Source organism: Sphingopyxis sp. 22461, from assembly GCF_052044915.1.
GTDB lineage: Bacteria > Pseudomonadota > Alphaproteobacteria > Sphingomonadales > Sphingomonadaceae > Sphingopyxis.
This window is the reverse complement of the sequence record NZ_JBQENY010000013.1, coordinates 1-111,255: the sequence shown is the minus strand read 5'-3', so window position 1 is coordinate 111,255 and position 111,255 is coordinate 1. Positions and strand designations below refer to the sequence as shown.

Sequence of the window (111,255 nt, the reverse complement as noted above, 5' to 3'; positions counted from 1 at the left end):
GAAGCGTCATGCGGCAACCTCCTTCGGGCGGTCGATATGGCGGCGATGTTCTCGCCAGGCGATGAACAGGCCCGACGCGATGATCAACGGCGCGCCGACCCACGTCGTGTCGGCGGGCAAAGTTCCGAAGAACCACCAGCCCGCGGCGATCGCCCACAGCAGGCTCGAATAATCCATCGGGATTACGACCGATACGGGCGCAAGGCGCAGCGCGCCGGTCAGCGACATCTGGACGACCGCGCCCAGAAAGCCGAGCCCGATCAGCAATAGCCATTCATGGCCGTCGTGCGGGGTGATGACGAAGGGCAGGGCGATGCCGAGTGGGATCATCGACAACAGGCTGAACCAGAAGACGATCGTCCCCGCATTTTCGGTGCGGCCGAGGTCGCGCACGGCAATGGTGATCAGCGCGGTCATAATCGCGCCTGTGAGCGCGACGATCGTGCCGAGGCCGTGCGTGCCGCCGAATCCGCCCGCGAAGCTCGAAATCGGATCGAGCACGACGAGGACGCCGATAAAGCCGACGATCACCGCGCTCCATCGCTGCCACCCCGTCGCCTCGCCGAGGATCAGCGCGGCGAAGATGACGGCAAAGATCGGCACCGACAGGCTGATCGTCGTCGCCTCGGCCATCGGCAGCAGGATCATCGCGCCGAAATTGCACGCCATCCCGGTCAGCCCCATCAGCATCCGCCGCGCGTGCGCGCCGATCCGCTGCGTCTTGAGCGACGACAGCCCGCTCGTCGCCTGGACCCAGAGCAGCAGGAAAGGCAGAACGAGCGCTTGCCGCCAGAACAGGCTTTCGACGATATGGATGCCCGCGGCGTCGATATATTTCACGAGCACGAACATCAGCGACAGGCTGACCATCGCGAGCAGCCGCAGTCCGATGCCGCCCAGATAATTCTGCGGGGGCCCGTCGGGCGGGGCAGGGGACGGCGCGGCGCTCATGCGAAATTGCGCATATCAGCCCGGCCCGCCCGCGCAACCCGTGATCCCTCTTGCCCCGCCTCTCCAATCCGGCTAGTGGCGCACTCCGGCCTAGGGGTATAGCTCAGTTGGTAGAGCATCGGTCTCCAAAACCGAGGGTCGTAGGTTCGAGTCCTACTGCCCCTGCCAGGCCGCCAAAAAGAGGCCACGTCCTCGCCCGCGCGATGCGCGGGCTTGCAAGTCCGGGACGGCCCGGCAGCCTTTGAAGGAGGCTGTCATGGCCTGGATATATTTGACGATTGCCGGAATTTTCGAAATCATATGGGCGTTTGCGATGAAGCAGTCGGAGGGCTTCACGCGCCCCGGCGCGACCGCCATTACGCTCGTCGCAATGATCGTGAGCTTCGCCCTGCTGTCGCTGTCGATGAAATCGCTGCCGCTCGGCACCGCTTACACGATCTGGACCGGGATCGGCGCGGTGGGTGCCTTTCTGGTCGGCATCTTCGTGCTTGGCGAACAGGCGAATGCGATGCGGATTACCGCCGCGCTGCTGATCGTCAGCGGACTGGTGATGATGAAGCTGTCCGCGCCCGCCTGATCGGAACGCCATAACCAGCGAGGCCACGTCCTCCCCGGCGCGTTCCGCAAATGCGCCGGTATCAGGTCCGGGACGGCCCGGCGACTTCCAAGGGAGGCCGCCGTGCTGTCCAAATCCGTGTCTGGCGTGAATGTGGGATCGTCATCCGCGCTGTTGATCGAATATCTTCCGATCCTGATTTTTATGGGCGTCGCGCTGGCGCTGTCGCTTCTGTTCGTCTTCCTGCCGATGGCGGTGTCGCGCTTCACTGGAACCCACGCCCCGGATAGCGAAAAGCTTTCGGAATATGAATGCGGCTTTCCGGCCTTCGAGGCGCCGCGCAAGCCGTTCGACGTCCGCTTCTATCTTGTCGCGATCCTGTTCATCATTTTCGACCTCGAGGCCGCCTTCCTCTTTCCCTGGGCGGTGGTCGTCGACGACCTCGGCTGGGAAGCGTGGGGCGCGATGATGGTCTTTCTGGGCATTTTGACGATTGGGTTCATCTACGAATGGAAAAAGGGCGCGCTCGACTGGGATTAGCCAGGACGGGAAGGCGCCCGCCCTATGTCATAGCAGGATGTGACAGATGTCGGGTCGCGGGCGGACGATGCCGTGCGTGATCCGGGCGAGCGCGCCTTCGTCGACGCGCCCCGCATCGGCGAGTTCGACCCGGAAGCGGCCGTGAAGCGCGTGGACAGTGCGGACATTGGCATCGCCGCCGAGCGCGCCGACGATTTCCGCGGGGAGCCCCGAGGCGTCGGTGCCGCCCGCCACCACCGGGGTCAGCGTCGCCGCCGCCGCGGCGCCGCTCCACGCCAGGGCGCCGCGGATTTCCTCGGCGACCAGGTCGGCGATCGGCCCGAGCACCACCTGTGCGGCCTTTTCGGACGGACGGATGATACCGCGCGCGCCGAGTGAGGTTAGCGCGTCGTCGTCGATCGCTTGGCTGTCGGCGACGATCAGGCGCAGGCGTGTGGTACAGGCATCGACGCTGACCAGATTAGCCGCGCCGCCGAGCGCCGCAACAAAAGCTCCGCCGCGCGCGCCGCCTGCCGATTGGGTGGCGGTTTCGGCGACCACACCCTTTTCGCGTCCCGGCGTCGCGAGGTCGAAACGGCGGATGAAGAAACGGAACAGGCCGTAATAGAGCGCGGCGTAGGCCGCCCCCACGGGCAGCAGCATCCACGGCCGCGTCGCAAGGCTGAAGTTCAGCACATAATCGAACAGCCCGGCCGAAAAACCGAAGCCGAGCTTGACGTCGAGCGCGTTCATCAGCGCCATCGAGACGCCCGTCAACAGCGCGTGGATCGCGTAGAGCAGGGGCGCGACGAACATGAAGGTGAACTCGATCGGCTCGGTGACGCCGGTCAGGAAGCTGGTGAAGGCGAGGGAGAACAGCATGCCGCCGACCGCCTTGCGCCGTTCGGGCCGCGCCTCGTGATACATGGCGAGGCACGCGGCGGGCAGGCCGAACATCATCACCGGGAAAAAGCCCGACATGAATGCGCCTGCATTGGGGTCGCCCGCGAAGAAGCGCCGAAGATCGCCCGTCGCGCCCCCGAAATCGCCAACGAGGAACCAGGCGGCGTTGTTGATGATGTGGTGGAGCCCGGTGACGATCAGCAGCCGGTTGAGCGCACCGTAGACGAAGAGACCGGCGCTGCCGCTTTCGACCACGGTGCGGCTCGCGCTATCGATCGCGCTGCTGATATGCGCATAGCCATAGCCGATGACCGCGGCGAGCAGCAGCCCGGCGACGCCGCTGGCGATCGGGACAAAGCGCCGGCCGCCGAAGAAGGCGAGATATTCGGGTAGCGCGATCGTTGCGAAGCGGTTGTAGAAATTGCCGCCGATGAGGCCGGACAATATGCCTATCGGCACTTCGAGCTTGTCGATCTGGGTAAGCGCCCAATTCTTCGCGGCGAGCGCCGCCGCCGCCTCGGGCAAACCCGCGCCGATATCGGGCGGTGCGGTGAGGAAGGTCTGCGCGCCGGTCGTGGTGACGAGGTAGCAGACCACGCCCGCGAGCGCTGCGGCGCCATTGCCGTCGCGCGCAAAGCCGACCGCGACGCCGATCGCGAACAGGATGCCCAGATTTTCGAAGATCGCTGCGCCCGCGGCGGAGATGAAGGCGATATCGAGCAGATCGGGCTGGCCGATGCGCAGCAGCAGGCCCGCAATCGGCAGCACGGCGATCGGCAGCATCAGAGCGCGGCCGAGCGGCTGGAGCGTTTCGAGAATTTTCCTCATCGCCGTGTCTCCTCGAATGCGCGGGCGAGCGCGCGAACCTCGGCCGCCGATTTGCATTGCAGCGCGAGCTCGGCATGCGCGCGTGCTTCGATCAGGGTCAGTCCGCGCACGATCTGCTTTGCCTCGGCGACGAAGCCGGGGACCGCCGAGAGTTCGGTGGCGCCGAGCCCGACAAGGATCGGCAGCGCCGCAGGATCCGAGGCCAGCCCGCCGCACACCCCGACCCAGCGCCCGCGCGCGGCGGCGAGGCGGCAGGTCTCGCCGATCATGCGGAGGACCGCGGGGTGCATCGCGTCGACACCGGCGGCGACCGCCGGATTGCCGCGATCCATCGCGAGCACATATTGGGTCAGGTCATTGGTGCCGATCGACAGGAAATCGGCCTCGGCGGCAAGCAGGTCGGCGGTCATTGCCGCCGCCGGCGTTTCGACCATCACACCAACTTCGACCGGTGTCGCTATCCCGATCTCGCCGCGCAGCCGCTCGACGAGTGCGCGGACTTGGCGCAGCTCATCGAGGTTCGCGACCATCGGAATCATGATCTTGCACTGGCCGACGGGCTCGACGCGCAGGATGGCGCGAAGCTGCGTTTCGAGCAGCGCCGGATGCGCGAGCGCGACGCGGATGCCGCGCTGGCCGAGCGCCGGATTTTCCTCGGCATCGATCGGAATATAGGCGGCGGGCTTGTCGCCGCCGATGTCGAGCAGGCGAATGATGACGGGCTTGCCCGCCAGTGCGTCGGCGATGCCTTGATAGGCAGCGTGCTGCTCATCCTCCGTCGGCGCGGTGTCGCGGTCGAGGAAGAGGAACTCGCTGCGGACGAGCCCCGATCCCTCGGCGCCCTGTGCGGCGGCAAGTACGGCGTCTTCGACCGTGCCGATATTGGCGAAGATTTCGATGCGCGTGCCGTCGGCGGTCTGGCAGGCGTCCTTCGCTGCCGCCTGTGCGGCCTCGCGCCGCGCATCGCGTTTCGCGAGGCGCGCTGTGAAGGCTTCGGCGTCGGCGGGCGAGGGCGCGACCGTGAGGTGGCCCATCTCGGCGTCGAGCAACAGGCGCGCGCCGTCGTCGACCGCGTCGAGCGCGTCGCCCATCGCGACGAGCGCTGGAAGGCCCATGCCCGCGCACAGGATGGCGACGTGCGAGGTCGGGCCGCCGCGCGTGAGGCAGATGCCAGCGGGCTTCGCGCCTGCGAGCGTCACGAGCTGCGACGGCAGCAAATCCTCGGCAACCACGATCGCCCCGGCCGGAATGGCATGGCCGTCGAGCGGGGTGCCTGTCAGCATCGACAGCAATTGACGCTCGATATCGATCAGGTCGTCGATGCGTTCGATCAGATGCGCATTGCCTGTCGCGCGGATCGCGTCGACCTGGTCGTGGATCGCACCGCGCCACGCAAAGCCCGCGCTGCGTCCGTGGGCAATGCGTTTCTCCGCCCCCGCAAGCAGTTCGGGATCGTCGATCAGCGCCAGATGCGCGTGCATGACCGCCGCGACGCTGCCGTCCGCGCTGTCGGCGCGCTTTGCAATCTGCCCGCGAACCTCGCTCCGTGCCGCCAGCAGCGCGGCGCGTTCCTCGGCGGCGCCGGTGCCATCGCGCGCGACCGCAATCTCGGCCTGCCGCAACCGCGCCGCCGGACCCATCGCGAGCCCGGGCGAGGCGATCACGCCCCCGATCTGTCCCGCGCGCAGCACCTGCTCGTGGATTGCCGCGACCGATGTCGCTGGCGGCACACTTTCGCCCATATCGGTCGCAAGCAGCGCCACGACGGCGGCGAGCGCCGCCTCGGCATCGTCGCCGCGCGCCTGCACCACAACCTCGTCGCCAAAGCCTGTGCCGAGCGCGAGCAGCGCCACGGTGCTGCGCGCATCGCCGCGCTTGTCGCCGTTCAGCAGATGCACGTCGGCCTCGAACCGCCGTGCCGTCTCCCCGATCCGCGCGGCGGGACGCGCGTGGATGCCGTGCGGCAGCGACAGCGTCACCGCCTGTTCGACCACCGTGCCGTCATCCGACCGGCGGCGCGCCTCGGCCTGTACCGGGACCAATGTCATCAGCGCTTCGCAAGCGCCGATCGCGCAATCGACGGTGCGGCGGCTGATCGCAAAAGCCTCGGCATTGGTGACGATCACCGGGGTGATCAGGCTGGTCGCGGCGAGCGCGACGGCGTCGAGATCGAAGCGGATCAGCGGATCGCCGCGCGACACCGTCTGCCCGGCCGCGACGAGCGGGGTGAAGCCTTCGCCTTTCAGCATCACCGTATCGAGCCCGATATGGATCAGTATCTCGGCGCCCTCGGCGCTGCGCAGCGAAATCGCGTGGCCCGCGTCGTGAAGCGTCACCACCTCGCCGTCGAACGGCGCGACGACGGTGTCGCCGAGCGGCTGGATCGCGACGCCGTCGCCCATCATGCGCTGGGCAAAAACGGGGTCGGGGACGCTGTCCAGCGTCGTCGCCCATCCTCTGAGCGGAGAGGTGATGATCAAGCTCATCGGCTTATTCCCCAAAACTTTCGCCGCTTGTTGTTATGCGGCTTGTTTATCATTGTGCGGCGTGGACAAGGTCCGATGCGGTTTCCGGAACGATCCGCCCGCCGATCCATGTGGCGCGCGGCGCGAGTTCGGCGCTCAGCCATACCCAGTCGGCGCGCTGTCCGCCTGCGATCGCGCCGATGCTGTCCTGCAGCGACAGGAAAGCGGCCGGCGTCGCACTCGCCATCGCCGACACATCGGGGACCGAAAGCCCCGTCACCTCCACCGTCTTGCGCAGCGCCGACGCCATGTCGAGGTGCGTGCCGGCGAGCGTGCCGTCTTCGAAGATGCAGACGCCGTCCTTCACCGCGATGCGCTTGCCCTGCAGCGTGAATTCGCTGACATCGGTGCCGACGCTGGGCATCGCATCGGTGACCAGCATGATGCGGTCCTTGCCCTTTGCATGGACCGCGAGCCGCACGACCGCGGGGTGCAGATGGACGTCGTCGACGATCAGCCCACACCAGGTATCGGAGTCGAACGCCGCGCCGACCGCGCCCGGATTGCGGTGATGCAGCGGCGACATCGCGTTGAACAAATGCGTGAAGCCGGAAAGCCCCGCGCCGATCGCGCGCTGCGCCTCGTCATAGGTCGCATCGCTATGCCCCGCGCTGACGATCACCCCGTGGCGGACGAGCGTGCGGATGTCGTCCTCGTCGCACAGTTCGGGCGCGAGCGTCAGCATCACGCGCCCGCGGTGCGGCGCGGTGAGCGTCGCAAGGATGGCGTCGTCGAGGCGGCGGATACGATGCGCCTCGTGGATGCCGCGCTTCACTTCGTTGATGAACGGGCCTTCAATATGGATGCCGACGACGCCCGGAACCCCTTGCTCGATCGCGGCGTCGACCGCAGCAAGCGCCGCGGCGATTTGCGTCGGCGTGTCGCTGATCAGCGTCGGAAGGAAGGCGGTCGTGCCATAGCGCGCATGCGCGGCGCCGATCGCCGCGATCGCTTCGACATCGACCTGGTCGTTGAACAACACCCCGCCGCCGCCATTGACCTGCGTATCGACGAAGCCGGGGAGGAGCCAGCCGCCGTCCAGGTCGATCTCCCGGTCTGCGGGCGTGTCGGCCGCGGGTGTGACGGAAGTGACGGTGCCGTCGGCGACGGCGATGTCCACCGCGCCGACGGCACCGGCCGGCAGTGCGACCCGGCCGTTATGGAAACGAAAGATCATAAAGTCTCGGTAACCTTGTTGAGATGCGGAGGCGAGTCGGGGTTGTGGCCCCGCGCCAGCGCCAGCGCGCTCGCCATGCGGTAAAAGCTCTGGATCAACAGGATCGGCTCGATCGCCGGATGCGCCGAGATCGCGGGCAGGTCGCCGCCCGCGGGATCGGCCAGCAATACGGTGGCGCCACGCCCGCGGAACTCGTCGGCGACCTCGCGAACACCGGCGGCGGCGCGGTCGGTGCCGCCCAGCGCGAGGACATGAAAGGCATCGCCGACGATCGCCATCGGGCCGTGGCGCACCTCGGCAGCGCTGAAACTTTCGGCATGAAGTCCCGAGGTTTCCTTGAATTTAAGCGCCGCCTCCTGCGCGACGCCAAGGCCATAGCCGCGCCCGAGAACGAACAGGTTCGTGGCATCCCGAAAGGCGCCGACCGCGGGCGACCAGTCGAGCGCGAACGCCTTTGCAAGCTGATCGGGCAGGGCGGTCAGTGCGTCTTCAAGCGCGGCGTCCTCCGACCAGGCTGCGACGAGTGCGGCGATCGCGGCGAGCGAGGCGATATAGGATTTGGTCGCGGCCACCGACCGTTCGACCCCGGCGGACAGCGGGATCACGACGTCGGCGAGCGCTGCGAGCGGCGAGCCTTCTGCGTTGACCAGCACGACGACGAAGGCCCCGGCATCGCGCTGCTGTTCGACCGCGGCGAGCAGGTCGGGGCTTTTTCCCGACTGCGAAATCGCGAGGCACAGCCGGTTTCCGGTGACCGCTGGGGCGTCATAGAGCGACGCGATCGACAGCGCCGCCGACGCGGTGGGCGTCCCCGTCATCGTCTCGATCAGATATTTGGCATAGGTCGCCGCATGGTCCGACGATCCGCGCGCGCAGGTGACGACCGCTGCGGGGGGCGAGGCGCGCATGCGCCGGGCGATCGCGGCGAACGCGTCGCGATTCGCCTCCAGCATCCTTGCGACGGCGTCCGCCGCCTCGCCTGCTTCCTGCTCCATCAGCGTCTGTCGTCCGTCTGATGCGGCGTTCGGCGTCATAGAATCTTGTCTCCCGGTCGGTGCTGTGCAGCCTTCGATATATTGGTACTATATAGGTTATATATGTCCTATCAAGAAATATGTTTGCTGCGCCCGGATTTTGATCGTCCATCCCTTGCGGTGTACCCATTTCAGCGCGTGTGGCCACCCTCGATCACATTTTGCATGATCGCTGCCGGCCGCCGATGGCACGCGGGCTTGTAGCGTATTGGTAGTAAATGGCGCCCGATATTGGTCTTGTGCAGATTGCGCTGGCTGCGAAGATTCGGTTGCGCATCTCGCGTTGCGCGGGCGCGCCGCCGCGCGGCTTGGCCGGGGTCTGCGCCGAGGCTTTTTGCGCGGCCTAGCCGTTGAGCTCCGCCACGACGTCATAAGCGTCGCCGCGATAATAGCTCTGGGTAAACTCGGCCGTGCGGCCGTCGGGCAGGAATCCGCGCCGTTCGATGAACAGGCCGGGCGTGCCGGTCTCGATCCCCAGAACCTCGGCTTGTTCGGCGGTGAAGGCGACCGCGCGCAGCCGCTGGAGCGCACGCACGGGCAGATGTCCCGCCGCTTCGAGCGCCTCATAGAGCGACGCGCCGACCCCCTCGACCGATGGCAGGCAATAAGCGGGGATCGTCGCATATTCGAGCGCCATCGAAGTGTCGTCGGCATAACGGATGCGGTGGAAGCGATAGACGAGCGATCCCGGCGACAGGCCGAGCGACAGTGCTTCCTCGGGCGTCACCGCGCCCGCGGTCTTGCTGATCCACTTGCTGTGCGGCTTGCGCCCGCGCGACACCATGTCTTCCGAAAAGGAAGTGAGCTTGGAGAAGCTTTTCTCGACGCGCGGCCGTGTGACGAAGGTTCCCGCGCCCCGGCGCCGTGCAACGATTCCATCGGCGACCAGGCCGTCGATCGCCTTGCGCACGGTGATGCGCGACACGTCGAATTCCTCGGCGAGGTCGCGTTCAGTCGGGATTGCCTCTTCGGCCTTGACCAACTGCCCCTCGATCGCGTCGCGCAGGATCTTCTGCAACTGAAGGTACAGCGGGGTGGGATCGTCCTTTTGCAGCGGACCCACGCGTTCGATCAGTGACAAGGACGTTTGCTCCATCCGGTTGTAAAGGCGCTTCAGCCGATAGGACCAGCGCCGCAGCCTTATGTGTTGCATTGGTATCGTCGCGTCAATCTTTGTTGCGAACCTCTCGCGTAAAAGGGTCCACCCGATTGCCCGCGCCTCACGTGATTGAGATAGGACCAATTCGGCTTTTCTCCGTCAAATTCGTAACGGCCAAGGCGCCGCCCCGCCCAATGCGCGACGATTGCGCTCCAGCGACGCCGGGTTGCAATACTAATATAAAACCAATTTGGTGGCTGCTATGAAGAGAAATGCGACATTTCTCGAAATCTTGCTATTTTCCTCTATAAAACAGCCGAATGGAAAGGCGTTGACCGCTCAGTTTCTGCATGACAAATTAGATACAAATTATGGATCGGGAGAATGGGAATGCAGGCCACGAGGTTGATCGGGATGGCGATTGCGGCGCTGGCCGCCCCTCAGGCTCTGGCGGCAGACACGTCGTCGCAAACCGCGCTCGACCGTTTCGCCGATACGCTGGGTTATCGGCTCGAGGTGGTCGACAATCGCCCGACGTGCCCGGCCGGGATCGAGGGTTGTTTTCTGTCGACGATCACGCTGACCCTTCCCGAAACGCTGCCCGCCGACCTGCCGACCAAGGGGTTTGCGCTCACTTTCAGCTTCGTCAATCCGCTGCCACGCGTCGAAAGCGACATTTTCACGCATCGCCACGTCAATGGCGACGTCCAGCAATTGACGCTGAAACCCGGCGTGACGCTGCGCCCCGGTTCGACGCACGAGATCAAGCTGTGGGGCGTTGGCTCGAATTTTTCAAAGGCGTTCGCGATGCCCAACGCCTATCTGGTCGCTGACGGGCTGAAACCGCGCACCATCGCGGCGACGCGGGCGGTGATCGATCCAGAGACCGGGCTCGAGACGCTGCCTTTTGTCGCGCCGATGACCGATGAGGCCAAGCTTGCGACCAAGAGCGATGCCGACAAGACGCGCTGGCTGACCGCCGAACGCGCCTTCGATGTGCAGGCCGGACGGCTGGCGCCCGAGGCGAAGGGCGTCGTGATCCTGCCGAAGCCGGCGAAGGCGGTGCAGGGTAGGGGGCGGGCGATCGACCTCGGCCGCGGTATCGCGCTGACATTGAACGGCGTCGAACGCAGCGCGGTTGGGCCTGCTTTGGCAGCGCTCGGGTCGCCCGAGGGCGGCGCGCTGCCGCTCACGATCCGCATCGACCCCGCTGCCGCGAAAAAGGCCGAGGGCTATATTCTCGACGTCAAGGCATCGGGCATTGCCATCACCGCGCACGACGCAGCGGGGGCAAGCCACGCGCTACGCTCGCTCGCGCAGCAGGCGGCATTCGACAAGGGCAAGCTCGCGCCGCTCCACGTCGAGGATGCGCCCGAATATGGATTTCGCGGTCTCCACATCGACCTTGGCCGCAACTTCCATGGGCGCGACCAGATTTTGAAGCTGGTCGAAGCGATGGCGGCGTACAAGCTCAACAAGCTGCACCTCCATCTCGCCGACGACGAGGGCTGGCGCATCGAAATCCCGGCGCTCCCCGAACTGGCCGCGGTCGGGTCGAAACGCTGCCACGATCCCGCCGAACAGACGTGCCTTCTGCCGCAGCTCGGCGCGGGTCCCGACGGCGCGGGGGGCGTCAACGGCTATCTGAGCGTCGCCGACTATGTCGCGATCGTGCAGGCGGCGGCGGCGCGGCAGATCGAGGTGATCCCGTCGATCGACATGCCCGGCCACAGTCGCGCCGCGATCAAGGCGATGGAGGTGCGCCATGCGCGTCTGACCGCCGCGGGCAAGAAGGCCGAGGCCGAGACGTACCGGCTGATCGACCCCGCCGACACCACCGAATATCGCAGCATCCAGCATTACAGCGACAACACGCTCAATGTCTGCTTGCCCGCGGCCTATCGCTTCGTCGACACCGTGGTCGATGCGCTCGCCGCCATGCACCGCCAAGCAGGCGTGCCGCTCAAGACCTTCCACCTCGGCGCCGACGAGACCGCGGGCGCGTGGATCAAATCGCCCGCGTGCAAGGCGATGATCGCCGAAAATGGCGGCGATGCGGGCAAGCTCACTCCGCGCTTCATCGAGCGCGTGAGCAAAAGCCTCGCCGCCAAGGGGCTGGAAGCCGCCGGCTGGAGCGACGGCATGGGGCATACCGAAGCCACCGCGATGCCAAAGAAGGTGCAAACGAACATCTGGGGCGTGCTGCACGCCGGCGCGATCCGCGAGGCGCACGACCAGATGAACCGTGGTTGGGACGCCGTGCTGTCGATCCCCGACCTTGGTTATTTCGACATGCCCTATGCGCCGCACCCCGACGAGAGCGGTTATAACTGGGCCTCGCGCGGCGTCGATCCGTATCAGGTGTTCGGCTTCATGCCGGGCAACCTGCCCGCTAACGCCGCGACGATCCGCAACATCCAGGCCGAGGGCAAGGCGATAGAGGACAAGCCCGTTCTGCAACCGGGCCGTCGCGTCGCGGGACTGCAAGGGCAGCTCTGGAGCGAGACGATCCGTACCGACGCGCAGGTCGATTATATGCTCTTCCCGCGCCTGCTCGCGCTCGCCGAACGCGCGTGGGCGCCGACACCGTGGACCCCGATCTATCAGGCGGGGGCGAGCTATGAATGGGGCGACAAGCGCGTCGACGCTGCGGAGCTCAAGGCGGGCTGGCAGAATTTCGCCGGGCGCACCGCGGCACAGTTCCCGATGCTCGAAAAAATGGGTGTCGCCTATCGCGTCGCGCCGCCGGGCGCGCGGATCGCGAACGGCAAGCTCGAGGCGAACAGCATGTTCCCCGGCACCGCGATCGAATATCGTGTCGAGGGCGGCGCGTGGACGCGCTATGCCGGGCCGGTGGCGGTCAGCGGTGCCGTAGAGCTGCGCAGCCGCTCCGCCGATGGCAAGCGCACCAGCCGGACGGTTCGGGTCGAAGCTGCGCGGTAGGACGGGCCGCGGCGGACCGGGTCAGGCGGCCTTCATCCACACGACGAGCGCAAAGCGCGTCGCGCGCGCAGGCAAGGTACGATGCGGGGTGAAGCGATCGAGGAACAGCACCGTCCCCGCCGGGCATGCGGGCTGAACACGCGGCAGGCCCGCAAGCCGCCATTCGGGGATTTCAAAGCCATCGTCGCCCTCGCTCGCCAACGGTGCGGGCTGGCGCCCCGCCGCAATTTCGAGCCCACCACGCTCGGGTCCGGCATCGCTGAGGGGGATCCATGCGGTCACCATGACTTTGCCGCATCCGGTGCCGTCGTCGCGCGCAACGTCGCTGTGCCAGGCGTGGCGATGCTCGGGAAAACAGGCGATGCTCGCGCGCACGCGCACGATCTTGCCCGACAGCGCGCGGCCGCCGAGCCGCCCGGCGGTTTCGATCAGCCGCGGATCGTTCGCGAGTGCCTGAAGCCTCTGCCCGCGATGCGTGTCGGTACACACTGCGACGCGCAGCAAATTCGCGACGCTGCGCTCGTGCGCGTACACGCGGTCGATCCGTTCGCTCGGCGGGGCGTCGGGGCAGCTTTGTTCGAAGGGCAGGTACAGCGCGCGTGAGACGCGGTCGATATGTTCGGCGATATCCGTTTGCGCCGCGCCGACGAATTCGGGATCGAACAGCGGCACCGCCGCATATCCCTGCTCGGCGAACAGCGTTTCGGCACTCATCGGGCGCGGCCGAACAAGGTGATCGTTGGCCACTCGCCGCCCGTCTCGACCTCTGCATCGATGCCATAGACCGCGCGCAGCCGCTCAGCGGTCAGCACCTCGCCAGGCGTCCCGTCGGCAACGATCCGGCCTTCGTCGATCAGCAGCAGCCGGTCGCAATAGCGCGCCGCGAGCGTCAGGTCGTGGAGCACCGCGATCACCAGCGCGCCGCCCGCCGCCTCGGCGCGCAGCATGTCCATCACGTCGATCTGATGTCCCGGGTCGAGGCTCGCGAGCGGTTCGTCGGCGATCAGCGCCGGCGCTTCGACCGCGAGCGCCCGCGCGAACAGCACGCGGGCGCGCTCGCCGCCCGACAATTCGGTCGCGATTCGGTCGCGCAGGTCGAGCACGTCGGCGCGCGCCATCGCGCGCTCGATCGCGGCGGTGTCGGCATCGGCGATCCGCGACATCGGCGCGAGATGCGGCAGCCGCCCCAGCCCGACAAGCCGCTCGACCGTCAGCGGCCAGTGCAGCGTCTGCCCCTGCGGCACATAGGCGATCCGCCGCGCAAGCTCTGCGCGCGGCATCGCCGCGGCATCGACGCCGTCGACGCGCACCGTCCCGCTCGCCGGCACCAGCGCGAGCATCGCGCGCGCGAGCGTCGACTTGCCCGCGCCATTGGGGCCGACGATCCCGGTCAGCGTGCCGGGCCCGAATTCGGCACTGACGTCGTGGACGACGGCGCGGCGGCCGAGCGTGACGCCGACATGGTCGAGGACCAGGCTCACCATAGCCGTCGCTCCCGCATGAGATGGACAAGGAAGACCGGGACGCCGAGGAACGCGGTGACGACGCCGAGCTTGAGCTCGTTCGTCGTCGGGATGATCCTGACGCCGAGGTCGGCGAGCGTCAGCAGCGCCGCGCCGCCGATTGCCGAGGGCAGCAAGATCGCCGAGGGGCTGCGGTCGGTGAGCGGGCGGATGAGATGCGGTACGATCAGCCCGACAAAACCGATCGCCCCCGTTACGGCCACCGCGCCGCCGACCCCGATCGCGGTGCCGATCAGCAGCCGGAGCCGCGTGCGCCGCAGGTCCGTCCCGAGCGCCTGCGCCGCATCTTCCCCGAGCGTCAGCGCATCGAGCGCGCGCCCGTTCCACAGCAGCATCGCGGTGCCGATCGCGATGCACGGCAGCGCGATCCATACATGGTCGAACGACCGGTTCTCGAGGCTGCCGAGCAGCCACGTCATGATCTCCATCGCAGCGAACGGGTTCGGCGACAGGTTCAACGCCAAGCTGGTCCCCGCCACCGCCAGCGTTCCCACCGCGATGCCAGCGAGGATCAACGTCAGCGGGCTTTCGGCCTTGCCCGAAAGGATGAAGAGCAAAGCGAGCGAGAGGAGCGCGCCTCCCGTGGCGAGCAATGGCAGCACGATCGGATGGATGTCGGCCAGCCCGAAATAGATCGCGGCGACACCACCAAGCGCTGCCGCGTTCGACGTGCCGAGCACCGACGGCTCGGCGAGCGGATTGCGCAGATAGCCTTGCAATGCCGCGCCCGCGAGCCCGAGCATCGCGCCAACGGCAATCGCGAGCAACGTGCGCGGTAGGCGGAGATCGAACAGGATGACGCTCGCGACCTTGTCGCCGTCGCCGGTCGCGGCCGCCAGCAGGCGCGTGACCGACAGGTCGACCGCGCCGAACAGCAGCGATGCGACCGCCGACACCAATGCCAGCGCCGCCAACGCGGCGATCAGCGACCAGCGGGGGAGGGCGAAGCGGGTCATGAACGGCCCCCATCGATGCCCGCGATCTGCGCCGCCATGCTGCGCGCCGCTTGCGAGTAGGCGGGGCTGCTGCACACCGTCCACGCCTGCGGGACGCTGATGCGCGGAATGTCCTTGAGCGCCGGATGATGCAGCATTTCACTCCCCTGGTCAGTCACCTTGTCGGTCGCGCTTTCGACGATCAGGAAGTCGGGCTCGGCCGCGACCATCTCCTCGAGGCTGAGCTGCGAGAGCGGCGGCTTGCCGAGCTTGCCCGCGAGGTTGACGAGGCCGACGCGCGTCATCAGCTCGTCGATCAGCGTGCCCGTCCCGGTCATATAACCGCGCCGCTGGTAATAGGCGGCGACGCGGCCCTTCCCCGGCTTCGGCAGGCCCGCCAGCTCACGCTCCATCTGCGCGATCAGCGCCGTGCCGCGCTCGGGATGGCCGACCGCCGCCGCGGTTTCGCGGATCGAGGTGTAGATTTCATCGAGGGTGTTCGCGGTGGCGAGGTCGAGCAGCGGATAGGTGTGCTTCGGCAGCGCGCGGAGCGCTGCGCTGCGGCTCGCCGGCATGCCGATGATCAGGTCGGGTTCGATCGCGAGAATCTGTTCGGCCGAATTGCTGAGCAGCGGTATCCCGCGCGCCTTCGCCGCCTCGCCCGACATTTCGCGGTCGGTCGCATTTTTTGTCAGCCCCGCGATCTGCTTTCGATCTGCGAGCGCAAGCACAAGCTGGTCGGCACAGAGGTTGATCGACACGATGCGCTGCGGAATCGCGGGTGCTTTCGCGGGCGGGTTGGGGGAGGCTGCCCACAACAGGCCCGCGCCGCCCGACAGCGCCGCGAGCGTCAACAGGCCGCGCCGCCGCATCAGAACTCGATCCCCCGCTGCGCCTTCACATTCTGTTCGCGGAACGGATGTTTCACCTGCGCCATTTCGGTCACCAGGTCGGCGGCGTCGATCAGCTCCTGCGGCGCATTGCGGCCGGTGATGATGACATGCGTCATATGCGGCTTGGCGGCGAGCGCTTCGAGAACCTCATCGACCGGCAGATAGTCGTAACGCAGCACGATATTGAGCTCGTCGGCGATGACCATCGCATAGCTTGGGTCGGCGATCATCCGCTTGACCTCGTCCCACGCTTCGCGCGCCACCGCGATGTCGCGCGTGCGGTCCTGCGTGTCCCAGGTGAAGCCTTCGCCCATCGGCTTGAACTCGATCAGGTCCGGGAAGCGGTCGAATACCGCTTTCTCGCCCGTCGCCATCGCGCCCTTCACGAACTGGATGACGCCGACCTTCATGCCGTGGCCGATCGCGCGCACCGCCATGCCAAGTGCGGCCGACGTCTTGCCCTTACCGGGGCCGGTGTGGACGATGATCAGGCCCTTTTCGACGGTTTTCGTCGCGACCTTCTTCGCCTGCGCGGCCTGGATTTTCTTCATCTTCGCCGTGTGTTCGGCGTCGGTACGCGTTTTCATGGGAAGACCCCCCGCACGCCGGCAACGAAGGCGGAGCCTGCCGATGCGCGGGCGCGATCGACCGGTGCTGGCGTCGCAAGCGGCGTAATGCCTGCGCCTCCGGCACCGAAGCGGCTCCAGCCGCTTGGTCGTCGCTCGACGGATGTCTCCGTGCCGCGGCCTTTCCCTGGGCCAGGGCATTGAGCGACCCACGCCGGCAGGTCTCCTGGCTCGCGGGTCAGGGCTTGATGCACGCCTTCCCAGGGTGGCCCCAGTGGCTGATCCGAAAGTTTCGGACCGGTGCATCGCGCTCGCCGCTTACAGTTGCAGGGACAGCCTCGGTTTCGGGGGTTCAGGACGAACCCCGTTACCGCGTTCCCATTTTAAGCCCTCTCGGGCACCGACGCGATCATGCGCGGGGCAAGCCCCGCCCGCGCAGCCCATAAAGGAGCCGCGCTTTTTCGCAATGCCTATTGCCGTTCGACGATCATCGCCGCGCCCACCCCATCGCGCCGAGGCTGCTTACCCTGTTCGCGCTGCCGACGCTCTATGCGCGTTATGGAAGGCCGCGCGTCTAGGGCAACAACCTGCCTTCGTCGCGCCGCGGCATCGGCGCGACGAAGCGCAGCACGAGCGCCGAGAGGATCAGCCAGCCGGCCGAAATCAGGATCGCGGCCGGTAGTGACGCCAGATCGGCGATCAGCCCGAGCGCATAGGCGCCGAGCGCCATCGCGCCGAAGGTTACTGCCTGATAGATCGACAGGCAGCGGCCGAGGATTTCCTCGGGCGAACGGAGCTGCATCGCGACGTTGAGCGTCGTCAGCGTCGACACCCACGCCCCGCCCGCGACGAAGGCGGCAACGATGACCCATGGAAGGCTTGTCGTGAGCGCGACCGGCAGCATCGCGGCGGCAAAGATCAGCGAGGCGGCGGTCACCACCCGGTCGCTGCCCCAGCGGTGCCGCGCCGAACTCACCAGCAGCGCACCGAAGATCGACCCCGCGCCGAAGGCGGCAAGGCATAGGCCATAGATGACCTCGGTCCCGTGCAGCCGGTCGCGGACGAGCGACGGCAGCAGCGCCTGAAACCCCGCGGCGCCAAAGCCGAACGCGAAGCCGCGGATCAGCACGCGGCGTACCGGGTCCGAATGCGCGCAGAAACTTATGCCCGCGGCGATCGCGGTCAGCATCGAAGTGCGGCGCCGCGGCGTGGTTTCGGGATGCCAGCGCAGCAGCACGACGATCAGCACGATATAGCTGATCGCATTGAGCCCAAAGGCGGCGGCCGTGCCGACAATCGAGATCAGCAGGCCGCCGAGCGCCGGGCCGACGCTGCGCGCAAGGTTGTACGCGATGGTGTTGAGCGCGATCGCCTGCGGCAGGTCCCTCGGCCCGACCTGCAGCCGCACCGACGCCTGCCACGCCGGGCCGTTGAGCGCGGTCCCGCATCCGACGGCGAGGGTGAAGAAGAGCAGGCTTAGCGGCGTGATCGCGTCGAGATAGGTCGTCAGCGTCAGCGCCGCCGAGACGATGAGCATCCCCGTTTGCGCCGCGAGCATCACGCGCCGCCGGTCGAAATTGTCCGCGATCGCGCCCGCGAAGATACCGAGCAGCAGGATCGGGATTGTGGCGCCCGCCTGTACCAGCGCGATCAGCAGGTGCGATTGGGTGAGTTCGGTCATCAGCCACGCCGCTGCGACCGACTGGATCATCGACCCCATGTTCGACGCGAGGTTCGCGATCCAGATCGCGCGAAACGCCTGGTAGCGGAACGGCGCGAGCGCGGAGGGCGGGGGTGGCGTGTCGGGACTCACGTATCTGCGCCTAACCCCGCTTGGCCCCCGCGACAAGTCGCCGGCCTAGATCGAGGGTCCGCTATCGTCCTGATACTGGCGCCGAAGTTCGACCAGCTTCCGCTTCATTGTAGCGATCGGCGCCTTCATCGCCGGGTCGTCGAAGCGGTTGTGCATTTCGCCGGGGTCGGTCTTCAGATCATAGAATTCCCAGGCATCGATGTCGGCGCCGTAAAAGCGCACGAGTTTGTAGCGCTCGCCGCGCACGCCATAATGCGCGCGAACCGAATGGAAGCCCGGATATTCGTAATAATGATAATAGACGTCCTTGCGCCAGTCGGCGGGTGGACGGGCGGCGAAAAGTGCGCGCATCGACCGGCCCTGGATGGTGCCCGGACCCTTCACCCCGGCAAAATCGAGGAAGGTCGGCGCATAGTCGATATTCTGAATCGGCGCCGCAACGCGAGTGCCCGCACGGATATGCCCGGGATATTGGATTAGGAACGGCGTCCGCATCGATTCTTCATAGATGAAGCGCTTGTCGAACCAGCCATGTTCGCCGAGGTAAAAGCCCTGATCCGATGTGTAGACGACGATCGTATTTCGCTCGAGGCCGCTGTCCTTCAGATAGTCGAGCACCGCGCCGACGCCCTCGTCGACCGCGGCGACGGTGCCGAAATATTGCTGCATGTAGCGCTGATATTTCCAGCGCGCCATGTCCTGTCCCGCGAGCTTCGCCGCGTTCATCCGGTCGTTGTCGGCCTGCATCAGCGCGTCCCATTCGGCCTGCTGCTTGTGCGTCATGCGGTCGAACGCGCCGGGCCACCGGTTGTAGCGAAGCTGTGCCGATCCCGCCGCGACCGTCATCTTGAGGTCGTGGCCTTCGTACATGTCGCGATAGATATTCATTTCCTGCGCCGCGGCCGCGCGGCGTCCGGCATAATTGTCGAAATAATTGGCCGGGACGGGGAAGGTTAACCCCTGATACTTCTGCACATGGCGCAGCGCGGGCATGAAATTGCGGTGCGGTGCCTTGTGATGGATCAGGATCGCGAAGGGCTTCGACTTGTCGCGGCCGTTCTTCAGCCAGTCGAGGCTGTACTGCGTGATAAGGTCGGTCGCATAGCCTTCGACGACGCTGCGCCCCTTCGGCGTGATGATGTCGGGGTTATAATATTCGCCCTGGTCGTCGAGCACCTTCCAATCGTCGAAGCCGATGCCCGCGGGCGAATGGTTGATGTGCCATTTGCCGAACATCGCGGTGGTGTAACCCGCCTGCGACAGCGCGCGGGGCCAGACCCAGACATCATTGTCGAACTTGTTGCCATTCTGCTTGAAGCCGTGCGCGTTGCTCTGGCGGCCGGTGAGCAAGGTTGCGCGGCTGGGGCCGCAGAGCGAATTGCCGACGAAGCTGTTCGTGAAGATCGCGCCGTTTCGCGCGATCCGGTCGATATTCGGCGTCGGCGCGAGCTTCGACACCGGCGACCCATAAGCCGAGATCGCCTGATAGGCATGATCGTCCGACATGATGTAGACGATGTTCGGCCGCTCGGGCCCCTGCGCGCGCGCCGGTGCGGTGAAGACCAGCGGCGCGGCGGCAAGGGCGATCAGGTTGCGGACACGCATCGGCGTCATCCTATTCGGACAGCTCGAAACTGGCCTCCGACCCTTCGGCCGACGACGGACCGACCCACAGCTTGAACTGGCCGGGCTCGCTGCCCCAGCTCATGTCCTGGCGCGTGAAGGCGAGGTCGGCGTCGGTCAGGGTGAAGCGGATCGTGCGCTTCTCGCCCTTCTTGAGCATCACCTTCTCGAAGCCCTTGAGCTCCTTCACCGGCCGCGTCACCGACCCGACGAGGTCGCGGACGTACAGCTGCACGACCTCCTCGCCATCACGCGCGCCGCTGTTGGTCACGGTGACGCTCACGGTCAGCTTCTCACCCGGGCGGATTTTCGCCTTGTCGAGCGTCACCGGCGAGTAGGCGAAGCTCGTGTAGCTGAGGCCGTAACCGAACGGATAAAGCGGGGTGTTCGGCGTATCGAGATAGCGCGAGACATATTTGGCGTTCGGATCCTCGGGCTTGATCGGCCGCCCGGTATTTTTCATGTCGTAATGGATCGGCACCTGCCCGACATTGCGCGGGAAGGTCACGGGCAGCTTGGCCGACGGGTTGTAATCGCCATATAGAACGTCGGCGATCGCATGGCCGCCCATCGTGCCCGGATACCAGGCCTCGAGGATCGCATCGACATTGGCGTCGGCCCATTCGATGCTGTTCGGGCGCCCGCTCATCAACACGAGGATGATCGGCTTTCCGGTCTTTTTCAGCTCTTCGAGCAGCGCCTGCTGGTTGCCGGGCAGTTCGAGCGAGGTGCGGCTCGCCGCTTCGCCCGTCATGTTCCAATGCTCGCCCATCGCCGCGATGATGACGTCGGATTTCTGCGCGAGCGCGATCGCCTCGGCAAAGCCGTCGTTCTTGCCCGCGTCGGCGAACTGATAGCCGGCACCCCGGGCATAGGCGACCGTCGTGCCCTTGGGCGCGCGCGCCTGCATCCCCTCGAGCAATGTCACCGGCCGCTCCTTGCGATCACCCGCGGCGGACCAGCTGCCGATCATGTCGTCCTTGCTGTTGCCGAGCGGGCCGATCACCGCGATCGACTTTGCTGTCGCGGCGAGGGGCAGGGCATTGTCCTTGTTCTTCAGCAGCACGATCGACTTGCGCGCGACGTCGCGCGCCGCCTCGAGGAAGTCGGGGCGATAAATGGTCGCCTTTTCGCGCGCTTCGTCCGAGTAGCGATAGGGATCCTCGAACAGGCCGAGGCGATATTTCATTTCGAGGATCGCTTTCACCGCCTCGTCGACGCGTTTCACGTCGACCTTGCCCTCGGCGACCGACTTGGCGAGGTGATCCATGAACACCGCGCCCTGCAAGTCCATGTCGACCCCGGCGTTGATCGCCTGTTCGCCCGCTTGTTTCAGGTCGCGCGAATAGCCGTGCGGGACCATTTCGTTGATCGACGTGTAATCGGTTACGATGAATCCCTTGAAGCCCCATTTCTTGCGCAGCACGTCGGTGAGCAAATAGTGGCTGCCCGACGCCGGGACGCCGTCATATTCGTTGAACGAGGTCATGAAGGTCGCGGCGCCGGCGTCGGCGGCGGCCTTGAAGGGCGGCAGATAGATGTCGCGCAGCGTGCGTTCGGAGATGTCGACGGTGTGGTAATCGCGGCCGGCCTGCGCCGCGCCATAGGCGGCGAAATGCTTGGCGGTTGCGAGCACGGTGTCGACACGCTTCAGATCGTCGCCCTGGAAACCGCGCACGCGCGCGACCGCGATCTTGCTGCCGAGGTAGACATCTTCGCCCGCGCCCTCGGACATGCGGCCCCAGCGGGGGTCGCGCGCGACGTCGACCATCGGCGCGAATGTCCAGTGAATGCCCTCCGCCGATGCTTCGGTCGCAGAGATTCGTGCTGCTTTTTCAATGGCTTTAAGATCCCAGCTCGCCGCCTCGCCGAGCGAGATGGGGAAGATGGTGCGGTGGCCGTGGACGACGTCATAACCAAAGAGCAGGGGGATCTTCAGCCGCGTTTCCTCGACCGCCAGCCGCTGCAGCTCGCGCGTATATTTGGCGGTGAAGGCATTGAAGATCGACCCGATGCGCCCCTTGCGGATATCGTCCTGATAGCCTTTGCGCATCGTCGGGCCGGTCGAATCCCAGTCGCTGGTGAGCAGCGACAATTGCCCGACTTTCTCGTCGAGCGTCATCTGCGCGATCAGGTCGGCGACGAAGCGATCCATCTTCGGATCGGGACGCATCCAGCCCGCGGAATCCATCGACGCCGCCTCGTTCGTGCTCGTTGTGGGCTTGGCCATCAGCGGGGCGGGGGAGAGCTGCGCAGCCACCATCAGAGTGGCCAGCGTCAGGCATGTGAGGTTGCGCGTCATCGGCGGCATGATTCGTCCTTCCCAGTCGGATTTGCTTATACATTGTCACGAGGATTGGCCGAAATCGGCCGAAAACCGGCTGGCCCCCGATTGCATCCCTCTGTGTCGCTTCCCCCTATACAGTGATCGTGAAACCGGTTACAAACTAAAAAAACAACGACGCGATTTCCCGCGACTCGTCGCTGCACCGGAGGCAAGGCCGGCCAGCGAAGAAAACGAGCGCGGGGAATGTCGGGGGCCAAAAAGGGAGGATGCCGTGAAGTTTCCGCATGAATTTCAGACCGTTTCCGCGCGCCGGTCGCGCGCCCGCACGCTCGCCGCTGCGCTGGCATGGAGCAGCGCCGGTGCCGCGCTCGCCGTCGGGGTGGCGACACCTGCGTATGCGCAGGTGTCGAACGCCTCGCTGCGCGGCACGATAAAGGCCGAGGGCGGCGTGTCGCAGGTCACCGCGATCAACGTCAACACCGGCCTGACGCGCACCGCGACGGTTGGCGCGAGCGGCAGTTACAATATCGCTTCGCTTCCGGTCGGCACCTATCGGCTTGAAATCACGACGCCGGGCGGCGTGCGCAACACCGACGAATTCACCCTCTCGGTTGGACAGAGCGCCGTGCTCGACTTCGATTTCTCGCAGCCCGACATCGCCGAGGGCGGCGATGACGCGATCATCGTCACGGGCACCCGCATCCGTTCGATGGAGGGCGGCGAGGTCGGTTCGAACATCACTCAGCGCCAGATTGAGGTATTGCCGCAGAACAACCGCAACTTCCTCGCCTTTGCCGACCTCGCGCCGGGCGTCCAGTTCGTGACCGGGGCCAGCGGCCAATCGCGCCTGCAAGGCGGCGCTCAGGACAGCCGCGGCGTCAACATCTTCATCGATGGCGTGGGGCAGAAGGACTATGTTCTCAAGAACGGCATAACCGGCCAGGATTCGACGCAGGGCAATCCCTTCCCGCAGCTCGCGGTCGGCGAATATCGCGTCATTTCGTCGAACTATAAGGCCGAATTCGACCAGGTCAGCTCGGTTGCGATCACCGCGGTGACCAAGTCGGGCACCAATGAATTCCACGGCGAAGCCTTCATCGATTACACCGATCAGAGCCTGCGCGACGCGCGGCCGACCGAACTGACGACGAGCAAGGTCAAGACGAAGGATTTCCAGTTCGGCGGCGCGCTGGGTGGTCCGATCATCAAGGATATGCTGCACTTTTTCGTGACCTATGAAGGCAAGCGGCAGCAGCAGCCGGTCGACGTCCAGCCGGGACTCAACCTGCCGGTCAGCTATTTTCCGTCCGAATATCAGGGCGTGTTCGGCCCGACCAACGCGACGTTCAACGAAGATCTCTATTTCGGCAAACTCAACTTCCAGCCGTCGAACAGCGACTTGATCGAGCTGTCGGGCAAATATCGCAAGGAAACCGGCGAGTTTCTGGGCAGCGGTTTCAACGCGCGCAGCACGATCAGCTCGCAGGATGTCGAGGAACTGCGCGTCACCGCGCGCTGGGAGCATACGGCCGACAACTGGATCAACGATTTCAAGCTGACCTATGAAGACGCCAAATGGGCGCCGACGCCGACCGAATTCGGCAACGGCTTCCTCTTTGCCTATGCCGGCCCGTCGCCCACCAATCCGCAGCCGGGTGTGGTCGTCCGCGGCGACATCCTGCGCATTGGCGGCGGCAGCAATTTCCAGGAAAAGGGCCAAAAGGGCTGGGGCGTCCAGAACGACTTCACCTGGACCGGGTTCGAGGGCCATACGATCAAGGTCGGCGCCAAGGCGAAATGGGTCGAACTCAATTCGCTGCAGCTCAACGCCTTCAATCCGGTTTATACCTATAACCCGGCGTTCAACCCCGGTGGTGGCACCTTCAACGACGATGTGCCCTACCGCGTCCAGTTCGGCGCCTCGACGGGCAACGGCGACCCGATCATCAATTCGAAGAATTTCCAGTTCGGCATCTATGTGCAGGACGATTGGGAGGTTACCGACCGGCTGACGCTGAACCTCGGCGTGCGCTGGGATTATGAGCGGACGCCGGCCTTCCTCGACTTCGTCCACCCCGCCGACGCGGTGAACGCCGTGTCGCCGGCCAATTACCCGAACCTCGTCAACGCCGATTACGACATCCGCGACTTCATCTCGACGGGCAGCGAGCGCAAGGCGTTCACGGGCGCGTGGCAGCCGCGTATCGGCTTCAGCTACGAGCTCGACGACGATGGGCGCTTTGTGGTGTTCGGCGGGGCGGGGCGCTCGTACGACCGCAACCAGTTCGACTTCCTGCAGCAGGAAATCAGCGTCGGATCGTTCACCACGCGGACATTCAACTTCATCACCGGCGACCCGAACAACACATGCGCCCCCGGGCCGACCTGTGTGCCGTGGAACCCGATCTACCTGACCGAAGCGGGCCGCCAGCAGCTGCTCGCCGGCGCCGGCGCGGGCGGCGGCCGCGAGCTGCGCTTCATCGAGAACGACCTGAAGGTTCCCTATTCGGACCAGTTCAGCCTGGGCTTCCGCGCCAGGGTAACCCCGTTGTTCGAGGCCGAGGTCGGCTATAGCCATATCGAATCGAAGGACGGCTTCGCCTATCTGCTCGGCAACCGCCGTCCCGACGGCACCTTCTTCCCGCCGGCACCCGCGGCGCCGAACTCGCCCTTCGGTTTCGCGCCTCCGGGCTTCGGGTCGATCATCATCGGGACCAACGGCATCGAAACCAGCGCGGACACGGGCTATCTCAAGCTGGTCAAGAACTACACCGCCGCGTCGCCGTGGAGCTTCTCGGCAACCTATACCTATACCCAAGCCGAGGAAAACCGGCAGTTTGGCGAAACCTTCAGCCTCGATTTTCCGTCGCTGGAGGACTATACCGTCACGCGGTCGAGCGGGGTGCGCAAGCATCGTTTGGTCGCGACGGGCTCGGTCGATCTGCCGATCGGCGTCACGCTGTCGGGCAAGTTCCAGATCGCGTCGCCGCCGTACCTCAAGGCGTTCATCAACCAGGGCGGAGCGAACCCCAGCCGCACCGTCATTTCGAACGAGGCCGACGGCAATGGCGATCGCTGGGGCTTCCGCCAGATGGACGTCGCGATCACCAAATATATCCCGTTCAAGTTCATCAGCGAGGAATCGCGCCTGCGCCTTCGCGTCGACATTCTGAACCTGTTCAACGATCGCAACTATGTCGATTACAACAACGACCCGACGTCGCCCCGCTATCTCGAAATTTCGGGCATTGGCGTTGGCGGAAACACGCCGCGAACGGTAAAGCTATCGGCCGGATTCTCTTTCTGACCGGCTGACAGGCGCCCGTCCCGCACCCCCCTCCCGCGGGCCGGGCGCCTCACTTTTTTGGAGTATCGCATGTCGTTTCGTATCGGGGCATCGCTCCTGCCCCTGCTCGCGCTGACCACGGCATGCACCCCCACTCCGGCGCCGTCGGCCATCGCACCAGTCGCAACATCGGCCACGAAATTGCCGCCGCTGACCGAGGCCGCCTTTTCCGAAGAGCTGACCGAGCGCACCTTCCGCTATTTCTGGGACACCACCGACACCAAGCGCTGCCTCGCGCCCGATCGCTGGCCGAGCAATCCCTTCTCGTCGATCGCGGCGACGGGCTTTGCGCTGACCGCTTATGGGATCGGGGCCGAGCGCGGCTATGTGACGCGCGCCGATGCGGCATTGCGCACGCGCGACTGCCTGCGTTTCTACTGGACGGCTCCGCAGGGTGCCGAAGCGGCGGGCAACACGGGCTACAAGGGCTTTTTCTATCACTTCCTGAAGAATGACGACGGCACGCGTCACAAGACGACCGAATTGTCGACCGTGGACACCAGCCTGTTCCTCGGCGGCGCGCTGTTCGCGCAAAGCTATTACGACCGGAACGATCCGGTCGAGGCCGAGATCCGCGATCTTGCCGAGAAGATCTACACGCGCGTCGACTGGACCTTCGTCCAGCGGACCAACACGGGCACCGAGGCGCGGAACCTCGCGGGTTCGCACGGCATCACCATGGGGTGGAAGCCGGAGAAGGGTTTCGAGACGCACGACTGGGTCGGCTATAATGAGGGCATGCTCGTCTATGTGCTGGCTCTCGGATCGCCGACGCATCCGGTCGGCAAGGACGCGTGGGACAAGGGCTGGGCCACCGATCTCGAAAAGGACTGGGGCACCTATTACGGGCAGCAGCATCTGCAGTTCGAGCCATTGTTCGGGCACCAGTACAGCCATGTCTGGGTCGATTTCCGCGGTATCCGCGACGACTTCATGCGCGGCAAGGGCATCGATTATTTCGAGAACAGCCGCCGCGCGACGCTGGCGCAGCGTGCCTATGGCGCCGACAATCCGAACAAATGGACGGGCTATAGCGCCGATATCTGGGGCTGGACCGCGTCGGACGGGCCGGGATATTCGAAGGATAAATATAGCGTCGGCGGAACCCCGCGCTTCTTCAACGGCTATATGGCGCGCGGCGTCAGCGCGATCCGCGTCGTCGACGACGGGACGGTCGTCCCGACCGCGGCGGGCGGCTCGGTCGCCTTCGCGCCCGAGGTGGCAATCCCCGCACTGATGGCGATGCGCACGCAATATGGCACGCGCCTCTATACGCGCTACGGCTTCAAGGATGCGTTCAACCCCAGCTTTACCTTTGCCGATCCGAATATGCGTAGCGGCACGGTCGATCCGGTCCATGGCTGGGTGGCGAACGACTATCTCGGCATCGACCAGGGGCCGATCCTCGCGATGATGGAAAACCATCGCAGCGGCTTTGTGTGGAAGGTGATGCGCAAAAATCCGCATATCGTCCGTGGGCTCCAGCGCATCGGTTTCACCGGCGGCTGGCTGGATCAGACCCCGGCGAAATAACCCACCCCGTCATCCCGGCCTTCGCCGGGATGACGAATGAGGTGTGGTCAGCAACCCTTGCCGATGCACAGGTCCGCGACTACCGGATAGTGATCCGACGGCAGCTTGCCGCCATTCTGGTCGGTCAGCGTCGCGTGGCGCAGCACCGTCACATCGTCGCTGACGAAGATATGGTCGATCGGGCTGGGTTGCATCTGCGCGATCTTGAAGCCGGTGAAGGTGCCGAGCGGGCCGTAATGCGGCGTGCGGCTGATAAGGCGGCTGTCGCGGAGCGCGCCCTTGCCCGGCTCGACGATCGCGGCATAGGGATTGCTCGTCGCGGGGCTGTTGAAGTCGCCCATCAGCACCGCGGTTTCGTTCGCCTTGCGCTGCCCGTCGATCCAGCGGCGAATCTGGCGCGCGCTTTCCTGCCGCGCGACCTCGCCGATATGGTCGAAATGGGTGTTCACGACGAGTAAATTGCGCTTTGCGCTCCGGTCGTGCAGCCGCGCCCAGGTGGCGATCCGCGGCAGCGCGGCGTCCCATCCCTTGCTCGGGGTCTCGGGCGTCGGCGACAGCCAGAACGTCCCCGATCCGACGAGGGTGAAGCGGTCGCGGCGGAAACCCAGCGGCGAATATTCGCCCTTTTCCTTGCCGTCGTCGCGCGCGACGCCGACGAATTGATAGCCGGGCAGATCGGCCTCGACCGCCTGTTTCTGATGCTGCAGCACCTCCTGCATCCCGACGAAATCGGGCGCCTGATAGGCAACGAGCGCGATCAGCGCGCTTCGCCGGTGCGGCCAGGCATTGTCGCCGTCCGATGCGAGATCGAGACGGATGTTGTAGGTCATCGCCTCATAATGATCGGCGCGTTCTTTCGCGGCGGTGGGGAGCGCGAGCAGCGCCGCGGCGGCGAGGATCAGTGCTTTTTTCATCCGAGGTTCCCTCCATTTGCGGCGATGACGCTGCTGTAAAAACGCGCGCTGCGCTTCGGCGTGCGGACCTGCGTTTCATAGTCAACATGGACGATGCCGAAGCGCTTCGAAAAGCCCAGCGACCATTCGAGATTGTCGAGCAGCGACCACGCCATATAGCCGCGCACGTCGACGCCCTGCCTGATCGCATCACCGATCGCCGAGATGTGTGTGCGCAGATAATCGCAGCGCAGCGGATCGTCGATCCCGTCGGGACCGGCCTGCGGCGGGTCGTAGAAGGCGGCGCCATTCTCGGTGATATAGACGGGAATATCGCCATAGGTGTCGCGGAACCAGAGGAGCATGTCGGTCAGCGCGGGCGGATAGACTTCCCAGTCGGTCGTCGTGTGCGTCGCGATCTGCTTCACCGGCGAGGCGCCGACGGGCCACTGGTTCGGGTCGGCCTTCACGACATTGCGCGTGTAATAATTGATCCCGATGAAATCGACCGGCTGGCAGATCGCCTTCAGGTCTTCGGCGGACCATTCGGGCCATGCCTCACCGAACACCTCGGCGAGTTCGGCGGGGTAGGCTCCTTTCAGCGCCGGATCGAGATACTGGCGGTTCATGTAAGCGTGCGCGCGCGCCGTTGCGGCGATGTCCTCGGGGCTGTCGCTCGCCGGATATTTGGGTTCGATATTGACGACGAGGCCGATCTCGTGTGCGCCTTCGCTGCGATAGGCTTCCACCGCCGCGCCGTGCGCGCGCATCAGATTGTGGCTCGCGATCGGGGTCTCGAACAGATTGCGATGCCCGGGCGCGAGCGCGCCGTGGAGATAGCCGCCGTCGGTGATCACCCACGGTTCGTTGAGCGTCACCCACTTCTTCACGCGCCCGTCGAGGCGGCGGTACATCACCGAACCATAGTCGGCGAACCAGCCGGCGATGTCGCGGTTGAGCCAGCCGCCCTTGTTGTCGAGCGCCGCGGGCAGGTCCCAATGGTGCAGCGTCAGCAGCGGTTCGATGTCGTTCTTGAGCAATTCGTCGACGAGGCGCTCGTAGAAATCGAGCCCCGGCTCGTTTACGCGCCCGATGCCCTCGGGCAATACGCGCCCCCAGTTGACGCTGAAGCGATAGGCTTTCAGCCCCAATTCCTTCATCAGCGCGACGTCGGCGGGCATGCGGTTATAATGGTCGCACGCGACATCGCCGGTGTCGCCCTTCACCGCCATCAGCCGCGGGTCGTGGCTGAATCGCTGCCAGATGCTCGCGCCCGCGCCATCGGCGAGCGGCGATCCTTCGATCTGATAGGCGGCGGTCGCCGCGCCCCACAGGAAATCGTCGGGGAAGACACTCTTGCTCATTTCTTGTCCTTGTTGGTGATCGTTGGGGAGGTGTTTTTTTGCTCGAGCAACCAGGCGTAGAGCGCCGGGTCGTCATAGGCGGGATCCCAGGCGTTGTGGCCGAGGTCGGGATAGATGGTCAGGCGGACCTTGCGGCCGCCGCACGCGCGGATCGCGCGCGCCATGGCGAAACTGCCTTCGGGGATCACGACATCGTCGCGGTCGCCGTGAAACGCCCAGACGGGGAGGTCCATCAGGCGGCACGCTTCGCCGGTATTGCCGCGCCCGGCGACCGCCGCGACCGCCGCGAACCGCTTGGGCTCGGCGATCGCCCAGCGCCAGCTGGCATGGCCGCCGCGGCTGAGACCGGTGAGGTACACGCGGGTGGGGTCGATGCGGTATGTCTTGGCGATATGGTCAACGAGCTTGTCGAGCTTGTCGATGTCCCAATCCTGATCGGTGCCGAGCAGAGGCGACACGGTGAGGAAAGGGAAGGCCGGGTCGCGCTCGGCGATCTTCGGCGGGCCGTGGACCTTGACCTTCGCGACATCGTCGCCGCGCTCGCCCGAGCCATGGAGGAAGATCAGCAGCGGATATTGCTTCGCGGTGTCGGTCAGATAGCCCTTCGGCACGAACAGCTGATAGGGATAATTGCCGGGCGCGATCGCCGGCTGCGGCGTCTGTCCTTCGATTGCCGGCGCGGCTTTCGTTTTCGCGGCGGCGGGCGAGGCGGCGAGCGCGAGGCCCAGCAATGCCGCGGTCCAATATGTCATGCATCTGTCCTTGGTTGAAAGGGTCATCCCTTGACGCTCCCGGTCAGGAGGCCGCTCAGGTAAAAACGCTGGAGCGCGAGGAAGAGGATGAGCACGGGCAGGGTGGTGACGACCGCGCCCGCCATCATCAGCTCATTGTCCTGCACATGCTGGCGGCTCATCGCGGCGAGCGCGACGGGCAGCGTGTAGAGATCCTGATCGGCGAGGATGATCAGCGGCCACATGAAGTCGTTCCAGCTGCCGAGAAACACGAACAGCGCGAGCGTGACGACGATCGGCGTCAGGATCGGCAGCACGATGCGGCGGAGGATTTGCACTTCGCTCGCGCCGTCGATGCGCGCCGCCTCGAGCATCTCGTCGGGGATCGACAGGCAATATTGGCGGACGAGGAAGATGCCGAAAATCCCCGCGAGCCACGGCACCAGCGCGCCGGCATAGCTGTTGACCAGCCCCATCGCCTTGAGTTCGAGGAAGAGTGGCAACATCCCGATCTGCCCCGGCACGACGAGCGCCGCGACGAGCAGGCGGAAGGTCGCATCGCGGCCCTTGAAGCGCAGCTTGGCGAATGCGTAACCCGCAGGGATCGTGAAGAGCAGCGCGAGTGCGGTCGCGAGCGTCGAGATCAGCAGACTGTTCAGCAGGAAGCGGCCGATGCCGAAGGTGCCGAACAACATCCGGTAATTGTCGAGGCCGGGGTCGCTGGGCAGCAAGGGCGGCGGGAACTGCGACGCCTCGCCGCGCGCCATGAAGCTGACCGAGAGCATCCACAGCAAGGGCGCGATCGTCAGCAGCGCGGCGATTGCGGCGAGCAGGGTGACGGACCAGCGGCGCAGGCTCATATTGCGCCGCTCCGCTTGGCCAGCCGCAACTGCACGAGCGTCACCGCAAGGATGCAGAGGAACAGCAGGAAGGCGACCGCCGCGCCCGACCCGAGGTTCCACCATTTGAACCCTTCCTCATACATGAAATAGAGGATGGTGACGGTCGACTGGGCGGGGCCGCCCTGCGTCATCACATAGGGCTCGGCGAACAGCTGGAACATCCCCGCGACGGTCAGCACCGACACCAGCAGGAGAGTGGGGGCAATTGCAGGCAGGGTGACATGGCGGAGGCGCGTGAACCATCCCGCGCCATCGATCCGCGCCGCCTCGTCGAGCTCGCGCGGCACCGTCTGCAGCGCGGCGAGGAAGATGATCATATTATAGCCGAAGGTCTTCCACCCGACGAAGATCAGGATCGCGGGCAGGGACGCATGCGGATCGCCCAGCCAGTCGATCGGCCCAATGCCGAACAGCGACAGCAGGTAATTGACGAGGCCGTATCGCGTGTGAAGCAGATAGCGCCAAACGACCGCGGTCGCGACGAGCGTCGTGACATAGGGCGCGAACAGCGCGACGCGCCACACCGGCCGCCATTTGAGCCAGCGCGAATTGACCAGCATCGCAGCGAACAGCGAGAGCGCGACAATGAAGGGCACGCCGAATCCCACGAACAGCAGCGTATTCGTCACCGCTTTCCAGAACAGCGGGTTGCCGAGCAGCCTTTCGTAATTGTCGAAGCCGACGAAGCGCAGATTGCCGATATGGGCGAGCGCATAGATGTCGAAATCGGTGAAGCTCAGGAGCAGCGACGCGATCGCCGGCAGGACAAAGAACAGGATGATGGCCGCAAGCGCCGGCGACGACATCGCCCAGCCTGCACGCGCTTCGCTCGCTCGCCCGGCGGCGCTCACCGCGCACGGCCTTTCTCCAGCATCCAGCGCCGCTTTTCGAGCAGGCGGTCGGCGCGGACGTCGATCTCCTTTGCGGCTTCGTCGACGCTATACTGGCCGCGCACCATACGTTCAGCGACGACCTGCATCTCGGTGACGATGCGCTCCCATTCGGGCACCTTGGGTAGCGGGGTCGCACGGTCGAGCTGCGTTGCGAAGGGGACGACGATCGGGTCGTCCGCAAGCCCCGCTTGCGCCCACACCGACCGCCGCGCGGGGAGGTCGCCGGTGAGTTGCTGGAATTTGAGCTGCGCGGCGGGCGCCATCAGCCGCGACACCAGATCCCACGCCGCATCGCCTTGATCGTTACCCGCGAATACGACGAGGCTCGATCCGCCCGGTGCCGCCGATCCGATGCCGGTGGGGCCGGGGTTCGGCGCGGTCGCCCAATTGCCCTGCATCGCGGGGGCGAGGCGGGACTTCATATCGCCGATCGTCCACGGGCCCGACAGGAACAGGCTGAAATAGCCCTTGGCAAACTCGTTCCACACATTCGAAATCTGGGCCGATGAGGCCAGCGGTGCCAGCCCCTCGTCGAACAAGGATTTGTAGAATGCCAGCGCGGCCTTGAACGCGGGGTCCGAAAAAGCGCCACGTGCGCCGTCGTCGCGCAGCATCCGTGCCCCCGCCGACAGCGCGAGCGTCGTGAGCTGCTCATATTCGTTGAGCGGATAGAGCAGCGCGTAATTGCCCGTGCCGGCCTGGCGCTTCACCTTGTGCAACGCCGTCTTCCACCCGGCCCAGTCCGCCGGCGGCGCATCATATCCGGCGCGTGCGAACAGATCCTTGCGGTAATATTGCAGCCGCGTGTCGACATACCAGGGGACCGCCCACGCCAGCCCCGCGATGCGGTTGGTTTCGACCACCGCGCCGAACTGGTCGTCGAGCAGCCCCAGCGCGCGATCGGGAACCGGCGCGATCGCGCCGATCGCGGCCAGTTCGGCGATCCAGCTGTTGCCGACCTGGCCCACTGTGGGCAGCGACCCGCCCGCAAAGCCGGTGAGCAATTTTTCGTGCGCGGCGGTCCAGGGTAGCGGCTGGATGGTGATCGGCGGCGCGCCCGCGGGCCAATTGATCGTTTTCAGCAGTTCGGGCAGGCTCGCGGCCTCATTGCCCATCGCCCAGACGGTCAGCGCGGCATCGCCGCGCGCGCCGCAGCCGGTCAGCAGCGAAGCAAGGGGCAGCGCCGCGAGCGCGCCGGTCAGATGGCGCCGCGTCAGCTGCATAGGCATGGCTGCGCCGGTTGCGTCATGTCGGCAAGGCTCCCGCCGCGGCGACGCTCGCCGGCGTTGCCGCCCCGCCCGTCGTGCCGCGCGCAACGAGCGTCGGGGTCAGGATCATCGCGCTCGCGCTTCCCAGTGTTTCGCCGCGAAGGATGCGCAGCAACATCATCATTGCGGTCGATCCCAGCCGATCGATCTTGACCTGCATCGTCGTCAGCGAGGGATTAAGGTGGCGCGCGAGCGGGATGTCGTCGAACCCCGCCACCAACACGTTGCCGGGAACCGACATGCCCGCATTGGCAAGCTCCGCCATCAGCCCGACCGCCATCTGGTCGTTCGCGGCAAAGACGGCATCGGCGGGCAATTGGCCCTGCACTAGCAACCGGCCAGCCTGCGCGCCGCTCTCCTCCGAAAAATCGCCGGGCAGGATCGCGGGATTCGAAATCTTGGCGATCTTCGCCATCGCGTCGACAAAGCCGCGCTGGCGGTCGCGCGCGTCGCGGTTGTGCTTTGGCCCCGCGATATGGACGATCTGCCGCATGCCGCGCGCCAGCAGCGCCTCGGTCATCGCATAGGCGCCGCGATAATTGTCGACCGCCACAAAGGGCAGGTCGAGCGAGCCCGCGTCATAATTGAGCAATACCGTGGGGAGAGCGGGGTCGAGATAGTCGGACAGCAGTTCGGGCTTCAGGTCGGGCGGCATCACGAGCAGCCCGTCGACGCGGCCGCGCATCGCCGCGATCGCGGCGGCGGTCTCGTGCGTGCTGCCGTGCATGTTGCCGAGAAGCAGGTGCATGCCCGATTCATGCGCCACCAGGTCGATGCCGCGGATGATTTCGGAGAAGAATTCGCCGAACAGGTCGGGCAGGATGACGCCAACGGTATCGGTCTTGCGCCGCGTCAGGCTGCGCGCGCCGCTGTGCGGGACGAAGTTCAGCTTCTTGACCGCCGCCATCACCGCGGCCTTTGTTGGTGCCGTCACATTGCCGAGCCCGTTGATTGCCCGCGATGCCGTCGCCACCGAAACCCCCGCTTCGCGGGCGACGTCCCTCAATGTAGCCATGTTGTTGGCCCCCTTTCCCTCATATGGCGCCGGGTCGCCTTTGCGACTCCGCTCTTCTTCTTTCGCCGGGCGCGGAAACGTTCACAACGTAACCGGTTACACAGGCGAAATGCAAGGTCATTCCCTCGCCTTTCCTAACGCTTGGCCTTCGGCGTCGAACAGATGCAAATGCCCGGGTGAAAAGGACGCGGCCACGGTGTCGCCTTCGCCGAGGCTGCCGTCGTCGCGCAGCTGGCAAGCGATCGGCTCGCCGCCTTCGCGTCCGCCGAGATGCAGTGTCGCGAGCCCGCCGAGCCGCTCGATGAAACGGATCGTGAAAGGCAGCGCGTCCGGCGCGTCGCCGATCGCGATGTCTTCGGGCCGGATACCGATCGAGAGCGGCGTTCCGGCCGTCAGCGCCGCCGCGAGCGGGGGTAGGGCAATGCTGCGCCCGTCTCCCAGCGTTGCGCGACCATCCTCGGCCACCGTAGCTGGCAGGATGTTCATGCGCGGCGTGCCGAGGAATTGCGCGACGAAGATGTTCGCGGGCCGTTCATAGAGTTCGCGGGGCGTGCCGACCTGCTCGATCCGTCCGTCGCGCAGCACGATGATCCGGTCGGCGAGCGTCATCGCCTCGACCTGATCGTGCGTGACGTAGAGCGTCGTCGTACCGAGCTGTCGGTGCAGGCTCGCGAATTCGTAGCGCATCCGCACGCGCAAATCGGCGTCGAGGTTCGACAAGGGCTCGTCGAAGAGGAAAATCTGCGGCTGGCGCACGATCGCGCGGCCGATCGCGACGCGCTGTCGCTGCCCGCCTGATAGTGCTGCGGGCTTGCGATCGAGCAGCGCCTCGATGTTCAATATTTCCGCCGCGCGGCGCACCGCAGCGTCGATCTCGGTCTTCGACGCCTTCGCGATCTTCAGCCCGAACGCCATATTCTCGCGGACCGTCAGGTGCGGGTAAAGCGCATAGGATTGGAATACCATCGCGATGCCGCGCTCCGACGGCGGCAAGGTCGTCACGTCGCGGTCGCCGATGACGATGCTGCCGCCGGTCAGCTCTTCGAGCCCCGCCACGGCCCGCAACAGCGTCGATTTGCCGCATCCCGACGGGCCGACGATCACCGTGAACTCGCCGTCGGCGACGTCGATCGACACGCCTTTCAGCACCTCGGTGGCGCCGAAGTTCTTGCGCGCGTCACGGATCGACAGTCCGGCCATGGCCTCCTCGTCCCTAAGACCTCAGTGAACGGTCACGCCCGCGCTCGCCTGCCGGGCCGGGGCCCGTCCGGCGGCGATGGCGAAGACGCACAGTGCGACATAGCAGGCGGCGGGCAGGATCAGCGCGGCGGAATAGCCGACCGCGCCCGACAGCAGGCCGATGAAATAAGGAATCACCGCCCCGCCGACGATCGCGGTGCAGAGCAGCCCCGACGTCGCCTCGGCGCGCGCCGTCGAGCGTTCGAGCGTCAGGGTGAAGATCACCGGGAACATGATCGAATTGAAAAGGCCGATCGACAGCACCACGAAGCCCGCCGTCACGCCGCCGACAAGGACGATATAGAGGCAGAGCAGCGCGGCGATGGCGGTGAACGCCACGAGCATCTTCGATGCCGAGAAGCGTGCGAGCAGCACCGATCCGATCGCGCGGCCGACCATCGCGCCGCCCCAGTACAGCGCGACGGCTTTTCCGGCCTCCTGCAGCGAAACGCCGGGGACGCCGTCATTGCCCATGATCCAGCCGAAGGTGCCGAAGGCGGCGTCCGACTGCCCCCAGATCGCGTCGCTGTTGAGGAACAGCGCCATCTGCGTGCCGATCGCAACCTCGGCGCCGACATAGAGGAAGATCGCGAGGCCCCCGAGCAGCGCCCAGCGTGACGAAAAGGCTTCGCGGATCAATTCGCCCATTCCGGCGCGCTCGCCGATCGGTGCGGGCGGCACTGCTTCGTTGACGATGCGGCGGCTGACCCAGAAGAACAGCAGGAGCGCGACGATCAGCCCGCAAATCCAGAAATAGGCCGAATCGATCCCGGCGAGCGCCTGCGCGCGCACCGCTTCGGTGACTACCGTGCCCTCCTTGACCTCGACGCCCTCAAGGAACAGGTGCGCGCCGATCAGCGGGCCGAGGAAGGTGCCGAAGCTGTTGAACGTCTGGCTGAAGGTCAGGCGGAAATGGCTGCGTTTCGGATCGCCCAGCGCCGCCGCGAGCGGGTTCGCCGCGACCTGCAGGATCGTGATGCCGCTCGCGAGAATGAAGAGCCCGGCAAGGACAAGCGGGTAAATGGCGAGGTTTGCCGCCGCGAGCATGACAAAGCAGCCGACGACCATCGTCGAGAGCGCGGTCAGGATCGACGGCACCGAATGGAAGCGTGCGATCAGCGCGGCGGCAGGAAAGGACATCAGGCCATAGGCGATGAAGAAGGCCGACGCCGAAAGCTGCGCCTCGGCGTCGCTCAATGTGAAGATGCCCTTCACCGCGGCGACGAGCGGATCGATCAGCGACGTGATGAAGCCCCAGGCGAAGAAAAGCACGGTCACCGCGGCAAAGGCCGCCATGGCATTCGAGCGACCGCCGCTATGGGTGGTCGCCTGGCTGGGCAGGTTCATCCGGAATATCCTCTTCGCCGAAACTATGTTATGCGCAGCGGTCTAACGAGCGGTTCGAGGCAATGCAACCGGTTACATTTCGGTGACTGCTGGCTCCCGTTCCCGTGTCTCCGCCAATGATCCCGCGCCACGCGAAATAATCGTTCGTCACCCACTGGCGCGCCCGCGCGCGACTGGTTACATGGGCCGCCACCAAACGAATCGCGCGTGCCGCCCCGAAAACCGGGACAGGCGCCGCCCGCACCAGAAAGTGGCACCCATGGAAATCATCACCGGCCTGACCTTCGACGATGTGCTGCTGGTGCCCGGCGCGTCGGATATCCTGCCGTCGGACGCGAACCTGTCGACCCAGCTCACGAGCGAAATCAGCCTCAACATCCCGATCCTGTCGTCGGCGATGGACACGGTGACCGAGGCCGACATGGCGATCCTGATGGCGCAGATCGGCGGCATCGGCGTCCTCCACCGCAATCTGACGATCGAGGAACAGGCGGCGGCGGTGCGTCAGGTCAAGCGCTTCGAAAGCGGGATGATCGTCAATCCGATCACCATCACCCCCGATGCGCCGCTGTCCTATGCGATCGCGCTGATGGACCAGCATCGCATCTCGGGCATCCCCGTCGTCGAGACCGGCGGCAAGCTTGTCGGCATCCTCACCAACCGCGACGTCCGCTTCGCTGACAATCCGGGCCAGCCGGTGCGTGAACTGATGACCGCCGAAAATCTTGCGACCGTGCGCCCCGGTGTCGGGCAGGACGAGGCGCGCAAGCTGCTGCACCAGCGCCGCATCGAAAAGCTGCTCGTCGTCGACGATGATTATCGCTGCATTGGCCTGATCACCGTCAAGGATATGGAAAAGGCGGTCAATTTCCCCGAGGCGACCAAGGATGCCAGCGGCCGCCTGCGCGTTGCGGCAGCGACCAACACCGGCCCGACGGGGATCGAACGCGCCGAAGCCTTGCTCGACGCCGAATGCGATCTGATCGTGGTCGATACCGCGCACGGCCACAGCAAGATGGTCGGCCAGACGGTCGAGGCGATCAAGAAGCTGTCGAACCGCGTCCAGATCCTGGCGGGTAATGTCGCCACCGGCGATGCGACGCGCGCGCTGATCGATGCGGGCGCCGACGGGGTGAAGGTCGGCATCGGCCCGGGATCGATCTGCACCACGCGTATCGTCGCGGGTGTCGGCGTGCCGCAGCTCACCGCGATCCTCGACAGCGTCGAAGCGGCGTCGAAGTTGGGCGTCCCGGTAATCGCCGACGGCGGCCTGCGCGCGTCGGGCGACATCGCCAAGGCTCTGGCCGCGGGCGCGTCGAGCGTGATGGTCGGATCGATGCTCGCGGGCACCGCCGAGGCGCCGGGCGAGACCTTCCTCTATCAGGGCCGCACTTACAAAAGCTACCGCGGCATGGGCAGCGTCGGCGCGATGGCGCGCGGCTCGGCCGACCGTTATTTCCAGCAGGACATCAAGGATCAGATGAAGCTGGTCCCCGAAGGCATCGAGGGCCAGGTGCCGTTCAAGGGCCCCGCGAAGGACGTGATCCACCAGATGGTCGGCGGCGTGAAGGCCGCGATGGGCTATACCGGCAGCCGCACCCTCAAGGACTTCCGCGAACGCGCCAAATTCGTGCGCATCACCAACGCCGGCCTGCGCGAAAGCCATGTCCACGACGTCGCGATCACGCGCGAAGCACCGAACTATCCGGCGGGGTAATCTGCCCCGTCGTCATTGCGAGCCATCGAAACAATCCAGAGCGGATATGTACCGCACCGGATGGCTTCGTCGCTTCGCTCCTCGCAATGACGGGGAAGAAAGGTTGAACTTATGACCCCCGCTGCGCGCGTCCAGACCGCTATCGAAATCCTCGATGCCATCGCCACCTCCGCGCGTGACGGCGGGGCGCCTGCCGACGCGATCTTTGCCGAGGCGATGCGCGCGCGCCGTTATGCCGGATCGAAGGATCGCCGCGCGATCCGCAACCATGTCTATGATGCGATCCGCAGCGTGCGGTCGGTGCCGGTCTCGGGCCGCGCCGCGATGCTCGCGCTTGCCGATGCCGATCCCGAACTCGCCGCGCTGTTCGATGGCGCATCCTATGGCCCGGCGGCCATTTCGGCCGACGAACCGCGTGCCGAAACCGGGATCGCCACCACCGCGCTCATGAAACTCTTCGACCCGCTGGTCGGCAAGGCGGAGCGCGAGGCAATGCTGGCGCGCGCGCCGCTCGACTTGCGCGCCAATCGACTGCGCTCGAGCCGTGACGAACTCGCGTTGATCTTTCCAGACGGCGAAGCGATTGCCGGCCTTGCCGATGGCTGGCGTCTGCCCGGTGAAACGGCGGCGGTCCAGCACGCCTCCTACGCCGAGGGTCAGTTCGAAGTACAGGACGCCGCGAGCCAATATGCCGCCGCGGCGCTTGGCGCCGAAGCCGGGCAGGTGATCATCGATCTCTGCGCCGGCGCCGGCGGCAAGACGCTCGCGATCGCTTCGGTGACCAATGACGAAGCCGCGATCCTCGCCTGCGACACCAATCGCGCGCGGCTTCAGCAATTGCCGCCACGCGCGCACCGCGCCGGGGCAACCGCGATCGAAACGCTGCTGCTCAATCCGGGGCAGGAACGCGCGATGCTCGCCGACCGGATGGGCAAGGCCGATCGCGTCATCGTCGACGCGCCCTGTTCGGGCAGCGGCACCTGGCGGCGGAGCCCCGAACTGCGCTGGCGCTCGACCCCCGTGCGGCTCGACCGTCATGTCGCCGAACAGGCGAAACTGATGGACATCGGTGCCGACCTTGTGGCGCCGGGCGGCAAACTTCTCTATGCTGTCTGCTCGATCATCACGCGCGAGGGGCGGGCACAGGTGGACGATTTTCTGAACCGGCATCCGGGCTGGACGGCCGACGACGGCTATCTTCCCGATGGCGTCGGGCGCGCCGCGGGGGCGGGGTATCTGATGACTCCGGGACACGACGGCTGCGACGGATTTTTTCTCGCACGACTGACGGCACCATGTTAGCATCGCCTGCAATGAAGCGATGGGAGAATGCGATGCGTGTCGGCTTTCTGGCTCTTTCGGCGGGATTGATCCTCGCCAGCCTGCCCACGGCATCCGACGCGCAGCGCGCCGATAACGACATCTTCCCCCGCTCGATCGCGCTCCAGCAAGAAGGTCACAAGGCGCAGGACGCCGGCGATCTCGACACCGCGATCGGTTTTTATGAATCGGCGCTCGCCGCCGACCCGCGCAACCGGTCGGCGATCATCGCGCTGGCGCAGGTCGCCCGCGCGCAGGGGCTGCCGGGCAAGGCGATCGGGCTCTATCGCGAGGCGCTTGTCCTCGAACCCAACGACATTGTCGCGCTGACGGGGCAGGGCGAAGCGCTCGCCGACAAGGGCGCGCTCGAGCTCGCGCGCGAAAAGCTGGCCGAAGCACAGCGCGTGTGCAGCGACAAATGCCCGCAGGTTGCGGCGCTCGAAAAGACGATCGCGTCGAGCGCGTCGAAGCGCGTTGTCGCCGCCGAAGTGCTGGTGCCGAAGCCGGTGGTCGCAACTGTCGGGACGACCAGCAGCAAGAATTGACCGCCGGCATTGGAAATAACCGTCGCCCCCGCGAAGGCGGGGGCCGCAATCGGCCTTGCACAAGTTTCCAGCGGCCCCTGCCTTCGCAGGGGCGACGTTTTAGCCCAGCGCCCTTGCCAGTGCGACCCATTCGGCAACGCTGACCGTCTCCGCGCGCCGCGTGGGTTCGATGCCCAGCGCCTCGGCCGCGGCGACCGCACCCTCGACGCCCTTCAGGCTCTGCCGCAGCATCTTGCGCCGCTGGCCAAATCCCTTTTCGGTGAGCTTCGATAGCAATTTCGGGGCGACGCCGTCGGGCTGACCGGCGGGCGTCACATGGACGATCGCCGACATCACCTTCGGCGGCGGGGTGAAGGCCGACCGGTGGACTTTCATCGCGATCTTCGCGGTCGAGCGCCACTGCGCGAGCACCGCCAGCCGCCCGTAGGCGTCCGCCCCAACCGGCGCGACGATGCGCTCGGCGACCTCGAGCTGGAACATCAGCGTCAGCGACAGCCAGCGCGGCGGCCAGGCCGCGGGCTCCAGCCAGCGCGTGAACAGCGCCGTGCCGACATTATACGGCAGGTTGGCGACGATATGATAGGGCGCGCCGCCGGTCAGCGCGTCGACATCGACCGCCATCGCATCGTCGGCGATTACCGTCAGCTGCCCCGGAAAGGCTTCGCCGAGTTCGGCGAGCAACGGCAAGCAGCGGTCGTCGCGCTCGACCGCGATCACCTTGGCTCCGGCGCGCAGCAGCGCGCGCGTCAGGCCGCCGGGACCGGGACCAACCTCGAACACCGTGGCGCCGTCGAGATTACCGGGGATCGCCGCGATGCGATCGAGCAATTGTTCGTCGAACAGGAAATTCTGCCCCAGCGCCTTGCTCGCCGACAGGCCGTGCACACGGACCGTCTCGCGCAGCGGCGGCAATTCGGGCGCTGGCCGGGCCGTCACTTCGCCGGCGCGTAGCTGCGCTCGCGCGCCGCGGCGAGCTGGGCGGCCATCGCGATCGCCGCGATCGTCGGCCCCGGGTCGGCGGTGCCGGTGCCCGCGATATTGAACGCCGTGCCATGGTCGGGCGAGGTGCGGATGATCGGCAGGCCGAGCGTCAGATTGACGCCGTCGTGGAAATGCAGCGCCTTGAACGGGGTCAGCGCCTGGTCGTGATAAGGGCAGAGCAGCGCATCATAGTTCGCGCGAATGGCGGGTGCGAACAGCCCGTCGGCGGCGAGCGGGCCGTCGACGATGATCCCTTCCTCGGCCAGCTGCGCGACCGCGGGCACCATGATGCGCTCTTCTTCGCTGCCCAATTGCCCGCTTTCGCCCGCGTGCGGGTTGAGGCCGGCGAGCGCGATACGCGGCGCGTCGATTCCGAAATCGCGGCGTAGCCCGCGCGCGACGATCCGCGCCTTGGCGACGATCAGTTCGACGGTCAGCCGCTCGGGCACTTCGGAGAGCGGAATATGCACGGTGAGCGGGACGACGCGCAGGCTTGGCCCCGCCAGCATCATCACGGCATTGGTCGCGGTGACGCCGCAGCGTTCGGCGATGAATTCGGTCTGTCCGGGGTGCGTATAGCCGATGCCGTGGAGCGCATATTTGGAGACCGAACCCGTGACGAGCGCCGAACTCGCCTGGTTGCGGGTCAGCCCGATCCCGGTCTCGAGCGCATGGAGCGCACAGGTCGCCCCCGCCGGGGTCGGTACGCCGGGGGTCAGCGGGCCGCTGTCCTCCAGATGCCAGACGGGCAGGGCATCGCCAAACGCCCGCACCACCTCGTCCATGTCGCCGACGCGCGCAACAGGGCCGTCCCAGACGGCGGTGATCGCCGCCGCGTCGCCGATGGCGACAAAGGGGGGCAGGTTGTTTTCGCGGCGCGCGGCCCATGCGCGGGCCGCGACTTCGGGGCCGACGCCGGCCGGGTCACCCATGGTAACCGCGATCGGCCGTCGATTGCTGAAATCAGGCATAGGGTCAGCTATATTCGATCACGGCATCCCGGCGCAGGTCGCGCAGATAGCGCTGGGCCCGCTTGTTGACCTTGTCTTCCAGCAATTTCTGTTCGATCTGCTCGAGGTTCGGGGCGGTTGCGGTTTGCGGCATGTCGCGGCCGCAGAGCACGAGGACACTGACGCCTTCGTTCGCGGCGCCAAAGGGCTGCGTCGTCTGGCCGATCTGCAGACTGGCGAGCGTCGCTTGCAGCGGCGCCGGCAGCGCGCGCATCTCGATATTGTCGCGCGACACGACGGTGGCGCCCAAGCCCTGCGCCACCGCGTCGGCCGCGCCGCAACCGGCGATGCCGCGCGTCTTTTCGGCAAACTGGCTCGCCAGTTCCGAAGCCTTCGCGGGGGTGGTGCCCGCCGGGAAATCGAGCGAAATCTGCTTGAGGCTGAGGATCGCGTCGCGCGGATCGGCGGTCAGCACCTGCCGCCGGTCGATCATCAGCATGATCGAAATCCCGCCCGGCACCTCGATCGGGCCGACGAGCTGGCCCGGCGCCATCTGCGTTGCCGCTTCGCCCATCGATCCGGGCAGCTGTCCGGCCTTTACCCAGCCCAGATCGCCGCCGACGACGGCGGTCGAGGCTTCCGAAAACTGGCGCGCATAGGCGGCAAAGCTGCCGCCGGCCTGCAACGCCTGGATGATCTTCTTGGCATTTTCGGTCACTGCCGCAGCGGTTTCAGGGGTCGACGACAGATAGATTTCGCCCAGGTGGAACTCGTCCTGGCCCTTGGTTCCGGTCATCTGGTCGGCGACGATCTTGACCTCTTCGGTCGACACGTTGGTCGTCGACTGGATGTTACGCGACAACAGGCGGTCCCAGGCGAACTCGCCGCGGATCTGCTGCTTCACCGCCGCCGCCGACGAGCCTTTCGACGTAAGATAGCTCGAAAACTGCTCGGGCGTCTGCTTGAAACGCGTGGCGAGGCGGGCGAATTGCTGGTTCACGACATTCTCGTCGATCGTGATCTCGGCCGCTTTGGCTTCCTGAATCTGCAGTTTTTCGTCGATCAGGTTGCTGAACACCTGGCTGCGCAGCCGTTGGACTTCCTCGGGCGGCAGTTCGACATTGTTGTTGGCGATGCGGATCAGCGCCATGCGCTGCTCGATATCGGTCGCGGTAATGATCTCGCCATTCACCGTGGCGGAAGGGCGATAGACGTTCGGCTTGGCGTCACCGAAAAGCTGCACATTGCCCGGGATGTTGAGGCTGGTCGTCGGAACGTCACTGTCTGCAACGGTCTGGGCCACCACGGGCGTTACGCCAACTGCAGCCAGCGCGATCAGGCCGGTCATGGTCGAAAATTTGGTCATCTTTACCCTATTCGAGAAAGTCCGGACGCTCCGTATCAGCGGAAACGCCCGATGGTCCAGCGCAATCCGCCAAATAGACCGTTTGATGCCGGGACATAGGCCGCAGACGCTGAACCTAGGCTGAGCGAATGCCGTCAGAACCCCAGATTGCGGAAGGCGATGCGGAACGAGAAGCTGTTGCCGCGCCGCGCGTCGCCGGTGTCGGCATAGTCGCGGCGCCAGGTCAGCGCGATCGACAGGCAGTCATCGTCATAGGCGACGCCCAAACGGTGGCGAATCGGCTCGAAACCGTCGGCGCTGCTGAGCGGATCGTCGGTTCGCTGCGTCAGATCGACGATTGCCGACCCGAACACCGACCAGTGTTTCGCGAACGCGACGCGGCCGCCGGCGCGTACCTCCTCGCGGTCCTGCAGATCCTCGCCCAGCAGCAGGATGTCGCGGTTGAGCCGCGAATATCCGAGCACAGCATAGGTCGCGCGGCTGCCGATCGTCGCGTCGAATTCGTTGCGGCGGATCGCGAAATTGTCCTTGTCGAGCCGGTAGCGGTGAGTCAGGCGCAGAAAATCGCGATAGGCAACGGTGGTGCGCCCGACGATGTCCGACGTCCGGTCGGTCAGACCGGTGCCGTCGGGAAACAGGCCGGGCTTGTCCGACAGGCGATAGCTCTGGCCGACGACGCTGCTGATGTTGAAGCCCGGCCGGCTGTAATTCCATTCGACACCATAGGTGATGCGCGCGCCGTCCTCGAACCGGTCGTGGCCGTTGAAACGGTTGATCGCGAACAAATTGCTGTCTTCGAGGTCGAACGCGCGCGAATCCTCGTTCGGGATGTCGATATTTTCGATCGGCGGCGTCGCGACGATCTGGACGCGCGGGGTCAGCGTTTGCGTGCCGCCCGCGAATTCGCCGATGAAGGGCCAGCGCATGTCGGCCGCGACCGCGGCGATCGCGCGCGCCTGCCAACCCGATTTTCCGCGGTAGCCGGGGATCGCGGTCAGCAGATTCTCGTCGCTGTGATAGACGTCGCCGCGCACCAAGGCGGTCAGCGTCACTTCCTGACCCAGCCCCGTCAGCCCGCGCAAATCCCAGCGCGCGCCGGCAAAGGCACGCTGCGTGTCCTGGCCCGCGGTGCGGCCGATTGCGAGTGTGTTGAGCTGCAGCTCGAACTGCCCGCCAAAGATCGGATCGGCAAGCCGCTGGCGATAGTCGATGATCGGCAGCGCGATCGGCTGCTGGCCCTGTTCGTCGTTACGGCGCAGCGTCTGCGTCGCCCAGCCGGCGATCGACAGGTAGCTATTGCCCCCGATCCGCTCGAGCTCAAAGGTCGAGCGCAGCCGGTCGTCGCGGCTGATGTCATAGCGGCGCATGAAGGTGCGGTCGGTCGCGATGCGGCCCGAATAGGTCAGGCTCCAATGCGGGTCGAACTGGAACTTGCCCGCGCTCTCGAGGTAGCCGCGGAAGCGCTTTTCGCTGTCGGGATCCTCGCCGGTCAGCGGGACGAGCGAGCCATAGGTGGCATAGCCGTTGATGCGGAACGATCCGATGTCGGTCAGCGCGCGGAACTCGCCTTCCAGCATCGGCGCCGCGCTGGTGTAGAGGTGCGGGGTGATCGTGATGTCGCGGTCGGGCGCGAGCCGCAAATAATAGGGAACCGCGATTTCGAACCCGTTGCTGCGGTCGAGCCGGATTTCGGGCACCAGGATGCCGCTGCTCGGCTCGTTGTTGATCGAATGGCTGAGGCCTGGAAGCGGGATCAGCGGCAGGCCGAAAATCTCGACGCGCGCGCCCTTGTAGCGGACCTTGTTCTCCGCCCGGTCGTACAGCACCTTAACGGCGCGAATCTGCCAGCTCGGATTCTTGGGGCAGCCTTCGTCATCTTCGACCGGGCAGGGGGTATAGGCGGCGTTCTCCAGCTCGATATTGCCGTTGTCGAAGCGCGTGCCCTTGACCGCGGCGAGCCGCGATCCATTGTCGAGCACGACGAGCATGTTTTCGACGACCCCGTCGCGCAGCGTGTCGGTCAGTTCGATCTTGTCGCCATAGGCGGTGTCGCCTTCGGGGTTCTTGATGACGACATTGCCCTCGGCAAAGACCTGGCCCGTCTTTCGGTTCCAGGTGACCTTGTCGGAACGCATCTCGACCGCTTCGCGGTTCATCTGGACATTGCCCTCGGCAACGACGACTTCGGTGTCGCTGTCGTAATTCAGATTGTCGGCGGCGAAACCGATCTGGTCTTCGTCCTTGACCGCGGGGGCGTCGGTCGTTGTCGGGACGACGTCGGGCGTCTGCAGCTCGGGTTCGCCCACGACCTCTTCCGGCTGGGCCGGATTCGCTTCGGTCTGGGCCAGCACGGGGCAAGCGGCCAAGGCCGCGCCGCTCGCCGTCGCCAGCCAGAACGGCCGCGCACGCGCTGCTTGTTGGAACAAAGCCCAGCTCATTTTGATATCTTTGTCCCGCACCTTATTTAGCGTCCACCCGGCTTGGACCGGCAGCTTTGTTTTTGCAACTCGCAAGCGAAACCCCTATCGGTCCGCCACGTTCCAATCAATCATCGCATAAGAAAGTTAAGGCATGGACATTCAGTTTGTCGCGCAAATCGATGCGTCTGCCGACGTCGTCGCATTTCCGGTCCGCAAGGGCGAGGCCGGTGCGCTCGGCGCGCTGCTCGGCGCCGCGGCGGCACAGGCACGCTTCGACGGCGTCGCGGGTGCGATTGCCGAGACCGCGGCGATCGACGGCGACCAGGCGAAGCGCCTGCTGCTCGTCGGCATCGGCGAAGGCAGCGAGCAGGATCTCGAGCGCGGCGGCGCGGCGCTGACGGCAAAGCTGCAGACGAGCGGCGCGACCGCGGTCCAAGTCGATTTCGCCAGCACGGGTCAGAGCGACGCCGACGATGTCCTCGCCTTCGCAATGGGCGCGCGCCTGCGCAACTGGCGCCTCGACACCTATCGCACGCGCCTTGCCGAGACGGCAAAGCCGAGCCTGAAGACGGTGACGATCGCGTCGCCCCACGGCGACCTGCCCAGCCGCTGGGCCGAAAATGAGGCGATTGCCGATGGCGTCGCGCTCACCCAGACGCTCGTCGCCGAGCCGCCGAACATCCTCTATCCGGAGACGTTCGTCGAACGCTGCCAGCACCTGACCGACCTTGGCGTCGAACTCGAAATACTCGATGAACGCCAGATGAAGGCGCTCGGCATGGGCGCTCTGCTCGGCGTCGCGCAGGGCTCGACCCGCCCACCGCGCCTGCTCGCGATGCGCTGGAACGGCGGCAATCCGGGCGATGCTCCCGTCGTCTTCGTCGGCAAGGGCGTGACCTTCGACACCGGCGGTATCAGCATCAAGCCCGCCGCGGGCATGGACATGATGAAGTGGGACATGGGCGGCGCGGGCGCCGTCGCGGGCGCGATCAAGGCGATCGCGGGCCGAAAGGCGAAGGCGAACGTCGTCGGCGTCGTCGGTCTTGTCGAAAATATGCCCGACGGCAATGCGATGCGCCCCGGCGACGTCGTTTCCACCATGTCGGGGCAGACGGTCGAGGTGCTCAACACCGACGCCGAGGGCCGCCTCGTCCTGTGTGACGCGATCAGCTGGGCGCAGAGCGCCTATAATCCCAAGGTGATCGTCGATCTCGCGACCTTGACCGGCGCGATGGTGATCTCGCTCGGCCACGAATATGCCGGCATCTTCGCCAATGACGACACGCTCGCGGCCGACTTGCTCGCCGCGGGCGAGGCGAGCAACAACAAATTGTGGCGTTTCCCGCTGTCGCCCGCCTACGACAAGCTGATCGACAGCCCGATCGCCGACATGAAGAATATCGGCCCGCGCGAAGGCGGCTCGATCACCGCGGCACAGTTCCTCAAGCGCTTTGTCGGCGAAGGCGTCGCCTGGGCGCATCTCGACATCGCGGGCATGGCATGGGCCGACAAGGACGGCCCGGTGTGGGCGAAGGGCGCGACGGGTTACGGCGTGCGCCTGCTCGACCGCTACATCGCCGCCAATCACGAAGGCTGAGCGAGCCAGAAAGCAGGATAGGGGGCAGGGGAGCATGGCGCGCGTCGACTTTTACCGGCTGACCCGCGACCCGGTCGAACGGGTGCTCCCCGCGCTCGCGACGCGCATATTGGCGAACGGCGACCGGCTGCTGGTGGTCGCCGCGCCCGCGATGCAGCGGCAGGCGATCGATGAGGCGCTGTGGACGCTGCAACCTGCAAGCTTCCTGCCGCACGGCCATGCGGGCTCGCCCGACGAGGAGATCGAGCCGATCCTGATTTCGGGGACGCTCGATCCGTCGCCGCCGAACCGCGCGACACTCGTCGCGCTCGCCGATGGCGAATGGCGCGAGGAGGCGCTGGGGTTCGAGCGCACCTTTCTGCTCTTCGACAACAGCCGCATCGACGACGCGCGTGCGCTCTGGCGCACGCTGGCGGCGCGCGACGACGTCGACAACCGCTTTTGGAAACAGGACGAAAACGGCCGCTGGTCCGAAGGGCCGTAACGCGCCCACGCTCTATCCTTGCGATACGGCCAAAGCGCCGCTAGAGGCGCGCGCATCGCAGACCATAATAACACAGGAGCTTCCCCCATGGCGGTCACTCGCACCTTTTCGATCATCAAGCCCGACGCCACGCGCCGGAACATCACCGGCGCCGTCACCAAGATGCTGGAAGACGCCGGCCTGCGCGTCGTCGCGTCGAAGCGCATCCACATGAGCCGCGAACAGGCCGAAGGCTTCTACGCGGTCCACAAGGAACGCCCCTTCTTCGGCGAACTCGTCGACTTCATGATCAGCGGCCCCGTCGTCGTCCAGGTTCTCGAAGGCGAGAACGCGATGCAGGCGAACCGCGACATCATGGGTGCGACCAACCCCAAGGACGCCGCTCCCGGCACGATCCGCAAGGAACTCGCCGAAAGCATCGAAGCGAACACGGTTCACGGTTCGGACAGCGACGAAAATGCGGCGATCGAAATCGCTTACTTCTTCAAGCCCGAAGAAATCGTCGGCTAAACCTGACACGTCACCCCAGCGAAAGCTGGGGTCTCCATCGGTCGTGCGCGGCCTCATGAGATCCCAGCTTTCGCTGGGATGACGAAACAAGCGAAGAGGCCGCCGGAGCGATCCGGCGGCCTTTTGCTTGGTGGAACAAGCCAGCGAGCATCGCGTTGTCACGCTCACCGATCCGTTCGGCTTCACATGGCGACTGGCGCAGTTCATCGAAGAGGTGCCGCACGACGAAATCGAGAGGCGGATGCACGCGGACGCGCGCAAATAATTCTTAAAATTCGTCGGCGACGCCCATCAGCCCGGCCAGCTTCTTCGGCGCGACCGACAGCCAGCTTTTGCGCAGCCATTCGCCGATCGCCTCCCAGTCGGTGTCGCCGAAGTCGAGCCGGATGCCGATCCAGCCGTCGCCGAAATAGGCAGGGCGGTAATAGCGGTCCTCATCGAGCTCGATCAGCGCCGCCTGCTCGTCGCCGCCGCTGATCTTGACCAGTATTGCGACCTTGCCGTCACCATGATGATCCTCGGTGAAATAGGCGAATTTCTTGCCCTTCACGATGCCGAAGCAGGGCATGCCGTGCGAGGTCACCTCGTCGGCCTCGGGCAGCGCCATGGCGAGTTCGCGCACGCGGCCGCGCAGATAATCGGGCGACCGCTCGCGCGTCACGAAGGCGGCGAGCGTGGCGGGGTAAAGCTGATGTTCGGCGAACTGCACCCGCCGCGCCAGCGTTTCGACGGTGTCGTCGGGCAGGATCGCGACCGGCGTCTGCGCGAGGACCGGACCTTCGTCGACGCCGGGCGTCACGATATGGACGCTGCATCCGCCGAATTTGTCGCCAGCCTCGATCGCCTGGCTGTGTGTGTTCAACCCCTTGTAAAGCGGTAGCAAGCTCGGGTGGATGTTGATCATCTTGCCGGCCCAGCGCGCGACGAAATCGTCGGACAGGATGCGCATATAGCCGGCGAGCGCGACGAACTCGGCGCCCGCCACGCGCAATTGCTCGTCGACCAGCGTATCGAACGCGTCGCGGTTCATGCCCCCGTGCGATACGCCCCACGTCGCGATGCCCTCGGCCTCGGCGATCGTCAGCCCTGGCGCATCGGGATCGTTGCTGCCGACGAACACCAACTCATAGGGGCAGTCGGCAGCTTTCGCCGCATAGAGCAGCGCCGCCATATTGGTGCCGGCGCCCGAAATCAGGACGGCGACACGCGCTTTAGCCATTATGCGTGGCGCTCCACGGCGCACGCGCGCTCCACGTTTCGGCGCTGCCCGTCACGGTGCAGCCCTTTTCGCCCTCGGCGATATGGCCGATGCGGAACACCGTCTCGCCCGCGGCCTCAAGCGCTGCGGTCACCGCGGCAACATCGCCCTCAGCGACAACGACCGCCATCCCGATCCCGCAATTGAAGGTGCGCGCCATTTCCTCGGGCTCGATATTGCCCTGCGCCTGCAGGAACGCCATCAGCCGCGGCTGTTCCCACGCGTCGGCATCGACGTGCGCATGAAGCGTTTTCGGTAGAATGCGCGGGATATTCTCGAGCAGCCCGCCGCCGGTGATATGTGCGAGCGCGTGAATCTGGCCGGTCTTCACCAGCGGCAGCAGGCTCTTCACATAGATGCGCGTCGGCGCCATCAGCGCGTCGATCAGCAGGATAGTCTGGTCGAAGAGGGCAGGGCGGTCGAGTTTCCAGCTCTTGTCCGCCGCAAGCCGCCGCACGAGCGAGAAACCGTTCGAATGCACCCCCGACGAAGCGAGGCCGAGAATCACGTCGCCCGCCGCGACCTTGTCCGCGGTCAGCACCTGATCGCGCTCGACCGCGCCGACGCAGAAGCCCGCGAGGTCGTAATCGCCGTCCGAATACATGCCCGGCATTTCGGCGGTTTCGCCGCCGATCAGCGCGCATCCGGCCTGCTTGCAGCCCTCGGCGATGCTTGCGACGACTTCGGTCGCAACATCATTGTCGAGCTTGCCGGTGGCGTAATAGTCGAGGAAAAACAGCGGCTCGGCGCCCTGTACGATCAGGTCGTTCGCGCACATCGCGACCAGGTCGATCCCGACCCCGTCGTGCTTGCCCGATTCGATCGCGAGCTTGAGCTTGGTGCCCACGCCGTCGTTCGCCGCGACGAGCAGGGGATCGTTGAACCCCGCCGCCTTCAGGTCGAAAAAGCCGCCAAAGCCGCCGAGATCGGCGTCGGCACCGGGTCGGCGCGTCGCACGGGCGAGCGGGGCAATGGCACGGACCAGCGCATTGCCGGTCTCGATCGATACGCCGGCCTGCGCATAAGTGTAGGAGCCGGGTTGGTTGTGCTTGGAATCCATGGCCCGCGCGACTAACGCTTCCGGCCGACAAATGCCATGATTTCCTTGTCGGGGCCCGCGCTTTTGGGCAAAGCATAGAGAAGATATGATTTCGGCTGCTTTCCCCCGCTTCGCCCCGAGCTTCGCCTTCGACGCCCTGCGTGGCCGCGATTGGCGCTGGGCGGCGCTTTTCGGCCTGTTCTTTGCGATTCTGCTCGTTGGCGTGGTCGATGGTCAGATCACTCGCGGCGACCGCGGCATCACCCCGATCAACAGCAGCGGCGATTTCCTGACGAGCGGCATCATGGTCGACGTCACCGGCGACAATGCCGACGATGCGCGAACCAAGGGTTGGCGTGAGGCGCAGCGCCTGGCCTGGGCCCAGCTTTACCGCAAATTGAACGGCAGCGACGGCCCCAAACTCGGCGATTCGGTGCTCGATGGCATCGTCACCGCGATCGTCGTCGAGGAAGAGCAGATTGGCCCGCGCCGCTATGTCGCCCGGCTCGGCGTCCAGTTCGACCGCGTGCGCGCAGGGCAGATTCTCGGCGTCAGCGGCCGTACTTTGCGCTCGCCGCCCTTGCTCGTCATCCCCGTCTATTCGATCGACGGCATCCCGCAGGTGTTCGAACAGCGCAGCGCATGGCAGCGCGCGTGGGCCGAATATAATACGGGGCAGAGCGCGATCGATTATGTCCGCACCGCGGGCACCGGCGCCGATACCTTGCTGATCAACGCGGGTCAGACCGGCCGCCGCGGCCGCGTCTGGTGGCGCGTGATCCTCGACCAATATGGCGCCGCCGACGTGCTGACGCCGATCGCGCGCGTCGAATATTCCTATCCCGGTGGCCCGATCAAGGGCCATTTCACCGCGCGCTTCGGCCCCGACAGCAAGCTGATCTCCACCTTCACCATGACCGGGCCCAGCCCCGCGGCGCTGCCCGACATGATGGAAAAGGCGGTCGCGCGGATGGACCGCATCTATATCGACGCGCTCGCGGCGGGCGTGCTGCGCACCGATACCTATCTCGTCCTCGAAAAGCCGGTCGAAAAGGAAGACCTGCCCGAAGAGATCGCGGCCGACGACGAGATGCTGCCCAGCGAAACCGATGCGAGTGTGCCGACGACAACCGCCGTCGGGGTGCAGAGCTTCACCGTCCAGTACAGCTCGCCCGACGTCGATTCGGTCACCGCGACCGAACGCGCGGTCGCGGGCGCCGCGGGCGTCCAGTCCGCCTCGACCACCAGCCTTGCGCTCGGCGGCACCTCGGTGATGCGCGTCAGCTTCCGGGGTGACCTCGCCGCGCTCGGTGCGGCGCTCGCCGCACGCGGGTTCAAGGTGCAGGAAGGCGGCGGTCAGCTCAGGATCAGCCGCTGATGGCGCGCGCGTCCCAGATCGCGCTGCCGCTCGATTGGAGCGCGGGGGGCAGCAACGACGGTCCGCTGATCGTCGGCACCAGCAACGCCGATGCCGTGCGCTACCTGCGCCACGTCGCAACATGGCCCGTCCGCACCGCCGTGCTCACCGGACCGCGGGGATCGGGGCGCAGCCTGATGGGCCGGCTCTTCGCGCGCGACACCGGCGGCAACGTTATCGACGGGCATGACAGCGTTTCGGAAGAAGAGATTTTCCACGCGTGGAACGCCGCGCAGGCCAGCGGCTCGCCGCTGCTGATCATCGCCGACGCGCCGCCGTCGGAATGGAATGTCGCGCTTCCCGATCTCCGCTCGCGCCTCGCCGCGGTGCCGGTGCTCGCGATCGGCGACCCCGACGACTGCCTTGCGCGCGACCTGATCGAGGCGCTGTTCGCGCAGCGCGGCATGGCGCTTGCGCCCGGCGTCGCCTCCTATATCGTGCCGCGGATGGAGCGCAGCTATGCGATGATCCACCGCGTCGTCGCGGCGCTCGATGCCGCATCGCTCGAAAAGGGCGGCGGTATTAGCATTCGTCTTACGCGTGAAACATTACTGTCACAGGGGCTCATCGATCCCGATTTGCTCGAACGACAGGATGACGCGACATGTCGATAACCGGCGGCCCTTTGCGCGCAGACAATGATGCCGATACCGCGGCGACGCCGCCCAGCTTTGGCCCCGAACGCTTCTTCAACCGCGAACTCTCCTGGCTCGCCTTCAACCGGCGGGTGATGGAGGAGGCGCGCAACCCCGCGCATCCCTTGCTCGAACGTCTTCGCTTCCTGTCGATCTCGGGCAGCAACCTCGACGAATTCTTCATGGTCCGCGTCGCGGGGCTGAAGGGGCAGCAGCTTCAGGGGATCGACGATCCTTCGGCCGACGGCCGCTCGCCGGGGCAGCAGCTTGCCGAGATCGAGGCCGAGGTGAACCGCCTCGTCGACCAGCAGCAGAGCGAATGGCAATTGCTCCATCGCCAGCTCGGCGAACAGGGCATCATTGTCCACGGCACGGGGTCGGACAAAGAGGCGCTGCGCAGCGCCTTGCGCCAATATTTCATCGACCAGATTTTCCCGATCCTGACGCCGCAGGTGCTCGATCCGGCGCATCCGTTCCCCTTCATCCCGAACCGCGGCCTCGGCGTCATCTTCGATCTGCAGCGCAAGGCGACGGGTGACACGATCCGCGAACTGGTGATGATCCCTTCCTCGCTGGCGCGTTTCGTGCCGGTCCCGGGGCAGCCGGGCGCGTTCGTGCCGATCGAATATCTGATCGAGATTTTCGGCGACCTCCTGTTCCCCGGTTTCACCATCCGCTCGCTGGGTGTGTTCCGCATCATCCGCGACAGCGATATCGAGCTTGAGGAAGAGGCCGAGGATCTCGTCCGCCTGTTCCGCACCGCGATCCGCCGCCGTCGCCGCGGCCGCGTGATCCTGCTCGAACTCGAAGCCGACATGCCTGGCGAAATCGCCGAGGTGCTCAACGCCGATATTCAGGGGCACGAGGCGATCGTTGCCAAGATCGGCGGCTTCATCGGGCTAGCGGCGCTGTCGGCGCTCGTCGATGTCGACCGGCCCGACCTCAAATTCCCCGCCTATTCGGCGCGTTTCCCCGAACGCATCCGCGAACATGGCGGCGACTGTTTCGCGGCGATCCGTTCGAAGGACATCGTCGTCCATCATCCGTATGAAAGCTTCGACGTCGTCCTCTCCTTTCTGCGTCAGGCGGCGGCCGATCCCGACGTCGTCGCGATCAAGCAGACGCTCTACCGCGCCGGCAACCAGTCGCCGGTGATCCGCGCGTTGATCGAGGCGGCCGAGGCGGGCAAGTCGGTCACCGCGGTCGTCGAGCTCAAGGCGCGCTTCGACGAGGAGCAGAATCTGCTCTGGGCGAACCAGCTCGAACGCGCCGGGGTGCAGGTCGTCTACGGCTTTATCGAGTGGAAGACGCACGCCAAGATTTCGATGGTCGTGCGCCGCGAGGGGCAGGGGTATCGCACCTATTGCCACTTCGGCACCGGCAATTATCACCCGGTTACCGCGCGCATCTATACCGATCTCAGCTTCTTCACCGCCGACCCGCGCGCGGGTCGCGACGCGGCGCAGCTGTTCAATTACATCACCGGCTATGTCGAACCCGAACGGCTCGACCTCATCACCATGTCGCCGCTCAACATGCGCGCGCATCTGTCCGACCTGATCGACGCCGAGACGGCGGCGGCGAAGGCCGGCTTGCCGTCGGGCGTATGGGCCAAGATGAACAGCCTCGTCGACCCCGACATCATCGACAAGCTTTACGAGGCGAGCGCCGCGGGCGTGCCGATCGAACTGATCGTGCGCGGCATCTGTTGCCTGCGCCCCGATGTGCCCGGGCTGTCCGAAACGATCCGCGTCAAATCGGTCGTCGGGCGCTTTCTCGAGCACAGCCGCGTGTGGGCCTTCGCGAACGGCGCGGCGCTGCCGCATCGCGGGGCAAAACTCTACATCAGCAGCGCAGACTGGATGCCGCGCAACTTCGACCGCCGCGTCGAATATATGATCCCGATCGAGAACCCGACTGTCCACGACCAGATTTTGGACCAGGTGCTCGTCGCGAACCTGATCGACAATGAACAAAGCTGGATCCTGCAGTCCGACGGCACCTCAGTGCGGGTGAAGCCGGACGACAAGCCATTCAATCTGCATCATTATTTCATGACGAACGCGTCGCTATCGGGTCGCGGAACGGCGCTCCACAAGCGCCACGACGTCCCGACCCTCGCCTTCAACACGCGCGAAGATTGACGAAATTGACCCCACAGCGTTCCTCCAGGCAGGCGGTCAGTCGATCCGCCGTGATCGATATCGGCTCCAACTCGGTCCGCATCGTCGTCTATGAAGGACCGGCGCGCGCACCCGCTGTGATCTTCAACGAAAAGGTCGCCGCGGGTCTTGGCCGCGGGCTCGCCATCGATGGCCGCATCGCCCCGGGAGACGCCGAGCGCGGCCTGGTCGCGCTGCGGCGCTACGCGCTGCTCGCCGAGCATATGGACGTCCAGGACGTGCAATGCGTCGCCACCGCCGCGGTGCGCGACGCGGTCAATGGTCCCGACTTCATCGCCGCCGCGGCCGAGGCGGGACTGAATATCCGGCTGCTGTCGGGCGAGGAGGAGGCCGAGGCTGCGGGGCATGGCGTGCTGTCGGCGATCCCCGACGCGCACGGCGTCGCAGTCGATCTTGGCGGTGGCAGCCTCGAACTCGCCGAAGTGTCCCGCGGCAAGGTCGGCCGCCGCGCATCCTTCCCGCTCGGCGTGCTCCGCTTGCCCGCGCTGCGGAAGGATGGCGAGCAGGCGTTTGAACGCGCGATCCGCAAGATGCTCCGCGCCGCGGGCTGGCCGGGCGAGGGGTTGACCGGGCTGCCGCTCTATCTGGTCGGCGGTTCGTGGCGCGCGCTCTCGCGCCTCGATCTCGAACTCACCAAGGACCCGCTTGCGGTCCTCGATCAGCACACATTGCCGCGCAGCGCGCTGCGCCGCCTGCTCCGGGCGACCAAAAGGTTGAGCTTTGAAGAGCTCCGCGCCATCCCCGGCATGGCGTCGAACCGCGCCGCGGCCTTGCCCGATGCGGCGGCGCTGCTCGCGGCGCTCGTCAACATTCTCGATGTGCCCGAAATGACCGTGTCGTCATCGGGGCTTCGCGAAGGCCTGCTCTATCAGGCGCTCGATGCCGAAACGCGCGCGCAGGACCCACTGATCGTCGCCGCCGAATTCGAGGGCCGACGCCTCGCGCGGTTCGCGCCGCACGGCCGCGCGATCGCCGAATGGATCGCGCCGCTGTTTGCTGACGAGGCTCCCGCCGACAGCCGCGTCCGTTTGGCCGCCAGCCTGCTCAGCGATGTCGCCTGGTCGGCGAATCCCGATTTTCGCGCCGAGCGCGGCACCGAGATCGGCCTGCACGGCAACTGGCGGAGCATCGATATCCCGGGCCGCATCCTCCTTGCCCGCGCGCTGTACGCGGGCTTTGGCGGCACCGACGCCGAGTTTCCCGCGATGGGCAGTCTCGTGACGCCCGAGCGCCTGGCGCGGGCGCGTCAATGGGGGCTCGCGATCCGTTTGGCACAACGCCTGACCGGCGGCATCCAGGCGCCGCTCGACGGCAGCTCGATCGCGATGCGCGGGGGCAAGCTGCGGCTCACCCTCACGCGCGAATGGCACCATCTGATGGGCGAAGCGGTCGAGCGGCGACTGCGCGCACTCGCGAACGCGCTCGACGCCGAACCCGTGGTGGATTTGCAGGACGGCGGCTGAGCGACCTAGGTCGCCGGCGCGGTGCAGGTCGTCCCGGCCGCCGATGCGGTTTCTTCACCGGGCTTGAGCGGTGCGAGCGAGCCTTCGGTCATGCCCTTGGTCCACCATTGCCAGCCGCCGCCGACATAGCGGGCGCCGCTCGCCGACATTGCGCTTTTCATCTCGACCGTCTTGCCCGCGACGACGATCTGCGCCGTGTCGGTGGTCGGGTAGCGCGCCTCGACGGTCGATCCGTCGGCACAGGTGTAGCGAACAGGCTCCGCGGCAGGTACGGCAGGCGCCTCAGCCTTGGGGGCGGTCGATTGTGCGGTGTCCACGGTGGGGGTTTCGGTTTTGGTCGGCGCGGAGTTGCAGCCTGCAACGCCGATTGCGAGGGCGATAGCGACGGGGAAACGCATGGCCTGCTCCTTCATGACATCACTGCCGCCCGATTATGGGGCAACGGCCAATGCCGTGCAATAGCAAGGCCGTAGGCTCTCAGGCCGCGCCGTCGATCTCGCTCATCACCAGCTTGCCGTTCTTGACCGCAAAGCCCATCCGGCCTTCGACCAGATCGAGCGCCGCGTGGCCGAACACGTCGTAACGCCAGCCGTCCATCATTTGGATTCCCTCGCGCGCGCCCGCGGCGAGCGCTTCTAAATCGTCGCTGCGCGCGATCAAACGCGCCGCGACGTTCAATTCGCGCGCACGGATTTTCAGCAGCAGCTTGAGCAGGTCAGCGACCAAAGTGCCTTCCTTGCCTAGCCCCGGGCCGCGCGGCGCACGCTCGGGCATTTCGTCCTTCGACATCGGCTTGGCGCTCGCGATCGCGTCCATCAGCCGGCCGCCGATATCGTTCGTGCGCCACGTCGCCGACAGCCCGCGCACGCGGCCCAGCCCGTCCTGATCCTTCGGCGGATGCGCGGCGAGGTCGGCGAGCGTCTCGTCCTTGACGATGCGGCCTCGCGGCAGATTCTTTTGCCGCGCCTCGCGTTCGCGCCACGCCGCGAGCGACTGCAGGCGCCCGAGCACGTCGAGCTTGCGCGTCGGGACCTTGATCCGCTGCCACGCCTTGTCGGGATCGACGCTGTAGTTCGCAGGATCGGCGAGCTTTTCCATTTCCTCGTCGAGCCAGTGACCGCGGCCGGTCTTGATCAGCTTGTCGAGCATCATCGGGAAAATCTTGGCGAGATGGGTGACGTCGCCGACCGCATAGTCGATCTGGCGCTTGTCGAGCGGGCGCCGGCTCCAGTCGGTAAAGCGCGCGCCCTTGTCGAGCTGTAGCCCGATCCATGCTTCGACGAGGTTCGAATATCCGACCTGTTCGGCCTGACCGAGCGCCATCTGGCCGATCTGGGTGTCGAAGATCGGGTGCGGCGTCTTGCCGGTCAGATTGAAGATGATTTCGACATCCTGCCCGCCCGCATGGAAGACTTTCAGCATGTCCTCATTGTCGACGAGCAAGTCGAGCAGGGGCTTCAAATCGATGCCCGGCGCCATCGGGTCGATCGCCGCGGCATGGTCGCGGTCGGCCACCTGGATCAGGCAAAGCTCTGGCCAGAAAGTGTTTTCGCGCATGAATTCGGTATCGACCGCGATGAAATCGCTGTTCCGAATGAGGTCGCAGAATTCGACGAGCGCGGCGTTGGTTTCGATCAACGGATGGACTTGCATAGCGCGCCTATACAGCTAGTTGAGAGGAACGGGCAGGAAAAATTGCCCGTGCTCTTCGGGTCGCGGAGCCGGAACACCGGCTGGGGAAAAAGACGAAGGGATTTGGGGCATGATGTGGCTCGGTTGGGCGCTCGCCGCGCTCGGTTTTGCGTTGATTTTCGGGCAATATGCCGCGGGGCAGGCGGACATCTTCGTGTCGATCGCCAATCCGCGGCCGCTCGACGAGGAATCGATGGTGGTCACGTTGAAGGGCTGGGGTTTCGCCGCCCAGGCCGCGCAGCCGTTTGTGACGCCCGAATCCGACCACGGCCTTTGCGACGTTCGGCTGTTCGCGACGCGGCGCCAGATGCTCGTCGCGATCGCGACCTTCGGCTTCCTTCGTCCGGTGACCGTCGCGTGGCGCGCACACGCCGGCGTCCTCCCGCTGGGAGACGCCTGATGCCCATCGTCAAGCTCGGCGACGAAGGGCGCTGGACCAATTATCATGGCACCGGCACGTGCGAGGCGGCGACGCGCTTTGCCTTGCGCAGCGGTGATGCGGAGCGCGGGCGCGACGAGATCGCGATCGCCGCGAAGTCGGTGCAGGACTGGCTCGCGGCGGCGCAGGCCGCGAAGCGCCGTGTCCGTCCGCTCGGCGCGGGCTGGTCGCCGTCGAATGTCAATATCAGCTCGCAAAGCTGGCTGCTCCACACGCGGCGCTTCAATCGTTGTTTTCGCATCGGCGCCGATGACGTCCGCCCCGGGATCGACGCCGGCGCCCTGATGCTCGTCGAAGCGGGCGCCCTCGTCGACGAGGTATCGGACAAGCTCGAAGCACAAGGCCGCTCGCTGTGGACCAGCGGCGCGGGCAATGGACAGACCTTCGCGGGCGCCGCTGCAACGGGCACCCACGGATCGATGATCGCGCGCGGCGGGATCCAGGACCATATCCGCGCGCTGCAGATCGTCACCCCAAGCGGTATCCGCTGGATCGAGCCCGACACCGGCGTGATGAGCGACGCCTTCATCGCCGCGACAGGATCGACGGCGCTCCGCGACGACAATATGTTCGCCGCTGCGCAGCTTCCCGTCGGCTCGCTCGGCATCGTGACGGCGCTCGTCGTTGACAGCGTACCGAAATTCCTCGTCCGTCCGATCCAGAATCTGCGCAAGGTCGATCGGGCGGCGCTGGACTGGCTCGCCGCCGGCGATTTCCGCCGCTTCTCGGCCGCCTATGCGCTCGATCAGGATCCCGATTTCGTCCAGATGATCGTCAATCCGTACAAGCCGTTCAAGCGGCCGGCGATGCTGCGCTTCCTCTATCGCGAACCCTGGCGCGACGATTATCCCCGCGCGACCCCCGGCCAGCTCGGCGCCGGTTATGACGCGCTCAGCCTGCTCGGCCGGTTGCTCAACGATTATCCGTGGGCGCGCGGGCCGTTGCTCCAGTTCGCGATGAAACAGGGTTATGCCAGCGGCCCCGATATCGACGCGCCGCCGGTCTATGGCAGCTGGGGGGAGGGGCTCGACACGCACCGACCGCTCGCCGACCTGTTCAACGCCTCGGTCACCATCGACCGCGCCGACCTTGCGCGCGCGTTCGAACGCATCTGCGCGGTCTATGCGCGCCACGGCGGCTCGACCGTCGTCACCATACGTTTCATGGAGCGCGCGCAAGGGCTGCTCGCTCCTGCGCGTTTCACGCATAATGCGGTGATCGATTTCGACGGCCCGCGTAGCCAGCGCACCGCCGACGCCTATGCCCGCGTGGTCGAATGCCTCGATGCAGAGGGGATCACCTTTACCCGCCACTGGGCCAAAAGCTGCCGCCTCGACGCCGCGCGCGTCGCCGCCGATTATGGCGAGGATTTCCGCCGCTGGCGCACCGCGCGCGACCGGCTGCTTCCCGATCCGGCGCACCGCGCGCTGTTCGGCAGCGAGGTACTCGACGGGTTGGGGCTGACCTGCTGAAGCATCCGTCGCCCCCGCGAAGGCGGGGGCCGCAAGAGGCGTTGAGCAAGGTTGCCAGCGGCCCCCGCCTTCGCGGGGGCGACGAGCCAAGTCTTGACAAATCGCTCGCCGCGCTGCCTTAGGCGCGGCCATATCGGTACGTTTGCGCGTGCCTCCCCGGACATGTGAGAGACCCAAGAAAATGCACGCCTATCGCACCCATAATTGTGGCCAGCTCCGCGCCGAGGATGTCGGCCAGAATGTCCGTGTCTCGGGCTGGGTGCATCGCAAGCGCGATCATGGCGGGCTGCTCTTCGTCGATCTGCGCGACCATTATGGTCTGACCCAGATCGTCGCGGACTCGAGCGATGCGGCCTTCGCCACGCTCGACGGCCTGCGCGCGGAAAGCGTCGTGACGATCACCGGCGACGTCGTCGCGCGGTCGGCCGAAACGACCAACGCCAATCTGCCGACCGGCGCGATCGAAGTGCGAGCGCGCGACGTCTCGGTCCAGTCGGCGGCGATCGAGCTGCCGATGCCGGTCGCGGGCGAGCAGGAATATCCCGAGGATATCCGCCTCAAATACCGCTTCCTCGACCTCCGCCGCGATCGCCTGCATGCGAACATCATGCTGCGCTCGAACGTGATCGCTAGCCTGCGCCGCCGCATGGTCGATCAGGGCTTCACCGAATATCAGACGCCGATCTTGACCGCCTCGTCGCCCGAGGGCGCGCGCGACTATCTGGTGCCAAGCCGCGTCCACCCCGGCAAATTCTACGCGCTGCCGCAGGCGCCGCAGATGTTCAAGCAGCTGCTGATGGTCGCGGGCTTCGACCGCTATTTCCAGATCGCGCCCTGTTTTCGCGACGAAGACGCGCGCGCCGACCGTTCGCCCGGCGAATTCTACCAGCTCGATTTCGAAATGAGCTTCGTCACGCAGGACGACGTGTTCAACGCGATCGAGCCCGTGCTCGCGGGCGTGTTCGAGGAGTTCGCAAACGGCAAGTCGGTCACCCCGGCCGGCTCGTTCCCGCGCATCCCCTACCGTGAATCGATGCTGAAATATGGCAACGACAAGCCCGACCTGCGCAACCCGCTGATCATCACCGATGTCTCGTCGCACTTCACCGGCTCGGGCTTCGGCCGCTTCGCCGACATCGTCGCCGCGGGCGACGTCGTGCGCGCGATCCCGGCACCCGCGACCGCGGAAAAGAGCCGCAAATTCTTCGACGACATGAACAGCTGGGCGCAGGGCGAGGGCTTTGTCGGTCTCGGCTATGCGACGCGCAAGAGCGGCGAATGGGGCGGCCCGATCGCCAAGAACCACGGCGCCGACAAGATGGACGCGCTCGCCGCCGAGCTCGGCCTCGGCCCCGACGATGGCCTCTTCTTCGCCGCGGGCAAGGAAGCGGTTGCCGCGAAGCTCGCCGGTTTTGCACGCACGCGCGTCGCCGAACAGCTCGACCTGATCGATCCGAACAAGTTCGAAATGTGCTGGATTGTCGACTTCCCGATGTTCGAGGCCGACGAAGACACCGGCAAGATCGATTTCAGCCACAACCCCTTCTCGATGCCGCAGGGCGAGCTTGAAGCCTTGGAAACCAAGGACCCGCTCGACATCCTCGCGTGGCAATATGACATCGTCTGCAACGGCGTCGAACTGTCGTCGGGCGCGATCCGGAACCATCGCCCGGACATCATGTATAAGGCGTTCGAGATTGCAGGCTATTCGCAAGCTGAGGTCGACGCGAATTTCAGCGGCATGATCAACGCCTTCAAGTTCGGCGCGCCGCCGCACGGCGGCTCGGCGCCGGGCGTCGACCGCATCGTGATGCTGCTCGCCGACGAGCCGAACATCCGCGAAGTCGTCGTCTTCCCGATGAACCAGAAGGCCGAAGACCTGATGATGGGCGCGCCCGCGCCGGTGAGCGACAAGCAGCTCAAGGAACTCGGCATCCGCATCGTCGACGGCCCGAAGGGCTAAGGCGTGAGCGAACCCCGGGAGCACCGGCTGGAAACGCCGGAAGGCAATATCTGCTGGTTCGAATGGGGAACGCGGGGGCAGGAGGCTTCGCTGCTCCTGCTCCACGCGACGGGCTTTCACGCGCGGCTGTGGGATCAGGTCGTCGCGGCGCTGCCCGCCGGCACGCACGTCATCGCGCCCGATCATCGCGGGCATGGGCGCAGCTACCGTCCCGCCACGCTCGCCAACTGGGCGGCGACATCCGACGCGCTGTTGCCGCTGCTCGACGGGCTCGGCGGGCATCCGCTCGTTGGCTGCGGTCACAGCATGGGCGGCTACGCGCTGACGCGGCTCGCGTCGCAGCGACCCGCAGCCTTTCGTCACCTCGTGCTGATCGATCCGGTGATCATGGACCCCGCCTTTTATGAAGGCGAGGCGGCCAAGCCCATCCCCGATCCCGCCGAGCATCCCGTCGCGCGCCGCCGCAACAGCTGGGCGAGCGCCGAAGAGATGCGCGCGCGTTTCGCCGACCGGCCGCCCTATGCGAATTGGGACCCGCGCGTCCTCGCCGACTATTGCACCCATGGCCTGCTCCCGGCAGCCGAGGGCGAGGGGCTGGAGCTTGCCTGCCCGCCGGCGCTCGAAACATCGGTCTATCAAAATGCCCTACGCATCAGTCCGCACGAGTGGCTGCACTATCTGGCCACGCCGTCGATGGTGATCCGCGCCCCGACCGGCGAGCGCGGCGGCCCGCTCGATTTTTCGCTGAGTCCGACCTGGACCGGTCTTGGTGCGGCGNGCGCGACGAACTATGGGCCGAGCATAGCCATTTCATTCCGATGGAAGATCCCGCGCGCGTCGCCGCGCTGCTCGCGGAATTGCTCTAACCGCGTAACGAAACGCGCGCGCGCTGTCCCAGAAAATGACAGGGCTGCATCGCTCTTGGTAGGACGCCTCCGGTTGCGCTAGGGAGGCGCGATGAGCATTTCCCTCTCCGATCACGAAGCCGGCGCCAAATATGACGGCGACTATTCCGATGCGCTCGATGCGTTGCAGGAACGGCTTGAGCGCGTACAATCCGCGCATATCACGCACGGCCAGCGCAGCATCATCATGTTCGAAGGCTGGGACGCGGCAGGGAAGGGCGGCATCATCAAGCGCATGACCGCGCTGCTCGATCCGCGCTATTTCGAGGTATGGCCGATCAGCGCGCCGAACGACGAGGAAAAGGCGCGCCATTTCCTCTGGCGTTTCTGGAGACGCCTGCCGGGCAATCGCGAAATCTCGATCTTCGACCGCAGTTGGTACGGCCGCGTTCTCGTCGAGCGTGTCGAGGGCTTTGCGAGCGAGGCGGAATGGCGCAAGGGTTATGACGAGATCAATGAGTTCGAGGCGCAGCTCACGGGCAGCCGCACGAACCTCGTCAAGATCTTCGTCCACCTGACGCAGGAAGAACAGGACAAGCGCTTCACCGACCGCCTCGACGATCCGTGGAAGCGATGGAAGACGGGACCTGAGGACTATCGCAACCGGTCGAAGCGCAAGGCCTATCTCGCCGCGATGGAGGATATGTTCGCGCAGACGAACACGCGCTGGGCGCCGTGGAAGGTGATCGACGGCAATAACAAGAAGGCCGCGCGCATCGCGGCACTGACCCATATCGCCGAAGCGCTCGAGGCGATCGTGCCGATGACCCCGCCCGATCTCGACCCCGCGGTCGTCAAACTCGCGGGCAAGGCGTTCGGTTACAAGCCCAAAGACTAGGTTTTTCGGCCTCCTCGGCTAGCAATCGCGCGCCCCAGCCGCTACATGGGGGTGATGAGCCGCGCCAAGAGATCCGACGATTGGGGTTTTCCCCGCTGGCGCCCCTATGGCTCGTCGCGCGAGACGCAGAAGGTGCGCCTCTGCGATCGCCACGGTTGCACCAACCCCGGCAACTGCCCCGCTCCGAAGTCGCCGAACAGCCCCGAACGCTGGTATTTCTGCGAGACGCACGCCGCCGAATATAACCGCGGCTGGGACTATTTCGAGGGTTTGAGCGCCGAAGATGCCGCCGAGCGGGCTGCTAATGAGACGCGCGACGCGGGGGCGTATGCAAAGGCCCAGCATTATGCCTGGGGCGGGTCGGGCGACGGCAGCCGCAGTGCCGACGAAATGCGTGCGCTCGAAATATTGGACCTCGAACCCGATGCCGATTTCGAAGCGACGAAAAAGGCATGGCGCAATCTTGCCAAAGAAACGCACCCCGACGTGAAGCCCGGCGACGCCGAGGCGGCAAAGCGCTTTGCGGCAGGGCAGGCGGCGTTCGAGGTGCTGAAGCAGGCCGAAGAACGCAAGAGCTGGAAGCCGGCGTGACGCCGTTGTTTCGGCGGAACTTCTAAACCGTTTCATCCCGCCGATAGAGGCTTTCGCATTGCCGTCCCGCGGCATAGGCGCGCCACGTCCGGCGCGGCAGCGCGATGGCCCCGGCAAGGATCAGCGGCGAGCAAAAGAGTGTCGCGCGCCAGTCGGGATAACGGCCGGCTCCCCATTCCCATGCCGCGAGCTGGATCTCGCCGGTCATCGTCAGCGGATAACCCGTGATGAGATGGTGGCGATCGTGCGCGTCGATCGCCGCTTGCCGCCATGCGAAATTGGGCAGGCGGAACCGCCAGCGCCCGATACGAAACGTCCAGTGCGACGCGTCGGCGGGTTCGAGCCGGTGCGCCGCGCGCAGCGCTTCGAGCGGATCAGGCGCGGCCGTCATCGCGCACCTTGGCGGCGAGGGTTTCGGCCTGGCGATCCGACGCGGCGCTCAGCGCCCGCGCGGTCAGCGGGGTGATGCCCGGCCGTGCGGGCAGGTTGGCCGGCAGCCGGATATTCGACGCGAGCCCCAACAGCGCGAGCAGCTGGATGAACCGGTATCCGAGGTCGATCTGGCCCGGATAGAGGCCATGCCGCGCCGAGCTCGGGAAGGCATGGTGATTGCTGTGCCAGCTCTCGCCCATCGTCGGAATCGCCATGATCGGTACATTATAGGCCTGGATGACGGCGCCATCGACCGACCAGTCCTGCGGGCCGCGCGTGTGCGCGAAATAGGATATGAACCAATGCATCGTCGTGCAGGCGGCAACGCGCACCGGCACCCCCCAGACGACCCACGGCCAGCCGCCGAGCAGGTAGAGGATGAGTGCGATCGGCACCTGCTGCAGCATCCAGTACCGGTCGAGAAAGCGGTAAAAGCGGTCGTCGCCGATGCCCGGACCGGGGTCGAAGCCGGGTGGCCGGGCCAGCTCGAGCCGGAAGTTCAGATAATAGAAACCGTCGATGACGAGCGGCTTGGCATGCCGCAGGAACCAGTGGCAATCGGGCTGCCGCTGCGCCCAGTCGCGGCTGTCGTGCAGGCGGATCGTCCAGATCGGCCCGCCCATTCCGACCGCGGTTCCAAGCCAGACGAGCAGCCGTTCGAGCCATTTCGGGCAATCGAAACTGCGATGGATCAGGCGCCGGTGAAAGCCGACCGAATGGCCGGCGCACAATGTCACGGCCGAGGTCGCCAGGAACACCGCCAGTGCGCTCCCGCTGAAGGTCAGCGGACCCAGCACCAGCGCCATCGCCAGCATCGCGACGTTCCAGACCGACCGGGGGCCATCCCATAGCACGCGGCCTTCGACCGCGTCGGCCCGATCGAGGCCGGTCAGCGAATTGACCTTGAAGGCCCCCGCCGCGGCGCCGCCCGCTTCGCTCATAAATATCCCCCTCTGTTGCCCGCGCCGCCAAACAGACGCGCGGCGCGCCCGCCGATGCCGATCACACGCCGCAGCGTGCGGGGCGAGAGCCGCTTCGTTCCCGCATCGATCGCGGCGAGGTCCTCGACCAGCTCGAGCAGGCGCTTCGCCTGCCGCGCCACCAGCGGGTCTTCCGCGCCGTCGAAACGTCGCGACGGCCCAAGGACCGCCAGCGCGGGCGCCAATTCACGCTGCCGTCGCTTCTCGAGCGTCTGCAGCATCAGGAGCCATGGATCGGCCTCGGTGGTCCAGCCTTCGCGATTTCCCGTCACCAGCTCTTCCGCTCCCAGCCAGGTAAGCGCTTCGTCCATCGCGGCCGGCGTCAGGGACAGTTCGGCGGCGATGGCTTCGGTCGCGAGCGGCTTCGCCATCAGATATAACAGGCCGTGGACGCGGCAGGCGTCGGGCGGCAGTCCCCATCGTGCGCCGACGTCCGCCAGCCATTCCACAATCGCGGAAGCAGAGGGCCCCAGGAGGGCGCTCAACTCGATTTGGCCATCACAGGCATTCGGTCCCCCGCCTATTTATAGACACACGCATCCAGCCCGTCGCGCTTGACCACGCCGATGCGCGCGCGGATCGTGTTGCCGTAACGCCGCGTAAAGCCCGACGGACTCACTGCCTCGCGTTTCTTGGGCAGCGGCAGGATCGCGGCGATCCGTCCCGCCTCGGCGGGGGTCAGCTTGCCCGCGCCATGGTTGAAATAGCGCTGCGCGCCCGCCTCGACGCCATAGGTGCCGATGCCGGTCTCGGCGACGTTGAGGTAAACCTCCATGATCCGGCGCTTGCCCCAGATCTTTTCGATCAGGAAGGTGAACCACACCTCGGGCACCTTGCGGACATAACGCGTCCAGCCGGTCCCTTGCCACAGGAAGACATTTTTCGCCGTCTGCTGGCTGACCGTCGATCCGCCGCGCATGCGTTTGCCCTTGGCGTTGCGCTCGATCGCCTGTTCGATCGCGTCGCGGTCGAAGCCATTGTGGCTGCAGAATTTGCCGTCCTCGGCCGCGATCACCGCGCGCACCATGTTGCGGTCGATATTCGAGAGACTTTCCCAGTCCTTGGTAATCCCGTTGCTGTCGGCCAGCATCGTGAACGTCACGGGCGGCGGCACGACGGCATAGAGCAGCACCCACAGCACCGAGGCGGCAATGAACCAGAACAGCCATTTGAACGGCCGGAGATACCAGGGGAGCTTGCGCTTCTTCGCGCGAGAGGACGTTACCATGCAGGCAAATTAGCCGCTTGCGATTTCGAGGCAAGCGGGCTTGATCTTGCGGAGCAAAAAACACTGATGTTTGCCGAAGGAAAGACCCGCATGTCGCTTCGATCCCTATTGCTGCTAGCCGCCGCAACGGCCGCTGCGCCTGCCCTCGCGAACGAGGATCGCCGCGACCTTTGCCCCGACCGGCCGGGGCTCGGTACACCCGCCTGCACGGTCGAGCCGGGATCGATGCTGTTCGAGATCGGCCTGGCCGACTGGACGCTCGATCGCACCGCCGACAGCCGGAGCGATAGCTGGACCTTCGGCGACGCGCTGCTGCGCGCCGGGCTGACCTCGTCGCTGGAGGTGCAGCTTGGATGGACGATGCTCGGCCATGCGCGCGAACGTGACCGCGCGACGGGCGACGTGATCCGCCGGACGCGAACCGGCGACGTGACGCTCGCGTTGCGGCAAAATCTGAGCAATCCCGACGGGTCGGGCTTTTCGGTCGCGCTGATGCCCTATGTCACGTTGCCACTGGGCGGCGATGGCGTCGGCGCGGGCGATTGGGGGGCGGGGATGATCGTGCCGGTCAGCGTCGAACTCGGTGCGGTGTCGCTGGGCTTCACGCCGCACGTCGATGCCGCCGTCGATAGCGACGGCAATGGCCGGCATACGGCCTATGGCTCGGTCGCGGGGGTGGGGTTCGGCCTGTCCGACGATGTCTCGATGGCGGCGGAGTTGTCGCTTACCCGCGACCGCGACCCCGGCGGTCACACAACCGAGGCGCTGGCCGGGCTTTCGGCCGGCTGGCAGCCCGATGCCGATAGCCAGTGGGATGTCGGTGCCAATTTCGGGCTCAATCGCGATAGCCCGGACGTCGAACTCTATTTCGGTTTCGTGCGCCGCTTCTGACGTTTGCGCGCCGCTCCCGCATTCCCATGTCGGCTTTAGGGTAGGGAACGGACATCGATCGACGCGAAGCCTAATCGTCGAGGTTGTTATCCGGTAACCGCTTCGCTGACAGGAAAAGCTGGGCGACGCCGTAAGGAACGGCCCCAAGCGCGCAAATTAGAGCGGCGCCAACAGGAAAGACGATCAAAGCCATTCCCGCGCCGCCGCGGAGATCGCTCGTTAATGCGACCCACACGCCATAAGCGAGAAAAAGCACGGCTCCGAAAAGGCAGGCGAACCAAAATCTTTTGAAATATCGTAGGATTTTCGAGAACAAGCCAGAACGACCCGACGCCTCGACGGCCAAGTGATGACGGTATCTGGTCAGAAAATCCATCGAGGGAAGGCTAGTCCCTTGCGCCCGCGAGTCAAATCACGGGCGCAAAGGACGGGCGCGGATCAGGCGCCCACCAACCGCCGGTCGCCGGCAAGCTTCAGCATCGCTTTCTGCAGTTTTTCGAATGCGCGCACTTCGATCTGGCGCACGCGTTCGCGGCTGACGTCGTAAACCTGGCTCAGGTCTTCCAGCGTCTTGGGGTCGTCGGTCAGGCGGCGTTCGGTCAGGATGTGGCGCTCGCGCTCGTTGAGCGATTCCAGCGCCTCATTCAGCAGCGAATGGCGCACATCGCGTTCCTGCGCCTCGGCGACGCGCTCGTCCTGCAGCGGGCCTTCATCGCCGAGCAGATCCTGCCACTGGCTGTCGCCGTCCTCACCCATCGGGACGTTGAGCGAGGTGTCGCCGCCCATCGCCATGCGGCGGTTCATGCTGGTGACCTCTTCCTCGGTGACGCCGAGGTCGGTCGCGATCTTGGTCAGATGCTCGGGCGACAGGTCGCCGTCCTCGAACGCCGCGAGGTTGTTCTTCATCCGGCGAAGGTTGAAGAACAGCTTCTTCTGCGCCGCGGTCGTCCCCATCTTGACGAGGCTCCACGAGCGCAGGATGAATTCCTGGATCGAGGCGCGGATCCACCACATCGCATAGGTGGCGAGGCGGAAGCCGCGTTCGGGGTCGAACTTCTTCACACCCTGCATCAGGCCGATATTGCCTTCGCTGATCAGCTCGCTGACGGGCAGGCCATAGCCGCGGTAGCCCATCGCGATCTTCGCGACGAGACGGAGGTGCGAGGTGACGAGCTGCGCCGCAGCTTCATTGTCACCATGCTCCTGGAAGCGGCGCGCGAGCATATATTCCTGCTCGGGGGTCAGCAGGGGGAATTTGCGGATTTCCGCCAGATAGCGATTCAGGCTGGCTTCGCCGCCAAGCGCTGGAACCGTGGCCGGAACGTTGCTTTTAGCCATTGGAGAGCGTCTTCCCTTTAGAATCTTGAGTCAGAACATGCCGCGGTTGGTCCCAGCGGTCGAGATAGATTTTCATTCGAAACCTAAACGCGCAATTCATCGATCAGTTCCCGCATGTCGGCTGGGAGTTCGCTGTCGAGCGCGATGTTGTTACCGGTCACCGGATGAATAAAGCCCAAATGGGCCGCGTGCAATGCCTGCCGCACGAAATTCCGTGCTTTCAGCACCTCCGACAAAGGCTTTCTGACGCGTCCATAGACCGGATCGCCGACCAGCGGATGACCGATATGCGCCATGTGGACGCGCACCTGGTGGGTGCGTCCGGTTTCCAGCCGGCACTCGACCAGAGTCGCATTCTTCAAGGGCTCGATCGTGCGGTAATGCGTGATCGCATGCTTGCCGCGTCCTTCGGCGACCACCGCCATCTTTTTGCGGTTCGTGGTCGACCGGCCGAGCGCCGCGTCGATCGTGCCGTTCGCCGGCATCGGCCGCCCGGTCGCGATCGCGAGATAGCGGCGGTCGATGCTGTGCGCGGCGAACTGCTTGGCGAGACCTTCATGCGCCTTGTCGTGCTTTGCGGCGACGATCAGCCCGCTCGTGTCCTTGTCGATGCGGTGGACGATCCCGGGCCGCGCGACGCCGCCGATCCCCGACAATTGCCCCGCACAATGGTGGAGCAGCGCGTTGACCATCGTGCCGTCGAGATTGCCCGCGGCGGGATGGACGACCATGCCGGCGGGCTTGTCGACGACGATCAGATGCTCGTCCTCATAAGCGATGACCAATCCCATGTCCTGCGCGACATTATGCGCGGGCGTGGCGGCGGGCAGGCGAACCTCGATCGTTGCGGGCGCCGCCGCCTTTGCCGAGGGGTCCCAAAGGATTTTGCCGTCGGCGCCGACGACGCGGCCGCCCTTGATCAGGCTCTTCAATCGTTCGCGCGACAGGCTCGGCAGCGCTTCGGCGAGCGCCCGGTCGAGCCGCAGCCCGGCCGCGCTGTCGTCCAGCGCCACGGTCAAAATGTCGTCATCCCCCTGCATTGATCGGAATGTGGTTTTCGGGCGCTGAAATTCAAGGGGACAGGCTCGTTCACACACACCCTTCGTCATGCCGGACTTGATCCGGCATCCATTCGGCGGCGGCGGCATGGACCCGGATCAAGTCCGGGGTGACGACGAAAAAGGGCGGGGCGCTTCGGCGCATCGCGCTTGCCCTTAGGGTCATGGCTGTCCTAGGAGCAGCCCACGCCGGAAATGTCCGGAACACTGCGCTGGGGAGCCTTTTCATCCATGTCCGACGATCGCGTCGATTTCGCCTCGATGCTGGCCTCGCGCCTGTGTCACGACCTGCTGAGCCCCGTCGGTGCCTTCGCCAACGGCCTCGAACTGCTCGCCGACGAGAAAGACCCGGCGATGCGCGAGCGTTGCTTTGAACTGCTCGAACAAAGCGCGCGAACCTCGGCAAACAAGCTCAAATTCTTTCGTCTCGCCTTCGGTTCGGCGGGCGGGTTCGGCGAGCTTGTCCCCGCCGATGAGGCCAAATCGGCGATTCAGGGCATCATCGGCGACCGCGCGATCGACCTCAACTGGATGATCGGGACCGATCCGCTGCCCAAGCCGGCGGTGAAGATCATCCTCAACCTCTCGCTTCTCCTTGTCGATGCGCTGGTGCGCGGCGGCCGGCTCGATGTCGGCTGCGAAAAGCAGGGGGAGGGCATCGAGATCGCGCTGCATGTCGAGGCCGAGCGCATCTTCCTCGATGCCGACGTCGAACGCATCCTTGCCGAAGGCGAGGATGCAAGCCCGATGACCTCGCGCACCGCGCCCGCGGTGCTGGTGCAGGCGGTGGCGCGGCAGAATGACGGCACGGTGATGCTGGCGCGCGAAACGCCGACGTCGCTGCTGGTCGGCGCCGTTCTCCGCGGTCGCTAATTCCACCTTTCGTCACCCCCGCGAAGGCGGGTGTCCCGCTACTTCGGTCGCAGCGGGATTCCCGCCTGCGCGGGAATGACGAGATGAGAACGGATGGTTGCGATTTTTCCTTCCGCCGAACGCACCAGTAAAACCCTCCTTAACCATTGTCGGGCATGGTCGAACCTCAGTTTTTGGGGCGCACCGGTATCGCGATGGACGATCTGCTGAACGACTTTCTGGCCGAAACGGCGGAAATCCTTGCCGAAGCCGGCGGGGCCATTGTCGCGTGGGAGGCGGACCCCGCCGACCGCGCGCAGCTCGACGCCATTTTTCGGCTTGTTCACACGATCAAGGGCAGCTCGGGCTTTCTGGCCTTGCCGCGCGTCACCGCCTTGTCGCATGCCGCCGAGGATGCGCTCGATCAGGTACGGCGCGGCAACCGCCCGGCGAACGCCACGCTCGTCACCGGCGTGCTTGGCATCCTCGACCGGCTGGGCGACCTTTGCACGGCGCTGAGCCAGAATGGCGTCGAGCCGGCCGGCGATGACCGCGATGTCATCGGCGCGCTCGCAGGTGACATTCCCGAAGATGCGCCGTTCGAGGTTGCGGGTGTTCCGCTCCGCCGCGACGATGATTTCAGCGCCGAACTGCAAAGCTGGCGCTCGATCCGCGTGCCCTTGCCGTTGCTCGACAGCGTGATGACCGGGGTCACCGACATCGTGCTGGCGCGCAATGAATTTGCGCGGATGCTGCGCGAATCGGGCGCCGACCTGTCGGTCATCGCGTCGTTCGATCGTCTTTCCGACTCGATCGCCGGAATGCGCCAGTCGGTTAGCCAGATGCGCATGCAGCGGATCGACAAGCTCTTCGCCCCGCTGCCGCGCATCGTCCGCGATCTCGCCAAGGACATGGGCAAGAAGATCGCTTTCCAGACGAGCGGCGGCGAGGTTGAGCTCGACCGTGAGATGATGGAGAATATCCGCGACCCGCTGATCCACATCGTCCGCAACGCGATCGATCATGGCATCGAGCCGCTTGAGGACCGGGTCGCTGCGGGCAAGGACATCACCGCGACAATCTCGGTCTCGGCGCGCCAGTCGGGCAACCAGATCGAAATCGAAGTGCGCGACGACGGCCGCGGCCTGTCGCCCGACGCCCTGACCGCGAAGGCGATCGCCTCGCGCCTCCTGACCGCGACCGAGGCGCGCGCGCTGGCGCCGAAGGACAAGCTCGACCTGATCTTCCGTCCCGGCTTTTCGACCGCGGCGAAGATCACCTCGGTCTCCGGCCGCGGCGTCGGCATGGATATCGTCAAGGCGAATGTCGAAAAGATCGGCGGCATCGTCGAACTGCGCAACGAAGAGGGGCGGGGACTCGCGATCCTGCTCCGCGTGCCGATGACGCTGACGATCATTTCGGGCCTGATGGTCCGCGCGGCGGGACAATATTTCGCGATACCGCGCGGCGCGGTGCGCGAAATCCTGCTCGAAAATGGCGATACGGTGCGCATCGATCAGCTCGGCGGCGGCGAACTCGCGACGGTGCGCGGCGAACAATTTCCGCTGCTTCGCCTTGAAAATATATTGGGCCGCGAGCGCGACGAGGCCGACGACAGCGACGACCGCGCGCTCGTCATCGTGCGTCCGGGGCAGGGGCAAAGCTATGCGCTCAGCGTCGCGGCGATCCACGACCATGAGGAACTGGTGATCAAGCCCGCGGCGCCGATGATCATGGCGACGGGGCTCTATGCCGGCACGACGCTGCCCGACAACGGCCGCCCCGTCCTGTTGCTCGACGTCCAGGGTCTGCTGGCCACGGCGGCGATCGACGCCAGCGAAACGGGCCGCAGCCACGACCGGATGGCCGAGGCCGAGGCCGAAGCTGCGGCGGCGCGCAACGCCGTGCAGTTGCTGCTGTTCCGCGATATGAACAGCCGTGTCCGCGGCGTCCGCCTGTCGGTCATCGAACGCGTCGAGGAGGTTCCGGCAAAGGCGCTTTTCGAAAGCGCGGGCAGGGTGCAGGCGCAGATTGGCGACGATATTTTCCCCGTCCATGCCGCGGCGCTGCCTGGCGGCGAGGGAACGCTGAAGCTCCTTCGCCTCTACGATGGCCGCTCGGTGCTCTGCTATCCGATCGCCGAGGTGATCGACATCGTCCGCCTGCCCGACGCCGTGCAGCCGTCGGCGGCGCCCGGCCTGATCGCGGGCGTCGTGCTCGTCGGCGGCGATCCTGTCGAACTCATCGATCCCTTCTGGCTGATGGAACAATATGCCGCCGGCGCGCCCGCGCCCGCGCTGCGCCGGCCGCTCTGCCGCCTTGCCGACGATCATGACGGCTGGGGCGGCAATTTCCTTGCTCCGATCCTGCGCAATGCCGGCTACCGCGTCGTCATGGTGGGCGATGCGTCGGATGAAGCGCCCGATGTCCTGCTCTGCCTCACCGAAGAAGGCGAGCCTTGCGGGCATGTCGACGGCGATGTGCCGGTGATCCGCCTGCGCACCTCGATCGCGGCCGCGGGCCCCGAAGACGAAACCGTCTATCGTTATGATCGCCAGGCGCTGCTCGACGCGCTGCGCCGCCAGGTCGGGGGAGAGAGCGCATGATGGACAAACTCTATCTGATCGCGCGCATCGCCGACACGCGCGTCGCCTTGCGCAGCCGCGCGATCAATTCGGTCGTCACCGTCGGCACGCCCGTCGAAGTGCCCGCCGCGCCGCCGCATGTCGCGGGGCTCTTCGCGCTCCGCAGCCGTGTCTTCACCCTCATCGACCCGCATGTCGTCATCGGCCTGCCCGCGGTGCCGGTGGCGCCGGGCCAGCGCGTGATCGTCGTCGACGTAGCCGAGCATGGTTATGCGCTGCTCGCCGACGAGATCGAGGATGTCTGTTTCATCGACGCCGCCGAAACGCGCATCGCCGGAAAGCTGCTCCCCGGCTGGGCGCGCGTCGCCGATGCGATGATCGAACATCAGGGCAGCTCGCTGCTCGTCGTCGATCCGTCGAACTTTATCACGCTGCCGGCCTTAAAAGCCGCATGAATTCGGCCGTCTATTAACTGGCTGCACACGCCTTCACCGTAAACATGCCCAAATCCCGGGGGTCGGAGTTAACTGAATGTCGAAATCTTGTCTGGTGGTCGATGACAGCAAAGTCATTCGCAAGGTCGCGCGCCATATCCTTGAAAGCATGTCGTTCGCCGTCGAAGAGGCGGCCGACGGGCAGGAGGCGCTGACCTTCTGCCGCGCCAATCGTCCCGACGTCATCCTGCTCGACTGGAATATGCCGGTGATGAGCGGAATGGAGTTCCTCGGCGCGTTCAACGATCTCGACTATGGGCGCGAAGAACGCCCGCGCGTCGTTTTCTGCACGACCGAAAACAGCATCGACCATATCCGCGCCGCGATCGAAGCCGGCGCGGACGAATATGTCATGAAGCCGTTCGACCGCGAAACGCTCGAAGGAAAGCTGCAACTCGTCGGCATCGCTTGAGGTTTTTTACGTGGCCCGTCCACAACCCCTGATACAAGATCCCGAGCCAACCGCCCGCACCGTGCGCGTGATGCTCGTCGACGACAGCCTCGTCGTTCGCAGCATCCTCGAGCGGATCGTCGATCAGCGGCCGGGGCTCAAGATCTGCGCGTCGGTCGCCTCGGCGCATGACGCGCTCGAATATCTGGCGCGCGAGCCCGTCGATGTTGTCGTGCTCGATGTCGAAATGCCCGGAATGAACGGCATCGACGCTCTGCCGCACATATTGGAGCGCGCCGAAAAGGCCCGCGTTCTCATCCTGTCGTCGAACTGCGTCGAGGGCGGCCCCGCCGCGATCGACGCGCTCGCGCTCGGCGCCAGCGACACGCTCGCCAAACCCGGACGCGGCAGCTTTTCGGGGCGTTTCGCCGAAGTGCTGACCGAGCGGATCATGACGCTCGGCCATCAGCGCGATTTCCCTGCAACGGTCCCCGTTGCCGAGCGCCCGGCTCCGCCGCCCGCCGCCTTCGCGATCGATACCGATCAGCCGATCGAATGCATCGCGGTCGCGGCATCGACCGGCGGCATCCCCGCCTTCGCCAATTTCCTCGCGCACCTCGATCCCAGGATCAGCGCGCCGATTCTGCTCACCCAGCATCTGCCCGACGCCTTCATGGAATTTTACGCGAAACAGATCGCGACGATGACGACGCGCCGCGTCCGCGTTGCCGAAGCCGGAATGGCCGTCGAGCGCGGCTGCATCTATCTCGCGCCGGGGGATGCGCATCTGCTCGTCGTCGCCAATGGGCGCCGCGCCGAAATCGCGCTCGATCACCGTGTCGTCGACAATGGCTGCTGCCCCTCGGCCGACCCGATGCTCGATTCGGTCGCCGAGATTTATGGCAAGGGCGGGGTTGCCGTCATCCTCAGCGGCATGGGCCGCGATGGGGTGATCGGTGCGGCGCGGCTGAAGGACGCTGGCGGCACGATTTTCGCGCAGGCGCCTGAAAGCTGCGTGATCTGGGGCATGCCGGGCGCGGTCGCCAAGGCGGGCATCGCGGCGGCGACGCTGAACCCCGACGCGATCGCGCTGATGCTCGGTAGTTTCCTGCAAGGGCGCGGGCAGGGGCGCCGCAAGCCATGATGGACGGAAGCGCCAGCGAATCGGCGTACCGCGTCCTGATGGGCGTGCTCGAATCGCGGACGGGGCAGACGCTGTCGCCGAACCGCATCTGGCGGATCGAAATGTCGCTGAAGCCCGTGATGCAGCGCCACGGTATCGCGGATCTTGATGCGCTCGTCGCGGCGCTGGTGACCTCGAACAGCCGGCAACTGCTCGACGATACCGTCGATGCGATGCTGAACAACGAAACATATTTCTACCGTGAATATAGTGTGTTCGACGAAATAGCTGCGACCGCGCTTGAGAAGATTCGCGAAATCAACAAATTGCGCCGCCGGCTGACCGTCTGGCATTGCGGCGTATCGACCGGCCAGGAAGCCTATTCGCTGGCAATGCTGATCGCCGAGCAAGGCGAAAAATGGGCGGGTTGGCAGGTCGATATCGTCGGCACTGACGTCAGCTATCATGCGATTTCGCGCGCGCGCGTCGGCCTCTACAGCCAGTTCGAGATCCAGCGCGGTCTGCCGGTGCAGCGCATGGTGCGCTGGTTCGACCAGACCGAGGGCGGATGGCTTGCCAAGGCGGACCTGCGCCGCCGCGTCGATTTTTCGGTGCAGAATATGCTCACCGACCGGCCGCCGCTGGCGAGCCCCGCCGACCTGATCTTCTGCCGCAACCTGCTGCTCTATTTCTCAGCACCGATGCGGCAGAAAGCCTTTGCGCGGCTCCGCGCGATGGCGGCGCCGCAAAGCTTCCTCGTGCTCGGTGCGGGGGAAACGGTGCTCGGCCAGACCGATCAGTTCGTCGCGAGCCCGCGCCTGCGCGGCCTTTACGAGCCCGCCGATCAGCAGGGGCGCCGCGCCGCCGCGGCCTAGGACAGGCTCTGCCTTGCTTTTTGCGCGCCACTGGCGCAATCGACGGCTTGGCAAGCACAGGACGGGTCCCCCGAGCGCATGAGCGATTTTATCGAACGCTGGTCTCCCAATTTCGACGAGCGCGCGCTGCCCATCTCGATGATCGTGCTGCATTATACCGGTATGAAGAGCGGTGCCGAAGCCATTGATTGGCTTGCCAATCCCGAAGCCGGGGTTTCAGCGCACTATGTCGTCAGCGAGGACGGGCAGATCACCCAGATGGTGCCCGAGGACAAGCGCGCCTGGCACGCGGGCAAGTCGCACTGGCGCGGCATCAGCGACATCAATTCGGCGAGCGTCGGGATCGAGATCGTCAATCCGGGGCATGAATGGGGCTATGTGCCGTTCCCCGATCCGCAGGTCGCCTCGGTCGTCCGCCTCGTCCACCAGATCAAGGACCGGCATTCGGTCACCCGCGGAAATGTCATCGGCCATTCGGACATCGCGCCGACGCGCAAGCAGGATCCGGGCGAGCTGTTTCCGTGGGAAGAGCTTGCGCGCCGCCGCCTCGCGCTTCCGCGCCCGACCAAGAAGCTTACCGATCCCTTGTGGACCGACGCGGGCTTCCTGCTCGCGCTCGAACGTTTCGGTTACGATGTGACCGACGGGTTCGCGGCGACCGTCGCGTTCCAGCGGCGCTTTCGCCCCGAACTCATCGACGGCACGATCGACGGCGAATGCCGCGCGATCCTGCTCGCGCTGCTGCTTCCCCAGCCCGAAGGCAATTGATTCCTCGTCAAAGCGCCCGATGAGGGCTATACTCGCTCTCGCCAGAGGGTCGGGCGATCGCCGCTTTCGCAAGAAAGGGGAGGAAAGTCCGGGCTCCACGGAAATCACGGTGCCGGATAACGTCCGGCGGATCGGGCTTCGGCCAGGTTCAGGGAAAGTGCCACAGAGAGCAGACCGCCAAAGGCTTCGGCCCGGCGAAAGGTGAAAGGGTGCGGTAAGAGCGCACCGCGCGGCTGGTAACAGGCGCGGCACGGCAAACCCCACCGGGAGCAAGGTCGAATAGGGACGGTACGAGGCAACTCAGGGCTGATTCCGGCCCAGCCGTCCGGGTTGACTGCTTGAACGTTCGGGTAACCGTTCGCCTAGAGGAATGATCGCACAATCCCCGCAAGGGGATGGACAGAACCCGGCTTATAGACCCTCTGGCACCTCTCTCCCCAATACCCGGGCGGAACGCCCAAGGCCTGGGCCGCGTTCTAGGCGGACCAGTTGGAAGGGAAGCGCATCATGAAAGTCGTCGATGACCATGTCGAAGTGACCGAGACCGAAGCGAGCAGCGGGGTCAAAGGGCATAATGTCCGCTATGTGCTGGCTTTTTCGCTGGTCGCGGTGATTATCGTAATGTCCGCGATCTGGATCATCCCGGTGCTGTTGCAGCCCTGACACTTCTCTTTCGTCGTTATTTCGCCTTGGTCGCGCTGGCGAGTTCCTCCTCGGATAGCCGGCGTCGAGCCGCTGCCGGTGCCGGCGCGCGGAGCGTCACCCGGAGCGCTGGCGACTTGGGGGTGGTGAGCGAGCTTACCTTAGCGTTTTCAATTATCGCGTTCTTTCGCCGCAGCTAATTCTTTGGTGAGCAACGAAAGCAATTCGTTCTGCTTTACGGAAAAGGGCTTAACAGGGCTGCAAGGCGGCATTGTAAGCGCGCTTTGCATCATGTTGAGCGATTTCGCCTTCATGGTCGGATCTTTCGCGACCGCCACGTAACCGGTCGCTGCCAGGTTGTTGTTGCGCGCGGCGCAGCTTGCAAGCGAAGCAGCGTCCACGACAATCATGCTGTGAGCTTGTCCCCAATCGGCGATCAACCGATCGAGCGAGAAAGGAAATGGTTCACCGTCTGCCATTTGCAAGCAGCCGTCCAACGCGGGCGTCAACAGTTCGCTATTGGGGTCGCGCTCATTCTGTTCCGGGGTTTGAATGTCGCGCCAATGCAAATGATACTCGGCATATCCCCGTGTCTCTTTCGGGTGCCGTGAAAGTGTGCAGGACAATAGCTGTTCGTAGTCGCTGGTGCTGAACGCACGGGGCTTTGCATTCCAATCAAGCGTGGCAGCGCCGCGCGGCTTCTCGGTAGTTGCGGGGGATTGCGCGACAGCCGAATTGGTCATTGCAGCGGAAAGCATCACCAAAAGCACCCTGTTCATTGCCCATTCCCCACTTCATCCAGCCTCTCCTCATGCCCGCTGTGAAGCGTCGAAGCGAGATTATTTTCATTCAACTATATCACCTTGGGACGGCTGCTTCCGGTGGAACGGGTCGTTCCCCATCGAACGAAGTTTTGGTGCAGGCAGGAAGCGAGACGGAAATCAGGCCGCGGGATAGCTGACCGTTATCACTTCCCATTCCTTGGGGCCGGCGGGCAGTTGCACCGTGCGCAAATCGCCGATCGCGGCGCCGCGCAGCGCGCGGGCGAGGGGGCTGTTCCAGCCGATCCGGCCTTCGCCGGCCTCGGCCTCGTCGTCGCCGACCAACGTGACGATGCGCCGCGCGTCATCGTCGTCGGCGAGTTCGACGGTGGCGCCGAACCAGATGCGGCTCTTGTCGGGCTGCTCGGCGGGGTCGACGACGCGTGCCGCTTTCATCCGCCGCGCGAGGAAGGAGAGGCGCCGGTCGATCTCGCGCAGCCGCTTGCGGCCATAGATATAGTCGCCATTTTCGCTGCGGTCGCCGTTGCCCGCCGCCCAGCTGATCACCTCGACCAGCTTCGGCCGCTCGTCGCCGAGCAGCAGGTCATATTCGGAGCGCAGCGCGGCATAACCCGCTGGCGAAATGATGTTCGTCTTCTCCCCCGCCATGCGGATTTAGCCGGGCGTGCGTTTGCCGAGGTAGAAACTCAGCGGCGCCTGCTGCCGCGACCCGCTGCCATCGCGCAGCGTGTCGTAGACGACGGCATTTTCCAACACGCGCTGAACATAGTTGCGCGTTTCGAAGATCGGGATCGCCTCGATCCAGTCGACCATCTCGATCCCGCCGCCGCGCGGGTCGCCATTGGCGCGCAGCCATTTGTTCACATTGCCGGGACCGGCGTTGTACGCCGCGACCGCCAGCGGATAGCTGCCGCCGAAATAGCGGAGCATCTGCTGAAAATAGGTCGATCCCAGCATCATATTGTAATTGGTGTCGGTGGTCAGCGACCCGGCGTCGTAGCTCATGCCAAGCTTGCCCGCGACTTCTCGCGCGGTGCCCGGCATCAACTGCATCATCCCGCGCGCGCCGGCGTGGCTGATCGCCTGCCGGTCGAACTGGCTTTCCTGCCGCGTGATCGCGTGGATGAAGGTCCAGTTGCTTTCATGCCCGGCGGGAACGCGGACGGTCGGGAAGCCCGACACCTCGACCGCATCGAGGCTGTTCGCCTGCGCGCTGCGGCCGATCATGACGCCAAGGTCGGGGCGCCCGATTTGCGATGCGAGCTTGCCCGCGAGGACATGGTCGGCGGGCGAGGTCGCCTGTTGCGCCAGCGCGCGCAGAAACTGTGACTGTTCGCGCCACGCGCCGATTTCGCCGAGCGCGCGCGCGGCGCGCACCAGCCGGTCGTCCTCGAACTCGCGGCGCTCGTCGTTGCTGACCTGAATGGTCGGATCGGGGGTCGGCTTGGGCTGCGGGCGGTTCAGCCGCTCAAGCGACAACTGGCCATAGAATTGGTCATAATGCTGCGCGGCATCGGCAAAATGCGCATTCGCCGTCGAGCGGTCGCCCGCCGCCAGCGCCGCGCGGCCCGCCCAGTAAAAGCCTTTCGTGCGCGTCTGTGCCGAGCGTGCGGCTTCGCCATAGGCGCGGTAGAGGCGCACCGCCTCGGCCGGGCGGCGCAGATCGCGATAGGCAAGCTGCCCGGCGAGCCAGGCGAGCGAGGTATAATCGTCGCGCACGCCAAGCGACGTCTCGCGGATCACCGTTCCGGGTGGGAAGGCGTCGTCGAGCTGGCGCGCGATATTATAGGCGGTCGTCTTGTCGCCGCCATCGCTCGCCTGCCGCGCGTTGGTGAGCAGCGTTTCGAGCCATTCCTCGGGATCGGTCGGCGCCTTCGCCAGCGAGCGCGGTGCGGCGAGCAGCGCGCGCGCTTCGCCGACGCGTCCCGCCTTGCGCAGCCAGGTCGCCTTGTCGGTGATATAGCCCGCATCGGTGCGGGTCAGCGCCGGATTGGCGCTTTCGGCGGCGGATGCCTGAAAGGCCGCGTCGACCGAGGCGTTGCGCATCGCAAGCCGCGCCGCGAACACGTTGCGCTTGTCGGACGAGGTATAGGCGAGCTGACGGCTCGCGGCAGCGGTGGCGCCGAGCCAGAGCAGCCGGTCCATGCGCGCGTCATGGTCGGCGGGCGTAATCGCGCCGGGGAACATGGCGAGCGCGCGGCTCGTTTCATAATCGTCGAGCGGCCCGCTCGTCCACGCGCGGCGAACCGCCGCGGCGGCGTCCTCGCGGCGCCCCGACGCGTTGAGCGCGAGCGCGTAGCGGAGCTGCCCACTCGCGGTCTGCGGCGGGTAGGCATTGAAATAGGCGAGGGTGCGCTGGGGGTCGTAGCTGTCGAGCGAGATGGCTTTTTCGGCACGCGTGCGCATCTTGTCGTTATCGGGCCAGCCCTTGTTCGCCATCAGGAAGCGCGAAAGCTGGTCGAACGAGGCGCCGGTGTTCGCCGTCAGCCGCCGCCATTCCATCACCGCATCGCCGACCGAACTGGTCGACGGCGGCGGACCCGACGTCGCCGCCAAGCCCATCTGCGCGCGATACCAGGCCATTTGTTCGGGAGTGAGTTCGCTGGCATGGGCGGTGGTCGGAATGAGGAGGGCCGCGGCGAGCGCGAGGCGGGAGATACGGGTCAGCGAGGTCATAGCTGCCATGGTAATGCCAAACTCCTTGCGGGGCGCTGAATAGACGTCCAATAGCGGCGCGCTGGCCGGATTCTATCGGTCACAGCGGGGTATTGTAAAGGAGCGGAGCATGTTTTCGGGTTCGATTCCCGCTTTGGTGACGCCATTTCGCGATGGGGCGTTCGACGCTCCGGCCTTCGCACGCCTTGTCGATTGGCAGATCAAAGAAGGGACCAGCGCGCTGGTTCCGTGCGGTACGACCGGCGAAAGCCCGACGCTCGGCTACGACGAACATTATCAGGTGATCGACAGCTGCATCGAGGCGGCGGCGGGACGCGTTCCCGTGATCGCCGGCTGCGGGTCGAACGACACCGCGACCGCCATCCGGCATATGCGCCATGCGCAGGCGGCCGGCGCGACCGCGGCGCTGATCGTCGCGCCTTACTACAACCGGCCGAGCCAGGCCGGCATGATCGCGCATTTTCAGGCGCTCGCCGACGCGAGCGACCTGCCGATCGTCGTCTATAACGTCCCCAGCCGCACCGTCGCCGACATCAGCGCCGAGACGATGTGCAAGCTCGCCGAAATCCCGAGCGTCGTCGCAATCAAGGATGCGAGCGGCGATCTGGCGCGCGTCACGGTGCAACGGGCAGGGGCGGGCAAGGACTTCTGCCAGCTTTCGGGCAACGACGATCTCTGGCTGCCGCACGCCGTGCTAGGTGGCGCGGGCTGCATCTCGGTCACGGCCAACGTCGCGCCGCGTCTGTGTGCCGATTTCGCCGCCGCCGCCGCCGCGGGCGACTGGGCGCGCGCGCTGGTGCTGCACGACCGATTGTTCGATCTGCACAAGGCGATGTTCTCCGACACCTCGCCGGGTCCGGTTAAATATGCGCTGTCGCGCATCCACGACTGGTTTTCGCCCGAAGTGCGCCTACCTATCATCCCGGCGAACGATGCATCGCGCGCCGCCGTCGATGCCGCGCTGTCTGCGGCCGGAGTAATCTAGGTCCCGAAATGGCTCGTCCCCAGTCCGCCGCCGAATTCGACAAGAAGAAAGTCGTCGCCGAGAACCGGCGCGCGCGGTTCGACTTTGCCATCGACGAGGTGTTCGAGGCGGGGATTGCGTTGCAAGGAACCGAGGTCAAATCGCTGCGCTTTGGCGAAGGGACGATTGCGGAGAGTTACGCCGAGGTAAAGGGGCACGAGGTATGGCTGGTGAACAGCAATATCCCCGAATTCAGCCACGGCAACCGGCACAATCATGAACCCAAGCGGCCGCGCAAGCTGTTGCTCAGCGGCCGCGAGATCAACAAGATGCACGCCGCTGTCGCGCGGCAGGGGATGACGCTTGTCCCGCTGTCCATCTATTTCAACAGCCGCGGCCGCGCCAAGGTCGAACTGGCGATCGCGAAGGGCAAGAAGGCGCACGACAAGCGCGAGTCGATCAAGGAACGCGACTGGAAGCGCGACAAGCAGCGGTTGATGAAGGACCGCGGATGAGCGGCAGCCCTCGCGACAAGGCGGCAGTGATGAACTGGATACGCCGCAACTCGCCGACGCGCGAGGAATTGCTCGCGAGCCGTTTCGTCAAGCCATTTGCCCATAGGGTCGCGCACAGCCATTTGTGGCGCTTCACCCGCACCTCGGTCCCGCGCGGCACCGCGCTCGGGCTGTTCGTCGGCATCTTCTTCCTGATTCCCGGCGTCCAGATCCTCGGTGTCGCGCTGCTCGCGCTGCCCGTTCGTGCCAATATCCCGATCGGCGCGGCGATGACCTTCCTGTCGAATCCCGTGACGACGCCGTTCATCATCCTCGCGTCGGTGTGGCTCGGCGACTGGCTGTTCGGGCTCCATGCCAACAGCGCGACCTTTTCGGCGATGATCGAGCATGGCGCGTCGGCGGGCGAATGGGCGCGCTGGGTCTTTTCGGACGCTGCGCCCGCGATGCTCGCCGGACTGTTCGTCATTTCGCTGGTGTCGGCGATCATAGGCTATGTCTTGGCGTCGATCTTCTGGGACAATTGGATTCGCCTTCGCTGGCGGCGCAAACTGGCGCGGGCGCGCGACCAACGACATGAGGCATCGACCAGCGACACCGCGGCCGGTTGAACCCCCAAATAGCAAGCGTATAGCTGTCGCATCGCTAATCTGCGCCGTGCCAGCGCGGCGCGGATTTTCGCTTCATATCGAAAACTGGGGAATATCATGACTCTGCATATTTCTTCGCGCCTGATGGCGACCGCCGCGCTTGGCGCATTGATGCTCGCCGCCGTTCCGGCGACCGCCAAGGAAAAGGCCGCCACTGCGCCCGCCACCGAAACGACGGCAAAGCCCGAGATCGGCGATTTCGGTTTCGACCTCACCGGCATGGACAAGACCGTCCAACCGGGCGACGACTTCTATGCCTATGCCAACGGCACCTGGGCGAAGAACGCACAGATCCCGGCCGACAAGTCGAACTATGGCATGTTCACCGCGCTCGCCGATCTGTCGCAGAAGCGCACGCGCGAAATCCTCGACGTCGCAAAGGGCGATCCGAACAGCATGATCGGCCGCGCTTACTCATCCTATCTCGATGCGCCCGCCGTCGAGGCGAAGGGCCTCGCGCCGATCCAGCCGTGGCTGACCAAGGTCCGCGCCGTCGACAAGGCGGGCCTCGCGAAGCTGCTGTCCGAGGCCGACCGCAGCGGCATCCAGCATTTCTTCGGCGGCTATGTCGGACAGGACGACAAGAACCCTGACGTCTATATCTACACGATGTTCCAGGGCGGCATCGGCATGCCCGACCGCGATTTCTATCTGAAGGACGGCGAACGCAATACCAAGCTGCAGGCCGCCTATCTGAAGCACCTCGAAAATGTCCTGACGCTCGCGGGCGAAAAGGATGCGCCGGCGCGCGCCAAGGCGATCTATGATTTCGAAAAGCAAATCGCGACCGTCCACTGGGACAAGAACGACAGCAGCGACGCGACCAAAGTCTATAACAAGATGACGATCGCCGAGCTTGCGAAGGCCGCGCCAGGCTTCGACTGGCAGGCGTTCATCCGCGGCATCGGCGTCAATGAGGATTCGATCCTCGTGTCGCAGCCGAGCGCCTTCACCGGCGAGGCCAAGCTGCTCGCCGACGCGCCGATCGGCGTGATCCGCGACGCGCTGCTCGTGCGCAGCCTCGACGGCTTCGCGGGCGTGCTGCCCGACGCGGTCGCGCAGGAAGCCTTCTCCTTCTATGGCACCGCACTATCGGGCACGCCGCAGATGCAGGAGCGCTGGAAGCGCGCGGTCGACTTCACCACCAACAATATGGGTGAGGCCGTCGGCCAGGATTATGTCGCGAAATATTTCCCGCCCGAAACCAAGGCGGCGATGGATGTCCTCGTCAAGAATGTGCTTGCCGCGCTCGACACGCGCATCGGCAAGCTGACGTGGATGCAGCCCGGGACGAAGGTGAAGGCGAAGAAGAAGCTCGCCAATTTCACGACCAAAATCGGCTACCCCGACCGCTGGAAGGATTACAGCAAGCTCGAAATCCGCGGCGACGATCTGTTCGGCAACCAGCTGCGCGCCAACCAGTTCGCGCACGACGACAATGTCAGCCGCCTCGGCGGTCCGATCCGTCGCTGGGAATGGGGGATGACCCCGATGGAGGTCAACGCCTACGCCAATTTCGGGATGAACGAGATCGTCTTCCCTGCCGCGATCCTGCAGCCGCCCTTCTTCGATCCGCACGCCGACGCCGCGGTCAACTATGGCGGCATCGGTGCGGTGATCGGGCACGAGATCAGCCATCACTTCGACGACCAGGGCGCGAAATATGACGAGACCGGCAAACTCGCCGACTGGTGGACCCCCGCCGACGTCGCGGCGTTCGAGGCGGCGGGCAAGGCGCTGATCGCGCAATATGACGCGTATGAAGTGCTTCCCGGCGAAAAGCTCGACGGCACCTTTACGCTCGGCGAGAATATCGGCGATCTCGCCGGCCTGACGATCGCCTATGACGCGTACAAGAAGTCGCTTGGCGGCAAGGAAGCGCCCGTGATCGACGGGCTGACCGGCGACCAGCGCTTCTTCCTCGGCTGGGCGCAGGTGTGGCGGCGCAACTATCGCGAGCAGAATCTGTCGCAGCGCATCACGACCGATCCGCATTCGCCCTCGATCCAGCGGACTTGGGTCTCGCGCAATCTTGACCCGTGGTATAAGGCCTATCAGATCAAGCAGGGTCAGAAGCTCTATCTCGAGCCGAAAGACCGCGTCCGCATCTGGTGATGCACCAATAGAAAGATAACCGTTGACCGCGCAAAGCCTGTCCTCCGCTGATGGTGATGTCATCAGGGGGGCGGGGCCCGCCGGGCCTTTATCGGCCCCCGCGGGCCTGTCGCCGGTCGACAAGGCAGTGCTCGGCGGGCTGGCTTTGCTGTCCGCCGCATTGCTGTTCTGGGCGACGCGCGATGCGATATTGGCGGTCGGTTTCCTCGCCGGGCTTGCGGTCGCCGCGGGCGGGGCGCTCCTCGCGCGCCGGCTGTTCCCGGCGGCGGTGACGGGCGAGGCGGTCGCGCCCGACTGGACGATGCTGCGTCAGGCGGTGAATCACGACGATGTCGCGATTGCGGTTACCGATCGCGGCGGCCGGATGGTCTGCGCGAACGATCTGTTCGGCACCTGGATGGGCGGCTTCGTCACGCCGCCCGGCCTGCCGCTCGAAGGGCGCGGCGCCGAACTGCTGAAAAATGCCGGCCGCATCGCCTGGCGCGACGGCGAAGGGTCCGTCGACGATATCGCGGTCGGCCCGCTGCAACTGCGCGCGCAGGTGACGCGCACGGGGCAGTCGGAGGATTATCTCGTCTGGCGCTTCTCGGCGATCGAGCGGCTCGACCTCGTTTCGGAAATCCTTCGCCATCTCGACGGTCCCGCAGGCCGCACGCTCGGCCATGCGGGGGTGATGGCCGCGCTCGTCAGCGCCGAGGGGCGGCTGCGCGTCGCGAACAAGGCATTCCTCCTCCGCGCGCTGGGCGAGGATGATGCGGTCCATTATGCCGGCCGCGATGTTGCGCCGATGATCCGGCTCGACGACGCCGGCGCGCTCTATTTCGCGCGCGAGGGCGATCGCGCGACGCCGGTACGCCTGATCCAGATTCCGCTCGCGCCCGCCGACAGCAACACGCCGATGCTGCTCGCGATGCTCGATGAGGAAATGGGCCCCACCGACCGTGGCACCGCGCAGACCTACGTCGAAACCCTGCTCTCATTGCTTCCCTTTGGTCTCGCCATGGTCGATCGCGACGGGCGCTTCCTCTATGTGAACCGGGCATTCGTTCGGGCAGCTAATCTTCCCGAAGGCAAGATGCCGCGTTATCCGGGCGACATCGTCGTCGGTGAGGACAAGGGCGCGCTCGCCGATATGATCCGTCGCCACAGCAGCGGCCAGCAAGTCGGCGGTGACCTCTCGATCCGGCTCGCGGGGCAAAGCGGCGATCCGGTGTCGATGCGGATCGTGGGTGTGCGCGGACTGGGCGAGGCCGCGGTGCTGCTGAGTCTGAAGGATTCGAGCGAGGAATCGCGCCTGAAGCAGCAGGTGGCGCAGGCGTCGAAGATGCAAGCGGTCGGGCAGCTCGCCGGCGGCGTCGCGCATGATTTCAACAATATCCTGACCGCCGTTCTCGGCGCGTGCGATCTGATGCTGATGCGCCATACGCCGGGCGACAGCGACTATGACGACATCCAGCAGATCCGCAGCAACGCCAATCGCGCCGCCAGCCTGACGCGGCAATTGCTCGCCTTCTCGCGGCAGCAGACGTTGCGCCCGCAGATCTTGCAACTGCCCGATGTGATTTCCGAAGTGTCGCATCTCTTGAAACGCCTGATCGGTGAGACGGTCCAACTGGCAGTGCATCACGGCCGCGGCCTTGGCGCGGTGCGCGCCGATCCGGGGCAGCTCGAACAGGTCATCATCAACCTTGCGGTCAATGCGCGCGACGCGATGCCGGGCGGCGGGACGCTGACCATGGAAACCTATCCGGTGTCGGCCGCCGACGTCCGGCAGATGGGCAATGAATTCATGCCGCCCGCTGATTATTGCGCGTTGAAAGTCAGCGACACCGGCACCGGCATTCCCGCCGATGTGCTGCCCAAGATTTTCGAGCCTTTCTTTACGACGAAGGATGTCGGCAAGGGGACCGGGCTCGGGCTCTCGACCGTCTATGGGATCATCAAGCAATCGGCAGGCTATATCTTCGCCGAAAGCAAGCCGGGGCAGGGGACGAGCTTCTTTATCTATCTGCCCGTCCACCGTGCCGAGGGCGATGCCCCCGTCGTCGTGCCGCCGCCTGCCAAGCCCAAGAAGAGCCAGTGGGGCACCGGAACGATCCTGCTCGTCGAGGATGAGGATATGGTGCGTGCGGTTGCGGAACGCGCATTGACCCGCGCGGGTTATAGCGTCGTCACCGCCTCGCAGGGCGAGGAGGGGCTTGAGCGTTTTGCGCAAATGGAGAAGGTCGATTTGATCATCAGCGACGTTGTGATGCCGACGATGGACGGTCCGGCGATGGTGCGCGCGATGCGTGCCAAGCGGCCCGACCTGCCGGTCTTGTTCATGTCGGGCTATGCCGAGGAGCAGCTCCGCCAGTCGATCGACATCGACGATGTCGCCTTCCTGCCGAAACCTTTTTCAGTCGCACAACTCGCCGAGGCGACGTCGGCGGCGCTCGACGAGGCTGCGCATCGGGTGTCCAATGGCCAGTAATAACCGCATCCTGCTCGTCGAGGACGATGTGCTGATCGGCATGATGCTCGCCGACATGTTCGACGCGCTCGACCTTCCCGAACCCGCGCAGGCGACGAGCAACGAAGAGGCGCTGGCGCTCATCGCCGCCGAGCCGCTCGCCGGGGCGCTCGTCGACATCAACCTCGGCGAGGAAAAAGGCTGGCCGGTCGCCGACGCGCTCGCCGAACGCGGCATTCCCTTTGCCTTCACCTCGGGGGGCGGCGACGTCATTCCGGCCGCGCACGCGCATCGCAAGCTGATCACCAAGCCGTTCCGGATCAGCGATATCGAGGCGGCACTGGACGAGTTTGGTTCTGATTGACCGTCGCCCCCGCGAAGGCGGGGGCCGCTGGCAACCTTGCGTAAAGTCGATTGCGGCCCCTGCCTTCGCGGCGACGACGAAAATAATTTGTTCCCTACTTGTTCCATGAGAACAAATGTGGCACATAGTTCCGGCGTTGCGATGCTTCTGCTGTCGCTCTAGAGCTGGAAAGGACGGCAAATGGCCGGACAATTGTCACTCGTCGAATCGGGGAAATCAGTGAACAACACGGACAGGCAGAAGGCGCTCGACGCCGCGCTCGCGCAGATCGATCGCGCGTTCGGCAAGGGCTCGGTAATGAAATTGGGCTCGAAGGAAACGATGCAGGTCGAGTCGATCTCGACCGGCTCGCTCGGCCTCGATATCGCGCTCGGCGTCGGCGGCCTGCCGCGCGGCCGCGTCATCGAAATCTACGGCCCCGAAAGCTCGGGGAAGACGACGCTCGCGCTGCACACGCTCGCCGAGGCGCAGAAGGGCGGCGGCACCGTCGCCTTTGTCGATGCCGAACATGCGCTCGACCCCGTCTATGCCCGCAAGCTTGGCGTCAACATCGACGAACTCATCGTGTCGCAGCCCGACACGGGTGAACAGGCGCTCGAAATCGTCGACACGCTCGTGCGCTCGAACGCGATCGACGTGCTCGTCGTCGATTCGGTCGCCGCGCTCGTTCCGCGCGCCGAAATCGAAGGCGAAATGGGCGACAGCCACGTCGGGCTTCAGGCACGTTTGATGTCGCAGTCGCTGCGCAAGCTCACCGGCTCGATCAGCCGCTCGCGCTGCATGGTGATCTTCATCAACCAGCTGCGCATGAAAATCGGCGTGATGTACGGCAACCCCGAAACCACGACCGGCGGCAACGCGCTCAAATTCTACGCGTCGGTCCGTCTCGACATCCGCCGCACCGGCCAGATCAAGAATGGCGACGAGATCGTCGGCAATACCACGCGCGTGAAGGTCGTGAAGAACAAGGTCGCGCCGCCGTTCAAGCAGGTCGAATTCGACATCATGTACGGACAGGGCATTTCGAAGATCGGCGAGATTCTCGATCTGGGCGTCAAGGCCGGCATCGTCGAGAAATCGGGCGCGTGGTTCAGCTATGATTCGATCCGCATCGGGCAGGGCCGCGAAAATTCGAAAACCTTCCTCAAGGACAATCCCGAACTGATGGACCGGCTCGAAACCGCGATCCGCGGCCGCACCGAGGCGGTCGCCGAAGAAATGATGGCCGGCCCCGACGACGAGGGCGACGACGACAATTGATAGCCATCCGGCCGGTTCGCTTCGGCGGACCGGCCGGGGAAACGGCGGCGGGCCCCAATGCCCCTTGGACCTGTATACTCTCCCCACAGGTCGGCCCGCCTGCCGTTGATCCTTGCCTGACGACCGCAAGCGGGTACAACGCGCCATGCCCGCGATCCGCCTCTTCGGTCTTCCCACCGACATCAACAGCAGCTTCGAACGCGGCGCCGCCGCTGGCCCCGCGGCGATCCGCGCTGCGCTGTGGAGCGACCGCGGCAATATGGCGAGCGAGCTCGGCCCCGAAATCGGCACCGACATCGCGCTCACCGACGACGGCGACCTCCCGCTGACCGAAGATACGCCGAGCGACGACGCGGCGATCCGCCGCTATCTGGCCATTGTGCGCGAAGATGGAGAAGTTCCGCTCGCACTCGGCGGCGATCATGCGGTGACCTTCCCGCTCGTCGAAGCCGCGGCAACCTGCTTCGGGCCGGTAACGATCCTCCACTTCGACGCGCACCCCGACCTCTACGACGATTTCGCGGGCAACCCGCGCAGCCACGCCTCGCCCTTTGCCCGCATCTGCGAGGCGGGCCACGCCAAGCGGCTGGTGCAGGTCGGCATCCGCACGCTCAACAATCATTGCCGCGAACAGGCGGCGCGCTTCGGGGTCGAGATTATCCCGATGGCCGGTTTTACCGCGGATACCGTGCCGGTGCTCGATGGACCGCTCTATATCTCGATCGATCTCGACGGGCTCGACCCGTCGGCGGCGCCCGGGGTCGCGCATCCCGAGCCGGGCGGGCTGACGGTACGCGAGATGCTTGCCGTATTACACAAGCAGACGGCGCCGATCGTCGGCGCCGATATCGTCGAACTTCATCCCGGCCGCGATATCGGCGATGTCACCGCGATCCTTGGCGCCAAGCTGGTGCGCGAACTGGCGGCGCTGATCGACCGCAACGGTACTTACAAGAATTGACCCTTTGAGGAGAGCGCCATGAGCCTGATCGTCCATCATCTGAACAACAGCCGCTCGCAGCGCATCCTGTGGCTGCTCGAAGAGATCGGTGCGCCGTACGAGATCCGATATTACGACCGTGATCCGGTGACCAACCTCGCGCCGCCCGAACTGATCGCGGTCCACCCGCTCGGCAAGTCGCCGGTGATCGAGGACAATGGTCGCGTGATTACCGAATCGGGCGCGATCACCGAATATTTGTGCGAGCGGCACGGCGGCGGGCATCTGGTCCCCGAACGCGGCAGCGACGATCATATCAGCCACCTCGAATGGCTGCATTTCGCCGAAGGGTCGGCGATGACGCCGATCCTGCTGCGCATCTATACCGCCCGCCTTGGCGAAGCCGCCGCGCCGATCGAGCCGCGCATTTCGCAGCAGCTCGATTCGCATTTCGCCTATATGGAAAGCCGCGTCGGCGAAAATGGGCATTTCATCGGCGACAGCCTGTCGGCGGCCGACATCATGCTGAGCTTCCCCGCCGAAATCGCGATCATGCAGGGCATGGCGCCGCGCTATCCGAAGCTCGCGAGCTTTGTGAACGCGTGTCATGTCCGCCCCGCCTGGCAGCGCGCGCGCGAAAAGGGCGGCGCCTATTATGGCTATTGATCGCCGGGTGCGCCGCCACCGCCTGCTCGTGGCGGCCGCTTGGCTTCTCCCTATCCCAGCGGCATTTGCTGCGCCGCCGGTGGTCGCTCCTGAAGTCGAGCGCGAGGTCACCGCGCCCGAAGGCGTGACCTTCGCGCCCACCCCGGCCGACGAGGAAGGCGCGATCGATCGGCTTGCCACCTATACGATGGCGCTGGCGAAGCGCGATTATGCGAGCGCCTATGCAATGCTGCGCCTTTCGTTCCAGGCGTCGAACCCGCGGCTCGAATGGGAAATGAACAAGCGCAAGCGTGCCGGGCTGTGGGCCGACGGCACGATCCGCATCTTGCGCCTCAGCTGGTATCTCGACCCCGCGGGCCAGCCCGCCGGGCTTTACGCGGCCTTCGATTTCCGCGGCGATCGCGCGGACAAGACGATGGATTGCGGTTATGTCGTCGTCCACCGCGCGACGCCGGTTGCGGGCTGGACGGTGGTGCGGACCGACACCTCCGAAGTGCCCGCCAACCTGATCGAAGACGGGGTCCCCAAGGCCGATGTGCTGCGCGAACTGCCCTGCTATCTGGGCAAGGGGATCGCGACCAACTTCTGACCGATTGGCCCGATGATCGTCATCGACACGAACCGGCTTGTCGCATCGCCGCAAAATCCCTAATTCGCGCGCATGACATCGACCAATGACATTCGCCGCTCGTTCCTCGACTATTTCGCGGGGACCGGCCACCATATCGAACCGTCGGCGCCGCTGGTGCCGTACAACGACCCGACGTTGATGTTCGTCAACGCGGGCATGGTGCCGTTCAAGAATGTCTTCACCGGGCTGGAAAAGCGCCCCTACAGCACTGCGGCGTCGTCGCAGAAGTGCGTGCGCGCCGGCGGCAAGCATAACGACCTCGACAATGTCGGCTTCACCGCGCGGCATCATACCTTCTTTGAAATGCTGGGGAATTTCTCCTTCGGCGACTATTTCAAGGAACAGGCGATCCATCACGCTTGGTCGCTGGTCACCAAGACCTGGGGCCTTGCGCCCGAGCGGCTGACCGTCACCGTCTATCACACCGACGATGAGGCGTTCGACCTGTGGAAGAAGATCGCGGGCCTGCCCGAAGAGCGGATCATCCGCATCGCGACGAGCGACAATTTCTGGTCGATGGGCGACACGGGTCCGTGCGGGCCGTGCAGCGAAATCTTCTATGACCATGGCGACCATATCTGGGGCGGCCCCCCGGGATCGCCCGAGGAAGACGGCGACCGCTTCGTCGAAATCTGGAACCTGGTGTTCATGCAGTATGACCAGCGCGGTCCCGGCGACCGCGTCGACCTGCCGCGGCCGAGCATCGACACCGGCATGGGGTTGGAGCGCGTCGCCGCGGTCCTGCAGGGCGTCCACGACAATTACGACACCGACACGTTCAAGGCGCTGATCGCCGCATCGGTTGACCTGACCGGCGTGCCGGCGGAAGGCGCGACGCAGGCGAGCCACCGCGTGATCGCCGATCACCTGCGCGCATCGAGCTTCCTTGTCGCCGACGGCGTACTGCCGTCGAACGAAGGCCGCGGTTATGTGCTGCGCCGGATCATGCGCCGCGCGATGCGCCATGCGCATCTGCTCGGCGCCAAGGATCCGCTGATGTACCGGCTGCTGCCGTCGCTGACCGCCGAGATGGGCGCCGCCTATCCCGAGCTGATCCGCGCACAGCCGCTGATTGCCGAGACATTGGAGCGCGAGGAAACGAAGTTCCGCCAGACGCTCGACAAGGGACTGCGCCTGCTCGACGAGGCGACGGTCGGGATGTCCGCGGGCGCGACGCTGCCCGGCGATGTCGCGTTCAAGCTCTACGACACCTTCGGCTTTCCCTACGATCTGACCGAGGATGCGCTGCGCACGCAGGACATCGCGGTCGACCGCGCCGGGTTCGATGCCGCGATGGCGCAGCAGAAGGCGGCGGCGCGCGCGGCGTGGAAGGGCAGCGGGCAGAAGGCGTCGGAGGAAATCTGGTTCGACCTCGCCGAAGCCAATGGCAGCACCGAATTCACCGGCTATGGCGCCACCGCGGGCGAGGGCCAGGTGATTGCGCTCGTCAAGGATGGCGTGCCCGTCGACGAAGCCAAGGCCGGCGACGAACTGGTCGTTCTGACCAACCAGACGCCCTTTTATGGCGAGAGCGGCGGCCAGATGGGCGACGCGGGCACGCTCGCGACGCTCGAAGGCGCCAAGGCTTCGGTCAGTGACACCGGCAAACCGCTCGGACGGCTGCATGCGCATCAGGCGAAGCTGGAGGCCGGCAGCCTGAAGGTCGGCGATACGGTCCAGTTGTCGGTTGATGCCGCGCGGCGCGACCGCATCCGCGCCAATCACAGCGCGACGCACCTTGTGCATGCGGCGCTGCGCAATCGGCTGGGCGGGCATGTGACGCAGAAGGGCAGCCTGGTTGCCGAAGACCGCTTCCGTTTCGATTTTTCGCATCCCAAGGCATTGAGCGCCGAAGAGATCGCCGACGTCGAATCGCAAGTGAATGCGCAAATCCGTGGCAACGAGGCGGTGACGACGCGGCTGATGACCCCCGACGATGCTGTCGCGGCGGGCGCGCTGGCGCTGTTCGGCGAGAAATATGGCGACGAAGTGCGCGTGCTCAGCATGGGGGCGGCGGACGATCATAGCTATTCGGTCGAGCTGTGCGGCGGCACGCATGTGCGGGCGCTTGGCGACATCGCCTTGTTCAAGATCATCAGCGAGTCCGCGGTTTCGTCGGGCGTGCGGCGCATCGAGGCGCTGACCGGCGATGCCGCGCGCCAGTGGTTGAACGGCCGCGACGAGGCGCTCAAGGCGGCGGCGGCGGCGCTCAAGACCTCGCCCGACGATGTGCCGGCGCGTGTTGCGCAGCTCGCCGAGGCGCTCAAGAAGGCCGAGCGCGAACTGGCCGACGCGAAGAAGGCCCTGGCTATGGGCGGCGGTGGCGGTGCGGCGGCTGGTCCGGCGGTCGAGCAGGTCGGCGATACGGCGTTCCTTGCGCAGGTCGTCGATGGACTCGACCCCAAGGATCTGCGCGGCACGGTCGACGGGCTGAAGAAGCAGGTCGGCAGTGGCGTCGCGATGCTGGTCGCGGTCAACGACGGGCGCGCTTCGGTCGCGGTTGGTGTGACCGACGACAAGACGGGCAGCCTCAGCGCCGTCGACCTCGTCAAGGCCGCGGTTGCGGCGCTTGGCGGGCAAGGCGGCGGCGGGCGGCCCGACATGGCGCAGGGCGGCGGACCCGACGGCGGCGCAGCGAACGACGCCGTCGCGGCGGTCAAAGCCGCGCTCGCTTGAAACCGACCAAGAAGACGCGGCGCATCGATCATGCCGAACGGCTGATCGCCGCGCCGCTGGTCGATGTCTTTTCGGCGTTCACGAGCGCGGCGAAGCTCGCGATATGGTTGCCGCCCGAGGGGGCGACAGGGACGTTCGAGCACGTCGACCTGCGCGCAGGCGGCGGCTTTTTGATGCGGCTGACCTTTGACGACGCCGATGTCGAGACCAAGAGCGACGACGATAGCGACGTTGTGGAAGTCTATATTCCGACACTCGACGACGGGCGGCTGGTGGTGTGGCAGGTCGAATTCGAGTCCGACGATCCGCGCTTTTCGGGGACGATGGAGATGCACTGGTATCTGTCGCGGCAGAGCGGCGGCACGCTGGTCACGATCGACGCGCATCATGTGCCGCCGGGGATTTCGGCGAAGGATCATGTCGAGGGGTTGAATAGCTCGCTGGCGAATTTGGCGGGGGTGGTGGAAGCGGTTAAGTAACTCCCCGTTTCCGCTTGCATCGAGCGAAGTCGAGATGCCCGTCAGTACGGCGCCACCCCGATGGGTGTCTCGACTTCGCTCGACACTAACGGAATTGGTGGGCAGCCCTAACCTTCGACCCCCTTCGCTTTCCCCCACGCCCGCGCGGCCGTGTAACCCAGATAACCCGTGCCGAAGAGCGCATAGAGCGACTCCGGTATGCCTGCGAGATAGGCGTTCATGCCGTCGGCGATCCCCTTTGCCATTTCGGGACGCGCGGCGGCGATCAGGCCCATCGGGATCGCCCACAGCAAGAGCACATACATGACATAGAGGAAGCTCGGCCGCGCGCGGCTGGTCCACGGGTCGGCGCTGTTCGCCTCGGCGACGATCGCAGTCATTCGCGTGCGGATCGCTTCCATCTCCTGGCTGCCCTCCATCTTCAGCAACTCAAGCTTGGCGCGGTCGCGCGCTTCGGGGTCGGGGATGATCTTGTCGATCAGCTTGGCGATGGGGCCGATCAGGCCTTCGATAATGCTCATGGTCCTTTTCCTTTTTGCTAGAGAATCCTCACAACTTCACTCGGAATCGACATGTTCGCGGGGTCAGTGCCCGCCGATGCGATTGGCCAGCCAGCCGTAGAGGAAGGCTTCCTGGCTCGGGCGGCGTTCGGCGAGCGCGATGTAGCGTTCGCCCTGCAGCGCCTCCATCGCGCGCAGGAGGACGGTTTCGCCGTCCTTGCCGCGCGCTTTCAGGAAACCGTCGAGCGCCGACAGCGTGCGCGGACCCACCTCGCGATCGACCGCGATGTCGGGATAGTCGCGCGCCGCGCGGTTGAGCGCGTTGAGCGCGCGCTGGAGGAAACCAGCCGCGGTGCCGGTGCCCATATTGACGCCGGTGTCGAACAGTTCGGCGGCGATTTTGGAGGCGCGCAGCGCGACCTTGTCGAAGCCGGGACGCAGCCAATAGAGGCGGCGATAGATCAAGGCGGCCTCGCCGCGCGGCAACTCGCGCATCGCGCCGGCATAGCCTTGCGCCCGCGCGACCGCCTCGGTGATCCCCCAGCAGGTCGGGCCGCCGCGGTCGGCGGGGTGGTTTACATATCGGCCTTCGCGGTCGATGACGGCATCGATCAAGATATCTGCATCGCAGGCAGACGGGTCTGGTCTTGGCATGATTCGCTCCTGTGGTTTGTTGGGCAGGTGAAACGAACCATATGGGAATATTGTAGGAAAGGATTTTCGCCATGCGGGCTTTGCAAATACGCGAATTGCTGTCCGATCATGCGGGGGCGGCGCTTGCGGATTTGCCCGTACCTTTGCCCGGACCCGGCGAAGTTCGTGTGCGGGTGCGCGCGGCGGCAGTGAATTTCCCCGATCTGTTGATGACCGGCGGTGGCTATCAGTTGAAGCCCGACCTGCCGTTCGTGTCGGGGCTGGAATTCGCGGGCGAGGTCGATGCAGTGGGTGAGGGTGTCGATGGCTGGGCGCCGGGCGACGCGGTGATCGGCGGCAACCGGTTCGGCGCGATGGCTGAATATGCCGTCGTTCCGGCGGCAAACCTGCGCCGCAAGCCCGAACGACTGAGCTGGGACGAGGCGGCCGCTTATCCGGTCGCTTATCTGACCGCCTATGTCGCACTGGTCCGCTGCGCGCGGGTCGAGCCGGGCGAGTGGGTGCTGGTGCATGGCGCGGCGGGCGGGGTCGGGCTGGCGACGGTCGATCTGGCGAAGGCGCTGGGTGCGCGTGTCATCGCGGCGGCGAGCAGCGCGGAAAAGCGCGAGGCGATTGCGCGGCTCTACGCGCCCGATGCAGTGATTTCCGCCGGGCCGGGATTTCGCGACGAGGTGAAGGCGCTGACCGGCGGTAAGGGCGCCGATGTGATTTTCGATCCGGTCGGGGGCGACATATTCGACGAATCGACGCGCTGTATCGCGTTTGGCGGACGCCTGCTCGTCATCGGTTTTGCGTCGGGGCGCATAGCCGAGGTGTCGGTGAACATGCCGCTGATCAAGGGCTTCTCGGTCGTCGGGGTGCGCGCGGGCGAATATGGCCGGCGCTTTCCCGATCGCGGAGCGGAGAATGTCGCGGCGATCGATGCGCTGGCGGCCGCAGGGAAAATCCGGCCGCACGTCCATGCTGCGCTCGACCTTGCCGACTGGCGCGAAGGCTTTGCGATGCTCGAGCGGCGCGAGGTGGTGGGCAAGGTCGTGCTGAAACCGTGACGAGCCGAAGTCGCTGCCATAGTTTTGCGACACGCAAGCTGCCATGTCCGCGGCGGGGCGTCCCGGCGCTATTGCCGATATGACCAAAGGACATGGAATGAAGAAATTGACGATGATCGCCGCCTCGATCGGCATGGCTGTTCCGGGCATCGCTGCCGCCCAGCCGCCGCAGGATGGCGGCCGCATGTTCGCGATGATCGACACCAATGGCGATGGGAAGCTGGACAAGGCCGAGATTACCAAGATGGCTGAAATGCGTGCCCAGCAGCAGGGCGATCCGACGATGGCCTCGCCCGAAAAGGTCGATGCCTTCATCAAGTTTCTCGATGCGAACGGCGACGGCGTGGTCGACAAGGCCGAACTGGCCGCGAAGCAAAAGGCGCGCGCGGAACCGCCGCCGTCGGCGGAGGAGGGCCAGCCCTAAAAGAGCGTCCAGAGCGGGTTGGCGGGGTCGGCGAGGAGTTTGGCGGTCAGGGCGAAGGACATGACCACAAGCAGCGGCCGCACCCCGCGCCCACCGAAACGGATCGCGAGCCGCGCGCCGAGCTGGTTGCCCGCGACATTGGCGGCGGCCATCGAGAGGCCGAGCAGCCACAGGACATGACCACCGACAATCATCGCGAGCAGGCCGGCGACATTGGTCGCGAGGTTGAGGAACTTTGCGTTGCCGATCGCGCGAACGAGCCCGAGCCCGCCGAGCGCGACGAGCGTGAGCGTCAGGAACGAGCCCGCGCCCGGGCCGAAGAAGCCGTCGTAGAAGCCGAGCGCCGTAACGATGAGGGTGAGCCCGAGCGGGCCGACGCGCGCATGGCGGTCGACGCTGCTCATCGGGGGGGCGAGCAGGAAATAGAAGCCCATCGCGATGAGCAGCAGCGGGACGAGCGCGGCGAGGAAATCGGACCGGACATATTGGACCGCGGTCGCGCCGAGCACCGAGCCGGCAAAGGCTCCCGCCGCGGGCCATGCGAAGCGGCGAAGATCGACATGCCCCGCGCGCCAGAAGGTCAGGAAGGCCGAGCCGGTGCCGATCGTGCTTTGCAGCTTGTTCGTCGCGATCGCCGAGACCGGCGGAACGCCGACCGCCATCAATGCGGGAATGGTGAGGAGACCCCCGCCGCCCGCCATCGCGTCGACCGTTCCGGCGAGAAAGGCGACGCCGATCAGGAAGGCGAAGATTTCGGGGGCGAACTCCATGCCGGCGCTCCTAGGTGCGATCGCCTGGCTTGGCCAGTATGGAGCGGCGCCGCATAGCAATGCGGCAGACGCGCTGCGTCACACCGGCGTGTCGAGCTCGGCAAGGCGGCGCGGGAGAGTGAAGCCCGCACCGAAGCGGTCGCCGGGCTCCCCGATCATCTCGCTGCGCCCCGAATACCAGGCCTGCCCGGCGACCCGGACGCGCGACGCGGCATCGAGTCCGGTTCCGCTCGTCGCGGCGAGTGTCCCGACGAAGCCTTCGCCCGATACGCCCCGGATTTCGCAGCTGTCTCCCACTGTCATCTCGTCCTTCGCTGCGGCGAGCGCGATACGCGCCGTTACCCCGCTGCCGGTCGGCGAGCGGTCGATCTGTCCATCGGCGAAGATGCAAAGATTGTAGCTGGGCTGGCCGCCATGCATGCCGAGCGCCACATCGTCGGTCAGGATCGTGCCGTAGAGAAAGCCGAGATCGGGTTCGGTCGGATGGACGATGGGCCCGCTGGCACGGATCGCCTCGGTGATCGCGGTCGCGGCCTGTACGAGCTCTGCCAGCGGCGTTTCCATCAGCGACAGGCCGATGCGGCTCGCGGGCAGGATCGCGTAGAAGGCGCCGCCGAAAGCGATGTCGACGCGGACCGGGCCGAGGCCGGGAACCTCAACAGTCCGATCGAGCGCGCTCGCAAAAGATTCGACGCTCTCGAATGCGACACGGGTGACGCCGGCTTCGTCCGTCTCGACATCGACCTGGATGACGCCGCAAGGGGCCTCGAGCCCGAAGCGGGCCTTGCCGTCAACGCGCGCGACGCGCCCCGTGTCGACCGCCCAGCGGCCGATCGCGATGGTCGCGTGGCCGCACATCGTGCTGTATCCTTCTTGATGCGTGAAGAGCACGGCAAGGTCGGCCCCCGCTGCGCAGGGCTCGGTCGGGATCACGCCGTACATGCCGTCATGCCCGCGCGGTTCGAGCATCAGCATTGTGCGCAGGTGATCGAAGCGTGTCTGGGCATCGCGCCTTTTTTCCAGGATCGTGTTGCCGGCGAGTGGGGGATATCCGGCCTCGACGATACGGACGGGCTCGCCTGCCGTGTGCATGTCGACGATGCGGATGATCGTGGTTTCGCGATTCGATGTCATATCCGTATCTCAGTCGAGCGCGGCGTTTCAGGCAAGCACGATCTGCGCCGCCTGAAATAGGAAGGTCGCGCCGATGATCGTGACGATCCAGCGGCGGCTGGCGCGGAAGTGCGCGTCGCTGATGCGGTCGAGGATGGTGCCGCCGACCATGAGGACGAGCCCGCCCGCCATGCCGAAAATGCCCGAAAGGATGGAAGTCAGAAATGCGGCCGCAACGGCCAGAAGGCCCGCCTGCATATCCCCGCGCTTTCCGCTCGTGCGCTGCCCGCGCGTTGATGGGGTGGACGACGCCGATGCGTCGCGCCCGGCCCCGATGGCGCGCTATCCTGTCAGCACGCTGTCAGATTGTCAGTTAAATTGGTCGGGACGAGAGGATTCGAACCTCCGACCCCCACACCCCCAGTGTGATGCGCTACCAGGCTGCGCTACGTCCCGACCGGCCCCCGTAAGGGCAGGCGAGGCCCCTAGCGCGGGTTGGCGGACGATGCAAGCGGGGATGGCGCGTTATTGCCTCGATTGACGGGGCGGGGTTGATATGGCGGGTATCATTCCCATTTCGGCCACGCTTGCCAAGGGGGAGGGGCGCAGCGACCGGTTGCGCGGGGCTTCCCTGCGTGATAGGCGCCGCGCCATATTTGCGTGCCGGTTCCGCAAGGGGAATTGGCAATGCTTACGAACGGAAAGTTTTTCACTCATGTCGACGCAATTGCTTCTGACCCAGGCGGCCGGATCGGGCGGCGGGGCTGCCGGTTTCCTGATGCTGGTTCCCTATCTGCTGATCTTCGCGGTGTTCTGGTTCTTCCTGATCCGCCCGCAGCAGGTCCGCGCCAAGGAACATCGCGCCAAGGTCGCGGCGGTGAAGCCGCGCGACCAGGTCGTGACCGGCGGCGGCATCGTCGGCAAGATCACGCGCGTCGACGATGATTTCGTCGATGTCGAAATCGCACAGGGCGTGAAGATCAAGGTCGTCAAGTCGACCCTCGCCGACGTCCTGCAGCCCGGTGGCAAGCCCGCCAACGACTGACGCGGCGGGCCCCGCGTCCTTCGCGGTCCCGCTCTTGCTATCGGATTTCTAGACCATGCTCGATTTCCCGCGCTGGAAGACCATCGGCATCAGCATCATCCTGCTGCTCGGTATCCTTTTTTCCATCCCCAGCTTCCTGCCTGAAAAAACGAGGGACAGCCTGCCGTCGTTCCTGCAGGCGAAGGTCAATCTGGGCCTCGACCTTGCCGGCGGCAGCCACTTGCTGCTTGAAGCCGACATCGCCGACCTTCGCAAGACGCAGCTCGCGAATATGGAGAAGACCGTGCGCGCCGCGATGCGCGGCGAAAGCGGACCCGACGACGATATCGCGATCGGCGAACTGTCGACCGCGGGCGGCAAGATCAGCTTCCTCGTCCGCGATCTCGCGAAGCTCGACGAAGCTCGCGAGCGGCTGTTCAGCGAAACGCGCGGCGCGCAGCTGACGGGCCAGCGCGACTGGAACATCACGGTCGTCGATTCGACGCGGATCGAGATGACCCCGACGGGAGCCGGGCAGGCACAGGCCGTCGCGAACGCGATGGATACCGCGCGCGATATCATCGACAAGCGCGTCAATGCGCTCGGCACGCGCGAACCGACGATCATTCGCGAAGGCGACGACCGCGTCGTCGTGCAGGTCCCCGGCCTGCAGGACCCGGCCGCGCTGAAGGAACTGATCGGCAAGACCGCACGGCTTGAATTCCGAATGGTCGACGCCAACGCCGACCCCGCCGAAGCCGCCGCGGGCCGCGTTCCCGTCGGCAGTGAAATCGTCCCCTATGCCGAGGGCGAGGGCAGCGGCGCCGCGTTCGAAGTGCTGCGCCGCCAGGTGATGATCAGCGGCGAGCAGCTGATCGACGCCAAGCAAAGCTATGATCCCCAGAACAACCAGCCGGTCGTTTCGATCCGGTTCGATTCGGGCGGGTCGAGCACCTTTGCGAAGGTGACGGCGCAGAGCGTCGGCAAGCGTTTCGCGATGGTGCTCGACGGCAAGGTGCTGTCGGCGCCGTCGATCAACGAACCGATCCTCGGCGGCAGTGCGCAGATTTCGGGCAGCTTCAGCGTCGCGAGCGCCAACGCACTGGCGATTTCGCTGCGCTCGGGCGCGCTGCCGGTGAAGATGACCGTCGTCGAGGAACGCACGGTGACCCCGGAACTCGGTGCCGATTCGATCCGCAAGGGCGCGATCGCGGGGATCATCGCCACGGTGTCGGTGCTGGTGCTGATGCTCGTCGTTTATGGCCGCTTCGGCGTCTATGCGTGCGTCGCGCTGGTCTTCAACGTCTTCCTGATCATCGCGGTCATGGCGGCGTTCAACGCGACATTGACGCTGCCGGGGATCGCGGGCTTTGTGCTGACGATCGGCGCCGCGGTCGACGCGAACGTGCTGATCAACGAACGCATACGCGAGGAACTGAAACGCGGGCGAAAGGTGTTTCAGGCGATCGAGCTCGGTTATTCGGAAGCCAGCCGCGCGATTTTCGACGCGAACGTCACCAATGTCATCGCCGCCGCGTTGATGTTCTGGTTCGGTTCGGGCCCGATCAAGGGCTTCGCGGTGGTTCTGACCATCGGGATCGTCACCAGCGTCTTCACCGCCGTTACCGTCACGCGCATGTTCGTAGCCCATTGGCTGCGGACCAAGCGCCCGACGTCGATCAATATTTAAGGGAGCGAAACGATGCGCTTGCTGAAACTCGTTCCTGACGACACCAACATCGATTTCCTGCGGTGGCGGAAAGTCGCGTCATTCATGAGCTTTTTCCTCGTGGCCGTGTCGATCGCACTGGTCGCCGTGAAGGGCCTGAACCTCGGCGTCGACTTCGTCGGTGGCCAGTCGGTTCGCGTTGAATTCACTCAGGGGATGCCGCCAATCGACGAAATTCGCGAAAAGGTCGGCGACATCGGCCTTGGCGAAGCGACGATCCAGCAGTTCGGATCGGACAAGGCGGTGTCGATCCGCACCGCGCTCCCTGACGGCGACAAGGCCGCCGCCGAGCGCGCGGGGCAGCAGCTGGTATCGGGCATTCAAAAAGCCTTCCCGACCGCGAAGACCGGCTCGGTCGAAACCGTTTCGGGCAAGGTCTCGGGAGAATTGATACGAACCGGGGCGATCAGCCTGGGCCTCGCGATCCTCGGCATTTCCATATATATATGGATACGCTTCGAATGGCAGTTCGGCGTCGGTGCGCTTGGCCGCCTGTTCCATGAGGTATCGCTGACCTTCGGCCTGTTCGCGGTGACGCAGATGCAGTTCGACCTGAACAGCGTCGCGGCGCTGCTGACCATCGTCGGCTATTCGCTGAACGACACGATCGTCGTTTATGATCGAATTCGCGAGAATCTGAAAAAATACCGCAAGATGGAGATCGTTCCGCTTCTCAATCTCAGCATCAACGAAACGCTGTCGCGTACGGTCATGACGACGGTCGCCATGGTCCTGGCGCTCGGCATGCTGTTGCTCTTTGGCCCGGACGTGATTTTCGGCTTTACCGCGGCAATGCTGTTCGGCGTGTTTATCGGCGGCTATTCGTCGGTGCTGATGTCGACCCCGGTGCTCGTGTGGCTGAAGGTCGGGCCGCACAGCTTCGTGCCGCGCACGACGGCCGGGATGGACGGCGGCGAGCGTGTCGAGCGCAAGGACGACGGCGCGGTCGTCTGAGGCCCGTAGCTTTTAAAAAACGGCGCCGGCCTGCTCTGCGAGTGGGCCGGCGTTGCCGTATCTAGCGACTTGCGCAGCGGCGGAGATGCGCGGCGAGTTCGCGGCCGTTGCGGCCCCAGTCGAAGCGGCCGCCAAGGCTGGCCGCGACGTCGGACGGTGAGGGCGGATTCGCGAGGATTGCCCGCACGGCTTCGGCAATCGCGCCCGGTGTGCGCGGGGCGATCCGCCCGGCGATTGGCGACGTTACCAGCTCGGCGGCGCCGCCCGCGTCGCTGATCACGATGGGCGTGCCGCAAGCGAGCGCCTCGACCCACGCATTGGCGAGGCCTTCGCTGACCGACGGCATCACGACAAGGTCGGCGGCGCGATAAAGCTGCGGCAGGTCGGCGTTGGCGACGGGGCCCATGAAGTGGACGCGGGTTGCGACACCAAGCTTTTGCGCGAGCGAGCGGTAACGGCCTTCCTCATCGCCCGCGCCGGCAAGCCAATAGTGGACGTCGGGCAGCGCGGGCAGCGCCTCGATTACAAGCGCCTGACCCTTGCGTTCGATCAGCGCGCCGACGGTGAGGATTGCGGGGCTGGCGTCCATGCCGAGCGCTGCGCGCGCGGCGGCACAGTCGCCGGGGTGGAAGCGTGCGGTGTCGATGCCGGTGTAGTGGACGGCGACTTTCGCCGGGTCGATGCCGATCGCGGCCATGTCGCCGCGCATCGCTTCGGAGACGGCAAGCAGGCCCGCGGCTTTCCTGCCCGCTTCGATCACCTGCGACTGCGTCGCCGGGTCATGGCCGAAGTGGCTGATGTCGGCGCCGCGCGCCTTGGTCGAAAAGGGGAGGCCGAGCGCGTCCGCGACACGCATCGCGGCGGGGCCATCGGGATAGAAGAATTGCGCGTCGATCACGTCGAAGGACTGGCCGCGCACCCCAGACAGCACGGCGTTTGCGACTTTTGCCGGATTGAATCTTGCTCCGATCCGCGGGATCAACGTGAAGCGCGGGCGGAGGACGGTGAGGCCGTTCCAGCCCTCCCTTCGCGGGAGGCTACGGAGCGCGCGATAGCGTTTGTGGAGTGAGAGCGGGAAGGGTGGCAAGCCGACCGGCGCGACGATCGTGAGGTCGATGCCCGGCTGCGCCGCGAGCGCGCGCAGGCTTTTTTCGACGAACAGGCCGAAGTTGGGCCGCGCGGCGTCGGGGAACAACGTCGCGATCGACAGGACGCGGAGTGGCGGAGCGGCGGACACTCAGAGCGTGCGGAGCAGGCGGACGGCGACAGCGGCCCACGGCGGGTTGCTAACGACCTGCTGGCGCTGGCCGGTGCCGAGCGGGAGCAGGTGCAGCTTTTCGCCGTCGACGTTGAGCAGGCGCGCGAAAAAGAAGCGGCCGGCGGGGCGCGGAACGAGCAGGTCGCGGTTGAGCACGCTCGCCCAGTCGCCCTCGATGCGGCGGCACCAGATTTCATCGCCCGCGCGATAGTCGCCGATCGACGAGGTGACGCGCACCGCGACCATATCCTCGCCCGGGCGGGCGGTCAGCGCCTGTTCGACGCGCGTCGGCGCCTGTGCGCCCTCGGCGCCGAGCAGCGCCGTGATCGTGAGCTGCGTGTCCTGCGGTAACTGGACGAGTTCGGCGGCGTCGACGCCGAGCGCCGCGGCGATGCGGTTCATCCAGCCGAGCGAGAGGGTGCGCGTCCCCGTTTCGAGGCGGCCGATCGTCTGCGCCGTCGTCGGCGGAACGCAGCGCTGGCCGACCTCCTCGAGCGTCAGGCCCTTGGCGCGGCGGACCGAGCGGATGCTGTTGATCATCGCAAAACCCTCAAATAACCAAATCGGTTTCTTCTTTCCTACAAAATATTCCAGTGTCAAGCCCGGCGTGCAGCAAAGGAGAATCGCATGACCGCACGCCGCCTCGAAACGCATCTTCACCCCGACGACCGGATCGATCCGGGCAAGGCGGGGCCGCAGGTGATGCGCCATGTGACGGTCAACGTCGGCGAAAGCCCGATCGCCTGGCTGGCATCGCGCGGGCTGCTGACGGCGGCGCAATTGGGTGCGGGCGAAAGGCTGCGCGGCGATTATGAGCGCGCGGGGCTGGCGGCGCGGGTGACGATGCGTTGGGATGCGGCACCGCCGGGAAAGAACCGCGGCGGCGCGCGCGCGTCCGACGCGTCGCTGGCGCGGATCGATGCGCATCGGCGCTTTCACGCGGCGCTCGACGCGGCGGGACCGGGGCTGGCCGACATCTCCTGGCGCGTGATCTGCGCTGGCGAGGGGATTGGCGGTGCGGAGAAGGCGCTCGGTTGGCCCGCGCGGTCGGGCAAGCTGGTCCTCGGGCTGGCGCTCGACCGGCTCGCGCGGTTCTACGGGACGGGGTGACGCTATTTACGTCGGCGCTTCGGCTTCATCCTTGCCATAGGTGTTCGCCACCCGCTTCGACGCCATCAGATAGGTCGTCCAGATCGTTGCCCAAATAGCCGCCTTGGCGCTCGACCACAGGGCGTCGACAAGCATGCCGCCCGCGACCTTGGAAAAGAGAAGCGAGGTGACGACGGCATCGATGACGGCGGGAAGCAGATAGAGGCACCATAGTCCCACGATCACGATCCCGACCGTCGACCAGCGATGGACCGCAACGAGCCGGTAGGCGAGATAGAGCGCCCCGACGACGCAGATTGCGGCGAGCGCCCAGCTGAACTGCACATAGGTAGGCACGTTCGGGCCGAGTAGTTGCGCCATGATCGCGGCGTGGGTGACGGCCGCCTTTGTCTCGAACAGGATTCGGATCGGCGTGGCGATGCCGAGGATGAAGACGAGAAAGCCGAGCCAGCCGCCGACGCCCCTCAGTTCCTGCTGTCCCTGATATTCGGCCATGCCCCGCTCCCCCCTTTGCCCGCCGACCTTTTGGGAGAGGTCCGGCCGCCGTGCAAGGGGTTAGCCGAGAGCTTCGACCTCTTCGGCCAGCGCGAGCCAGCGGTCTTCGGCGGCGGCTTTCTCGTCGCGGAGCGCGTTGAGCTTTGCGGTCAGCGCATTGAAGCGCGCATTGTCGCGTGCGAAAAGGTTGCCGTCCGACAATTCGGTTTCGGCCTGCGCCATCTCGGTCTCGATCTCTTCGATCCGGCCGGGCAGCAGGTCGTAGTCGCGCTGGTCCTTGTAGCTGAGCTTCTTGCGCGCGGTCGGCGGGGGCGGCGGCGCGGCGGTCGCGGCCTTGGCTTTTACGGCGTTCGGCTTGATCCGCTTCGCTTCCCAGTCGGCATAGCCGCCTGCGACGATGTCGACCTTGCCCGATCCGTCAAGGCCGAGCGTCACGGTGACGGTACGGTCGAGGAAGTCGCGGTCGTGGCTGACGAGCAGCACGGTGCCGGCATAGTCGGCGATCACTTCCTGCAACAGGTCGAGGGTTTCGAGGTCGAGGTCGTTGGTGGGCTCGTCGAGCACCAGCAGGTTCGATTCGCGGGCGAATTCGCGCGCGAGGAGGAGGCGCGAGCGTTCGCCGCCCGAGAGCGCACCGACGCTGGCCTCCATGACGCCGGGGTCGAAGAGGAATTCCTTCAAATAGCCCTGGATATGTTTTTTGACGCCGCGCACCTCGACCCAGTCGCCGCCGTCGGAGAGGATGTCGCGCACGGTTTTGTCCGGCGACATCAGGCTGCGCTGTTGGTCGATGATGATGCCGTCGAGCGTCGGGGCGAGGGTGATGCTGCCTTCGTCGGGCTGGATTTCGCCGGTCAGCAATTTGAGCAAAGTCGATTTGCCCGCGCCGTTCGCGCCGACGATGCCGATGCGGTCGCCGCGCTGGACGCGGAAATCGAAATTCTTGATGATCGTGCGGTCGCCGAAGCTTTTCGACACGCCCTCGGCGACGATCACCGATTTCGAACGCACGTCGTCGTTGGCGAGGCCGAGCTTGGCGACCCCGGGGCCGCCGATCATCGCGGCGCGGGTCGCGCGCATTTCCTTCAATTTTTCGAGGCGGCCCTGATTGCGCTTGCGGCGCGCGGTGACACCGCGTTCGAGCCAATGCGCCTCGAGCCGCAGTTTCGAATCGAGGCGCTGGGCGGCGCGCGCTTCCTCGGCCGCGACGGCGTCGCTCCATTCCTCGAAGCCGCCGAAGCCGATTTCCTTGCGGCGGATGCTGCCGCGGTCGAGCCACAAAGTCTGGCGCGTCAGCCGAGTGAGGAAGGTACGGTCGTGGCTGATCGCGACGAACGCGCCGGTGTAACGCGCGAGCCAGCTTTCGAGCCAGTCGATCGCGGCGAGGTCGAGGTGGTTGGTCGGCTCGTCGAGCAGCAGCACATCGGGGTTCTGCGCAAGCGCACGCGCGAGCGCGGCGCGGCGGCGCTCGCCGCCCGAGGCGCTGGCGGCGGTGCGGCTCATGTCGATGCCGAGCTGGTCGGCGATCGCCGCGACCTCATAGGCCTCGGGCGCGTTCGGCGCGGCGACGGCGAAATCCATCAGCGTCGCGAAGGGACGGAAATCGGGCTCCTGTTCGAGCATCACGACATGCGTGCCCGGGACGATCACGCGCTTGCCCTTGTCGGCGTCGATTTGCCCGGCGAGCAGTTTGAGCAAGGTCGTCTTGCCCGCGCCGTTGCGGCCGATCAGCGCGAGCCGGTCGCGTTCGCCGACATAGATGTCGAGGTCCTGGAACAGCCAGCCGCTGCCCTGCACAAGGCCAAGGCCTTCATAAGATAAAATCGGTGCTGCCATGATGAACGGCTCGCTACTGGCGCGTTCAGCATCATGCAAGCGCGCAGCGCACAAAGGCCGGAACGGGTTCGCTCCGTCTGCGTTACGGGGCGGACATAACAGATGACCGAAAGCCCGGTTCACAGGAGAATGAAATGACGAAGCAAATGTTCGCCGTTATGGCAACCGGACTGGCGCTGATGGCGGCAACGCCCGCGCTTGCTCAGCAGGGAGGTTCGACGGTGACAGCAGCAACGACCCAGGGCCCGATCCTGTCCTTTGCGGTCAGCGAGGAAGTGCGTTCGCGTCCCGACCAGGCGACTGTGGGCGCCGGCGTGACGACGACCGCGCCTACCGCGGTCGAATCGATGCGCGCGAATGCCGCGGCGATGGACAAGCTGATCGCCGCCGTAAAGGCGCGCGGGATCAAGGCCGAGGATATCCAGACGAGCGGCATCAACCTGTCGCCGCAGTATGACTATAATAATCGCGGTGATGGCCAGCCGCCGCGCTTCCTCGGTTATCAGGTGTCGAACAGCGTGCGCGTGACGACGTCGAAGATCGAAGACATCGGGCCGCTGCTCGACGCACTGGTCGCCGCGGGCGGCACGAACATCGACGGCCCGTCGTTCGGCATGAAGGATCCCGACGCGCAATTGGTCGGCGCGCGCGGCACCGCGATCAAGGCGGCCGAAGCGAAGGCGCAGGATTATGCGCGCCTCGCGGGCTTCCGCGGCGTCGAGCTGGTGTCGATCAGCGAAGGCGGCAGCTTTGGCCCGCAGCCGCCGATGCCGATGGTGCGCATGGCGATGGATGCCGGTTCGGCGAAGGCCACGCCGGTCGAGCCCGGTCGCGTCGCCAACACGCTGACGCTGAATTTCCAGTATCGTCTGGTGAAGTAAGCCAAAGATAGGCGTCGCCCCAGCGAGAGCTGGGGCCGCTATCGACCTTGCGCTATGTCGCGAGCGATCCCAGCTTTCGCTGGGATGACGTCAAATCGCCAACTCCCCCTCGGCCCATGGCCAGGGCCGTTCGCGAAACCATTTGGTGATGATATATTTGCGGCCCTTGCGGACCTTCATCCCGTGATGAAGCGTGTCGGGGTTCGCGGTGCCATCGAGATGGACATTGTTCCACGCGAGCAGCTTGCCCGCCTCGGGCTGATGCATCTTGCCGGTCGCGAGAAAACGCGTCGCGCCGCCGGCATCGGGTTCGTTGAGATAGATCATCAGCGTCCAGCTGCGCTGCCCCGGTATCGCGCAATAGGTTTCCCAGTCGGCGCCGTGCGGATCGAAATAGTCGGTGTGCGCCTTGAATTCCTGTCCGACGTCGTAGCGCTGGCCCTGCATCGGTTCGCCATATTCGCGCGGGATGCCGGTAAGGTCGTGGAGGCGATTGTTGACCGCGATCACGACCGGATCGCGGTGATCGAGGTCGCAGGTCGTGCTGGTGCGAAAGGCGTCGTCGCCGTTCGGGTCGGCGATCGTCGAGGGCCGGACATCGCGGTCGATTTGCGCGATCAGCGCGGCGCAGGTTTCGGCGTCGAGGAAGCCCGACAGCATGAACTGTTGCAGCTTTGGCGTTGGCGCGCGGCGGATGCCGGGGACGGCGGCGAGCCGCTCGGCGGTGCGGTCGGCGCCCGAGGTCGCCATGTCGACATGTTCATTCGCAGCCATGGCGCGCTTTTTAGCAGGGAAGCGCGTGCGAACAATGCTTGACGAGCGGGGGGATGCGCGCCTATTCGCCGCGCGCTGTCGAGGGTGCTTCGCGCGCCGCTCTTCGCTTATGTGGCGACCATAGCTCAGTTGGTTAGAGCGCCGGTTTGTGGTACCGGAGGTCGCGGGTTCGAGCCCCGTTGGTCGCCCCATTTTCTCTATCTTCGCGCACATGCGGGATTTGGGGTGACTCTCAGCCCCTATCGGATTATTGCGTCCTAACGTAATTTTCTAATGCGAGGATGAGTTTATGTCCGCTGTCTGGGATTTCGCCGATTTCGACGATCATGAACATGTCCACATGTTCCGCGATCGCGCCAGCGGGCTGACGGCGGTCATCGCCGTTCACTCGACGCACCTCGGCCCCGGCGCGGGCGGCGTGCGTTACTGGCATTATCCCCAGCGCGCGGCGGCGATCACCGATGCGCTGCGCCTGTCGCGCGGCATGAGCTACAAGAATGCGATGGCGGGGCTGCCGATGGGCGGCGGCAAGGGCGTGATCCTGGCCGATGACGGGGCCGCGAAGACGCCCGAACTGCTCGCGGCATTCGGCCGCGCGGTCGAATCGCTCGGCGGTGCCTATGTCACTGCGGAAGACGTCGGCATCACCGACGCCGACATGGTCCAGATTTCGAAGCACACCAAGCATGTCAGCGGCCTGCCGGTGGCGAGCGGCGAGGCGGGCGGCGATCCCGGTCCGCTGACCGCGCTCGGCGTGTACCTCGGCATCAAAGCGGCGATTCGCGAAGGGCTGAACACCGACAGCGCGAAGGATGTCCGGATCGCGATCCAGGGCGTCGGCAGCGTCGGCGGCGGTGTCGCGCGGCGGCTGGCGGCCGAGGGCGCGAAACTGACCCTCGCCGACGTCAATCTGGCGCGCGCGAAGGAACTCGCCGACGAACTCGGCGCCGAGCTCGCCGATTCGGCGGCGATCATGGAGGTCGAGGCCGATGTGCTGAGCCCGAACGCGCTCGGAGCGATCCTGACCGAGGCGAGCATCGAGAAACTGCGCGTGCCGATCGTCGCGGGCGGCGCGAACAACCAGCTAGCGACCGGCGCCGACGGCCAGCGCATCCACGACCGCGGCATCGTCTACGCCCCCGATTATGTTATCAACGCAGGCGGCATCATCAACGTCGCGCTGGAATATCTGGGGCAGGGCAGCCGCGAGGAAGTCGAGAGCCGCATCCACCTGATCCCCGGCCGGCTCGCCGAAATCTGGGCCGAGAGCAAGGCCAGCGGTACGCCGGCGGCGTCGGTGGCCGACCGGATGGCGCAGAAGCTGATCGGGCGGGGCTAACTCTTGAGCGTCGCCCCCGCGAAGGCGGGG

103 protein-coding genes, 3 tRNA genes, 1 other RNA gene and 1 riboswitch (1 of these 108 only partly in view) are annotated in these 111,255 nt (G+C 65.6%); of the genes, 54 read left to right on the top strand and 53 right to left on the bottom strand.

Annotated elements, in window-relative coordinates; translation table 11 throughout:
* Both ACTJI5_RS20080 and ACTJI5_RS20075 read right to left on the bottom strand, forming a co-directional pair.
* Positions 1-10, bottom strand: partial view of a glutathione S-transferase family protein gene (locus ACTJI5_RS20080; RefSeq protein ID WP_440861549.1) — the 5' portion only. 614 nt of this gene lie to the left of the window's left edge; only the first 10 of its 624 coding nucleotides appear in the window; it begins with the start codon at positions 8-10; its stop codon lies beyond the left edge, outside the window.
* Positions 7-951 (bottom strand): DMT family transporter, encoded by a 945-nt coding sequence (locus ACTJI5_RS20075; protein ID WP_058536034.1) that lies wholly within the window; start codon positions 949-951, stop codon positions 7-9. Before ACTJI5_RS20075 ends, ACTJI5_RS20080 begins: the two co-directional genes overlap by 4 nt.
* Positions 952-1,043: 92 nt before the next feature.
* On the opposite strand from ACTJI5_RS20075, the gene ACTJI5_RS20070 reads away from it, so the two are divergent.
* The 3 genes from ACTJI5_RS20070 (at position 1,044) to ACTJI5_RS20060 (ending at position 2,047) form a co-directional block, all read left to right on the top strand.
* Positions 1,044-1,119, top strand: a tRNA-Trp gene (locus tag ACTJI5_RS20070).
* 88 nt (positions 1,120-1,207) lie between these two features.
* Positions 1,208-1,528: a DMT family transporter gene (locus ACTJI5_RS20065; protein WP_440861548.1), complete on the top strand. Its 321-nt coding sequence runs from the start codon at positions 1,208-1,210 to the stop codon at positions 1,526-1,528.
* A 183-nt stretch (positions 1,529-1,711) separates the two neighbouring features.
* Complete coding sequence (locus tag ACTJI5_RS20060; RefSeq protein ID WP_058536484.1) at positions 1,712-2,047, top strand: NADH-quinone oxidoreductase subunit A; 336 nt, start codon at positions 1,712-1,714, stop codon at positions 2,045-2,047.
* Between the two features lie 27 nt (positions 2,048-2,074).
* On the opposite strand, the gene nagE is transcribed toward ACTJI5_RS20060, so the two are convergent.
* The 5 genes from nagE to ACTJI5_RS20035 form a co-directional block, all read right to left on the bottom strand.
* Positions 2,075-3,757 (bottom strand): N-acetylglucosamine-specific PTS transporter subunit IIBC, encoded by a 1,683-nt coding sequence (gene nagE, locus ACTJI5_RS20055; protein ID WP_440861547.1) that lies wholly within the window; start codon positions 3,755-3,757, stop codon positions 2,075-2,077.
* The gene (gene ptsP, locus ACTJI5_RS20050) at positions 3,754-6,243 is read right to left on the bottom strand and encodes a phosphoenolpyruvate--protein phosphotransferase (RefSeq protein ID WP_440861546.1); all 2,490 of its coding nucleotides are present in this window, start codon (positions 6,241-6,243) and stop codon (positions 3,754-3,756) included. The genes nagE and ptsP overlap by 4 nt, the downstream gene beginning before the upstream one ends.
* 49 nt (positions 6,244-6,292) lie before the next feature.
* Positions 6,293-7,459: an N-acetylglucosamine-6-phosphate deacetylase gene (gene nagA, locus ACTJI5_RS20045; protein WP_440861545.1), complete on the bottom strand. Its 1,167-nt coding sequence runs from the start codon at positions 7,457-7,459 to the stop codon at positions 6,293-6,295.
* Complete coding sequence (locus ACTJI5_RS20040; protein ID WP_440861544.1) at positions 7,456-8,493, bottom strand: SIS domain-containing protein; 1,038 nt, start codon at positions 8,491-8,493, stop codon at positions 7,456-7,458. Before ACTJI5_RS20040 ends, nagA begins: the two co-directional genes overlap by 4 nt.
* 343 nt (positions 8,494-8,836) lie before the next feature.
* On the bottom strand, positions 8,837-9,574 hold the full coding sequence (locus tag ACTJI5_RS20035; protein ID WP_058536485.1) for a GntR family transcriptional regulator: 738 nt from the start codon (positions 9,572-9,574) through the stop codon (positions 8,837-8,839).
* A 402-nt stretch (positions 9,575-9,976) separates the two neighbouring features.
* On the opposite strand from ACTJI5_RS20035, the gene ACTJI5_RS20030 reads away from it, so the two are divergent.
* Positions 9,977-12,535 carry a family 20 glycosylhydrolase gene (locus ACTJI5_RS20030; protein ID WP_440861543.1) on the top strand — a complete coding sequence of 853 codons (2,559 nt, stop codon included), beginning with the start codon at positions 9,977-9,979 and terminating at the stop codon, positions 12,533-12,535.
* A 21-nt stretch (positions 12,536-12,556) separates the two neighbouring features.
* Here ACTJI5_RS20030 and ACTJI5_RS20025 read toward each other — a convergent pair whose 3' ends face one another.
* The 8 genes from ACTJI5_RS20025 to bglX all read right to left on the bottom strand — a co-directional run bounded on the left by ACTJI5_RS20025 (position 12,557) and on the right by bglX (position 22,199).
* Positions 12,557-13,249, bottom strand: a complete 693-nt coding sequence (locus ACTJI5_RS20025) for a phytanoyl-CoA dioxygenase family protein (RefSeq protein ID WP_440861542.1) — start codon at positions 13,247-13,249, stop codon at positions 12,557-12,559.
* Positions 13,246-14,019 (bottom strand): ABC transporter ATP-binding protein, encoded by a 774-nt coding sequence (locus tag ACTJI5_RS20020; RefSeq protein ID WP_440861541.1) that lies wholly within the window; start codon positions 14,017-14,019, stop codon positions 13,246-13,248. Before ACTJI5_RS20020 ends, ACTJI5_RS20025 begins: the two co-directional genes overlap by 4 nt.
* Positions 14,013-15,014: a FecCD family ABC transporter permease gene (locus ACTJI5_RS20015; protein WP_440861540.1), complete on the bottom strand. Its 1,002-nt coding sequence runs from the start codon at positions 15,012-15,014 to the stop codon at positions 14,013-14,015. Before ACTJI5_RS20015 ends, ACTJI5_RS20020 begins: the two co-directional genes overlap by 7 nt.
* Positions 15,011-15,865: an ABC transporter substrate-binding protein gene (locus ACTJI5_RS20010; RefSeq protein ID WP_440861539.1), complete on the bottom strand. Its 855-nt coding sequence runs from the start codon at positions 15,863-15,865 to the stop codon at positions 15,011-15,013. The genes ACTJI5_RS20015 and ACTJI5_RS20010 overlap by 4 nt, the downstream gene beginning before the upstream one ends.
* The gene (gene cobO / locus ACTJI5_RS20005) at positions 15,865-16,473 is read right to left on the bottom strand and encodes a cob(I)yrinic acid a,c-diamide adenosyltransferase (RefSeq protein WP_058536045.1); all 609 of its coding nucleotides are present in this window, start codon (positions 16,471-16,473) and stop codon (positions 15,865-15,867) included. Before cobO ends, ACTJI5_RS20010 begins: the two co-directional genes overlap by 1 nt.
* 178 nt (positions 16,474-16,651) lie before the next feature.
* A riboswitch (cobalamin riboswitch) is annotated at positions 16,652-16,871 on the bottom strand.
* 155 nt (positions 16,872-17,026) lie between these two features.
* On the bottom strand, positions 17,027-18,265 hold the full coding sequence (locus ACTJI5_RS20000; RefSeq protein WP_440861538.1) for an MFS transporter: 1,239 nt from the start codon (positions 18,263-18,265) through the stop codon (positions 17,027-17,029).
* 45 nt (positions 18,266-18,310) lie between these two features.
* Positions 18,311-19,870 carry a sulfatase family protein gene (locus tag ACTJI5_RS19995; RefSeq protein ID WP_440861537.1) on the bottom strand — a complete coding sequence of 520 codons (1,560 nt, stop codon included), beginning with the start codon at positions 19,868-19,870 and terminating at the stop codon, positions 18,311-18,313.
* A 10-nt stretch (positions 19,871-19,880) separates the two neighbouring features.
* A complete protein-coding gene (bglX, locus tag ACTJI5_RS19990) occupies positions 19,881-22,199 on the bottom strand; it encodes a beta-glucosidase BglX (RefSeq protein ID WP_440861536.1) in 2,319 nt (772 codons plus the stop codon).
* A gap of 247 nt (positions 22,200-22,446) precedes the next feature.
* Between bglX and ACTJI5_RS19985 the strand changes: the two genes are divergently transcribed.
* Together ACTJI5_RS19985 and ACTJI5_RS19980 are read left to right on the top strand one after the other, a co-directional pair.
* On the top strand, positions 22,447-25,482 hold the full coding sequence (locus ACTJI5_RS19985; protein ID WP_440861535.1) for a TonB-dependent receptor: 3,036 nt from the start codon (positions 22,447-22,449) through the stop codon (positions 25,480-25,482).
* 69 nt (positions 25,483-25,551) lie between these two features.
* Positions 25,552-27,054 carry a glucoamylase family protein gene (locus ACTJI5_RS19980; protein WP_440861534.1) on the top strand — a complete coding sequence of 501 codons (1,503 nt, stop codon included), beginning with the start codon at positions 25,552-25,554 and terminating at the stop codon, positions 27,052-27,054.
* A 47-nt stretch (positions 27,055-27,101) separates the two neighbouring features.
* Here the strand turns inward: ACTJI5_RS19980 and ACTJI5_RS19975 are convergent, their stop codons facing one another.
* The 9 genes from ACTJI5_RS19975 to ACTJI5_RS19935 all read right to left on the bottom strand — a co-directional run bounded on the left by ACTJI5_RS19975 (position 27,102) and on the right by ACTJI5_RS19935 (position 36,706).
* Positions 27,102-27,968: an endonuclease/exonuclease/phosphatase family protein gene (locus tag ACTJI5_RS19975; protein WP_440861533.1), complete on the bottom strand. Its 867-nt coding sequence runs from the start codon at positions 27,966-27,968 to the stop codon at positions 27,102-27,104.
* Positions 27,965-29,311: a GH1 family beta-glucosidase gene (locus ACTJI5_RS19970; protein ID WP_440861532.1), complete on the bottom strand. Its 1,347-nt coding sequence runs from the start codon at positions 29,309-29,311 to the stop codon at positions 27,965-27,967. The genes ACTJI5_RS19975 and ACTJI5_RS19970 overlap by 4 nt, the downstream gene beginning before the upstream one ends.
* Positions 29,308-30,063, bottom strand: a complete 756-nt coding sequence (locus ACTJI5_RS19965) for an alpha/beta hydrolase-fold protein (protein WP_440861531.1) — start codon at positions 30,061-30,063, stop codon at positions 29,308-29,310. The genes ACTJI5_RS19970 and ACTJI5_RS19965 overlap by 4 nt, the downstream gene beginning before the upstream one ends.
* A gap of 23 nt (positions 30,064-30,086) precedes the next feature.
* Positions 30,087-30,902 carry a carbohydrate ABC transporter permease gene (locus ACTJI5_RS19960; RefSeq protein ID WP_440861530.1) on the bottom strand — a complete coding sequence of 272 codons (816 nt, stop codon included), beginning with the start codon at positions 30,900-30,902 and terminating at the stop codon, positions 30,087-30,089.
* Positions 30,899-31,795: a carbohydrate ABC transporter permease gene (locus tag ACTJI5_RS19955; RefSeq protein ID WP_440861529.1), complete on the bottom strand. Its 897-nt coding sequence runs from the start codon at positions 31,793-31,795 to the stop codon at positions 30,899-30,901. Before ACTJI5_RS19955 ends, ACTJI5_RS19960 begins: the two co-directional genes overlap by 4 nt.
* Complete coding sequence (locus ACTJI5_RS19950) at positions 31,792-33,066, bottom strand: extracellular solute-binding protein (RefSeq protein ID WP_440861528.1); 1,275 nt, start codon at positions 33,064-33,066, stop codon at positions 31,792-31,794. Before ACTJI5_RS19950 ends, ACTJI5_RS19955 begins: the two co-directional genes overlap by 4 nt.
* Positions 33,067-33,082: 16 nt before the next feature.
* A complete protein-coding gene (locus ACTJI5_RS19945) occupies positions 33,083-34,120 on the bottom strand; it encodes a LacI family DNA-binding transcriptional regulator (RefSeq protein WP_440861527.1) in 1,038 nt (345 codons plus the stop codon).
* A gap of 117 nt (positions 34,121-34,237) precedes the next feature.
* Positions 34,238-35,320 carry an ABC transporter ATP-binding protein gene (locus ACTJI5_RS19940; protein ID WP_440861526.1) on the bottom strand — a complete coding sequence of 361 codons (1,083 nt, stop codon included), beginning with the start codon at positions 35,318-35,320 and terminating at the stop codon, positions 34,238-34,240.
* Between the two features lie 21 nt (positions 35,321-35,341).
* Positions 35,342-36,706 (bottom strand): MFS transporter, encoded by a 1,365-nt coding sequence (locus tag ACTJI5_RS19935; protein WP_440861525.1) that lies wholly within the window; start codon positions 36,704-36,706, stop codon positions 35,342-35,344.
* Positions 36,707-36,965: 259 nt separating this feature from the next.
* Here ACTJI5_RS19935 and guaB point away from each other — a divergent pair, with 259 nt between their 5' ends.
* The 3 genes from guaB to ACTJI5_RS19920 all read left to right on the top strand — a co-directional run bounded on the left by guaB (position 36,966) and on the right by ACTJI5_RS19920 (position 40,288).
* The gene (guaB, locus tag ACTJI5_RS19930; protein WP_440861524.1) at positions 36,966-38,423 is read left to right on the top strand and encodes an IMP dehydrogenase; all 1,458 of its coding nucleotides are present in this window, start codon (positions 36,966-36,968) and stop codon (positions 38,421-38,423) included.
* Positions 38,424-38,534: 111 nt separating this feature from the next.
* Positions 38,535-39,725, top strand: a complete 1,191-nt coding sequence (locus ACTJI5_RS19925) for an RsmB/NOP family class I SAM-dependent RNA methyltransferase (protein ID WP_440861523.1) — start codon at positions 38,535-38,537, stop codon at positions 39,723-39,725.
* A 32-nt stretch (positions 39,726-39,757) separates the two neighbouring features.
* Positions 39,758-40,288 carry a tetratricopeptide repeat protein gene (locus ACTJI5_RS19920; protein WP_310256456.1) on the top strand — a complete coding sequence of 177 codons (531 nt, stop codon included), beginning with the start codon at positions 39,758-39,760 and terminating at the stop codon, positions 40,286-40,288.
* A gap of 99 nt (positions 40,289-40,387) precedes the next feature.
* On the opposite strand, the gene rsmA is transcribed toward ACTJI5_RS19920, so the two are convergent.
* The 4 genes from rsmA to ACTJI5_RS19900 form a co-directional block, all read right to left on the bottom strand.
* The gene (gene rsmA, locus ACTJI5_RS19915; protein ID WP_440861565.1) at positions 40,388-41,200 is read right to left on the bottom strand and encodes a 16S rRNA (adenine(1518)-N(6)/adenine(1519)-N(6))-dimethyltransferase RsmA; all 813 of its coding nucleotides are present in this window, start codon (positions 41,198-41,200) and stop codon (positions 40,388-40,390) included.
* A 20-nt stretch (positions 41,201-41,220) separates the two neighbouring features.
* Positions 41,221-42,240, bottom strand: coding sequence for a 4-hydroxythreonine-4-phosphate dehydrogenase PdxA (gene pdxA / locus ACTJI5_RS19910; RefSeq protein ID WP_058536063.1), 1,020 nt, complete (start codon positions 42,238-42,240; stop codon positions 41,221-41,223).
* Between the two features lie 4 nt (positions 42,241-42,244).
* Complete coding sequence (locus ACTJI5_RS19905; protein WP_058536064.1) at positions 42,245-43,585, bottom strand: peptidylprolyl isomerase; 1,341 nt, start codon at positions 43,583-43,585, stop codon at positions 42,245-42,247.
* A gap of 134 nt (positions 43,586-43,719) precedes the next feature.
* The gene (locus ACTJI5_RS19900) at positions 43,720-46,023 is read right to left on the bottom strand and encodes an LPS-assembly protein LptD (RefSeq protein ID WP_440861522.1); all 2,304 of its coding nucleotides are present in this window, start codon (positions 46,021-46,023) and stop codon (positions 43,720-43,722) included.
* 133 nt (positions 46,024-46,156) lie between these two features.
* Between ACTJI5_RS19900 and ACTJI5_RS19895 the strand changes: the two genes are divergently transcribed.
* The 4 genes from ACTJI5_RS19895 to ACTJI5_RS19880 all read left to right on the top strand — a co-directional run bounded on the left by ACTJI5_RS19895 (position 46,157) and on the right by ACTJI5_RS19880 (position 48,861).
* Complete coding sequence (locus ACTJI5_RS19895) at positions 46,157-47,602, top strand: leucyl aminopeptidase (protein ID WP_310256447.1); 1,446 nt, start codon at positions 46,157-46,159, stop codon at positions 47,600-47,602.
* A 34-nt stretch (positions 47,603-47,636) separates the two neighbouring features.
* A complete protein-coding gene (locus ACTJI5_RS19890; RefSeq protein ID WP_440861521.1) occupies positions 47,637-48,086 on the top strand; it encodes a DNA polymerase III subunit chi in 450 nt (149 codons plus the stop codon).
* Positions 48,087-48,173: 87 nt separating this feature from the next.
* Positions 48,174-48,596, top strand: a complete 423-nt coding sequence (ndk, locus tag ACTJI5_RS19885) for a nucleoside-diphosphate kinase (protein WP_037518700.1) — start codon at positions 48,174-48,176, stop codon at positions 48,594-48,596.
* A gap of 130 nt (positions 48,597-48,726) precedes the next feature.
* On the top strand, positions 48,727-48,861 hold the full coding sequence (locus tag ACTJI5_RS19880) for a hypothetical protein (protein ID WP_440861520.1): 135 nt from the start codon (positions 48,727-48,729) through the stop codon (positions 48,859-48,861).
* Positions 48,862-48,864: 3 nt separating this feature from the next.
* Here ACTJI5_RS19880 and purN read toward each other — a convergent pair whose 3' ends face one another.
* Complete coding sequence (gene purN, locus ACTJI5_RS19875; RefSeq protein WP_440861519.1) at positions 48,865-49,815, bottom strand: phosphoribosylglycinamide formyltransferase; 951 nt, start codon at positions 49,813-49,815, stop codon at positions 48,865-48,867.
* Positions 49,808-50,914 carry a phosphoribosylformylglycinamidine cyclo-ligase gene (gene purM / locus ACTJI5_RS19870; RefSeq protein ID WP_440861518.1) on the bottom strand — a complete coding sequence of 369 codons (1,107 nt, stop codon included), beginning with the start codon at positions 50,912-50,914 and terminating at the stop codon, positions 49,808-49,810. Before purM ends, purN begins: the two co-directional genes overlap by 8 nt.
* Positions 50,915-50,999: 85 nt before the next feature.
* On the opposite strand from purM, the gene ACTJI5_RS19865 reads away from it, so the two are divergent.
* The 4 genes from ACTJI5_RS19865 to ACTJI5_RS19850 are packed head-to-tail and all read left to right on the top strand — an operon-like array spanning position 51,000 to position 56,591.
* A complete protein-coding gene (locus tag ACTJI5_RS19865) occupies positions 51,000-52,271 on the top strand; it encodes a heavy-metal-associated domain-containing protein (protein WP_310256431.1) in 1,272 nt (423 codons plus the stop codon).
* Positions 52,271-52,924 carry an HdaA/DnaA family protein gene (locus ACTJI5_RS19860; RefSeq protein WP_440861517.1) on the top strand — a complete coding sequence of 218 codons (654 nt, stop codon included), beginning with the start codon at positions 52,271-52,273 and terminating at the stop codon, positions 52,922-52,924. Before ACTJI5_RS19865 ends, ACTJI5_RS19860 begins: the two co-directional genes overlap by 1 nt.
* Positions 52,915-55,089, top strand: coding sequence for an RNA degradosome polyphosphate kinase (locus ACTJI5_RS19855; RefSeq protein ID WP_440861516.1), 2,175 nt, complete (start codon positions 52,915-52,917; stop codon positions 55,087-55,089). The genes ACTJI5_RS19860 and ACTJI5_RS19855 overlap by 10 nt, the downstream gene beginning before the upstream one ends.
* A 50-nt stretch (positions 55,090-55,139) precedes the next feature.
* Positions 55,140-56,591 carry a Ppx/GppA family phosphatase gene (locus ACTJI5_RS19850; protein ID WP_231732546.1) on the top strand — a complete coding sequence of 484 codons (1,452 nt, stop codon included), beginning with the start codon at positions 55,140-55,142 and terminating at the stop codon, positions 56,589-56,591.
* Between the two features lie 5 nt (positions 56,592-56,596).
* Here ACTJI5_RS19850 and ACTJI5_RS19845 read toward each other — a convergent pair whose 3' ends face one another.
* Positions 56,597-56,989, bottom strand: a complete 393-nt coding sequence (locus ACTJI5_RS19845; RefSeq protein ID WP_440861515.1) for an MliC family protein — start codon at positions 56,987-56,989, stop codon at positions 56,597-56,599.
* Between the two features lie 79 nt (positions 56,990-57,068).
* Positions 57,069-58,244: a ribonuclease D gene (rnd, locus tag ACTJI5_RS19840; protein WP_440861514.1), complete on the bottom strand. Its 1,176-nt coding sequence runs from the start codon at positions 58,242-58,244 to the stop codon at positions 57,069-57,071.
* A gap of 109 nt (positions 58,245-58,353) precedes the next feature.
* Between rnd and ACTJI5_RS19835 the strand changes: the two genes are divergently transcribed.
* The 6 genes from ACTJI5_RS19835 (at position 58,354) to ACTJI5_RS19810 (ending at position 64,491) form a co-directional block, all read left to right on the top strand.
* Positions 58,354-58,683, top strand: coding sequence for a hypothetical protein (locus ACTJI5_RS19835; RefSeq protein WP_058536076.1), 330 nt, complete (start codon positions 58,354-58,356; stop codon positions 58,681-58,683).
* Positions 58,683-60,194 carry an FAD-binding protein gene (locus ACTJI5_RS19830; RefSeq protein ID WP_440861513.1) on the top strand — a complete coding sequence of 504 codons (1,512 nt, stop codon included), beginning with the start codon at positions 58,683-58,685 and terminating at the stop codon, positions 60,192-60,194. The genes ACTJI5_RS19835 and ACTJI5_RS19830 overlap by 1 nt, the downstream gene beginning before the upstream one ends.
* Positions 60,195-60,375: 181 nt before the next feature.
* Positions 60,376-62,157 (top strand): aspartate--tRNA ligase, encoded by a 1,782-nt coding sequence (aspS, locus tag ACTJI5_RS19825; protein ID WP_440861512.1) that lies wholly within the window; start codon positions 60,376-60,378, stop codon positions 62,155-62,157.
* A 3-nt stretch (positions 62,158-62,160) separates the two neighbouring features.
* A complete protein-coding gene (locus ACTJI5_RS19820; RefSeq protein ID WP_440861511.1) occupies positions 62,161-63,105 on the top strand; it encodes an alpha/beta fold hydrolase in 945 nt (314 codons plus the stop codon).
* 9 nt (positions 63,106-63,114) lie between these two features.
* Positions 63,115-63,900 (top strand): polyphosphate kinase 2 family protein, encoded by a 786-nt coding sequence (locus ACTJI5_RS19815; RefSeq protein WP_439511349.1) that lies wholly within the window; start codon positions 63,115-63,117, stop codon positions 63,898-63,900.
* 54 nt (positions 63,901-63,954) lie between these two features.
* Entirely contained in the window at positions 63,955-64,491 is a 537-nt protein-coding gene (locus ACTJI5_RS19810) for a J domain-containing protein (RefSeq protein ID WP_037518727.1), read from the top strand.
* A 22-nt stretch (positions 64,492-64,513) separates the two neighbouring features.
* Here the strand turns inward: ACTJI5_RS19810 and ACTJI5_RS19805 are convergent, their stop codons facing one another.
* The 4 genes from ACTJI5_RS19805 to mtgA are packed head-to-tail and all read right to left on the bottom strand — an operon-like array spanning position 64,514 to position 67,131.
* The gene (locus ACTJI5_RS19805; protein WP_440861510.1) at positions 64,514-64,882 is read right to left on the bottom strand and encodes a hypothetical protein; all 369 of its coding nucleotides are present in this window, start codon (positions 64,880-64,882) and stop codon (positions 64,514-64,516) included.
* The gene (locus tag ACTJI5_RS19800; RefSeq protein ID WP_440861509.1) at positions 64,866-65,864 is read right to left on the bottom strand and encodes an acyl-CoA desaturase; all 999 of its coding nucleotides are present in this window, start codon (positions 65,862-65,864) and stop codon (positions 64,866-64,868) included. The genes ACTJI5_RS19805 and ACTJI5_RS19800 overlap by 17 nt, the downstream gene beginning before the upstream one ends.
* On the bottom strand, positions 65,861-66,388 hold the full coding sequence (locus ACTJI5_RS19795; RefSeq protein ID WP_440861508.1) for a hypothetical protein: 528 nt from the start codon (positions 66,386-66,388) through the stop codon (positions 65,861-65,863). Before ACTJI5_RS19795 ends, ACTJI5_RS19800 begins: the two co-directional genes overlap by 4 nt.
* A gap of 35 nt (positions 66,389-66,423) precedes the next feature.
* Positions 66,424-67,131, bottom strand: a complete 708-nt coding sequence (mtgA, locus tag ACTJI5_RS19790; RefSeq protein ID WP_440861507.1) for a monofunctional biosynthetic peptidoglycan transglycosylase — start codon at positions 67,129-67,131, stop codon at positions 66,424-66,426.
* A gap of 90 nt (positions 67,132-67,221) precedes the next feature.
* Between mtgA and ACTJI5_RS19785 the strand changes: the two genes are divergently transcribed.
* Positions 67,222-68,022: a transporter gene (locus ACTJI5_RS19785; RefSeq protein WP_440861506.1), complete on the top strand. Its 801-nt coding sequence runs from the start codon at positions 67,222-67,224 to the stop codon at positions 68,020-68,022.
* 70 nt (positions 68,023-68,092) lie between these two features.
* On the opposite strand, the gene ACTJI5_RS19780 is transcribed toward ACTJI5_RS19785, so the two are convergent.
* The 3 genes from ACTJI5_RS19780 to ACTJI5_RS19770 form a co-directional block, all read right to left on the bottom strand.
* Positions 68,093-68,398 carry a hypothetical protein gene (locus ACTJI5_RS19780; RefSeq protein WP_440861505.1) on the bottom strand — a complete coding sequence of 102 codons (306 nt, stop codon included), beginning with the start codon at positions 68,396-68,398 and terminating at the stop codon, positions 68,093-68,095.
* A gap of 62 nt (positions 68,399-68,460) precedes the next feature.
* Entirely contained in the window at positions 68,461-69,360 is a 900-nt protein-coding gene (gene rpoH, locus ACTJI5_RS19775) for an RNA polymerase sigma factor RpoH (RefSeq protein WP_056371197.1), read from the bottom strand.
* Between the two features lie 83 nt (positions 69,361-69,443).
* Positions 69,444-70,400, bottom strand: coding sequence for an RluA family pseudouridine synthase (locus ACTJI5_RS19770; protein WP_058536086.1), 957 nt, complete (start codon positions 70,398-70,400; stop codon positions 69,444-69,446).
* Between the two features lie 249 nt (positions 70,401-70,649).
* Between ACTJI5_RS19770 and ACTJI5_RS19765 the strand changes: the two genes are divergently transcribed.
* The 9 genes from ACTJI5_RS19765 (at position 70,650) to ACTJI5_RS19725 (ending at position 78,169) form a co-directional block, all read left to right on the top strand.
* On the top strand, positions 70,650-71,291 hold the full coding sequence (locus ACTJI5_RS19765; RefSeq protein ID WP_324072093.1) for a histidine phosphotransferase family protein: 642 nt from the start codon (positions 70,650-70,652) through the stop codon (positions 71,289-71,291).
* A gap of 155 nt (positions 71,292-71,446) precedes the next feature.
* The gene (locus tag ACTJI5_RS19760; RefSeq protein ID WP_440861504.1) at positions 71,447-73,876 is read left to right on the top strand and encodes a chemotaxis protein CheA; all 2,430 of its coding nucleotides are present in this window, start codon (positions 71,447-71,449) and stop codon (positions 73,874-73,876) included.
* Complete coding sequence (locus ACTJI5_RS19755; RefSeq protein ID WP_058536088.1) at positions 73,873-74,310, top strand: chemotaxis protein CheW; 438 nt, start codon at positions 73,873-73,875, stop codon at positions 74,308-74,310. The genes ACTJI5_RS19760 and ACTJI5_RS19755 overlap by 4 nt, the downstream gene beginning before the upstream one ends.
* A 76-nt stretch (positions 74,311-74,386) precedes the next feature.
* On the top strand, positions 74,387-74,761 hold the full coding sequence (locus tag ACTJI5_RS19750) for a response regulator (RefSeq protein ID WP_039575078.1): 375 nt from the start codon (positions 74,387-74,389) through the stop codon (positions 74,759-74,761).
* A 10-nt stretch (positions 74,762-74,771) separates the two neighbouring features.
* A complete protein-coding gene (gene cheB, locus ACTJI5_RS19745; RefSeq protein WP_440861503.1) occupies positions 74,772-75,884 on the top strand; it encodes a chemotaxis-specific protein-glutamate methyltransferase CheB in 1,113 nt (370 codons plus the stop codon).
* A complete protein-coding gene (locus ACTJI5_RS19740; protein WP_310256396.1) occupies positions 75,881-76,738 on the top strand; it encodes a CheR family methyltransferase in 858 nt (285 codons plus the stop codon). Before cheB ends, ACTJI5_RS19740 begins: the two co-directional genes overlap by 4 nt.
* Before the next feature lie 78 nt (positions 76,739-76,816).
* A complete protein-coding gene (locus ACTJI5_RS19735; RefSeq protein WP_058536091.1) occupies positions 76,817-77,506 on the top strand; it encodes an N-acetylmuramoyl-L-alanine amidase in 690 nt (229 codons plus the stop codon).
* Positions 77,507-77,547: 41 nt separating this feature from the next.
* Positions 77,548-77,936, top strand: an RNA gene (gene rnpB, locus ACTJI5_RS19730) — RNase P RNA component class A.
* Positions 77,937-78,013: 77 nt separating this feature from the next.
* The gene (locus ACTJI5_RS19725) at positions 78,014-78,169 is read left to right on the top strand and encodes a hypothetical protein (RefSeq protein WP_156419570.1); all 156 of its coding nucleotides are present in this window, start codon (positions 78,014-78,016) and stop codon (positions 78,167-78,169) included.
* A gap of 149 nt (positions 78,170-78,318) precedes the next feature.
* Here ACTJI5_RS19725 and ACTJI5_RS19720 read toward each other — a convergent pair whose 3' ends face one another.
* From ACTJI5_RS19720 to ACTJI5_RS19710, 3 genes are all read right to left on the bottom strand, one after another.
* Positions 78,319-78,927, bottom strand: coding sequence for a hypothetical protein (locus ACTJI5_RS19720; RefSeq protein WP_440861502.1), 609 nt, complete (start codon positions 78,925-78,927; stop codon positions 78,319-78,321).
* A gap of 162 nt (positions 78,928-79,089) precedes the next feature.
* Positions 79,090-79,578, bottom strand: coding sequence for a transcription elongation factor GreB (gene greB / locus ACTJI5_RS19715; protein WP_058536093.1), 489 nt, complete (start codon positions 79,576-79,578; stop codon positions 79,090-79,092).
* A gap of 6 nt (positions 79,579-79,584) precedes the next feature.
* Positions 79,585-81,615, bottom strand: coding sequence for a transglycosylase SLT domain-containing protein (locus tag ACTJI5_RS19710; RefSeq protein ID WP_440861501.1), 2,031 nt, complete (start codon positions 81,613-81,615; stop codon positions 79,585-79,587).
* Positions 81,616-81,715: 100 nt separating this feature from the next.
* Between ACTJI5_RS19710 and dapA the strand changes: the two genes are divergently transcribed.
* From dapA to ACTJI5_RS19650, 12 genes are all read left to right on the top strand, one after another.
* Positions 81,716-82,591, top strand: a complete 876-nt coding sequence (dapA, locus tag ACTJI5_RS19705) for a 4-hydroxy-tetrahydrodipicolinate synthase (RefSeq protein ID WP_440861500.1) — start codon at positions 81,716-81,718, stop codon at positions 82,589-82,591.
* Positions 82,592-82,599: 8 nt separating this feature from the next.
* Positions 82,600-83,085 (top strand): SsrA-binding protein SmpB, encoded by a 486-nt coding sequence (gene smpB, locus ACTJI5_RS19700; RefSeq protein ID WP_058536096.1) that lies wholly within the window; start codon positions 82,600-82,602, stop codon positions 83,083-83,085.
* A complete protein-coding gene (locus ACTJI5_RS19695; RefSeq protein WP_156419572.1) occupies positions 83,082-83,693 on the top strand; it encodes a DUF2062 domain-containing protein in 612 nt (203 codons plus the stop codon). Before smpB ends, ACTJI5_RS19695 begins: the two co-directional genes overlap by 4 nt.
* A gap of 96 nt (positions 83,694-83,789) precedes the next feature.
* Positions 83,790-85,847, top strand: coding sequence for a M13 family metallopeptidase (locus ACTJI5_RS19690; protein WP_440861499.1), 2,058 nt, complete (start codon positions 83,790-83,792; stop codon positions 85,845-85,847).
* Between the two features lie 106 nt (positions 85,848-85,953).
* Positions 85,954-88,320, top strand: a complete 2,367-nt coding sequence (locus tag ACTJI5_RS19685; RefSeq protein WP_440861564.1) for a response regulator — start codon at positions 85,954-85,956, stop codon at positions 88,318-88,320.
* Entirely contained in the window at positions 88,310-88,663 is a 354-nt protein-coding gene (locus tag ACTJI5_RS19680) for a response regulator (protein WP_058536097.1), read from the top strand. The genes ACTJI5_RS19685 and ACTJI5_RS19680 overlap by 11 nt, the downstream gene beginning before the upstream one ends.
* Positions 88,664-88,843: 180 nt before the next feature.
* Positions 88,844-89,923, top strand: a complete 1,080-nt coding sequence (gene recA / locus ACTJI5_RS19675; RefSeq protein ID WP_058536098.1) for a recombinase RecA — start codon at positions 88,844-88,846, stop codon at positions 89,921-89,923.
* Between the two features lie 112 nt (positions 89,924-90,035).
* The gene (gene speB / locus ACTJI5_RS19670) at positions 90,036-90,884 is read left to right on the top strand and encodes an agmatinase (RefSeq protein WP_440861498.1); all 849 of its coding nucleotides are present in this window, start codon (positions 90,036-90,038) and stop codon (positions 90,882-90,884) included.
* 18 nt (positions 90,885-90,902) lie between these two features.
* Positions 90,903-91,529, top strand: a complete 627-nt coding sequence (locus ACTJI5_RS19665) for a glutathione S-transferase family protein (protein ID WP_440861497.1) — start codon at positions 90,903-90,905, stop codon at positions 91,527-91,529.
* Positions 91,519-92,118, top strand: coding sequence for a hypothetical protein (locus ACTJI5_RS19660; protein ID WP_440861496.1), 600 nt, complete (start codon positions 91,519-91,521; stop codon positions 92,116-92,118). Before ACTJI5_RS19665 ends, ACTJI5_RS19660 begins: the two co-directional genes overlap by 11 nt.
* A 72-nt stretch (positions 92,119-92,190) precedes the next feature.
* Positions 92,191-94,836: an alanine--tRNA ligase gene (alaS, locus tag ACTJI5_RS19655; RefSeq protein WP_440861495.1), complete on the top strand. Its 2,646-nt coding sequence runs from the start codon at positions 92,191-92,193 to the stop codon at positions 94,834-94,836.
* Positions 94,833-95,315, top strand: coding sequence for an SRPBCC domain-containing protein (locus tag ACTJI5_RS19650; protein ID WP_310256368.1), 483 nt, complete (start codon positions 94,833-94,835; stop codon positions 95,313-95,315). The genes alaS and ACTJI5_RS19650 overlap by 4 nt, the downstream gene beginning before the upstream one ends.
* Before the next feature lie 107 nt (positions 95,316-95,422).
* Here ACTJI5_RS19650 and ACTJI5_RS19645 read toward each other — a convergent pair whose 3' ends face one another.
* Both ACTJI5_RS19645 and ACTJI5_RS19640 read right to left on the bottom strand, forming a co-directional pair.
* On the bottom strand, positions 95,423-95,836 hold the full coding sequence (locus tag ACTJI5_RS19645; protein WP_310256365.1) for a holin family protein: 414 nt from the start codon (positions 95,834-95,836) through the stop codon (positions 95,423-95,425).
* A gap of 63 nt (positions 95,837-95,899) precedes the next feature.
* Entirely contained in the window at positions 95,900-96,469 is a 570-nt protein-coding gene (locus ACTJI5_RS19640) for a glycoside hydrolase family 108 protein (protein WP_440861494.1), read from the bottom strand.
* Between the two features lie 71 nt (positions 96,470-96,540).
* On the opposite strand from ACTJI5_RS19640, the gene ACTJI5_RS19635 reads away from it, so the two are divergent.
* Together ACTJI5_RS19635 and ACTJI5_RS19630 are read left to right on the top strand one after the other, a co-directional pair.
* Positions 96,541-97,518, top strand: a complete 978-nt coding sequence (locus ACTJI5_RS19635; RefSeq protein ID WP_440861493.1) for an NADPH:quinone oxidoreductase family protein — start codon at positions 96,541-96,543, stop codon at positions 97,516-97,518.
* A gap of 97 nt (positions 97,519-97,615) precedes the next feature.
* Positions 97,616-97,942 carry an EF-hand domain-containing protein gene (locus ACTJI5_RS19630; RefSeq protein WP_440861492.1) on the top strand — a complete coding sequence of 109 codons (327 nt, stop codon included), beginning with the start codon at positions 97,616-97,618 and terminating at the stop codon, positions 97,940-97,942.
* Here ACTJI5_RS19630 and ACTJI5_RS19625 read toward each other — a convergent pair.
* The 4 genes from ACTJI5_RS19625 to ACTJI5_RS19610 all read right to left on the bottom strand — a co-directional run bounded on the left by ACTJI5_RS19625 (position 97,939) and on the right by ACTJI5_RS19610 (position 100,281).
* Positions 97,939-98,712 (bottom strand): TSUP family transporter, encoded by a 774-nt coding sequence (locus ACTJI5_RS19625; protein WP_439511372.1) that lies wholly within the window; start codon positions 98,710-98,712, stop codon positions 97,939-97,941. The genes ACTJI5_RS19630 and ACTJI5_RS19625 overlap by 4 nt on opposite strands.
* Positions 98,713-98,790: 78 nt before the next feature.
* Positions 98,791-99,846 (bottom strand): proline racemase family protein, encoded by a 1,056-nt coding sequence (locus ACTJI5_RS19620; RefSeq protein WP_440861491.1) that lies wholly within the window; start codon positions 99,844-99,846, stop codon positions 98,791-98,793.
* A 27-nt stretch (positions 99,847-99,873) separates the two neighbouring features.
* Positions 99,874-100,083 (bottom strand): hypothetical protein, encoded by a 210-nt coding sequence (locus ACTJI5_RS19615; protein ID WP_440861490.1) that lies wholly within the window; start codon positions 100,081-100,083, stop codon positions 99,874-99,876.
* A 121-nt stretch (positions 100,084-100,204) separates the two neighbouring features.
* Positions 100,205-100,281 (bottom strand) — tRNA-Pro (locus ACTJI5_RS19610).
* 259 nt (positions 100,282-100,540) lie between these two features.
* Between ACTJI5_RS19610 and yajC the strand changes: the two genes are divergently transcribed.
* The 3 genes from yajC to secF are packed head-to-tail and all read left to right on the top strand — an operon-like array spanning position 100,541 to position 103,532.
* Complete coding sequence (gene yajC, locus ACTJI5_RS19605; protein WP_052182143.1) at positions 100,541-100,870, top strand: preprotein translocase subunit YajC; 330 nt, start codon at positions 100,541-100,543, stop codon at positions 100,868-100,870.
* A gap of 55 nt (positions 100,871-100,925) precedes the next feature.
* Positions 100,926-102,539: a protein translocase subunit SecD gene (gene secD / locus ACTJI5_RS19600; RefSeq protein ID WP_310256349.1), complete on the top strand. Its 1,614-nt coding sequence runs from the start codon at positions 100,926-100,928 to the stop codon at positions 102,537-102,539.
* 12 nt (positions 102,540-102,551) lie between these two features.
* The gene (secF, locus tag ACTJI5_RS19595) at positions 102,552-103,532 is read left to right on the top strand and encodes a protein translocase subunit SecF (RefSeq protein ID WP_310256347.1); all 981 of its coding nucleotides are present in this window, start codon (positions 102,552-102,554) and stop codon (positions 103,530-103,532) included.
* Between the two features lie 61 nt (positions 103,533-103,593).
* On the opposite strand, the gene ACTJI5_RS19590 is transcribed toward secF, so the two are convergent.
* Complete coding sequence (locus ACTJI5_RS19590) at positions 103,594-104,769, bottom strand: glycosyltransferase (protein ID WP_440861489.1); 1,176 nt, start codon at positions 104,767-104,769, stop codon at positions 103,594-103,596.
* Entirely contained in the window at positions 104,770-105,330 is a 561-nt protein-coding gene (locus tag ACTJI5_RS19585) for a helix-turn-helix domain-containing protein (protein ID WP_058536123.1), read from the bottom strand.
* A gap of 87 nt (positions 105,331-105,417) precedes the next feature.
* On the opposite strand from ACTJI5_RS19585, the gene ACTJI5_RS19580 reads away from it, so the two are divergent.
* A complete protein-coding gene (locus ACTJI5_RS19580; RefSeq protein WP_440861488.1) occupies positions 105,418-105,900 on the top strand; it encodes a DUF6456 domain-containing protein in 483 nt (160 codons plus the stop codon).
* A 6-nt stretch (positions 105,901-105,906) separates the two neighbouring features.
* On the opposite strand, the gene ACTJI5_RS19575 is transcribed toward ACTJI5_RS19580, so the two are convergent.
* Together ACTJI5_RS19575 and ACTJI5_RS19570 are read right to left on the bottom strand one after the other, a co-directional pair.
* The gene (locus ACTJI5_RS19575; RefSeq protein ID WP_440861487.1) at positions 105,907-106,395 is read right to left on the bottom strand and encodes a DUF2569 family protein; all 489 of its coding nucleotides are present in this window, start codon (positions 106,393-106,395) and stop codon (positions 105,907-105,909) included.
* A 60-nt stretch (positions 106,396-106,455) separates the two neighbouring features.
* A complete protein-coding gene (locus ACTJI5_RS19570; RefSeq protein ID WP_440861486.1) occupies positions 106,456-108,231 on the bottom strand; it encodes an ABC-F family ATP-binding cassette domain-containing protein in 1,776 nt (591 codons plus the stop codon).
* Between the two features lie 134 nt (positions 108,232-108,365).
* Here ACTJI5_RS19570 and ACTJI5_RS19565 point away from each other — a divergent pair, with 134 nt between their 5' ends.
* Positions 108,366-109,112, top strand: a complete 747-nt coding sequence (locus ACTJI5_RS19565) for an SIMPL domain-containing protein (RefSeq protein ID WP_058536126.1) — start codon at positions 108,366-108,368, stop codon at positions 109,110-109,112.
* Between the two features lie 90 nt (positions 109,113-109,202).
* Here the strand turns inward: ACTJI5_RS19565 and ACTJI5_RS19560 are convergent, their stop codons facing one another.
* Positions 109,203-109,886, bottom strand: a complete 684-nt coding sequence (locus tag ACTJI5_RS19560) for a prolyl hydroxylase family protein (protein WP_440861485.1) — start codon at positions 109,884-109,886, stop codon at positions 109,203-109,205.
* Positions 109,887-110,000: 114 nt separating this feature from the next.
* Between ACTJI5_RS19560 and ACTJI5_RS19555 the strand changes: the two genes are divergently transcribed.
* Together ACTJI5_RS19555 and ACTJI5_RS19550 are read left to right on the top strand one after the other, a co-directional pair.
* Positions 110,001-110,077 (top strand) — tRNA-His (locus ACTJI5_RS19555).
* Positions 110,078-110,175: 98 nt separating this feature from the next.
* Positions 110,176-111,225: a Glu/Leu/Phe/Val family dehydrogenase gene (locus tag ACTJI5_RS19550; RefSeq protein WP_440861484.1), complete on the top strand. Its 1,050-nt coding sequence runs from the start codon at positions 110,176-110,178 to the stop codon at positions 111,223-111,225.
* Positions 111,226-111,255 lie beyond the last annotated feature (30 nt).

What these genes read in the sequence shown, in the direction of transcription:
- ACTJI5_RS20075 (WP_058536034.1), bottom strand. Translation starts at nt 951, where the DNA reads ATGAGCGCCGCGCCGTCCCCTGCCCCGCCCGACGGGCCCCCGCAGAAT.
- ACTJI5_RS20065 (WP_440861548.1), top strand. Translation starts at nt 1,208, where the DNA reads ATGGCCTGGATATATTTGACGATTGCCGGAATTTTCGAAATCATATGG.
- ACTJI5_RS20060 (WP_058536484.1), top strand. Translation starts at nt 1,712, where the DNA reads ATGGGCGTCGCGCTGGCGCTGTCGCTTCTGTTCGTCTTCCTGCCGATG.
- nagE (WP_440861547.1), bottom strand. Translation starts at nt 3,757, where the DNA reads ATGAGGAAAATTCTCGAAACGCTCCAGCCGCTCGGCCGCGCTCTGATG.
- ptsP (WP_440861546.1), bottom strand. Translation starts at nt 6,243, where the DNA reads ATGAGCTTGATCATCACCTCTCCGCTCAGAGGATGGGCGACGACGCTG.
- nagA (WP_440861545.1), bottom strand. Translation starts at nt 7,459, where the DNA reads ATGATCTTTCGTTTCCATAACGGCCGGGTCGCACTGCCGGCCGGTGCC.
- ACTJI5_RS20040 (WP_440861544.1), bottom strand. Translation starts at nt 8,493, where the DNA reads ATGACGCCGAACGCCGCATCAGACGGACGACAGACGCTGATGGAGCAG.
- ACTJI5_RS20030 (WP_440861543.1), top strand. Translation starts at nt 9,977, where the DNA reads ATGGGAATGCAGGCCACGAGGTTGATCGGGATGGCGATTGCGGCGCTG.
- ACTJI5_RS20025 (WP_440861542.1), bottom strand. Translation starts at nt 13,249, where the DNA reads ATGAGTGCCGAAACGCTGTTCGCCGAGCAGGGATATGCGGCGGTGCCG.
- ACTJI5_RS20020 (WP_440861541.1), bottom strand. Translation starts at nt 14,019, where the DNA reads ATGGTGAGCCTGGTCCTCGACCATGTCGGCGTCACGCTCGGCCGCCGC.
- ACTJI5_RS20015 (WP_440861540.1), bottom strand. Translation starts at nt 15,014, where the DNA reads ATGACCCGCTTCGCCCTCCCCCGCTGGTCGCTGATCGCCGCGTTGGCG.
- ACTJI5_RS20010 (WP_440861539.1), bottom strand. Translation starts at nt 15,865, where the DNA reads ATGCGGCGGCGCGGCCTGTTGACGCTCGCGGCGCTGTCGGGCGGCGCG.
- cobO (WP_058536045.1), bottom strand. Translation starts at nt 16,473, where the DNA reads ATGAAAACGCGTACCGACGCCGAACACACGGCGAAGATGAAGAAAATC.
- ACTJI5_RS19995 (WP_440861537.1), bottom strand. Translation starts at nt 19,870, where the DNA reads ATGCGTGTCCGCAACCTGATCGCCCTTGCCGCCGCGCCGCTGGTCTTC.
- bglX (WP_440861536.1), bottom strand. Translation starts at nt 22,199, where the DNA reads ATGCCGCCGATGACGCGCAACCTCACATGCCTGACGCTGGCCACTCTG.
- ACTJI5_RS19980 (WP_440861534.1), top strand. Translation starts at nt 25,552, where the DNA reads ATGTCGTTTCGTATCGGGGCATCGCTCCTGCCCCTGCTCGCGCTGACC.
- ACTJI5_RS19975 (WP_440861533.1), bottom strand. Translation starts at nt 27,968, where the DNA reads ATGAAAAAAGCACTGATCCTCGCCGCCGCGGCGCTGCTCGCGCTCCCC.
- ACTJI5_RS19970 (WP_440861532.1), bottom strand. Translation starts at nt 29,311, where the DNA reads ATGAGCAAGAGTGTCTTCCCCGACGATTTCCTGTGGGGCGCGGCGACC.
- ACTJI5_RS19965 (WP_440861531.1), bottom strand. Translation starts at nt 30,063, where the DNA reads ATGACATATTGGACCGCGGCATTGCTGGGCCTCGCGCTCGCCGCCTCG.
- ACTJI5_RS19960 (WP_440861530.1), bottom strand. Translation starts at nt 30,902, where the DNA reads ATGAGCCTGCGCCGCTGGTCCGTCACCCTGCTCGCCGCAATCGCCGCG.
- ACTJI5_RS19950 (WP_440861528.1), bottom strand. Translation starts at nt 33,066, where the DNA reads ATGCCTATGCAGCTGACGCGGCGCCATCTGACCGGCGCGCTCGCGGCG.
- ACTJI5_RS19945 (WP_440861527.1), bottom strand. Translation starts at nt 34,120, where the DNA reads ATGGCTACATTGAGGGACGTCGCCCGCGAAGCGGGGGTTTCGGTGGCG.
- ACTJI5_RS19940 (WP_440861526.1), bottom strand. Translation starts at nt 35,320, where the DNA reads ATGGCCGGACTGTCGATCCGTGACGCGCGCAAGAACTTCGGCGCCACC.
- ACTJI5_RS19935 (WP_440861525.1), bottom strand. Translation starts at nt 36,706, where the DNA reads ATGAACCTGCCCAGCCAGGCGACCACCCATAGCGGCGGTCGCTCGAAT.
- guaB (WP_440861524.1), top strand. Translation starts at nt 36,966, where the DNA reads ATGGAAATCATCACCGGCCTGACCTTCGACGATGTGCTGCTGGTGCCC.
- ACTJI5_RS19925 (WP_440861523.1), top strand. Translation starts at nt 38,535, where the DNA reads ATGACCCCCGCTGCGCGCGTCCAGACCGCTATCGAAATCCTCGATGCC.
- ACTJI5_RS19920 (WP_310256456.1), top strand. Translation starts at nt 39,758, where the DNA reads ATGCGTGTCGGCTTTCTGGCTCTTTCGGCGGGATTGATCCTCGCCAGC.
- pdxA (WP_058536063.1), bottom strand. Translation starts at nt 42,240, where the DNA reads ATGCCTGATTTCAGCAATCGACGGCCGATCGCGGTTACCATGGGTGAC.
- ACTJI5_RS19905 (WP_058536064.1), bottom strand. Translation starts at nt 43,585, where the DNA reads ATGACCAAATTTTCGACCATGACCGGCCTGATCGCGCTGGCTGCAGTT.
- ACTJI5_RS19900 (WP_440861522.1), bottom strand. Translation starts at nt 46,023, where the DNA reads ATGAGCTGGGCTTTGTTCCAACAAGCAGCGCGTGCGCGGCCGTTCTGG.
- ACTJI5_RS19895 (WP_310256447.1), top strand. Translation starts at nt 46,157, where the DNA reads ATGGACATTCAGTTTGTCGCGCAAATCGATGCGTCTGCCGACGTCGTC.
- ACTJI5_RS19890 (WP_440861521.1), top strand. Translation starts at nt 47,637, where the DNA reads ATGGCGCGCGTCGACTTTTACCGGCTGACCCGCGACCCGGTCGAACGG.
- ndk (WP_037518700.1), top strand. Translation starts at nt 48,174, where the DNA reads ATGGCGGTCACTCGCACCTTTTCGATCATCAAGCCCGACGCCACGCGC.
- purN (WP_440861519.1), bottom strand. Translation starts at nt 49,815, where the DNA reads ATGGCTAAAGCGCGTGTCGCCGTCCTGATTTCGGGCGCCGGCACCAAT.
- purM (WP_440861518.1), bottom strand. Translation starts at nt 50,914, where the DNA reads ATGGATTCCAAGCACAACCAACCCGGCTCCTACACTTATGCGCAGGCC.
- ACTJI5_RS19865 (WP_310256431.1), top strand. Translation starts at nt 51,000, where the DNA reads ATGATTTCGGCTGCTTTCCCCCGCTTCGCCCCGAGCTTCGCCTTCGAC.
- ACTJI5_RS19860 (WP_440861517.1), top strand. Translation starts at nt 52,271, where the DNA reads ATGGCGCGCGCGTCCCAGATCGCGCTGCCGCTCGATTGGAGCGCGGGG.
- ACTJI5_RS19855 (WP_440861516.1), top strand. Translation starts at nt 52,915, where the DNA reads ATGTCGATAACCGGCGGCCCTTTGCGCGCAGACAATGATGCCGATACC.
- ACTJI5_RS19845 (WP_440861515.1), bottom strand. Translation starts at nt 56,989, where the DNA reads ATGCGTTTCCCCGTCGCTATCGCCCTCGCAATCGGCGTTGCAGGCTGC.
- rnd (WP_440861514.1), bottom strand. Translation starts at nt 58,244, where the DNA reads ATGCAAGTCCATCCGTTGATCGAAACCAACGCCGCGCTCGTCGAATTC.
- ACTJI5_RS19835 (WP_058536076.1), top strand. Translation starts at nt 58,354, where the DNA reads ATGATGTGGCTCGGTTGGGCGCTCGCCGCGCTCGGTTTTGCGTTGATT.
- ACTJI5_RS19830 (WP_440861513.1), top strand. Translation starts at nt 58,683, where the DNA reads ATGCCCATCGTCAAGCTCGGCGACGAAGGGCGCTGGACCAATTATCAT.
- aspS (WP_440861512.1), top strand. Translation starts at nt 60,376, where the DNA reads ATGCACGCCTATCGCACCCATAATTGTGGCCAGCTCCGCGCCGAGGAT.
- ACTJI5_RS19815 (WP_439511349.1), top strand. Translation starts at nt 63,115, where the DNA reads ATGAGCATTTCCCTCTCCGATCACGAAGCCGGCGCCAAATATGACGGC.
- ACTJI5_RS19810 (WP_037518727.1), top strand. Translation starts at nt 63,955, where the DNA reads ATGAGCCGCGCCAAGAGATCCGACGATTGGGGTTTTCCCCGCTGGCGC.
- ACTJI5_RS19805 (WP_440861510.1), bottom strand. Translation starts at nt 64,882, where the DNA reads ATGACGGCCGCGCCTGATCCGCTCGAAGCGCTGCGCGCGGCGCACCGG.
- ACTJI5_RS19800 (WP_440861509.1), bottom strand. Translation starts at nt 65,864, where the DNA reads ATGAGCGAAGCGGGCGGCGCCGCGGCGGGGGCCTTCAAGGTCAATTCG.
- mtgA (WP_440861507.1), bottom strand. Translation starts at nt 67,131, where the DNA reads ATGGTAACGTCCTCTCGCGCGAAGAAGCGCAAGCTCCCCTGGTATCTC.
- ACTJI5_RS19785 (WP_440861506.1), top strand. Translation starts at nt 67,222, where the DNA reads ATGTCGCTTCGATCCCTATTGCTGCTAGCCGCCGCAACGGCCGCTGCG.
- ACTJI5_RS19780 (WP_440861505.1), bottom strand. Translation starts at nt 68,398, where the DNA reads ATGGATTTTCTGACCAGATACCGTCATCACTTGGCCGTCGAGGCGTCG.
- rpoH (WP_056371197.1), bottom strand. Translation starts at nt 69,360, where the DNA reads ATGGCTAAAAGCAACGTTCCGGCCACGGTTCCAGCGCTTGGCGGCGAA.
- ACTJI5_RS19770 (WP_058536086.1), bottom strand. Translation starts at nt 70,400, where the DNA reads ATGCAGGGGGATGACGACATTTTGACCGTGGCGCTGGACGACAGCGCG.
- ACTJI5_RS19765 (WP_324072093.1), top strand. Translation starts at nt 70,650, where the DNA reads ATGTCCGACGATCGCGTCGATTTCGCCTCGATGCTGGCCTCGCGCCTG.
- ACTJI5_RS19760 (WP_440861504.1), top strand. Translation starts at nt 71,447, where the DNA reads ATGGTCGAACCTCAGTTTTTGGGGCGCACCGGTATCGCGATGGACGAT.
- ACTJI5_RS19755 (WP_058536088.1), top strand. Translation starts at nt 73,873, where the DNA reads ATGATGGACAAACTCTATCTGATCGCGCGCATCGCCGACACGCGCGTC.
- ACTJI5_RS19750 (WP_039575078.1), top strand. Translation starts at nt 74,387, where the DNA reads ATGTCGAAATCTTGTCTGGTGGTCGATGACAGCAAAGTCATTCGCAAG.
- ACTJI5_RS19740 (WP_310256396.1), top strand. Translation starts at nt 75,881, where the DNA reads ATGATGGACGGAAGCGCCAGCGAATCGGCGTACCGCGTCCTGATGGGC.
- ACTJI5_RS19735 (WP_058536091.1), top strand. Translation starts at nt 76,817, where the DNA reads ATGAGCGATTTTATCGAACGCTGGTCTCCCAATTTCGACGAGCGCGCG.
- ACTJI5_RS19725 (WP_156419570.1), top strand. Translation starts at nt 78,014, where the DNA reads ATGAAAGTCGTCGATGACCATGTCGAAGTGACCGAGACCGAAGCGAGC.
- ACTJI5_RS19720 (WP_440861502.1), bottom strand. Translation starts at nt 78,927, where the DNA reads ATGAACAGGGTGCTTTTGGTGATGCTTTCCGCTGCAATGACCAATTCG.
- greB (WP_058536093.1), bottom strand. Translation starts at nt 79,578, where the DNA reads ATGGCGGGGGAGAAGACGAACATCATTTCGCCAGCGGGTTATGCCGCG.
- ACTJI5_RS19710 (WP_440861501.1), bottom strand. Translation starts at nt 81,615, where the DNA reads ATGGCAGCTATGACCTCGCTGACCCGTATCTCCCGCCTCGCGCTCGCC.
- dapA (WP_440861500.1), top strand. Translation starts at nt 81,716, where the DNA reads ATGTTTTCGGGTTCGATTCCCGCTTTGGTGACGCCATTTCGCGATGGG.
- smpB (WP_058536096.1), top strand. Translation starts at nt 82,600, where the DNA reads ATGGCTCGTCCCCAGTCCGCCGCCGAATTCGACAAGAAGAAAGTCGTC.
- ACTJI5_RS19695 (WP_156419572.1), top strand. Translation starts at nt 83,082, where the DNA reads ATGAGCGGCAGCCCTCGCGACAAGGCGGCAGTGATGAACTGGATACGC.
- ACTJI5_RS19690 (WP_440861499.1), top strand. Translation starts at nt 83,790, where the DNA reads ATGACTCTGCATATTTCTTCGCGCCTGATGGCGACCGCCGCGCTTGGC.
- ACTJI5_RS19680 (WP_058536097.1), top strand. Translation starts at nt 88,310, where the DNA reads ATGGCCAGTAATAACCGCATCCTGCTCGTCGAGGACGATGTGCTGATC.
- recA (WP_058536098.1), top strand. Translation starts at nt 88,844, where the DNA reads ATGGCCGGACAATTGTCACTCGTCGAATCGGGGAAATCAGTGAACAAC.
- ACTJI5_RS19665 (WP_440861497.1), top strand. Translation starts at nt 90,903, where the DNA reads ATGAGCCTGATCGTCCATCATCTGAACAACAGCCGCTCGCAGCGCATC.
- ACTJI5_RS19660 (WP_440861496.1), top strand. Translation starts at nt 91,519, where the DNA reads ATGGCTATTGATCGCCGGGTGCGCCGCCACCGCCTGCTCGTGGCGGCC.
- alaS (WP_440861495.1), top strand. Translation starts at nt 92,191, where the DNA reads ATGACATCGACCAATGACATTCGCCGCTCGTTCCTCGACTATTTCGCG.
- ACTJI5_RS19645 (WP_310256365.1), bottom strand. Translation starts at nt 95,836, where the DNA reads ATGAGCATTATCGAAGGCCTGATCGGCCCCATCGCCAAGCTGATCGAC.
- ACTJI5_RS19640 (WP_440861494.1), bottom strand. Translation starts at nt 96,469, where the DNA reads ATGCCAAGACCAGACCCGTCTGCCTGCGATGCAGATATCTTGATCGAT.
- ACTJI5_RS19635 (WP_440861493.1), top strand. Translation starts at nt 96,541, where the DNA reads ATGCGGGCTTTGCAAATACGCGAATTGCTGTCCGATCATGCGGGGGCG.
- ACTJI5_RS19630 (WP_440861492.1), top strand. Translation starts at nt 97,616, where the DNA reads ATGAAGAAATTGACGATGATCGCCGCCTCGATCGGCATGGCTGTTCCG.
- ACTJI5_RS19625 (WP_439511372.1), bottom strand. Translation starts at nt 98,712, where the DNA reads ATGGAGTTCGCCCCCGAAATCTTCGCCTTCCTGATCGGCGTCGCCTTT.
- ACTJI5_RS19620 (WP_440861491.1), bottom strand. Translation starts at nt 99,846, where the DNA reads ATGACATCGAATCGCGAAACCACGATCATCCGCATCGTCGACATGCAC.
- ACTJI5_RS19615 (WP_440861490.1), bottom strand. Translation starts at nt 100,083, where the DNA reads ATGCAGGCGGGCCTTCTGGCCGTTGCGGCCGCATTTCTGACTTCCATC.
- yajC (WP_052182143.1), top strand. Translation starts at nt 100,541, where the DNA reads ATGTCGACGCAATTGCTTCTGACCCAGGCGGCCGGATCGGGCGGCGGG.
- secD (WP_310256349.1), top strand. Translation starts at nt 100,926, where the DNA reads ATGCTCGATTTCCCGCGCTGGAAGACCATCGGCATCAGCATCATCCTG.
- secF (WP_310256347.1), top strand. Translation starts at nt 102,552, where the DNA reads ATGCGCTTGCTGAAACTCGTTCCTGACGACACCAACATCGATTTCCTG.
- ACTJI5_RS19585 (WP_058536123.1), bottom strand. Translation starts at nt 105,330, where the DNA reads ATGATCAACAGCATCCGCTCGGTCCGCCGCGCCAAGGGCCTGACGCTC.
- ACTJI5_RS19580 (WP_440861488.1), top strand. Translation starts at nt 105,418, where the DNA reads ATGACCGCACGCCGCCTCGAAACGCATCTTCACCCCGACGACCGGATC.
- ACTJI5_RS19575 (WP_440861487.1), bottom strand. Translation starts at nt 106,395, where the DNA reads ATGGCCGAATATCAGGGACAGCAGGAACTGAGGGGCGTCGGCGGCTGG.
- ACTJI5_RS19570 (WP_440861486.1), bottom strand. Translation starts at nt 108,231, where the DNA reads ATGGCAGCACCGATTTTATCTTATGAAGGCCTTGGCCTTGTGCAGGGC.
- ACTJI5_RS19565 (WP_058536126.1), top strand. Translation starts at nt 108,366, where the DNA reads ATGACGAAGCAAATGTTCGCCGTTATGGCAACCGGACTGGCGCTGATG.
- ACTJI5_RS19560 (WP_440861485.1), bottom strand. Translation starts at nt 109,886, where the DNA reads ATGGCTGCGAATGAACATGTCGACATGGCGACCTCGGGCGCCGACCGC.
- ACTJI5_RS19550 (WP_440861484.1), top strand. Translation starts at nt 110,176, where the DNA reads ATGTCCGCTGTCTGGGATTTCGCCGATTTCGACGATCATGAACATGTC.